The sequence below is a fragment of the Dolichospermum sp. FACHB-1250 genome (assembly GCF_014696335.1).
Classification (GTDB): Bacteria; Cyanobacteriota; Cyanobacteriia; order Cyanobacteriales; family Nostocaceae; genus Dolichospermum; species Dolichospermum planctonicum.
On record NZ_JACJPZ010000010.1, the window covers coordinates 1 to 94,480 of the forward strand.

77 protein-coding genes, 2 tRNA genes and 1 pseudogene are annotated in these 94,480 nt (G+C 37.0%); 45 read left to right on the forward strand and 35 right to left on the reverse strand.

Features of this window, described 5'->3' with window-relative positions:
• Positions 1-240: 240 nt before the first annotated feature.
• Positions 241-570, forward strand: coding sequence for a type II toxin-antitoxin system PemK/MazF family toxin (locus tag H6F39_RS05140; RefSeq protein ID WP_137908972.1), 330 nt, complete (start codon positions 241-243; stop codon positions 568-570).
• Between the two features lie 167 nt (positions 571-737).
• Here H6F39_RS05140 and pyk read toward each other — a convergent pair whose 3' ends face one another.
• A complete protein-coding gene (gene pyk, locus H6F39_RS05145; protein ID WP_137908973.1) occupies positions 738-2,507 on the reverse strand; it encodes a pyruvate kinase in 1,770 nt (589 codons plus the stop codon).
• A gap of 419 nt (positions 2,508-2,926) precedes the next feature.
• Between pyk and crtR the strand changes: the two genes are divergently transcribed.
• On the forward strand, positions 2,927-3,808 hold the full coding sequence (gene crtR, locus H6F39_RS05150) for a beta-carotene hydroxylase (RefSeq protein ID WP_028083201.1): 882 nt from the start codon (positions 2,927-2,929) through the stop codon (positions 3,806-3,808).
• 377 nt (positions 3,809-4,185) lie between these two features.
• On the opposite strand, the gene H6F39_RS05155 is transcribed toward crtR, so the two are convergent.
• The 6 genes from H6F39_RS05155 to H6F39_RS05180 all read right to left on the reverse strand — a co-directional run bounded on the left by H6F39_RS05155 (position 4,186) and on the right by H6F39_RS05180 (position 11,169).
• The gene (locus H6F39_RS05155) at positions 4,186-5,442 is read right to left on the reverse strand and encodes a glycosyltransferase (RefSeq protein WP_190396335.1); all 1,257 of its coding nucleotides are present in this window, start codon (positions 5,440-5,442) and stop codon (positions 4,186-4,188) included.
• Between the two features lie 98 nt (positions 5,443-5,540).
• The gene (locus tag H6F39_RS05160) at positions 5,541-6,800 is read right to left on the reverse strand and encodes a glycosyltransferase family 2 protein (protein WP_137908975.1); all 1,260 of its coding nucleotides are present in this window, start codon (positions 6,798-6,800) and stop codon (positions 5,541-5,543) included.
• Between the two features lie 142 nt (positions 6,801-6,942).
• The gene (locus H6F39_RS05165) at positions 6,943-7,401 is read right to left on the reverse strand and encodes a DUF2141 domain-containing protein (protein ID WP_190371339.1); all 459 of its coding nucleotides are present in this window, start codon (positions 7,399-7,401) and stop codon (positions 6,943-6,945) included.
• A 47-nt stretch (positions 7,402-7,448) separates the two neighbouring features.
• Entirely contained in the window at positions 7,449-8,453 is a 1,005-nt protein-coding gene (locus H6F39_RS05170; RefSeq protein WP_137908977.1) for an NAD(P)-dependent oxidoreductase, read from the reverse strand.
• 219 nt (positions 8,454-8,672) lie between these two features.
• Positions 8,673-9,851 carry an ABC transporter permease DevC gene (gene devC / locus H6F39_RS05175; RefSeq protein WP_137908978.1) on the reverse strand — a complete coding sequence of 393 codons (1,179 nt, stop codon included), beginning with the start codon at positions 9,849-9,851 and terminating at the stop codon, positions 8,673-8,675.
• A gap of 109 nt (positions 9,852-9,960) precedes the next feature.
• Positions 9,961-11,169, reverse strand: coding sequence for an ABC exporter membrane fusion protein (locus H6F39_RS05180; RefSeq protein ID WP_137908979.1), 1,209 nt, complete (start codon positions 11,167-11,169; stop codon positions 9,961-9,963).
• 1,620 nt (positions 11,170-12,789) lie between these two features.
• On the opposite strand from H6F39_RS05180, the gene H6F39_RS05185 reads away from it, so the two are divergent.
• The 7 genes from H6F39_RS05185 (at position 12,790) to H6F39_RS05215 (ending at position 29,007) form a co-directional block, all read left to right on the forward strand.
• Positions 12,790-18,183 (forward strand): type I polyketide synthase, encoded by a 5,394-nt coding sequence (locus H6F39_RS05185; protein ID WP_190396336.1) that lies wholly within the window; start codon positions 12,790-12,792, stop codon positions 18,181-18,183.
• Positions 18,184-18,279: 96 nt separating this feature from the next.
• Complete coding sequence (locus H6F39_RS05190) at positions 18,280-20,010, forward strand: SDR family NAD(P)-dependent oxidoreductase (protein WP_137908981.1); 1,731 nt, start codon at positions 18,280-18,282, stop codon at positions 20,008-20,010.
• 157 nt (positions 20,011-20,167) lie between these two features.
• A complete protein-coding gene (locus H6F39_RS05195) occupies positions 20,168-21,520 on the forward strand; it encodes a polyketide synthase (RefSeq protein WP_137908982.1) in 1,353 nt (450 codons plus the stop codon).
• 4 nt (positions 21,521-21,524) lie between these two features.
• On the forward strand, positions 21,525-24,839 hold the full coding sequence (locus tag H6F39_RS05200; protein WP_190396337.1) for a type I polyketide synthase: 3,315 nt from the start codon (positions 21,525-21,527) through the stop codon (positions 24,837-24,839).
• Between the two features lie 131 nt (positions 24,840-24,970).
• Positions 24,971-26,641 carry a PfaD family polyunsaturated fatty acid/polyketide biosynthesis protein gene (locus H6F39_RS05205; RefSeq protein WP_190396338.1) on the forward strand — a complete coding sequence of 557 codons (1,671 nt, stop codon included), beginning with the start codon at positions 24,971-24,973 and terminating at the stop codon, positions 26,639-26,641.
• Between the two features lie 2 nt (positions 26,642-26,643).
• The gene (locus H6F39_RS05210; protein ID WP_137908985.1) at positions 26,644-28,158 is read left to right on the forward strand and encodes a thioester reductase domain-containing protein; all 1,515 of its coding nucleotides are present in this window, start codon (positions 26,644-26,646) and stop codon (positions 28,156-28,158) included.
• Between the two features lie 57 nt (positions 28,159-28,215).
• Positions 28,216-29,007 (forward strand): SDR family oxidoreductase, encoded by a 792-nt coding sequence (locus H6F39_RS05215; protein ID WP_137908986.1) that lies wholly within the window; start codon positions 28,216-28,218, stop codon positions 29,005-29,007.
• 135 nt (positions 29,008-29,142) lie between these two features.
• Here the strand turns inward: H6F39_RS05215 and H6F39_RS05220 are convergent, their stop codons facing one another.
• The 3 genes from H6F39_RS05220 to tcmP form a co-directional block, all read right to left on the reverse strand.
• Positions 29,143-29,625 carry a hypothetical protein gene (locus tag H6F39_RS05220; protein ID WP_137908987.1) on the reverse strand — a complete coding sequence of 161 codons (483 nt, stop codon included), beginning with the start codon at positions 29,623-29,625 and terminating at the stop codon, positions 29,143-29,145.
• A 101-nt stretch (positions 29,626-29,726) separates the two neighbouring features.
• A complete protein-coding gene (locus H6F39_RS05225) occupies positions 29,727-30,671 on the reverse strand; it encodes a radical SAM protein (protein ID WP_190396339.1) in 945 nt (314 codons plus the stop codon).
• 37 nt (positions 30,672-30,708) lie between these two features.
• Complete coding sequence (gene tcmP / locus H6F39_RS05230; RefSeq protein WP_190396351.1) at positions 30,709-31,914, reverse strand: three-Cys-motif partner protein TcmP; 1,206 nt, start codon at positions 31,912-31,914, stop codon at positions 30,709-30,711.
• A gap of 321 nt (positions 31,915-32,235) precedes the next feature.
• Here tcmP and H6F39_RS05235 point away from each other — a divergent pair, with 321 nt between their 5' ends.
• Positions 32,236-33,429, forward strand: coding sequence for a Coenzyme F420 hydrogenase/dehydrogenase, beta subunit C-terminal domain (locus tag H6F39_RS05235; protein ID WP_190396340.1), 1,194 nt, complete (start codon positions 32,236-32,238; stop codon positions 33,427-33,429).
• A 58-nt stretch (positions 33,430-33,487) separates the two neighbouring features.
• Positions 33,488-33,865, forward strand: a complete 378-nt coding sequence (locus H6F39_RS05240) for a GxxExxY protein (RefSeq protein WP_190371334.1) — start codon at positions 33,488-33,490, stop codon at positions 33,863-33,865.
• 41 nt (positions 33,866-33,906) lie between these two features.
• Here H6F39_RS05240 and H6F39_RS05245 read toward each other — a convergent pair whose 3' ends face one another.
• Complete coding sequence (locus H6F39_RS05245; RefSeq protein ID WP_137909602.1) at positions 33,907-35,136, reverse strand: methionine gamma-lyase family protein; 1,230 nt, start codon at positions 35,134-35,136, stop codon at positions 33,907-33,909.
• A gap of 86 nt (positions 35,137-35,222) precedes the next feature.
• On the opposite strand from H6F39_RS05245, the gene H6F39_RS05250 reads away from it, so the two are divergent.
• The 3 genes from H6F39_RS05250 (at position 35,223) to H6F39_RS05260 (ending at position 38,559) form a co-directional block, all read left to right on the forward strand.
• Positions 35,223-36,038 (forward strand): acyl-CoA desaturase, encoded by an 816-nt coding sequence (locus H6F39_RS05250; protein ID WP_137909598.1) that lies wholly within the window; start codon positions 35,223-35,225, stop codon positions 36,036-36,038.
• A gap of 228 nt (positions 36,039-36,266) precedes the next feature.
• The gene (locus H6F39_RS05255; RefSeq protein WP_137909599.1) at positions 36,267-37,328 is read left to right on the forward strand and encodes a fatty acid desaturase; all 1,062 of its coding nucleotides are present in this window, start codon (positions 36,267-36,269) and stop codon (positions 37,326-37,328) included.
• Between the two features lie 154 nt (positions 37,329-37,482).
• On the forward strand, positions 37,483-38,559 hold the full coding sequence (locus tag H6F39_RS05260) for a fatty acid desaturase (RefSeq protein ID WP_137909600.1): 1,077 nt from the start codon (positions 37,483-37,485) through the stop codon (positions 38,557-38,559).
• Between the two features lie 393 nt (positions 38,560-38,952).
• On the opposite strand, the gene H6F39_RS05265 is transcribed toward H6F39_RS05260, so the two are convergent.
• The 6 genes from H6F39_RS05265 to psbZ form a co-directional block, all read right to left on the reverse strand.
• On the reverse strand, positions 38,953-40,905 hold the full coding sequence (locus tag H6F39_RS05265) for a bifunctional serine/threonine-protein kinase/formylglycine-generating enzyme family protein (RefSeq protein ID WP_190371333.1): 1,953 nt from the start codon (positions 40,903-40,905) through the stop codon (positions 38,953-38,955).
• An 85-nt stretch (positions 40,906-40,990) separates the two neighbouring features.
• Positions 40,991-42,256, reverse strand: a complete 1,266-nt coding sequence (locus H6F39_RS05270; RefSeq protein ID WP_190371332.1) for a glutamate-5-semialdehyde dehydrogenase — start codon at positions 42,254-42,256, stop codon at positions 40,991-40,993.
• Positions 42,257-42,260: 4 nt separating this feature from the next.
• Entirely contained in the window at positions 42,261-42,668 is a 408-nt protein-coding gene (locus tag H6F39_RS05275; RefSeq protein WP_137909406.1) for a hypothetical protein, read from the reverse strand.
• 205 nt (positions 42,669-42,873) lie between these two features.
• Positions 42,874-42,945, reverse strand: a tRNA-Gly gene (locus tag H6F39_RS05280).
• Positions 42,946-43,102: 157 nt separating this feature from the next.
• On the reverse strand, positions 43,103-43,594 hold the full coding sequence (ribH, locus tag H6F39_RS05285) for a 6,7-dimethyl-8-ribityllumazine synthase (protein ID WP_028083222.1): 492 nt from the start codon (positions 43,592-43,594) through the stop codon (positions 43,103-43,105).
• Between the two features lie 204 nt (positions 43,595-43,798).
• On the reverse strand, positions 43,799-43,987 hold the full coding sequence (gene psbZ / locus H6F39_RS05290; RefSeq protein WP_028083223.1) for a photosystem II reaction center protein PsbZ: 189 nt from the start codon (positions 43,985-43,987) through the stop codon (positions 43,799-43,801).
• Between the two features lie 283 nt (positions 43,988-44,270).
• Here psbZ and H6F39_RS05295 point away from each other — a divergent pair, with 283 nt between their 5' ends.
• Entirely contained in the window at positions 44,271-46,970 is a 2,700-nt protein-coding gene (locus H6F39_RS05295) for a CBS domain-containing protein (RefSeq protein ID WP_190396341.1), read from the forward strand.
• Positions 46,971-46,995: 25 nt separating this feature from the next.
• Positions 46,996-47,571: a Uma2 family endonuclease gene (locus tag H6F39_RS05300; protein WP_190371330.1), complete on the forward strand. Its 576-nt coding sequence runs from the start codon at positions 46,996-46,998 to the stop codon at positions 47,569-47,571.
• Between the two features lie 41 nt (positions 47,572-47,612).
• Here H6F39_RS05300 and H6F39_RS05305 read toward each other — a convergent pair whose 3' ends face one another.
• Positions 47,613-48,272, reverse strand: coding sequence for a Uma2 family endonuclease (locus H6F39_RS05305; RefSeq protein WP_137909403.1), 660 nt, complete (start codon positions 48,270-48,272; stop codon positions 47,613-47,615).
• 136 nt (positions 48,273-48,408) lie between these two features.
• Positions 48,409-49,524, reverse strand: a complete 1,116-nt coding sequence (locus tag H6F39_RS05310) for an ABC transporter permease (protein WP_137909402.1) — start codon at positions 49,522-49,524, stop codon at positions 48,409-48,411.
• Positions 49,525-49,630: 106 nt separating this feature from the next.
• Here H6F39_RS05310 and H6F39_RS05315 point away from each other — a divergent pair, with 106 nt between their 5' ends.
• Positions 49,631-50,788 (forward strand): aminotransferase class V-fold PLP-dependent enzyme, encoded by a 1,158-nt coding sequence (locus H6F39_RS05315; protein ID WP_190396342.1) that lies wholly within the window; start codon positions 49,631-49,633, stop codon positions 50,786-50,788.
• 54 nt (positions 50,789-50,842) lie between these two features.
• On the forward strand, positions 50,843-51,916 hold the full coding sequence (locus tag H6F39_RS05320; protein ID WP_190371328.1) for a glycosyl transferase: 1,074 nt from the start codon (positions 50,843-50,845) through the stop codon (positions 51,914-51,916).
• Between the two features lie 116 nt (positions 51,917-52,032).
• Here H6F39_RS05320 and psbN read toward each other — a convergent pair whose 3' ends face one another.
• Positions 52,033-52,170, reverse strand: coding sequence for a photosystem II reaction center protein PsbN (gene psbN / locus H6F39_RS05325; protein ID WP_137909399.1), 138 nt, complete (start codon positions 52,168-52,170; stop codon positions 52,033-52,035).
• Between the two features lie 168 nt (positions 52,171-52,338).
• Here psbN and psbH point away from each other — a divergent pair, with 168 nt between their 5' ends.
• The 7 genes from psbH (at position 52,339) to modB (ending at position 58,146) form a co-directional block, all read left to right on the forward strand.
• Positions 52,339-52,542 (forward strand): photosystem II reaction center phosphoprotein PsbH, encoded by a 204-nt coding sequence (gene psbH / locus H6F39_RS05330; RefSeq protein WP_028083230.1) that lies wholly within the window; start codon positions 52,339-52,341, stop codon positions 52,540-52,542.
• A 136-nt stretch (positions 52,543-52,678) separates the two neighbouring features.
• Positions 52,679-52,939, forward strand: a complete 261-nt coding sequence (locus tag H6F39_RS05335) for a TatA/E family twin arginine-targeting protein translocase (protein ID WP_137909398.1) — start codon at positions 52,679-52,681, stop codon at positions 52,937-52,939.
• Positions 52,936-53,580, forward strand: a complete 645-nt coding sequence (gene pth, locus H6F39_RS05340) for an aminoacyl-tRNA hydrolase (protein ID WP_190371327.1) — start codon at positions 52,936-52,938, stop codon at positions 53,578-53,580. Before H6F39_RS05335 ends, pth begins: the two co-directional genes overlap by 4 nt.
• 267 nt (positions 53,581-53,847) lie before the next feature.
• The gene (locus H6F39_RS05345) at positions 53,848-54,267 is read left to right on the forward strand and encodes a BlaI/MecI/CopY family transcriptional regulator (RefSeq protein WP_137909396.1); all 420 of its coding nucleotides are present in this window, start codon (positions 53,848-53,850) and stop codon (positions 54,265-54,267) included.
• Positions 54,268-54,269: 2 nt separating this feature from the next.
• A complete protein-coding gene (locus H6F39_RS05350) occupies positions 54,270-55,103 on the forward strand; it encodes a M56 family metallopeptidase (RefSeq protein ID WP_137909395.1) in 834 nt (277 codons plus the stop codon).
• A gap of 234 nt (positions 55,104-55,337) precedes the next feature.
• Positions 55,338-56,135 carry a molybdate ABC transporter substrate-binding protein gene (modA, locus tag H6F39_RS05355; RefSeq protein ID WP_137909394.1) on the forward strand — a complete coding sequence of 266 codons (798 nt, stop codon included), beginning with the start codon at positions 55,338-55,340 and terminating at the stop codon, positions 56,133-56,135.
• A gap of 205 nt (positions 56,136-56,340) precedes the next feature.
• Positions 56,341-58,146 carry a molybdate ABC transporter permease subunit gene (gene modB, locus H6F39_RS05360; protein ID WP_137909393.1) on the forward strand — a complete coding sequence of 602 codons (1,806 nt, stop codon included), beginning with the start codon at positions 56,341-56,343 and terminating at the stop codon, positions 58,144-58,146.
• Positions 58,147-58,246: 100 nt separating this feature from the next.
• On the opposite strand, the gene H6F39_RS05365 is transcribed toward modB, so the two are convergent.
• Complete coding sequence (locus H6F39_RS05365; RefSeq protein WP_137909392.1) at positions 58,247-58,870, reverse strand: 4Fe-4S single cluster domain-containing protein; 624 nt, start codon at positions 58,868-58,870, stop codon at positions 58,247-58,249.
• Between the two features lie 251 nt (positions 58,871-59,121).
• Between H6F39_RS05365 and H6F39_RS05370 the strand changes: the two genes are divergently transcribed.
• A tRNA-Asp gene (locus tag H6F39_RS05370) sits at positions 59,122-59,195 on the forward strand.
• A 330-nt stretch (positions 59,196-59,525) separates the two neighbouring features.
• Here the strand turns inward: H6F39_RS05370 and H6F39_RS05375 are convergent.
• The 4 genes from H6F39_RS05375 to H6F39_RS05390 all read right to left on the reverse strand — a co-directional run bounded on the left by H6F39_RS05375 (position 59,526) and on the right by H6F39_RS05390 (position 62,679).
• Positions 59,526-60,485: a hypothetical protein gene (locus tag H6F39_RS05375; protein ID WP_137909391.1), complete on the reverse strand. Its 960-nt coding sequence runs from the start codon at positions 60,483-60,485 to the stop codon at positions 59,526-59,528.
• A gap of 10 nt (positions 60,486-60,495) precedes the next feature.
• Positions 60,496-60,741: a hypothetical protein gene (locus H6F39_RS05380; protein WP_071604802.1), complete on the reverse strand. Its 246-nt coding sequence runs from the start codon at positions 60,739-60,741 to the stop codon at positions 60,496-60,498.
• 421 nt (positions 60,742-61,162) lie between these two features.
• Entirely contained in the window at positions 61,163-61,630 is a 468-nt protein-coding gene (locus H6F39_RS05385; protein ID WP_190396343.1) for an Hsp20/alpha crystallin family protein, read from the reverse strand.
• 290 nt (positions 61,631-61,920) lie between these two features.
• Positions 61,921-62,679, reverse strand: a complete 759-nt coding sequence (locus tag H6F39_RS05390; RefSeq protein ID WP_190396344.1) for a thioesterase II family protein — start codon at positions 62,677-62,679, stop codon at positions 61,921-61,923.
• A 401-nt stretch (positions 62,680-63,080) separates the two neighbouring features.
• On the opposite strand from H6F39_RS05390, the gene H6F39_RS05395 reads away from it, so the two are divergent.
• The 3 genes from H6F39_RS05395 to wecB all read left to right on the forward strand — a co-directional run bounded on the left by H6F39_RS05395 (position 63,081) and on the right by wecB (position 66,895).
• Complete coding sequence (locus H6F39_RS05395) at positions 63,081-64,070, forward strand: DUF2207 domain-containing protein (RefSeq protein ID WP_190396345.1); 990 nt, start codon at positions 63,081-63,083, stop codon at positions 64,068-64,070.
• Positions 64,071-64,183: 113 nt separating this feature from the next.
• Positions 64,184-65,362 (forward strand): DUF1822 family protein, encoded by a 1,179-nt coding sequence (locus tag H6F39_RS05400; protein ID WP_190396346.1) that lies wholly within the window; start codon positions 64,184-64,186, stop codon positions 65,360-65,362.
• A 408-nt stretch (positions 65,363-65,770) separates the two neighbouring features.
• Entirely contained in the window at positions 65,771-66,895 is a 1,125-nt protein-coding gene (gene wecB, locus H6F39_RS05405; protein ID WP_190396347.1) for a non-hydrolyzing UDP-N-acetylglucosamine 2-epimerase, read from the forward strand.
• Here wecB and H6F39_RS05410 read toward each other — a convergent pair.
• The 5 genes from H6F39_RS05410 to H6F39_RS05430 form a co-directional block, all read right to left on the reverse strand.
• Positions 66,884-67,495: a peptidoglycan-binding protein gene (locus H6F39_RS05410; protein ID WP_028083254.1), complete on the reverse strand. Its 612-nt coding sequence runs from the start codon at positions 67,493-67,495 to the stop codon at positions 66,884-66,886. The two genes, wecB and H6F39_RS05410, sit on opposite strands and share 12 nt — an antisense overlap.
• A 168-nt stretch (positions 67,496-67,663) precedes the next feature.
• The gene (locus H6F39_RS05415; protein ID WP_190371319.1) at positions 67,664-68,512 is read right to left on the reverse strand and encodes a M23 family metallopeptidase; all 849 of its coding nucleotides are present in this window, start codon (positions 68,510-68,512) and stop codon (positions 67,664-67,666) included.
• Positions 68,513-68,763: 251 nt separating this feature from the next.
• Entirely contained in the window at positions 68,764-69,429 is a 666-nt protein-coding gene (locus H6F39_RS05420; protein WP_190371318.1) for a DUF2834 domain-containing protein, read from the reverse strand.
• A gap of 121 nt (positions 69,430-69,550) precedes the next feature.
• A complete protein-coding gene (gene hrcA, locus H6F39_RS05425; RefSeq protein ID WP_137908612.1) occupies positions 69,551-70,627 on the reverse strand; it encodes a heat-inducible transcriptional repressor HrcA in 1,077 nt (358 codons plus the stop codon).
• Positions 70,628-70,994: 367 nt separating this feature from the next.
• Positions 70,995-71,354 (reverse strand): rhodanese-like domain-containing protein, encoded by a 360-nt coding sequence (locus tag H6F39_RS05430; protein WP_137908611.1) that lies wholly within the window; start codon positions 71,352-71,354, stop codon positions 70,995-70,997.
• Positions 71,355-71,430: 76 nt separating this feature from the next.
• Here H6F39_RS05430 and H6F39_RS05435 point away from each other — a divergent pair, with 76 nt between their 5' ends.
• Together H6F39_RS05435 and cysE are read left to right on the forward strand one after the other, a co-directional pair.
• Positions 71,431-73,080, forward strand: a complete 1,650-nt coding sequence (locus H6F39_RS05435; protein WP_190371317.1) for a DUF3352 domain-containing protein — start codon at positions 71,431-71,433, stop codon at positions 73,078-73,080.
• Positions 73,081-73,381: 301 nt separating this feature from the next.
• On the forward strand, positions 73,382-74,134 hold the full coding sequence (cysE, locus tag H6F39_RS05440) for a serine O-acetyltransferase (protein WP_137908609.1): 753 nt from the start codon (positions 73,382-73,384) through the stop codon (positions 74,132-74,134).
• 37 nt (positions 74,135-74,171) lie between these two features.
• Here the strand turns inward: cysE and H6F39_RS05445 are convergent, their stop codons facing one another.
• Positions 74,172-74,753, reverse strand: a complete 582-nt coding sequence (locus tag H6F39_RS05445) for an Npun_F5749 family FMN-dependent PPOX-type flavoprotein (RefSeq protein ID WP_137908608.1) — start codon at positions 74,751-74,753, stop codon at positions 74,172-74,174.
• Between the two features lie 787 nt (positions 74,754-75,540).
• On the opposite strand from H6F39_RS05445, the pseudogene nrdJ reads away from it, so the two are divergent.
• Positions 75,541-78,116, forward strand: a pseudogene (nrdJ, locus tag H6F39_RS21095) (ribonucleoside-triphosphate reductase, adenosylcobalamin-dependent); the annotation flags it as partial.
• Positions 78,117-78,263: 147 nt separating this feature from the next.
• Here nrdJ and H6F39_RS05460 read toward each other — a convergent pair.
• Positions 78,264-79,091: a DUF3598 family protein gene (locus tag H6F39_RS05460; protein WP_137908606.1), complete on the reverse strand. Its 828-nt coding sequence runs from the start codon at positions 79,089-79,091 to the stop codon at positions 78,264-78,266.
• A 246-nt stretch (positions 79,092-79,337) separates the two neighbouring features.
• Between H6F39_RS05460 and H6F39_RS05465 the strand changes: the two genes are divergently transcribed.
• The 3 genes from H6F39_RS05465 (at position 79,338) to H6F39_RS05475 (ending at position 84,582) form a co-directional block, all read left to right on the forward strand.
• Positions 79,338-79,556: a hypothetical protein gene (locus H6F39_RS05465; protein WP_137908605.1), complete on the forward strand. Its 219-nt coding sequence runs from the start codon at positions 79,338-79,340 to the stop codon at positions 79,554-79,556.
• A gap of 1,983 nt (positions 79,557-81,539) precedes the next feature.
• Complete coding sequence (hetF, locus tag H6F39_RS05470; RefSeq protein WP_137908604.1) at positions 81,540-84,092, forward strand: cell division protein HetF; 2,553 nt, start codon at positions 81,540-81,542, stop codon at positions 84,090-84,092.
• 151 nt (positions 84,093-84,243) lie between these two features.
• Positions 84,244-84,582 carry a P-II family nitrogen regulator gene (locus tag H6F39_RS05475; protein ID WP_028084597.1) on the forward strand — a complete coding sequence of 113 codons (339 nt, stop codon included), beginning with the start codon at positions 84,244-84,246 and terminating at the stop codon, positions 84,580-84,582.
• 231 nt (positions 84,583-84,813) lie between these two features.
• Here the strand turns inward: H6F39_RS05475 and H6F39_RS05480 are convergent, their stop codons facing one another.
• Positions 84,814-85,719: an alpha/beta fold hydrolase gene (locus H6F39_RS05480; RefSeq protein WP_190371316.1), complete on the reverse strand. Its 906-nt coding sequence runs from the start codon at positions 85,717-85,719 to the stop codon at positions 84,814-84,816.
• A gap of 11 nt (positions 85,720-85,730) precedes the next feature.
• Complete coding sequence (locus H6F39_RS05485) at positions 85,731-86,219, reverse strand: HugZ family protein (RefSeq protein WP_190371347.1); 489 nt, start codon at positions 86,217-86,219, stop codon at positions 85,731-85,733.
• A gap of 167 nt (positions 86,220-86,386) precedes the next feature.
• On the opposite strand from H6F39_RS05485, the gene H6F39_RS05490 reads away from it, so the two are divergent.
• From H6F39_RS05490 to H6F39_RS05510, 5 genes are all read left to right on the forward strand, one after another.
• Positions 86,387-87,871: a CIA30 family protein gene (locus H6F39_RS05490; RefSeq protein WP_190371315.1), complete on the forward strand. Its 1,485-nt coding sequence runs from the start codon at positions 86,387-86,389 to the stop codon at positions 87,869-87,871.
• Positions 87,872-87,997: 126 nt separating this feature from the next.
• Entirely contained in the window at positions 87,998-88,306 is a 309-nt protein-coding gene (locus tag H6F39_RS05495) for a hypothetical protein (protein WP_236097150.1), read from the forward strand.
• Entirely contained in the window at positions 88,296-88,688 is a 393-nt protein-coding gene (locus tag H6F39_RS05500) for a GFA family protein (RefSeq protein ID WP_137908600.1), read from the forward strand. Before H6F39_RS05495 ends, H6F39_RS05500 begins: the two co-directional genes overlap by 11 nt.
• A gap of 113 nt (positions 88,689-88,801) precedes the next feature.
• A complete protein-coding gene (locus tag H6F39_RS05505) occupies positions 88,802-89,236 on the forward strand; it encodes a CAAD domain-containing protein (RefSeq protein ID WP_306420229.1) in 435 nt (144 codons plus the stop codon).
• 207 nt (positions 89,237-89,443) lie between these two features.
• Positions 89,444-89,818, forward strand: a complete 375-nt coding sequence (locus H6F39_RS05510) for a hypothetical protein (protein ID WP_137908598.1) — start codon at positions 89,444-89,446, stop codon at positions 89,816-89,818.
• Here the strand turns inward: H6F39_RS05510 and H6F39_RS05515 are convergent.
• On the reverse strand, positions 89,815-90,423 hold the full coding sequence (locus H6F39_RS05515) for a Uma2 family endonuclease (RefSeq protein ID WP_190396348.1): 609 nt from the start codon (positions 90,421-90,423) through the stop codon (positions 89,815-89,817). The two genes, H6F39_RS05510 and H6F39_RS05515, sit on opposite strands and share 4 nt — an antisense overlap.
• A gap of 224 nt (positions 90,424-90,647) precedes the next feature.
• Here H6F39_RS05515 and hemC point away from each other — a divergent pair, with 224 nt between their 5' ends.
• From hemC to H6F39_RS05540, 5 genes are all read left to right on the forward strand, one after another.
• On the forward strand, positions 90,648-91,616 hold the full coding sequence (gene hemC / locus H6F39_RS05520; protein WP_190396349.1) for a hydroxymethylbilane synthase: 969 nt from the start codon (positions 90,648-90,650) through the stop codon (positions 91,614-91,616).
• A gap of 44 nt (positions 91,617-91,660) precedes the next feature.
• Positions 91,661-93,076 (forward strand): glycogen synthase GlgA, encoded by a 1,416-nt coding sequence (glgA, locus tag H6F39_RS05525; RefSeq protein ID WP_190371312.1) that lies wholly within the window; start codon positions 91,661-91,663, stop codon positions 93,074-93,076.
• A 94-nt stretch (positions 93,077-93,170) separates the two neighbouring features.
• Entirely contained in the window at positions 93,171-93,563 is a 393-nt protein-coding gene (locus H6F39_RS05530; protein WP_190371311.1) for a deaminase domain-containing protein, read from the forward strand.
• A 14-nt stretch (positions 93,564-93,577) separates the two neighbouring features.
• Entirely contained in the window at positions 93,578-94,042 is a 465-nt protein-coding gene (locus tag H6F39_RS05535) for an SMI1/KNR4 family protein (protein ID WP_236097149.1), read from the forward strand.
• Between the two features lie 187 nt (positions 94,043-94,229).
• Positions 94,230-94,400, forward strand: a complete 171-nt coding sequence (locus tag H6F39_RS05540; protein WP_190396350.1) for a type II toxin-antitoxin system HicB family antitoxin — start codon at positions 94,230-94,232, stop codon at positions 94,398-94,400.
• Positions 94,401-94,480: the final 80 nt, after the last annotated feature.

Here is a 94,480-nt window from a genome sequence, read left to right on the forward strand (position 1 = left end):
CTCTCATTTCTTGCTTTCTGAATAATAAATTTTTTAATCATCTTGAATTCGGACTCCTTAGGAAACTTTACTTTCTCACACCACCCCCCTTTTAATGATATGTATTCTCATTAAGCTTATTTCTCTTTAATTGATCGTTAGTTATTATGTACTACTATCTCTGCTTTTTTGATCTGTGACAGTTCAGGGTGCGGAATGTGGGTTAGATGACATCAACACAACAGAATGGGATGAAAATGAATGGCAATGGTAGTTAACAGATTTGATGTTTTCTTAGTTAATCTTGACCCTACCATTGGTAGTGAAATTAAAAAAACACGCCCTTGCTTAATAATTTCACCCAATGAAATAAACCATTATATTTCCACCGTAATAGTTGCACCAATGACAACAAAAGGGCAACCATACCCCACAAGAGTAACCTGTCAACTTCAACGAAAAGAAGGGCAAATCGTACTTGATCAAATTCGCACAATAGATAAAATCCGATTAGTCAAACTTCTCGGTCAAATTACTACAGAAGAACAAAAAGCCGTTTTGGATATCTTAGCGGAAATATTTGCAGAATAAATAACCTTCTTCTTCCTTCGTGTGCTTCGCTCCTTCGTAGTTTATTTTTATTCCTCATAAAACCAAGACGCAGAAAACGCCTTTCGCGCCTTTTGCGTCTCTGCATGAAATGTTTTCAAAACCCAAAAATTAAAAATCCAAAATGATTTTTTTGAATTTTTAATTGTTTAAGTTCCCACCGCCCCAGAGTAAATCAAACCTCGCTGTATATCTAAAGTTAAAATCGCACCGTCTTTAATTACCTGTGTTGCTTCCTTCACACCCAGAATTACTGGTACACCTAAACGTAAACCGATAACTGCGGCGTGACTAGTGAGACTATCTTCCTCAGTAATAATCCCCCCAGCTTTGCGAATTGCTTCTACAAAATCGACACCTGTGCGGGATGCTACTAAAATATCACCGGAATTAAAATTACTGGCATCCATAGCATTATGAACTACCCTAGCACGTCCACTGACTGAACCTTGACCTAGACCAATTCCCTGGCCGAGTATAGCAGTTACCACTTCCACCTTAATCAAGTCTGTTGACCCAGAAACCCCCTGAAGTGTACCAGCAGTCATTACTACTAAATCACCTTCCGTTAAGAGGTTTTTTTCTTGGGCTACATTGATAGCGGCTTGGAACGTCTGACCAGTGGAAGGTAATTCTAAGACTAAAAGCGGTCTTACGCCCCAGACCATCTGTAACTGTCGCGCTACGTTAACATGGGGTGTAATTGCTAAAATTGGTGTTTTCGGACGGAATTTAGAAACATTGCGGGCTGTAGCTCCAGTTTGTGTTAAAGTCATAATTGCTGCTGCGCCCAAATTTTCCGCAATTTGACCAACTGCTTGACTAATAGCATTGGGAATAGAGGGTTTATTATCTCGTGACTGACGGGAGTTGGGGTTTTGTGCGTACTCCTGTTCCATGCGTTCTGCTATCCTGGCCATGGTCGCTACAGCCTCCACAGGAAAACTACCGACGGCGGTTTCATTGGAAAGCATGACAGCGTCTGTACCGTCTAAAATCGCATTAGCGACATCGGATACTTCCGCACGAGTGGGACGGGGGTTACTGACCATGCTATCTAGCATTTGGGTAGCGGTAATGATGGGAATACCCAAGCGGTTAGCCGTAGCAATTAGCCGTTTTTGTAGTACGGGTACATCTTCCGCTGGTAATTCCACCCCTAAATCACCTCTAGCGACCATGACACCGTCACACAAAGACAGAACTGCCTCCATTTGTTCAATGGCTTCGTGTTTTTCGATTTTAGCAACTACAGGGACACTTTTACCGGTGCTGGAAATTAGTTCTTTAATTTCGATGATATCCTGGGGATTACGGACAAAGGAAAGTGCTACCCAATCAACACCCTGGTCTAGACCAAACATCAGATCCTCGCGGTCTTTGTCGGTCATGGCTTTAATGGATAAGTAAACTCCCGGAAAATTAACACCTTTGTTGTTGGAAAGTTTACCTGGAACTGTGACGCGACAGTGTAAATCACCTTTTTCGCGGTTGATGTCCTCTACCACCATTTCGACTTTACCATCATCGAGGAGGATTTTTGCACCCGTGGGAACTTCATCGGCTAAGTAATCGTAAGTGACACAACTTATTTCTTGAGTTCCTTCTATAGGGCGATTTGTCAAAGTGAAGCGATCGCCCTTGCCTAAGATTATAGAACCATTTTCAAACCGACCCAAACGGATTTTGGGACCCTGTAAATCTTGTAGAATTGCTACTGGTCTATTTAATTCAAAAGCAGTTTGCCGAATTAACCGAATACTACGCTGATGATCAGCATGAGTTCCGTGGGAGAAGTTGAGTCTAAGGGTTGTAGCACCCGCTTCAATAATTGCTTTCAGCATTTCTGGGCTACTGGTAGCAGGTCCAATAGTAGCAACAATTTTAGTTCGGCGCTGAGAATCTCTTAATTGCGTCATGGGCTGGGTTGAAGATTTTTGGAGTCTACCGGGGAATTTATCGTCATCTTTGCTTATACCATTTGAGATTTAAGATTTTGGATGATGAAAGACTGACAGTATCAGCAATTCATTTTTCCATTGATCACCATCATTTTGCAAATTGGTATGAATTAAACGAACTGTCTTTTTTATTAACTGCTAAATCAATGTTACAGGCAGTTAGGGAGGTAATTATGGTATAAATTTGATATCGTACATTGGCAACAGTCCTCTCAGAGAGTTTTTTATCTAAAAGCACTGGTTTAGCCAAGAATCATAGCCTCATTTATTGACCCTTCAACAGAACTGTAAATAAATCTTGCTTTACATAACTTTACTCTTAACTAAGATTAATAGTATGATCCGTAAAGATTGATGATTAATTAAAGGAGTTAATAATGCTCACGTCGGAGGCACAAAAGCCACTGACAATTCCCCCCAAAGAACTTTTATCACCTCCTGGTGATTTTAACCCCACGCTGCTGATGTTTTTAGTCGTAGTGATGATGTTAGTTTTATCTAATTTTGGGTATTGGTTGTGGGAATGGCCTCATTGGTTGTGTTTTAGTATCAATACACTAGCACTCCATTGTTCAGGAACAATCATTCATGATGCTTGTCACCAGTCAGCCCATCGGAATCGAATTGTTAATGCTATCTTAGGCCATTGTAGTGCCTTAATTCTCGCCTTTGCTTTTCCAGTATTTACACGAGTACATTTGCAGCATCATGGTAATGTTAACCACCCTAATGATGACCCAGATCATTATGTTTCGACAGGTGGACCCCTGTGGTTAATTGCGGTGAGATTTTTGTACCATGAGGTATTTTTCTTCCAAAGAAGATTATGGCGTAATTATGAACTACTAGAATGGTTTATTAGTCGCTTAATCATCATTACTATTGTTTATATTTCTGTCCAATATCATTTTTTGGGCTATATTCTTAACTTTTGGTTTATTCCGGCTTTTTTAGTAGGAATAACTTTGGGGTTATTTTTTGATTATTTACCCCACCGTCCGTTTGTGGAAAGAAATCGCTGGAAAAATGCCCGGGTTTATCCAGGTAAAGTTCTCAATATCCTGATTTTGGGGCAGAATTACCATTTAATTCATCATCTGTGGCCTTCGATTCCTTGGTATAATTATCAACCGGCTTATTATTTAATGAAGCCGTTATTGGATGAAAAAGGCAGTCCCCAAACTTCCGGGTTATTGCAGAAAAAGGACTTTTTTGAATTTGTCTATGATATTTTCATAGGTATTCACTTTCATCACTGATTTAGCGCAGTTTATAGCAGAATTATGTAAGCTGTTATGCTGCCTGGGGAAAACTAAGTTACGCTTTATTTAGTAACGAAGCGTAAAAATACTTTCCCCAGCGATGCCATAATCCCCGACATAAAGGTGAGGGTAGTGTAAAAAAATCACAAAAACCCCAGAAGTTGGTGCTTCTGAGGTATAAAGAGTTTTAGGCACGATTGAGGATAATAGTTATCTGGTGATCAATTTGGAGTAGGAAATCTTGAGAATGATCACAAGATAGCTTTATCAATATCTCAAACTAAGAACCTAAAAGCCCACAGGTCAACTACTTAAATAGTCTAGCAGAGCTATTTCTATTTCAGTAGCCAAATTGGCGTTTGTTTGAGTTTGATTTAGACATCTACCTCTCGGCGGATATTCACTAATTCATAAAGCTTATTTTCAAACTTTTGGGTACAAGCTGACCAATCAAATTCCAGAATTGAGGGACGAGCTTGTTGAGTTAATTGATTTTTGAGGTCAGGATTTTCAAGAATTGTAATTACTTTTTGGGCAAAATCTCTAGGGTCATTGGGTGCTGCTAGAAAACCATTAACCCCAGAAATAACCTGTTCAGCAGTTGAAGGAGCGACAACAGCCACTACAGGTGTTCCAGAAGCTAAAGCTTCGTTAGTTGTAGTGCAGAAATTTTCGGTGATAGAAGGGTTAACAAATATATCTGCTTTTGCAAACCAACCTAAGAGTTCCTTACCATGAGATTCACCCCAAATAGTAACACCATGGGGGAAATTTTGAGCGCGACGACGAATTTCTGCATCCAAAGGACCGCTACCAACAATTACTAAATGAACATCAGGAATTTTGGCAGCAATGAGAGGATAAATATCTAAAAGTTGATTAACATTCTTTTCTGGAGTAATACGCCCTACAAATAAGATAGTTGGACGTTGATCATCAGGAATTGGATCATGACAAATATTGCGGGGATGAAATTTTTGACAATCAATTCCTTGATAGGGGAGATATTCACTTCGTTGAGCTTTTAATTTTTGGTATTTAGCTAGCTGTTCACGGGAAGAAAATAAACTTAAATCATAAGTTTCACTAAATTGTTTAACTAAAATTGGTAGCAGAGGACGCACTAAATTAAAAACTGTATTACCGAAATAATATTGGATATAGGCAATGATATCTGTATGGAAAATTGAAATAATGGGCGTGTTTGTTTTTCTGGCATATTCTACTCCCACAGAACGGCCATAACCTTGTAAAAAACCAGAATATAAACCTCTCATTTGTGGGGCTTCTTCGACAACAATAATATCAGGTTGAAAGTGAGTGAGTAATTTTGTATCACTCCAATGACGATAGTTTAATGGTTGGGGTAAAGATTTATAAAATATCAGTGGTTCTGTCGGAAATGAATAAGCAGAAAAATTAATAAATGTTTCTAGTTCTTCAATTCCTGTCATGGGACGTTTACCAACTTGTGGCGGGTATTGATCATTAATTTCTGGGTGAACTAGAAAAACCTCATGTCCTTGTTTTAATAACCAGTGAACTCTTTGATGAACAGCCACAGAAACTCCTGTTAAGAATGGAGCGTATAATCCTGTAAATAAGGCAATACGAAGAGGTTTTTTGTTCATGATTATGAGGTGATATTTCTTGAAAATTTTGAATTGGGGAATTTTAGATATTGAAGCGTTAAAGCGAAAATAGAACATCTAAAATTTCCCCTATTTCCCTAAAGAGAAGCTTTTGGATCAATTGGTTGATCTAACCATTGGTAAGGACGATATTCAATTAACTGAATATTTTCACGTCCTTGAATGCGATAAGTAAGTCCCCGCCAAGTAATAGTTGATGTCCAGAAGGAAGATAAGATTATTAATCCATAAATCCACTGTGTTAAAGGGATAACTATTAACATTTTGAGGATAATTAAAGGCGATAACTTGGGTATTTTTTTACCTTGATTATGTAAGATATGATGTATTGCTACTTCCATCAATAGCATGAGTAAAACTAAACCAATGGTGTAGGAAATGTAAGAGCAAAATAATAAAAATGCAGCGTACCATTGAGACTGAAGCAGGAGATAGAAAATGATGATGATGACTAGATTTGGTACGATAATACTAGAATATGCTTCACTAATTATGGCTAACCAGCCAGGGTGATAAAGTTTAGAACTAATTATTAATCGTTTTAATGATTCTAGTAAGTTACTTAAACTACTTTCTTCCTGATTTAGCATTAATAAAGAAGGGATAAACTTAATTTGTAACTTTTGTTGTTTGATAAGTTTATGGAGGAGTATATCATCTGTTAACACTTGTCCCCATTTATCCAAAAGTTTGATGCGATGTAATACTTCTGTTTTGATAGCTAAAGTTCCACCCCAAGGAATTTGAAAGAGAAACATTTGCACCACCGTAGAAACATTACCGGAGTAGCGAACTAATGAACCCCAATAATTACCAGTGGGAACATACCAACGATTTCCTGTTGTTAGACCAACTTTGTCATCAAGAAGAGGAGTGACTAATTCTCGTAACCATTGGGGATGAACTACAGTATCAGCATCAATAAAAGCGATAACTCCATAAGCATTATCTAAGTCAGAAACAGCTTGTAATAGAGAACTGCATTTCAGACTACAATTATGACGAACCACTCTTAATATGCTAATTTGGACATTAGTTGCACGCAGTTGATTGATTGTTTCACTGGCAATTTTAAAAGCTGGATCTTTTTGACTATCAATGATCAATTTTAGATCATATTGCGGGTAATTTTGTTGTAAGAGCGATCGCAAACAATGAGGCAAAAATGGATCTGCACCTCGTAAACAAAGAATTACTGCCGTTTTTGGTAGTTTTTCATCTGGTAATAACCGTGGTTTGTATGAACGTAAATACCATAAAAATATTAACGTTAAACAACTCTGAATTAACAACCAACCCAACAAAGACTTAGATAGAAATATCATCAAATCTGGCATTATCTCTATAGTCTCAGATATAACTTAGAGGTCAGGAAAAAGAGTTAGCATCTATACTTAACTCCCGATTGTAAATTATAAATAAATACAGTTCAGTTAAGAATAGAGTTTTAGGCTTAACTAAACCGTATTAAATTCCGAATTAAGGATCAAGAGAATACTTCAAAAAGATATTAATTGTAGTATTCTTATCAACTTTAAAACGGGCATTTTTGAACTTAGGTGTGCCAGTGCTGATAGAAACAATGGGATTTCTAGAAATGCCAAAACCCTCTTCGGGAATCCCGAAAAAGTCTTTATTGAGTTTGTGATCACCATTTTGATCATCAACTACAGCCACAGCATAATTACCAGGTTTTAATCCAGAAAATACCTGTTTAATGGAATTTCCTGTAATTTTAGTACAGCCACTTTTAACTTCACTTTTAGCATTATCTGGAAATCCTTTTTCAGAGTTATAAACTCTCATACAAATTTCCCCAGTTTGATTACGAATACCATTAACAACTACAGTTAATGATGTTGTTGATTCAGCTTGAGCTACTTCGGTAAAGCTAATAGTTAGCAAAGTGGCAATGAACAGGTTTACAATTTTAAACATTAGTCAACACTTCCTAATTGTGAAAATTTACCCTTGGAGAATTTTATCTATTTCATCAGTTTTTGAATGTCAGTTTTTTGCAACCATTCACGAGTGCGACCCATTCCTTCTGCTAAATCAACTTTAGCCCGATAATTCAAAATATTTTGTGCTTTTGCAATAGAATAGGCATAAGGACGACTCATAAAATCAACTGATTCCGGGAGAATATCAGCTTTTTTACGGAATAGTTTTTGTCCCTGAAGACGCACACGCAGAAATAACTTCATTTCCTCTTTAGGTAAAGACATTGGCGCTGGTAAACCTTCCAAAGAAGCAAGATGAATAAAATAATCTTTCCAAGAAGTTTCTTTACCGTCAGTAATGTTGAAAATTTCCCCATAGGCTGATTTTTCTATGGCTAAAAAGATAGCATCAATTAAGTTATCTACATATAGATGATTCATCACACCTTTACCATCATTAGCATAAGCAAATAATTTTTGTCGCATCATCTGAATTGGCCGAACAATCCAAGGAATACTTCCAGGACCATAGACATCACCAGCCCGAATTACAATTACTCCAAATTCAGGGGCATTGTTCAGTTTTAAAACTTCGATTTCTGCTTCAATTTTTGTCTGACAATAAGGATTATTTTCACCCGAAAGTACACCTGATTCTGTAACCCTTTCAGGGTAATCAAACCCATATACTAAAGTGCTAGAAAGATGGACAAATGTTTTTACACCTGCTTGTTTAGCAGCCTTAGCGATATTAATAGTACCATTGACATTTATTTCTCGAAAATGCTTAATTTCTCCAGCTTCTTCGGCAATTTGAGCAGTATGTAAAACTATATCTATTCCTTGACAAGCTTTTGAGCAAATTCCAGGATCAGTGATATTACCGACTAGAATTTCAATACCTAAATTTTGCGCTGTTTGATCTTTAATTTGGGAACTTTGTATACCTCTAACTTTCATCCCTTGAGCTATAGCTAATTCGGCTGCACGTAAACCAATAAATTCGTCAATTCCGGTAATCAGCAGAGTTTTGTTTTGCAAGTTCATGTTGAAATATAGATAAGTGTTTTGTAGTAGTGTGACGGTAACGATACAGTTGAGAAAGCAATACAATCTTATTTCCTAATTGCAGGAAATTGCAATTAAGAACTGTTGCACTGACAAGAAAATTTTACTGTTGCTAATAACATTAAACTTCTATCTTTGGTTGGTTTTAATTTAGAGAATATTGAGCAAAATTTGCTGAATTTACAGGAAAACAAATTCCTAAAAACTATCAGCCGGATCAGCAGAACGGAGTTTATTAATAGCTAATGCTCCAGAGGTGATGCAAATTAAGACTGTAGATACTAAGACAAGTAAGGCATTATTACTTGTCATCATGATAGGTAATTTAGTTGCTTTCATAGCAAAATCATATAAACCAATCGAAACAATAAAGCCGGGAATATATCCTAACAATGCTAAGATTAATGCTTGTTGAAAAACAACATTTAATAAATATCCATTAGCATAACCAATAGCTTTTAGAGTTGCATAGGCAATAAATTGAGTAGCAATGTTGCTATACAAAATTTGGTAAACAATTACAACACCAACAACAGAAGCCATGATCAGCATTAAGTTAAGAATAAAACCAATAGGAGTTCTTACAGACCAATATTGTTTCTCAAAATCAATAAATTCTTGACGAGTGAATATTTTTACATCCTGCGGTAGCTTGTTTTTTAAACTATTTAAAACTCGTTCTATATCAGCACCAGATTTGAGTTTAATCACTCCCATATCTATTTTTTCAACTGGGCGACTATTAGGATTAATTCTTAAAAAAGTTGAGTCACTAACAATTAAATTACCATCAACACCAAAGGAAGGTCCTAAACTAAATAAACCCCCGACTCGCACCCGATAGCCCTTAATCGCATCAAAGGGAAAGATTTCAATTGGTTGTTGAATATTTCCCTGATTAAATAATTCTGCTATTGGTCCAAATTCTGAACGGGCATCTCTATCAAATAGCATGACATCAGGAATTTTGAGTTTATCTAAATTTTCCTCAACTTCTGGAATATCTAGCACGGATTTTCCAGGATCAAAACCAATGACATAAATTGAATATTTCTCACCACTAACGGGATTTTTTAATTTTGCAAATTGCAAATAAATTGAACTAACAGAATCAACACCATCAAACCCTAATGTTTGATATAATCGAGTGCGAGAAAAACTTTGAATTGCTGTCAAAGATTTATATTGAGAACTAACTAAAAACAAATCACCGTTCAATCGTTGATGTAATGCTGTTGCACTAGAATATAGTGCATCTTGAAAACCAAGCTGGATAAACATTAACAGCACAATAAAGCCAATTCCGGCTACAGCTATCACAAAGCGAAGTTTCTGCTGGACAAGCTGTAGCCACGCTAAAGGAATTTTGATATTCATATTAGTTGTTAGTTGTCAGTTATTATTTGTCATTTATTAGTTATTAGTTATTAGTTATTAGTTGTCATTTGTTGAGAATAACAAATAACAAATGAATATTAACTAATAACTAAATTTGGATGGCAACGTCAACTTGTAAGTTAGTTAATCGAGATATATTTTGACTATCTGCGGGATTATCAATAGATATTTTGACTTCAATTACTCTCCGGTCTGCGTCAGAATTGGGATTAATACTAAAGATACCTTGTTGATTAACTTGCCAGCCAATTTCTCGCACAGTTCCTTGTAATTGACCAGGAAATGTAGTGCTGGTAATCTTAGCTTTTTGGCCAACTCGAATATTTTGAATATCTGTTTGATAGACTTCTGCTAAGACTTGCATTTGTGATGTATTACCAATTTCTGCAAAGCCAGCAGTAGAAATTATTTCTCCATTTCTGGCATTAATTCGCAAAATTTTCCCATCTATAGTGGAAGAGATGTAGGTTAAATCATGATCGGCTTTCGCTTGTTTAATTGCTGTTTCTGCACTTTTAACTTCACTTTCTGCTAATTCTACATCTACAGACCTAACTTCTTTAATACTATTAAGTTTAGATTTTGCTTCTTTGAGTTGATCTTTAAGTGTATTTTCAGTCCTTTTAAGAGTAGCTTGAGCCTCTTTTAGCTGCTGTTGTGTAGTTTTTAAGGTTAAATTTTTACTATCAACAATAGAAGCAGAAATAGCACCATCTTTAAATAATTGCTGATAGCGATTACTCTCTTTTTGAGCATTTTCAACTTCAGCCCGAATCCGATTAATTGTTGCTACTTGCGCGGCAATATCTCCTTGTAATTGGGAATTTAACCGAGTAATTGTGGCTTGTTGAGCATTAATATCTCCAGTTTTTGCTCCAGCTTTTACCTGTGCCAGTTTAGCTCTAGCAATTAATAATTTATCAAATGCTTGTTGTATGGCTGCTTGGGAACGAGCATAGTTTTCTAGATAAGCTAATACTTGTCCTTTCTTCACATTATCTCCTTCCTTGATCAACAGTTTTTCTACTCTGACACCATTGATAGAATTAGGGGCAGATAAATAAGTAATTTTATCTTTTGGTTGTAACCTTCCTAATGCAGTTACAGCAACTTTAATAGAGGTAGGTTGAGATTTACTAGCTGTTGTCGCAGGAGATAGAATCTGAGAATTGATCTTCAATTGATAGAAAATGTATAAGGATACTAACCCCGTAGCTAAAGTTAGAGAAGTTGCCAAAATTATTTTCCACTTTAGCGCAGTCAATTTGAATAATTGGCTTTGTTTATTTATTGCCATATTGTTATTCCCATGGTGTTATTTCAAAAAATACTCGTAATGGCTATAGACTTATCCTCTGTTGCTTTCATAGAAGCGATATGTCTAATTATTTATGTATGAATTGTTGTCAGCATTCCCAGCTGTTATAAATACCCAAATTAACCTAGAATTAACGTGGATTTTACTGCAAATAATTGATGATTAATGCCACGCTATGCTATCAATTTTATCTTGAATTGGCATTTAATTAAGTAGCCTAAAATACGATATTCCTCATCAGAAATAAAAATCTTCAACTCCTAAGCATTAATGATGCTAATAACTTAGATAAATGAATAAACTTACCTGCGAGTATCCCAAATAAATTTGATATTGTCAACTAAATTTATTTGTTTTTATCAAAATATTTGATTAATCATAAGTTAATATAAAAATTTGTATTTATTTTAGCAAATTTTACTAAATATATGGAGAATTTTCGTATTTAATGCTATAACTTATTGGTCTGGCATTGTTATCAATTATTGACATGATCAAGGACAAAAATTAATCTTTGGTTTATAAATAACCAATTGTCTATAAAAGGTGAGTTATCTTATAAATTCATCAAAAATTAGGACTTAATTATGATAGTTTGCTCAAAAAAGACCCGGTTATGTTCAAATATTTCCCTTGTATATTTATTGATTAGTGACTTATGAAACAATTTAGATATAATTCTTGAATTATCAAGAAAAGATTGATATTAAACCCGTAATTACCAAGAATATGTTATTAGGAAGTGCAGTTTTAAATTATACTTAGAAAATTAACTTGTATGTAAAACGAGGTAAATTAATAAATATTTTTCTCCAAAAATTAGCAAAAATGAACTATTCATTTTTCCTAAACTATGTTAGTCTTTTTATTAATTCAACATTTATAGATGAAAAATAAATTGTTGATTTGATGTCAAGAAACAGAATAAATACTAAAATTCATTCAGTTTTTTAGAGCAGAATTACCTAAAGAAACAAAACCTATTCCTTAATAAATTGGGGTTTTGTATTTCTCCAAGTTACAAACTGCTATATTTTTAAAAAACTGTTTAAGTATTTTTTCACTATTCAGAGAATTTGCCACAGAGTGCTGATTATTTTTGTAACGATTTTGGCAGCTTTTATGAGTCTAATCATCTAAAATAGGTTATCCTGGATTTTAAAAACTGGTCAAAGCATTTATCAACATACAGAATGTGATTATCAAATGGGTAAAACATTCAATGATTAAAAGATAAAAGCCCTTCTGTGTTGAGACCTGTAACCTAAGGAGTCAGTATGCAATTCAGATATCATACTTCTGGGAAGAAATCATAATTTATTCACAGGATTAAATAAAGAAGTCGGGGATATTATATCTTCACTTTCTCAATATCAAAAATCCAGTATTGTCTAGTATTTATTCATGGACAAAAGGTTCTAAAACTGGTTCAAAAAATCCAACGTTGCCAAAAAACTGTGTATATATTCTGTAGTGTTAATCTCAAGTCAAGCATTTAAACTTACCTGCGACAAATGCATTAATACAGATAGAATAACTACCTGTTAATAGTCTATTGTGTTGCACAATTTACGGTACTCAAGATTAGTCTATGCCATCATGTCTTACCCCCCAAAAAAGATAGACACAATAAATACTTCCTTGACGGAATTAGAAGCCCAAATTAATAGTTGTGAACAGGCTTTGCTTAGGTTTATAAAGGAAAAAAAAATGAACATGACTAACGGCACATTATCAGAAAACTCCATGTCAAATAAAGAAATTAACAGAAAACTACAAGCAAATCCAATAGCTATTATTGGTATGGCTTCTTTAATGCCTCAAGCGAGAAATTTAAGAGATTACTGGCAAAATATTGTGAATAAAGTTGACTGTATTACTGATGTTCCTTCAAGTCATTGGAGTGTGGAAGATTACTATGATCCCAATCCAAGAACACCAGAAGATAAAACCTATTGTAAACGTGGTGGTTTCATTCCCGAAGTTGATTTTAACCCCATGGAATTTGGCATTCCCCCCAGCATTTTAGAAGTTACAGATGTTTCCCAACTATTAAGTTTAGTAGTTGCGAAAGAAGCAATGGAAGATGCTGGTTATGGTGATTCTCGTGAATTTAGCCGCGAGAATATTGGGGTAATTTTAGGTGTAGCAATGGGCAAACAATTAGCAATGCCCTTAGCTGCTAGATTAGAATATCCAATTTGGGAAAAAGTTCTCAAAAGCAGTGGTTTATCTGATGAAGATACTAAGAAAATTGTTGATAAAATCAAATCTGCTTATGTCAAATGGGATGAAAATGCTTTCCCTGGAATGTTAGCAAATGTTGTGGCTGGGAGAATTGCTAACCGTTTTAACTTTGGCGGTACAAATTGTGTAGTTGATGCCGCTTGTGCTAGTTCTTTCGGGGCATTAAAAATGGCCATTAGTGAATTAGTTGAACATCGTAGCGATATGATGTTAACTGGTGGGGTAGACACCGATAATACCATCATGGCCTACATTTCTTTTAGCAAAACTCCGGCTGTTAGTCCTAGCGATAATGTTAAACCATTTGATGCTAAATCTGATGGGATGATGTTAGGTGAAGGTATTGGGATGATTCTCTTAAAACGCTTAGAAGATGCCCAAAAAGATGGCGATAAAATCTATGCGGTAATTAAGGGAATTGGTACTTCTAGCGATGGTCGCTACAAGAGTATTTATGCTCCTAGAAAAGAAGGACAAGTTAAGGCTTTAGAAAGGGCTTATGATGATGCTGGTTTTTCCCCAGCAACTGTGGGTTTAATGGAGGCCCATGGTACGGGAACAATGGCTGGAGATCCTACAGAATTTGGTTCATTAAGAGATTATTTTGGGAAGCATGATACCCAAAAACAACACATTGCTTTAGGAAGTGTAAAATCGCAAATTGGACATACAAAAGCCGCCGCAGGTGCAGCTAGTTTAATTAAAACTGCCCTAGCATTGCATCACAAAATATTACCAGCGACAATCAATATTAATGAACCAAATCCGAAATTAGATATTGAAAATTCCTCCTTTTATCTAAATACTCAAACTAGACCATGGATAAAGGCAGAAGGTGAAACTCCCAGACGTGCAGGGGTGAGTTCTTTCGGTTTTGGCGGCACAAATTATCATGTTGTTTTAGAAGAGTATGAACCAGAACAACGAAATGCCTATCGTTTACATCATACCTCTAGTGAAATGCTATTATTTGGTGCTAGTCAAGCTGAATTAATTAGTAAGTTGGAGGCGACTTTCAATAATTTGCAAGCTAATGATGGAGAAAGGTATTATTCTCAATTATTGCAAGAGTGTCAATCTCTAACTATTCCCAAAACAGCGGTAAGAATTGGGTTTATAGCCGAGAATTTACAAGAAGCTTGTAAGTTACTGCAAGTTAGTATTGAGTTACTAAAAAATAAGCCTGACGCAACATCTTGGGAGCATCCTCAAGGTATTTATTACCGTTCCTCTGGTATGGAATTGGCTGGAAAAGTTGTCGCTTTATTCTCTGGACAAGGTTCTCAATATTTGGAAATGGGAAGAGAAACGGTAATGAATTTCCCCAGCTTGCGGCAGTTATATGGCAAGATGGATAATTTGTTAAAACAAAGTAATTTGCAACCGATTTCTGAAGTTGTTTTTCCTCATTCTACCTTTGATGAAACCGAGAAAAAAGCACAAATTGCAGCTTTACAAAGAACCGAATATGCCCAACCTGCCATTGGTGTATTCAGTGCCGGGTTGTATGGAATTTTGCAGCAAGCTGGGTTTAAAGCAGATTTCACCGCAGGCCATAGTTTTGGTGAATTAACGGCTTTGTGGGCTGCTGGAGTATTGAGTGAGGCTGATTATTTGTTCTTGGTGAAGTCTAGAGGACAAGCCATGGCCGCACCAAAAGACCCAGATCATGACCCTGGTAGTATGTTAGCAGTGAAGGAAGATATCAGCAAAATTGAACCGCTACTGAAGCAATTTCCTAGAGTGAGTATTGCTAATTTTAATTCTCCCACCCAAATTGTTTTAGCAGGTCCAAAGTTAGAAATTGATAAAATTCATCATGCTTGCCAAAAATTGGGATATGGTGCGGTTTTATTACCTGTGTCTGCGGCTTTTCACACTCCATTAATAGCATTCGCACAAAAATCCTTTGCTATTGCTACTAAATCAGTAACTTTTAAAAATCCGCAAATTCCCGTTTTTAGTAATGTCACTGGTAAACATTATCCCCAAGATGCCACAGCAATTCAAAAGAATTTAGAAAGCCATTTGGCTAGTTCAGTGCTGTTTAAACAACAAATTGAAAATATTTATGGTGCTGGTGGTTATTGCTTTGTAGAATTTGGACCAAAACGGGTTTTAAGTAATTTGGTGAAAGAGATATTAGGAGATCGTCCTCATATTACTATATCTCTGAATCCTAGTCCACAAAAAAATAGCGATCGCTCCTTGCGAGAAGCCGTGGTTCAGTTGCGCGTTATGGGCATGAATCTTAGCAATCTTGATCCTTATCAACTCCCTCCTGTGTTACCTCCTATTGCGGCTAAAAAGACCCTTAACGTCAAATTAACTGGCATTAACTACATTTCCGATAAAACTAAAAATGCCTTTATTCAAAGCTTGCAGAACGGAGATAAAAATTCAGTAATTCAGGAGTTTAAAAGTCCAGAAACTCAAGAATTTAAAATTCTAGAAATTGAAAATTCAGAAATTGTCAAAATTCCTTCAACTGGACATAACGGCAACGGTAATGGACATAAAAAACAACCCGTCATAGCAACTCAGTTACAATCACAGATGAATACTGCAACTCTCATTAAAGAACCGCAAAAAGAACCAGAGAAAATATCCATTTCAGAATTGTTCGCACAGCAATCTAGAGATCAAATGCAAACACCAGATAAACTTGTCAATTGCCAACAAATTCTCACCAGTTTGGAACAACTTCTCAGCCAGTTTCAATATAACCAAAGCGAGAATTTAGAAGTTCACAGCACATATCTTAACCATCAAATAGAATACACCAAAACATTCTTTCAATTAATGCAGCAGCAAAATAAATTATTTGCTAATGTTAAATCTTCTACTGAAGCTGCTCAAATTAAGCAGGTAATCATGGAGAGTTTAGAACGCAGCATGATGCAGTTTCATTCTCAACAAGGTGAAACTCTCCGCATTCATGAACAATACTTGCGGGAACAAATAGAATATACCAAACACTTTTTCCAACTTATTCAAGAAGAATATTCTCAACTGATTTCTGAAACTCAAGAAACAGCAGCTTTTATTCCCCTATCTACCGCTGAAGAAGCACCAGTCGCTGCTAATGTTACTATTATTCCCTCTCAAACAGTACCAGTAATTGAGCCAAAAGTTGAGCCAAAAGTTGAATTAGAAATACCTATTTCAACTGTCAATAAAGTTATAGAACCTGTAATTAACGAGATAATTGAATCCGCACCTGAACCAATTGCATTAATTCCTGAAACTGTAACCGTAGTTAATAACATTAATCTAGATGATTTAGCCAACAATTTATTAACTATAACTAGCGAAAAAACAGGTTATCCTATTGAAATGTTAGAACTCGATATGGATATGGAAGCCGACTTAGGAATTGACTCTATTAAAAAAGTGGAAATTTTAGGAGGATTGCAAGAATTATATCCTAATCTGCCTAAACCAAACCTCGAAGAACTAGCAGAAAAACGCACGATTGGTCAAGTTGTCGAATATCTGCAAAAACAGAATCCATTAACAACAGAAATCCCAGCAGAATCAATTATTATTCCTCAAATTCCCACAGAGATAATAGAGGAATTAGCACCAGAACCAATTATTAGTCCCCAATTTTCAATTCCCAGTTCCCAACCTGCCGAAAACAGTAACGAATATGCTGATTTAGCCCAAACTCTGTTAAACATTACCAGCGAAAAAACGGGTTATCCGGTGGAAATGTTGGAACTGGATATGGACATGGAAGCAGACTTAGGTATAGATTCCATTAAACGAGTAGAAATACTAGGGGCAATGCAGGAAGCATATCCGAATTTACCCAAACCTAATATAGAAGAACTGGGAGATTTACGGACAATTGGGCAAATCGTTAACTACCTCCAAACACTGGTGGGAGGTGAAAAAAAAAAGCCGTACATTGATGTTAACTCGGTAACTCTTAATTCCCCGTTAATTAAGGGGGAAAGCGCGGGGGTGGAGTCGACTATCACAGTGGATTTAACCCCACCACCTATGGTAGATCCTCATCTTCCCCGTCGTCTAGCCCAACTCGAAACCTTACCCAGACCGGATTTTTGGGAAGCACAACTACCAGCAGGACACATTGGTTTAATTACGGACGATGGTTCTTTAACTACCACAGAATTAGTTGATGCACTGGTAGCACAAGGTTGGAGAATTGTAGTTTTGAGTTTCCCCCAATCCTTAATTCCTACACAATTGCCATTACCAGCAGGTGTTACCCGCATTACATTAGCCAACATGAGTGAACAACATTTGCAATTATTATTGCAAAGTGTGATTACTAAACATGGAGCAATTGGGGCATTTATTCACCTACATCCTCAATTTCAACCTGAAAAACCTGGTCATATTTCCTATCCAGAAGCAGAAAAAGCAATTATTAAACAAGTGTTTTTAATGGCAAAACATTTGAAAGTAACTTTGAATAATGCAGCATTATTGCCAGGAAGAACAAGCTTCTGCACAGTCGCTCATCTTGATGGTGAATTTGGGTTAGGACATGAAACTAATTTCAGTGCAATTGCTGCCGGTTTATTTGGTTTAACTAAGAGTTTGCGGTGGGAATGGCCACAGGTATTTTTTAGAGCAATTGACCTAAATCCCACTTTAGATCATCAGGAATCTGCTCAATATATTGTCGCTGAATTACACGATTCTAATCGCTATATTGGCGAAGTTGGTTATGGTAATCAAGGACGAGTAACGCTGGTTGCTAAGGCTGAATAATTTGTAGGGTGGGCATTGCCCACCATGAGATGATTTTTTTCACCTAGAGTCGCAGAAAGTAAGAGTTTGATATTTTGATTTTTTACGTGAGGATTTATGACTGCAACTGTTCAAATTAGTCCATCTTCTGTTTTTGTTGTTAGTGGTGGAGCAAGGGGAATCACTGCTCAATGTACTGTTAAATTAGCTCAACAACAACGTTGTAAATTTATTCTTTTAGGTCGTTCAGAAATTACTACAGAACCAGAATATGCGCGGGATTGTTTGGAAGATTCTGCCTTGAAAAAGCGGATTATGGAAAATTTGATTTCTCAGGGTGAAAAACCAACTCCCATGATGGTACAAAAGATATTTAACCAAATTAATTCTAGTCGAGAAATTAAGAAGACATTAGCAGCTATTGCATCTACAGGAGGAACGGCTGAATATATTAGTGTTGATGTGACTGACACTGTGAATTTGAAAGCAAAATTACAAGAAATTTCTCAGAAAGTAGGTCAAATTACCGGAATTATTCACGGTGCCGGTAACTTAGCAGATAAATTAATTGAAAAGAAGACAGAAGATGATTTCGAGAAAGTTTATACAGCTAAAGTTCAGGGTTTAGAAAATCTCCTCAGTTGTATTAATTCCCAAGAATTAAAACATTTAGTATTGTTTTCTTCGGTGAGTGGTTTTTATGGAAATATCGGTCAAACTGATTATGCTATAGCCAATGAAATTCTGAATAAATCAGCGCATTTAATCAAACAATATCACCCTAATTGTCATGTAGTCGCAATTAATTGGGGAGGTTGGGATAGTGGGATGGTGACACCACAATTAAAAAAAGCATTTGCAGAAAGAGGAATTGATATTATTCCTGTAGAAATTGGTACACAAATGTTAGTTAATGAACTACATCCAGCCTATCAAGATCATACACAAGTTGTCATTGGTAGTCCAATGTTTCTACCTCCTTCATCTTTAGATTCCCAATTGCGAATCCATCGCATTCGGCGGAAAATGACATTAGCAGAAAATCCGTTTTTGTATGATCATGTGATTGCAGGAACACCAGTTTTACCAGCTACTTGTGCTATGGCTTGGATGATCAATGCTTGTGAAGAAGTTTATCCAGGTTATCGCTATTTAAGTTGTCAACAATTCAAAGTATTAAAAGGAATTACCTTTAACGCCAATTTAGCAGATGAATTTTTGTTAGAGTTGAAAGAACTGGATAAGAAAAATGGTGAATTTATCGAATTTGAAACCACCATTACTAGTAAAAATCCCCTGGGTAAACCCCTATTTCACTTCCGTGCCGTTATTAAAGTAGTAGGAAAAACACCAGAACAGCCAATTTATCCAAGAGTGGATCTCACAGAAGACAATATTATTACTACCACCGGAACAGACTTTTATCAAACAAGTGATACCGCATTATTTCACGGTCCATGTTTCCAAAAAATCAACAGAGTCATCAACATCACCAGCGAAAAAATCACCACAGAATGTTATTGGGAATCAATTTCCCGTCAAAAACAAGGACAATTTCCCATTAGATGGTATAACCCTTATGCAACAGACTTGAGTACACAACCTTTATGGTTATGGTTAAATCATTTTTATCAAGAAATATGTCTACCTGGACAACTAACAGATTCCCAACAATTTGCACCAATTCCTTGCGACGCACCCTATTATGTCTCCTGTGAAATTAAAGCTAAAACAAATAGTGGTGCAACCTGTGATTTCATTATTCACGGTCGAGAAGGACAAATATACTCACAGATATTAGGAGCAAAGGCAGTAATTTGTCCACAGGAATTACTCAAACGTAAATAATTCATAACTAGTCCGTAGGTTGGGTAGAACAAAGTGAAACTCAACATTCCGAAACTACAATTTTTTAATCACAGCGCAAGTTTTTAATCCTTGCCAATTGGGGGAATAGCGTAAATCCTTTTCAGTCACGTCTTATGCCCCAACGAGGATTTCCACAGTGGAAAAAATAGCTATCATCGGGTTATCTTGCCTATTTCCCGATGCTAATAATCCCGAAGAATTTTGGCAGAATCTTACACAAGAAAAAGATTCCACATCATCTATAACTGTAGCGGATTTGGGAATAGATCCCGCCATATTTTACGACAATAACAAAGGAACACCAGAAAAATTCTACTTCCTTAAAGGCGGTTTTATCCGCAATTTTGAATTTGATCCTAGTGAGTACAATTTACCAGCATCATTTGTTGAAAGTCTCGACAATAGTTTTAAATGGTCACTATATGCCGCTAAACAGGCAATTCTTGATAGTGGTTATTTAGAAAATCAAACTGCACTCTCAAAATGTGGCGTAATTTTAGGAACTTTGGGATTTCCAACCAAAGCTTCTAATAGTTTATTTGCTCCTATTTATCAGCAAAATATTGAACCTGCAATTAGTGAACTTTTGCAGAATCAGGATTTTCATTTACCAGGAACAAATAATAGCATCAAAAAATCGCCATATAATGCTATGGTTTCCGGTTTACCTGCTGCTATAGTTTCTAAAGCATTTTCTTTATCTGCAACTCATTTTTGTATAGATGCTGCTTGTTCATCATCATTTTATGCCATTAAATTAGCATCCCATTATCTGCAATCTGGCAAAGCTGATTTAATGTTAGCTGGTGCGATTAGTTGTGCAGATCCATTATTTATTAGAATGTTATTTTCTGGTATTCAAGGATATCCAGATAATGGCATTAGTCGTCCCCTAGATAAGTCATCACGCGGGTTAATTACCTCCGAAGGCATAGGAATGGTAATGCTTAAAAGACACAGTGATGCTATTAGAGATGGTGACAATATCTTAGCCACAATTTGTGGTAATGGTTTATCTAATGATGGTAAAGGTAAACATCTTCTTAGTCCTAATTCTCAAGGTCAAACTCTAGCATATCAAAGAGCTTATTCTGAAGCTAAACTTAACCCCCAAACTATTGATTATTTAGAGTGCCATGCTACAGGTACTTTATTAGGAGATACCACCGAATTTAACTCAATTGAAAGCTTTTTTAGTCCATATAAAGCAACTCCATTAGTAGGTTCAACGAAAACAAATGTTGGTCATTTACTTGTTGCTGCAGGTATGGTAGGCATAACTAAGACAATTTTAAGTATGTCCCATGGTGTGATTCCTCCTACTATTAATGTGACCCAACCTATAGGTTCTGAAAATAATGTTATCTCTCCACAAAACATTGTCAGAACTCCTACTAAATGGCCAAGTCAAGGAACTAAAAGAGCAGCTTTAAGCGCCTTTGGTTTTGGTGGTACAAACTCTCATATTATTCTAGAAGCAGGGAAGTAAGCAGATGAATATTCAGCAACAGAAGACCGCAAAAATGGCAATTGTTGGTATGGATGCCTTTTTTGGTGAATGTCAAGAATTAGATGCCTTCGAGAGCAGTATTTATGACGGAAAACAGCATTTTATTCCTCTACCAGAATCAAGATGGCATGGTATTAATCAACAAGAAAATTTACTACAGGAGTATGGTTTAGAAGTTGGAAAAGTACCACAAGGAGCTTATATTGATAATTTTGAAGTTGATACTTTCGCTTACAAAATTCCTCCCAATGAAGTTGAAAAGATCAACCCTCAACAACTGTTATTATTAAGAGTTGCTGACCGCGCTCTCAAAGATGCGAAAATTTCACCTAATAGTAATGTAGCGGTAATTATTGCAGCAGATACAGAACTATCTGTTCACCAATTACAGCAAAGGTGGAATTCATCCTGGCAAATTAAAGATGGTTTAAATGGCGCAGAAATCACTTTATCACCAGAAAAAATTCATCAATTAGAAAGTATTGTTCAAGATAGTATTCACAATCAAGTTGAACTTAGTGAATATCTCAGTTATGTTACCAATATTATGGCTAGTCGCATTTCCTCTCTATGGAATTTCTCAAGTCCATCTTTTACAATTAGTGCGGTAGAAACTGCTGCTTTTAAAGCTTTAGAATTAGCGCAAATGCTGCTAGATACTAATGAAGTAGATGCTGTAATTGTGGGTGCTGTTGACTTAGCTGGTGGGGTAGAAAACGTCTTATTGCGAAGTCAATTTGGCAAAATTAATACAGGGGTCAATACTTTAAGTTTTGACGAAAAAGCCGACGGTTGGAATGTGGGAGAAGGTGCGGGTGCGGTAGTTCTTAAACGTCATGATGTCGCATTGCAAAATCAGGAACGCATCTATGCAGTTATTGATGCTGTTAGTATTGGTCAATCTGCATCTATGGCTGTAAATGATACCATCATTACTCAAGTCTGCAAACAAGCGTTTCAACAAGCAGGTATCCAACCTCAAGAAGTCAACTATTTAGAAGTCTGCGCTAGTGGTATTCCCGCCGAAGACGAAGCCGAAATTAATGGTATTCTCCAAGCTTATCCTTCCGTTGGAGATGGTTTACACTGCGCTATAGGTAGCGTTAAATCTAATATTGGTCATACCTTCGTTGCCTCTGGAATTGCCAGTTTAATTAAAACTGCACTGAGTTTGTATTATAAATATATACCTGCAACCCCCAACTGGTCTGGAGTGAAAACACCGCAAGTATGGGAAGGTAGTCCTTTCTATGTTGCTACCGAGTCCCGTCCCTGGTTTTTACAAAAAGAAGTCAAATGCAGAATTTCCGCCATTAATAGTATTGGTTGTGATGGTTCTTTTGCTCATGTAATTATCTCAGAAGAAACCAATCAACCAGAACCCCAAAATCGTTATTTAGAGTCAAAATCTTTTCATCTTTTCCCCCTAGTTGCTAATGATCAATCTAGTTTATTAGCAGCATTAGATCATCTACAGGCAACAATTGAAAATACAGATGATCTCAAGAATACAGCTACTCATAACTTTCTTAAATTTCAGCAAAATTCTGATACAAAGTACACATTATCAATTACTGGACGTAACCAAAAAGAATTAATTAAAGAAATTAATTCTGCCAAAAAAGGTGTAACAAACGCCTTTGAAAATGGCAAAGATTGGCAAACTCCCATAGGTAGTTATTTCACACCAAAACCATTAGGTAAAACTGGTGAAATTGCCTTTATTTACCCCGCAGCAGTTAACTCTTATTTAGGTATTGGTCGGACATTATTCCGACTATTTCCTAAAGCTTTTGATGATGTAATTGTCAAAAGTCTTTACAAACGCGCCGCTGATGTAGAAAAATTAGTATTTCCCAGAAGTTTAGGTAAATTATCTACCAGAGAATTAGAAACATTAGAAAAAAAATTGTTAGCTGATTCTCTGGCTATGTTTGAAGCAGAAATGCTATTTACCAGACTGATAACCACAATTATCAGCGACGACTTTCAAGTTAAACCCAAACATATCTTTGGTTATAGTTTGGGAGAAACCAGTATGATGGTTGCTCAAGGAGTTTGGAGTAACTTCTATCAAGGAAGTAATACCTTTAATTCTTCTAACTTATTTGGTGATAGATTATCAGGTTACAAAAATGCTGTTTGTGAGTATTGGGGACTACCAAAAAATTCTACCAATTCCCATAATAATTTGTGGGGTAACTATGTGCTGATAGCCAGTCCTGCACAGGTAAGAGAATGTTTAAAAAGCGAAAATTATGTTTATTTAACCCAAATTAATACATCAGAAGAAGTATTAATTGGCGGTGAACCAGCAGCTTGTGAACGAGTGATTAAAAAACTGGGTTGTAATGCCTTTCCTGCACCATTTGATCATGTAATTCATTGTCAAGCAATGCAGTCAGAATACCCAGAATTAGTTAAACTCAATAACTTACCAGCACAACAAATTCCCGGAGTTACATTTTATTCTGCTGCTAAATATCAACCCATTTCCCTAAAAAGTGAATCAATTGCTCATCATATTGCTACAGGTTTATGTCAGGAATTAGACTTTCCTCGTCTCGTTAATCGTGTTTATGCAGACGGAGCAAAAATCTTTATTGAAGCTGGTGCTGGTGGTATTTGTTCGCGTTGGATAAGTAAAAATCTTGGTAATCAAGAACATATTACCGTATCCCTAAACCGACGTGGTACAGATGATCATAGTTCCCTAATTAAAGCATTAGCAAAACTATTGAGTCATCAAGTCAAATTAAATCTAGCTCCCTTATATAACTTATCCTCAAAGAATCAAAAACAAAATAAATTAACCCTGAGGAAAGTTACATTAGGTGGTAATTCCATGGCTGCTATGATTTTAAACCCAGAAAATCAAAAACTTTTTGCTAATAACCAGCAGCAAAAAACTTTTCCTCATGAAGGGTATAAAATCATCAATTCCTTACAAACAGTAGAGAAAATAGCGCCCACAGAGATTTATCCCAAACCTAAACCCAAACCAGAAAAAAAATCCATGAAAACTATCATGGAGAACGGTTTGGAATTGTCAAAGAAACTAAAATTCTTTGAGTCAACAAAAATCTTAAAGCCAAACATAAACCAAGAACCTACTGAAAAAATTAGCATGAATGATTTAAAGATTTCTCAGTACAAAAAACTCAGTAACAACACCGCCAAATTAACTAAAACGCACACAAGTTTCTTAGCAGCTAGACAAGATTTTAGTCAGCAAATGAGCGAAATTATCCAATTACAATTAGCTTGCGCTCAAAACCTACTCAAGGAAGCTCCATAGGGTGTGTTAGCGATTAGTAACGCACCATTATTAAGAGTTTGGTGTGTTACGAATTTTATTCTAAAATACCCTACCAAACTCCTTAATTATTCATTTCAAATCCTTTGCTTATAAATTGAGGAATAACTACCGTGAAAACAATTGAGACGGTACGAAATCAACATGATAATGGACTTGGTTTTTTCGGCTGGAATCATCATCAAAACCAAATTTGGAAAGGTTCATTAGATTGTGTTAGCTTTGAAAAAAATGCCATCAAAGATAAACTATTAACATTAGATCAACCTTGTCATATTATCAAAATAGCAGGGAGAATTGGTGTTACTAATGATGGTTATTTAGCACCTAATGATCATGGTTCATCTGGACAACCAGAACTTTTAATCTCACTCCCACCTCTACGTTTACAACAACTTGGTGATTCCAGTTTTCTCACTGCTTATGGTGTAAAATACGCCTATATGACCGGCGCTATGGCTGGTGGTATTGCTTCTGAAAAGATGGTAATTGCATTAGGAAAAGAGAAGATTTTAAGCTCTTTTGGTGCCGGTGGCTTACTTCCAGAACGTTTAGAATCTGCCATTAATTCTATTCAACAAGCCTTACCAAATGGACCCTATGCTTTCAATTTAATTCACAGTCCCAATGAACCAATTATTGAGCGTCGCGTTGTAGATTTATATCTAAAATATGGTGTCAGAACAGTAGAAGCATCTGCATTTTTAGACTTAACTCCTAATATTGTTTACTATCGAATTGCTGGGTTAAGATTGAATGCAGCCAATCAAATTGATATCAGAAATAAGGTCATTGCTAAAATTTCCCGTCGAGAAGTTGCAACTAAATTTTTGCAACCAGCACCCGCGAGAATTATCAAAGAATTACTTCAGCAAGGATTAATTACCGAACTACAGGCAAATTTGGCCAGCCAAGTACCAATGGCTGATGATATTACCGTTGAAGCTGATTCTGGAGGTCACACTGATAATCGTCCTTTAGTATGTTTATTACCTTCAATTATTGCTCTCAGAGATGAAATTCAATCGCAATATAATTACTCAGTTCCTATTAGAATTGGAGTCGCTGGAGGCATTGGTACACCAGAATCAGCCTTAGCTGGTTTCATCATGGGTGCTGCTTACATAGTCACTGGTTCAATTAATCAATCTTGTGTTGAATCTGGTGCTTGTGAACATACTAAAAAGTTATTAGCACAAGCAGAAATGGCAGATATGATCATGGCTCCCGCAGCCGATATGTTTGAAATGGGAGTGAAATTACAAGTTCTCAAACGGGGGACAATGTTCCCCATGCGAGCGCAAAAACTTTATGAGTTATATCGCACTTATGACTCTATTGAACATATTCCCAAAGCCGAAAAAGAAAAGTTAGAAAAACAAATTTTTCGTAAAAGTATTGCCGAAGTTTGGGAAGGTACAGCCGCTTATTTATCCCAAAAAAATCCTGAAAAATTGGGTAAAGCTGTTAATAATCCTAAACTGAAAATGGCCTTAATTTTTAGATGGTATTTAGGGTTATCTTCCCGCTGGTCTAGTACAGGTGAAAAAGGTCGGGAAGTTGATTATCAAATTTGGTGCGGACCAGCTATGGGTGGCTTTAATGACTGGGTACGTGGTTCATATTTATCAGAACCTAATCAACGTCATGTTGTTGATGTTGCTAACCAAATTATGAAGGGAACTGGATTTTTATATCGTACCCATAGTTTGAAAATTCAGGGTTTGCAAATGCCTCCTTATTACAGTCAATATCAACCAATTCCTTCTATATTGGAGAAGTAAAAATGAATTTAAAACAGTCTTATACTGCTGAAAGTATTCAAACATTTCTAGCTTCCAATCTTGCAGAAGTTATTGGAGTTACAACCGCAGAAATTGATGTTCACGAAAATTTAGAAAATTATGGTTTAGATTCTGCTCAAGCCATGATTATTATTAGTAAATTGGAGCAATTATTAGGATTTAAACCCTCTCCCGTTCTGCTTTGGCATTATCCCAATATTGCTGCCCTTTCTCAGCGGTTGTCAGAGGAAGCAAGTGATGATTCTCCTGGAAAAGATGCAGCTTCAGGTACAAATTCTTCTGTTAATTTTGCTCCCCCTTTCCTAGATTTAGCTGCGGAAGCTGTCCTAGACCCCAGCATTCAACCTGTAGGTAATACCGTTTTTGTTTCTCACCCCAAAAATATCTTTTTAACCGGAGGAACAGGTTATTTAGGTGCTTTCATTATCAAGGAATTACTAGAAGTTAGTGAAGCAATTCTTTATTGTTTAGTGCGTGCTAGTAGTCTCGCAGAAGGGAAAAGCAAATTAGAAAATAATTTGCAACAATATGGAATTTGGCAAGATCAATATAGTCACCGCATTATCCCCATTATTGGTGATTTATCACAACCACATTTGGGTATTAATGCAGAACAATTTCAAGATTTAGCTGCTAATATTGATACTATTTATCATAGTGCAGCTTTACTGAATTATGTTTATCCCTACTCAGCCCTAAAAACAGCGAATGTCTTGGGTACACAGGAAGTTTTACGTTTAGCTTGTCAAACCAAAGTTAAACCATTTCATTATGTTTCTAGTGTTGCTGTTTTTGAGTCTAGTGCTTATGCTGGTAAGATAGTTAAAGAAGATGATGATTTTCATGACTGGGAAGGTATTTTTCTCGGTTATTCCCAAACTAAATGGGTGGCAGAAAAGTTAGTAAAAATTGCTGGTAGTCGAGGATTACCTATCACTATTCATAGACCTCCTTTAATTTCTGGGGATAGCAAAACCGGAATTTGTAATACCCATGATTTCATCAATTTAATGATTAAAGGTTGTCTACAAATGGGTTCTTTTCCCGATGTAGATTATATGTTAGATATGTCTCCTGTTGATTATGTCAGCAAATCTGTTGTTTATCTTTCTCGACAAGAAACATCTGTAGGTAAAGCTTTCCATTTACAACATCCTCAACCCGCTTCTTTAATATCTTTAGTTGATTGGGTGCGTTCTTTTGGGTTTTCATTAAAGATGATTCCATACCAAGAATGGCAAGCAGAATTAATTAATAATGTCACCTCTCCAGACAATCCTTTATATACTTTGCGGCCATTTTTGTTAGAACGTTGGTCAGATGAACAAATCACTATTCCTGATTTGTATTTACAAGCTAGAAGACCAATTATTAGTTGTGAAAAAACTCTAGAAGCATTAAAAGGCAGTTCTATTGTTTGTCCTGCTATTGATTCTCAATTGTTGATGACTTACACATCTTACCTAGTGCAAACTGGTTTTTTAAGTCTTGTCTAATTCTTTTGGCACAGGTAAACTGTGCCTATTTTATTAATGTAATTGACTTCTTAAAAAATGAACATAAAATGTCGGGAAACTGTTTTAATTACTGGTTCAGCTAGTGGTATTGGCTATCAGTTAGCCCGGATTTTTGCTCATGAGAATTACAATCTTGTATTGGTAGACAGGTTAGGAGAAAAACTGCAAATAATAGCTGTTGAACTTGCACAAGAGTTTGGGATTTTTGTTAAACCCATTACCAAAGATTTATCTATATCCACATCTCCAGAAGAAATTTTTACAGAATTACAACAAGTCGGTATTAAAGTTGATATCTTAGTCAATAATGCAGGTTTTGGTAATCATGGATTATTTTATGAAACCAACCTCAATACTGAACTGGAAATGTTGCAGGTAAATTTGGTTTGTCTTACCCATTTAACCAAATTATTTCTTAGAGAAATGGTTAAACAACGTCATGGTAAAATTCTTAATGTCGCTTCTGCTGCTGCATTTCAACCAGGTCCGTTAATGGCGGTTTATTTTGCAACAAAAGCTTATGTTTTATCTTTTTCAGAAGCTATTGCTAATGAGTTAGAAGGTACAGGTATAACTGTAACTGTTCTTTGTCCAGGTTCAACTGCATCTGCATTTCATGAAAGAACCGGAATGGCAGATTCTAAACTACTAAAACGCAAAAAAATGATGGATGCAGAAACTGTAGCCCAAATTGGTTATCATGGTTTAATTCAGGGAAAAACAATTATTATTCCTGGTTTTGTTAATAAATTAATGGCAAAATGTATTCGCTTTATACCCAGGAAAATGGTAACAAGAATTGTCAGAAGTATGCAAGAAGATAAATAATTAAAGACAATGCAAAAGCACTGAAAATCTGATTATTGGGTAGAGGTAATTCATGAATTACCTCTACTTTATTGCTGTTTTGACTAAGTCTTATTTTAAATCCAGATCACTTTAAATAAAGTGATTTACTACTCTTTAATCACTTCCACCCCAAGTCCACACAGGATTACCTATTTTCATTCCCTGCTTGATAACTATTAAAGGATAATTATTAGGATCAAAACTGCCTGCTAAATCAAGCATAAAATAAACTTTACCCTTAACAAAATGCAGCCGATAATGACTATTTCCAGCAGAAGCAAAGCATTGAGCATATTTCGGTTTTAATGTTCCTACCCATGTCGTACTAAAGCTATTACTTGTGCTGATAGAAATATTATTTGCGTACCCACTCAAATTCACAGAACCGTCGGTAGCAAAACTTCCCTCTCGATAAGGTTGGGGAATTTCCGTGACAATAACTTTATCTGGACAACTTTGTTTTTGCACGTTTTGACTATAAACTTTAAGTTCAATTTTATTTCCTCCCTTTTGTGCTTGGACACTAAAGGATGAGAATAGGGAAAGTAAAATAATACTTATTCCCATGGTTAAATTCTTAAGTGGAATATTACGCATAAAGTTATCAAATGTGTTTGTGAGTTGATTTGTGGTATCACTAATACACAAATTGGACAAGATCATCAAAATCTTAACATTCAACAGTTCTGTGTAATTCCCTATTTGCTATTCCATTTCTCTATAGTTGGTCTATATAACCAATTATCAATTTTTTCTTCACTAACAAAGCCTTTTAAAGAAGGATCTGGCCAAATGTGGACTTTATCAAGACATCCAACTTCTTTAGCGGCTGCTTCAATATCATTCCATTGTTTAATAAAAGTGTCTGCCCAAGATTGTCTACTCATAATTGATTTTGCAAAATCTAGACCAGCAGCTAACATTCTTCTGCCATTTGTTCCTCTAGCATTAATTGGTTCCCAAAAAATTACTTCTGGGTTAATTTTCATAAATTGATCTAAGTTAAACTTAAAATTGTCTAAAGTCATCATAGGTGGAGTTGGAGCCATAGCTACATACAAACGACATTTAGCTTCATATCCTTTTTGCAATGCTTTATATCTATCAGATGATAAAGGTGCTTGTGGTTCAATTTTTTTTAGTAGTTCATCATTTATACAAGGGATACTCATTCCTATAGAGATGTTTGGATGAGTTAAAATATCTAAATCATTTTGCCATAACAAGCCACGAGTTAAAATTCTTACGTTTTTATTATGTTTAATTAAAACTTCTATTGTTCTACGAGTAATTTCTGCTGTTTTTTTGTTTTGATATGGATCTGTTCCAGAGCAAAGCAAAATTACTCCTTTACCAGAAGGTGTTTCTTCCCACTTTCTTTTTCTTTTTAATATTTGATCTAATTTTTCAGGAACTTCTTCCCTTATGAATAGATACTTACCCCAGTCTAACTGAGGATTTTCTACACCTTTTTGATGCAATTTTTTTTGTTGAGTTCTAATACTTGGCGTTGAAGGAACGTAGCAAAATGTACATCCATGTAAACAACCAGAAGCAATATTAACAACATAGTCGCATAGACTTTTCTTGTTTAAAGCACTTTTTTGCAGTGGATTAATTATTTTTTCAGTTCCAGTAATCATGATTTCATTATATGTTTAGTTGTGTCTTAGAAATTATTTAGGATATATAGCCACGCATATTAAATAAAATTAGTTGTGGTGATAGTTTAATTATATCCCCATTTTCTAATTTTTGACTATTTGTTTTTTTACCCTTCCTAATCACTTGTATTTCTTTAGCTTCTCTTAAGAAATTGAGATATTCAAAATACTGTTGTCTAGTTGCTGGATTTCGTTCCATTGTTTTATTACATAATTCTTCAAATAAAATTCCATCTGGGTTATTATGTATAATTTTATCCAAGTCGGTACTTAATTTATTAATACAAGCTGTTTGACTATCTTGATTAATATCTAATTTTAAGTCCAATTGATTATCTTCATAAAATAATGCTGCTTTAAATCCAAATCCATAAATATCATAGTGATATTGATAGTTTAAATTATTAAACTTCCAGCTTCCATCTTTCATTACCTCTAAGGCTCTTAAATGACTACAAATATGGAATAAGTAATATAATACTCTATCATTATTATTAGGCATCATAGCAAATGTCATGATTCTACTTGCATTACCTTTATCTCTCAATAATTTCATAAAATTATTTCTAAATTGTGCTTGTTCGCCAAAAGTATCTAAATTTATAAAGTGATCAATATCAAAATAACCATCTGTTTCCAATACTTTGGTAAAAGTATCTCTTGCTTTCCACTTGGGATCATAAAAAAATCTTTTGATAAAATCAACCATAAATGTATAAATAATTTCTGATTTTTTGAGGCTATTTATCTTTCTAAAACTTGCCATCGAGACATCAGACCAACCATAGGGATCAAGAATAAATAAAGAATGTCCCTTTCTGTTCTCAGATTGAAAAACACAATAATCTACTTTATTCTCAAATTTATCATTTATAAACTCACATTCTAATATCAAATCACCAAATTCAGTTTTGACAGTATGCTGGTTTCCATCTGATAAATCTTCTAATTCTGCTTGAGACATAGCAATATTTTTTAAACATTCTAAATGTTCTTTTTTCTTATCTATAAAAATAAATTTAACATTTAAAGGATAAGTTCTTCCTGATTTTAAATACCCTTCTTCAACAGAATTAATCAAACGAATGGGTGAACCAAACCAAATATTATCTGACTCCCTATCATTGTAAATACCCCCACCACAAAAACCATCAATGATAGTAAAATTTCTAACTCCTCCATACTGCCCAGTTCCATAAAGTGTATAAATTAAATCAGATATATACTGTTACATACTGTTCTGTAAGTAGATGTTTAGTTTTTGTGTGCTGTTCTACAAAAGGAATTTCTTTGCCATCAGCAGACCACTTGGTATCAGAATTACTCATAATTGATCATCCTTTTTTATAGTTTGGTAATAATTATACAAATTTAACTAGCTGGTGTGTATCAAACTAGAACGATTCACATTTTACTGTTTTATACTCTCCGTGCCTGGAGCGTCCCTGCGTGAAGAAAACTCTTATTCAACTCAAAACGCCAACTTCACATCCCCAAACGGTAAGGTAATAAAAGCCATATTTAGTAAAAATAAACAAAATAGATGACATCCATAGAATCCCACAAAAAAGCCAAAGCCCTCAAACCCGGAAGCGTGCGCCCTGCCAAAGAACTCTGTAGTGAATGCGGACTATGCGACACTTACTACATCCACTACGTCAAAGAAGCGTGCGCTTTCATTACCCAAAGAATAGACGAACTAGAAACCACCACCCATAACCGTCCCCGCAACTTAGAAGACGAAAACGAACTCTACTTTGGAGTTCATCAAGAAATGATGTCCGCCAGAAAACAACAACCCATCGAAGGCGCGCAATGGACAGGAATAGTTAGCAGCATAGCCATAGAAATGCTCAATCGTGGTTTAGTTGAAGGCGTAGTTTGTGTCCAAAACAGCAAAGAAGACCGCTTTCAACCCATGCCCATAATAGCCCGCACTCCAGAAGAAATACTAGCCGCCAAAGTCAATAAACCCACATTATCCCCCAACCTGTCCGTATTAGAACAGATAGAAAAATCGGGAATGAAACGGTTATTAGTCATTGGAGTAGGTTGTCAAATCCAAGCATTACGCGCCGTCGAGAAAAAACTCGGCCTAGAAAAACTCTACGTACTCGGAACACCCTGCGTAGATAACGTTACCCGCGCTGGGCTGCAAAAATTCCTAGAAACCACCAGCCGTTCGCCGCAAACAGTCGTCAGCTACGAATTTATGCAAGACTTCCGAGTCCACTTCAAACACCAAGACGGCTCTGAAGAGACAGTACCCTTCTTTGGCTTAAAAACAAACGTGCTTAAAGATATCTTCGCCCCATCATGTATGAGTTGCTTTGATTACGTCAACTCCCTGGCCGATATAGTCGTTGGGTATATGGGCGCACCTTACAAATGGCAATGGATAGTAGTCAGAAACAATACAGGCAAAGAAATGTTAGAACTAGTTAAAGACCAATTGGATACCCAACCGGTCATATCCCAAGGAAACCGCAAACCAGCAGTACAGCAAAGCATACCAGCTTATGATCAAGCAGTTACCTTACCCATGTGGGCTGCGAAACTAATGGGAGTCGTCATAGATAAAATCGGACCCAAAGGACTGGAATATGCGAGATTTTCTATAGATTCCCACTTTGCGAGAAATTATTTGTATGTAAAGCGGAATCATGGAGAGAAATTAGCAGCGCACGTACCGGAGTTTGCGAAGCGGATAGTGGGACAGTATAAGTTACCGAAATAAGGTTTCGCGCAAAGACGCAAAGGAGCTAAGGCGCAAAGGGAATAAGAAGGAGGTGTATATGACTGAGAATGAAATTGCGACTCAGATTGTTGATGCTGCATACAAGATTCATACTAGGTTAGGACCAGGGTTGTTTGAATCTGCGTATGAGACTGTTTTGGCGTATGAGTTGGAGAGTAGAGGTTTACAGGTAGTAAGACAACAACCAATACCAGTAGTTTATGAAGGTATTCATTTAGAGGAAGGGTTTCAGGCAGATATGATAGTTGAAAATAAGGTAATTATTGAACTCAAATCCCTAGAAACCATCCACCCTGTACATAAAAAACAGCTAGTTACATATCTTACCCTCGCCAATAAACGCCTTGGCCTACTCATTAACTTTGGTGAAGTCCTAATTAAAAACGGCATCACACGAATAGCCAACAAACTTTAAACTCTTCCTTTGCTCCTTAGCGACTTTGCGCGAAACTCTTCTTAAACCTCCCCAACTGCCTCAATAGCCGCTTGTAAAGCAATAGATACATGAGTCCAATGTGTACCGCCTTGGCAATAAACCACATAAGGTTCTCGCAATGGTCCATCTGCTGATAGTTCCAAGGTACTCCCTTCGATAAATGTCCCTCCAGCCATGACTACTTGGCTTTCGTAGCCTGGCATATCGTCGGGTATGGGGTTGAGATAAGACCCGATGGGTGAATGCTGCTGTATGGCTTTACAGAAGGCGATTAGTTTTTTGGCTGAACCAAGTTTAATGGCCTGAATTACGTCTCCTCTGGGTGCTAATGGTGGGGGGTTGACTGGATAACCCAGTTTGTCAAATACATAACCCGTCAGGTATGTTCCTTTCATGGCTTCCCCTACCATCTGCGGCGCTAAAAATAATCCTTGGAATAAGAGACGGTTTTGATCAAAGGTCGCCCCCCCTTGGCTACCAATTCCAGGGGCTGTCAGTCTACAAGCTGCTGCTTCTACTAGTTCGCTCCGTCCAGCTATGTAACCACCAGCACTCACGACTGTACCTCCAGGATTCTTGATCAATGACCCGGCTATGAGGTCGGCACCAATATGGGTTGGTTCTTGGGTTTCTATAAATTCGCCGTAGCAGTTGTCTACAAAGCAAATGGTATGGGGATTTTGCTGTTTGACTATGTAAACAATTTTTTCTATGTCAGCAATAGAAAGACTTGGCCGCCATGAATATCCACAGGAACGTTGAATCAATACTAACTTTGTGTTGTCGGTAATGCTAGTGGTTAAGTTTTGCCAATCTATTTTTCCTTGATCAGTTAGTTCTAATTGGCGGTATTTTATGCCAAAATCAAGAAGAGAGCCTTGGCCTTGTCCTCTCAAGCCAATCACCTCTTCCAATGTATCGTAGGGAGAACCGACTACTGCTAACATTTCATCCCCAGGACGAAGTACACCATAAAGCGCACAAGCGATCGCATGAGTTCCCGAAACAAACTGCACTCGCACCACCGCAGCTTCAGCACTCATTACTTGAGCAAAAACTTGATCTAAGGTTTCTCGTCCTAAATCGTCGTGTCCGTAGCCACTCACGCCCGCAAAATGGTGCGCTCCCACTCGATGATCACGAAAGGCATCTAATACTCTTTTCAGATTATGCTTGACCTGAGCGTCAATAGCGGAAAAAATTTCTAATAGCGCCTGTTCTGCTTCCCGCAGCTGTTCAAAGCTGTTCATCATTTCCTCATTGAAAAAAATAAAATAGATATGCGGATTTTAGGATCGCGCAGACTAGGCTGAACAATTTCTATTCAGGTTACTGCATGACAATTGCTACTTCTAAACATCACATTAACTGGGTTAATACCCTATTTTTCGTTGCATTACACGTCGGCGCTCTATTTGCCCTAGTTCCTAGCAATTTTAGCTGGAATGCAGTTGGTGTTGCTTTATTGCTTTACTGGGTGACTGGGGGTTTAGGTATTACTTTGGGATATCACCGTCTTGTCACTCACCGCAGTTTTCAAACGCCTAAGTGGCTAGAGTATCTCCTGGTAATTTTTGGGACACTATCCTGTGAAGGTGGTCCCATTGAATGGGTGGGAACACACCGCATTCACCACTTACATTCTGATACTGAATCTGATCCCCATGATTCAAATCAAGGTTTCTGGTGGAGTCATATGGGTTGGATGATTCATTTCGCCCCCGCTCACGATCAAGTTCCTCGCTTCACTAAAGACATTATTGATGACCCAGTTTATCAGTTTTTACAGAAATATTTCATTTTCTTACAAATTGCTTTGGGCTTGGTCCTATACTTCTTAGGTGGCTGGCCAATGGTGGTCTGGGGAATTTTTGTCCGCATTATCTGGGTTTATCACTGTACCTGGTTAGTAAATAGTGCTACTCATAAGTTTGGCTACCGCACTTATGACTCCGGGGACAAATCAACTAACTGTTGGTGGGTTGCTATCCTCGTCTTTGGCGAAGGTTGGCACAATAATCACCACGCTTTTCAATACTCTGCCCGTCATGGTTTAGAATGGTGGGAAATTGATCTGACTTGGATGACCATTCAGTTATTACAATTACTCGGTCTAGCTACAAATGTGAAGCTGGCAACCAAAAAAGCATAATACAGATTTTATGCCCAAAGTCAATAGTTTTATAGTCATTTTGGCTTGAGACTATTGGCTTTTTGCGTGCAACTGCGGCAATTTTTAATGGGAAATTTTTAATTTCTCAATCACTATCCTAAATGATTGTTAAGTTGCTATAATCTCAGAAATTAATGTTACAAAACTTTGCAGCAAGTTACTTTTCTTAGTAATCTTGTGTGGCATTCTGTTGTTTTTCAGGTATTCATGACTACATCAATCATTAAAAGTCAGGAAATAGCGGTCTCCACAGACCTTGGTAAAGACCAAATCAAACTCAAACATATTATCAAAAGTCTCCCCAAGGAATGTTTTCAGAAAAATAGCCGCAAAGCATGGACAACTGTAATTCTCAGCTTATCTATGGCTGCACTAGGCTATTACTTTTTAGCCGTTTCCCCCTGGTTTCTTTTACCCCTAGCTTGGATTTTTACAGGAACTGCTTTAACAGGTTTTTTTGTTATTGGTCATGATTGTGGTCATCGTTCCTTTGCGAAACGTCGCTGGGTAAATGATTTAGTCGGACATTTCTTCATGATGTTCTTAATTTACCCCTTTCACAGTTGGCGGATTAAACATAATCATCACCATAAACATACTAACAAGCTAGATGAAGATAACGCTTGGCATCCCATTAGAACGGAAATTTTTACAAATTGGTCTAAAAATAGACAGTCCGCTTTCGAGTTGTTCCTGCGTCAACGTCTTTGGTGGGTGGGTTCTATTGGACATTGGGCTGTTGTCCATTTTGATTGGCGCAATTTCCAGAAAAAAGACCAGGCTAGTGTTAAACTTTCTGTGGCTGTGGTAGCTTTATTTGCGGCTGTTGTTTTCCCAACTTTAATTATTACAACTGGTGTTTGGGGATTTATTAAATTTTGGTTTATTCCCTGGATGGTTTACCATTTTTGGATGAGTACCTTTACTATTGTTCACCACACCCTTCCCGATGTTCCTTTTAGCACTGCTGACAAATGGAATGAAGCCTTAGCACAGCTATTTGGCACAATTCATTGTGATTATCCTCGCTGGGTAGAAATTCTTTGCCACGATATTAATGTTCATGTTCCCCATCATATTTCTACTGCGATCCCTTCCTATAATTTACGGTTGGCTTACAGCAGTATCAAGGAAAATTGGATCCCTTATCTCCATGAAGAATATAAGTTCTCCTGGGATTTGATGAAGGAAATCACTAATCAATGTCAACTATATAAAACTGATATTGGTTATGTCACTTTTGATGAATATCGTGCAGAAAGATCATAAAATATTAATGTTGGGTATGAAATCTGACGTATGAATTAATTACTTCTGGTTTCATCACCAATTTTTTCAGCCAATATTCCCAAGTCTAACTTCCAGAGGTAACTAAATATAACCTCTGGATTAATTTCTAATTTACAATCAATCAACTAACCTAGTGCAATTAGATACAATCCAGTTCAATCAAAAACCTAGTCCCGAATCTTTTGAAGGTCAAGAAAAATTACCGTTTACTCTTCAAGATTTAAAAGCTGCTATTCCCGCTGAATGTTTTCAGCCTAATGTGACTAAATCACTCTATTATTTCTTTCGTGATGTTCTAATTATTGGGCTGCTATATGCAGTGGCTAATTACCTAGATTCTTGGTATTTTTGGCCGGTTTTCTGGTTAATGCAAGGAACTATGTTTTGGGCTTTATTTGTAGTTGGACATGACTGCGGACACCAATCTTTTTCTAAGCATAAATGGTTGAATGATTTGGTTGGTCATCTCTCCCATACTCCCATTCTCGTTCCTTATCATGGTTGGAGAATTAGCCACAGAACTCACCACAAAAATACAGGCAGCTTGGAAAATGATGAAAGCTGGTATCCTGTCTCTGAATCAGAGTACAATGAGATGCCCGTAGCGCAAAAAATAGGGCGTTTTTATGTGTTCTTATTGGCTTATCCAGTGTATCTGTTTAAGCGTTCACCCGGTAAAGAAGGTTCTCACTTTTCTCCTAGCAGTCCACTGTTTAAACCCTCGGAAAAATGGGACGTGATTACTAGTACCACGCTTTGGATTAGTATGGTAGCTTTACTAGGTTTTTTGACCTATCAATATGGTTGGATGTGGTTGTTAAAATATTATGCTGGACCTTACATTGTCTTTATCATTTGGCTAGATTTGGTGACTTTTTTACACCATACTGAACCGGGAATTCCTTGGTATCGTGGGGAAGAATGGACTTTTCTGAAAGGGGCAATTTCTAGTGTTGACAGAGATTATGGTGTTTTTAACCACATTCATCATGATATCGGTACTCATGTTGCCCATCACATTTTCTTAAATATGCCTCACTACAATTTGTTGAAAGCTACTAAAGCAATTAAACCAATTATGGGTGAGTATTTTCACGAATCAAAAGAACCAATTTGGAAGTCTTTATGGAATTCTGCTATTGGTTGTCATTTTGTTCCCGATACAGGAAGTAAGGTTTACTACACTTCTAAAAATCAGAATGTCAAGTAAAATCAGTTAAGTCCAGACTCCAGCCGCGAATAAAGGTCTGAATTAAAGGTTTCAGAAATCAGTCCGGTTACTTCAATCTTAGTGACCGGACTGTAATTATACTGAGCTATAACCGCTCATAACCTCCTGTTGAAGTAGAAAGTAAAGTCTAGTTTTGTCTAGGATTTATATAGCAGAAAAGGGCTACGAATTGACATACTCACCGACCTGAAGGTGCGATGATTCTTGACACTTCACTGGAACACGCCACAAGTGGTCTTATCGTCCCTCCATGTCCGTTTAAAGTCTCCCAATGCCCTATGGCGACTATAACCAAATTTTAACATAAAGCCGTCCTAAAAGCGATGCACTGAGCTTGCCGAAGTGGACGGGGCTTGTATCCCAGATTTTTGGTCATGGGGGTGGGGAAACCACAAGACGAAACCCCAGGAGGTCGTCCCCATAGACCCGCTCAATACCGCCACGATTCGCCGACCTACAGTCCCGAGTAGAGTTGAACCACGAACCGCCACGCATAACCTTTATATCACCGCTTTGATTAATCCAAGCAATACCATCTTCAGGCGCATTTGTATAATTATCATGCCAATCGTCTTGACACCATTCCCAGACATTTCCGTGCATATCGTACAAACCAAAGGTGTTAGGGGGAAAATTTCCTACATCTGTAGTTTGTTCTCGATATTGTCCTTTTGGTGCAGATGCGTAGACATGATTACCATTATAGTTTACCAATTCTGGGGTAATACTTTCACCAAAATAAAATGGTGTGGTTGTTCCCGCACGACACGCATACTCCCATTCGGCTTCACTGGGTAATCTGTAGTTTTTTCTTGTCCTTTGGCTTAACCTTTGACAGAATGTAACTGCATTATTCCAACTGACCCTTTCAACTGGGCGTTTATTGCCTTTAAAGTAAGCAGGGTTAGTTCCCATGATAGCTTGATATTGTTCCTGTGTCACTTGATATTTCCCTATGCAAAAACTGGGAACTGTAACTTGATGTTGGGGACTTTCATTATCACTTCTTTTCGCTTCATTTGCCGGTGAACCCATCAAAAATTTTCCCCCTGGTATTTTTACCATTTCTAAGAAAACACCGTTTCCCAGGTCTTCTGTGAAGTATTTTGCTGTTGCGTTGCGTCGGTTGGTGATGTTTCCCTTTGGGTCTGTGGTGACAACTTCAAATTTAAAGGTTTTCCGGTTGCTCAAAGATGTGCTATTTTCTGGATTTGGGTTTGGAGATGTTGTAAGTTCTGGGGTTGAACTATTTATGGAAGTTGTAGTTTTTGGTGTTGTTGGTTTATGATCTTGATTTTTAAATAGATTCTTAAATATATTTTTTCCTGCTACTGCTATGGTAAATGTTCCAATTATCAAACCCGTTTTTATAAAAACCCGCCGAGGAAATTTATTTTTTTGTGGTTGAGGTTTTATTTGAGGTTGTTGTAAAGCTTTTTCTATAGCTGCTAACCGCTGAGATATCTGCTTAATATTTTGCGGACGATCTTTATATAAACGCTGCATCATATCATCTAATAAATCTGCTAACATAGGTGATATTTGCTGTGCATGACTACGCCAATTTAGGGTCTCATTATCAAAATCATATATTGCGGGATCAAGTGGTTTTTTACCTGTAAGCAAATAAACAAATGTCCGTCCTAAGGCAAAAAAATCAGATTGGGGTACAGCGTTATTATTAATTTGTTCTGGGGGTGTGTAACCGGCTGAAACTATTGCTGTAACTTGTCCACTTTGATTAACTACTGTTTCTGTAACTTGTCTAACTGTGCCAAAATCAATTAATACTGGTTGAGCATTTTCAGCCCTCAGCATAATGTTAGATGGCTTGATATCTCGATGAAAAAAGTTTTGATTATGGACTTGTTCTAAAATAATAACCAAATCTTTCAGTAAGTATATTGCTAAGGTTTGCTTAATGCCATCCTTACGGTTTTGCATATAGTTTTCTAAGTCTATTCCCTCAATGTTTTCCATGACAAAACAATGAATTGGGTTTCTGCTTTCGTGGGGAAAATAGACAAAGTAAGCATCTGGTTCTACTTTGGGAATACCGGGATGATTTAGTTGACTTAAAACGGCGGCTTCTTGTTTAAATAATTCTATTGCTTTTGGTTGATTATTAGTCAGGACTTTGAGAACTTTGGTTTGATTCTTACCGATTTCATTAATCTGATAGGTAACACCAAAGCCACCACGTCCTAACTCGATGATAGCCCGATAACGTCCTTGGAGTATCAATTCTGAACCACAGGCTTGACAAAAAAGGATATTGTCTGGATTTTCGGGCTTTAGGCAGTTAGGATTGATGCACAGGCTCATAATCTTGGTAGGTAGCATACTTGTACTTATATGATATCCTACCTTGATTTACGGAAAAATGGGTAAATATTGTCAGATATTTTCCCTAAAAGCGTCCATTCCCTTGAATAATATGCTTCACTGTTGTTAACGTTTCTAAACTAATAAATCCCCTTCTATGTCCTTTTTGATTGGACATTCCTAAAAATACAGCTTCTCCTCGTGAGGAATGACGGGAAAAACGAGGGGAAGCATTAATATAGGTGGAGGCACTATTTACTCCTAATGCAAATTGGCGGCTTTCTTGATAGGATTCGGTGACAATGCTATCAGCATGACTACTACTATATTGGTTAATCCAAGCGATCGCACTTTCTAAACTATCTACCAATTTAAAGGTCACTGTTTTTGTTAAATAAGGTGTCCCCCATTCTTCATCTTTGACTAGTTGCAACTGCGGAAAAGCCGCAACTAATTCTGCATCTCCTTTAAGTTCAAAACCTTTTTCTTTTAAGCTACTCCATAGCACTGATAAGGAAGATGGTAAAGCTTGACGATGAATTAAAACTTTTTCAATGGCATTTACTGGATCTGGTTCGCTTTCATGGCTATCTATAATCATCCAACGTACCATTTCTAAGCTACTATTGACAGACCAATACAGGTAACAATTACCCATGGCTGACTTGAGAACTGGACAAGTTGCCTGTCTAACTACTTGTTGAATTAAACTAGTACGCCCATAAGGAATCACTAAACTCAAATACTGGTCTTGAGTAACTAAATCTCGCACAGATGCGCCATGTTCAGCAGTAATTAATTCTACACACCCTGCTGGTAAACCAACTTTGGTAATGGCTGTTTGTAGTGCATTAGCGATCGCTTTATTAGAATGACTAGCTTCTGTACTCCCTTTGAGAATAATACTATTACCAGTTTTCAGACAAAAACCAGCCGCAATTGCCCCTAAATCTGGGAAAGCTTCATAAATAAAAGCAATCACCCCTAAAGGCATTAACTGAGTATAACTTTGGGAGTCTTCCTGCTGATAATCAGTGGTTCGGACTCGTCGCAAAGGATCAGATAATTCCCCCAACCGTTGCAGAATCTTAACTGCATTCTCCAACCTGGAGGGGGTTAGTCTCAACCAGTCCAAAATTAATTCTGGAACTGCCATTTCTCGACTTGCTTCTAAATCCAAGGTATTAGCTTCGAGAATTTCATCAAAATCCCGTTCGATGGCTTGTGCCATTGCTAACACAGCCCGACTCCTATCCGTCCCCTTGGTAATTCCCAATTTCAGAGAAGCTTGAAAAGCGCGTTCAGCGCCTGTCATGGGTTCGGGGTAATCATCAATCACTTCATCTGTCATGGGGTTAACGTCTGTAAGTAAGCCAGATCATTAGCACTGGTAGAATTGCCAATAACACTGCTACCATTGCCCAAGCGAGGATGCTGGAACTATTAGCTAACCGCAGCGCCAATGGTAGCCATATAATGACTAACACAAAAATAATGCCTAGCGCTATTGGTAAATAGTTTTGTTCTAAGGGAGGTTGAACAACGTGCCAACTTTTTCCTTTCCAGCGCCAAGCACGCTTATAAGGATAAGTTGTAGACAGTTGTTCTAATACATATCCATTTTCTTCTACTACAAAAATCTGCTGACAGCGATCGCATCCAAAGGCTTCTGTCAGCGTGATAGGAATTAACTGTCCCTTGCGACGACAAGGACAAGCGTATTCCGTGTTTAGGTCGATTTTATCTGGTTTTTGAGGTTGCACAAGCGAGGTAAATAACTTGAGCGGTTTTCTTACATTATTCCCTACTTTTTCCAAAAATCAGTATGAGGAAACCCAAAATTACTCCTAGAAGCTGAAGTAGCCCAGAAAGTTATTAACAATCCCAACCCAAAAATCCATCACATACCAATTTGATAAAAACGGAAAATCATTTGGTTTTATTTTCATATAATAACCTAAACTAGAAAGCGGGTAACGCGATTCGAACGCGCGACATCAACCTTGGCAAGGTTGCGCTCTACCACTGAGCTATACCCGCAACTCATCAATAATCTTATTATTCCAGATTTATTCTTGTTTGTCAACCCCTAAATTAAAAAATTTTTTTCCGGTGCAATTGGTCAGTGGTCATTAGTTTTTAGTGAAAAAAAAATTACTTATTACCCATTACCTATTACCCAATACCCATTACCTAACTAACTTGCTAAATTCGGGCGTAATTGACGCATGAGACTGGCCATTTCTATGGCATTCATGGCATATTCCCAACCGTGATTACTTTTAATTCCCGCCCGTTCTAGAGCTTGCTGCATGGTATCCGTTGTCAAAATCCCAAAAATCACTGGTACTCCCGTTTGGAAACTAGCCGCAGCAATGCCTTTAGAAACTTCAGCAGATACATAATCAAAATGTGGCGTTTGTCCTTTGATGACTGCACCAAGACAAATTATGGCATCATAACGGCCAGACATTGCTAATTGACGGGCTACATTGGGAACTTCAAAACTACCAGGAACCCATACATAGTCTACTTGCTCCCCTTCTGGGTCAGGATTGATACCGTGACGTTTTAAGCAGTCTTTACATCCTTCCACTAGTTTCAGGGTGACAAGATCATTAAAGCGGGCGATAATCAATGCAAAGCGCAAAGACTCGGTTTGCTGAAAATTTCCTTCAAAAACTGCCATAATGCCTCTGAATCAATATTACAATAGGTACTTAACCAATATACTTTTCTGCTTTCAAAATATAAGAGCAGGAAAGCACAATCAGGAAAAAGTCGGCTAGAAAAAGAACATTTAAGAGCATTTTTTCTATTTTTACCTTTTGTATTGGCTTTTCTGCTCCTCTGATTTGTATGGTATATGTTAGTTGATAGTTAAAGCAGTTAATTAAACTACAAAGAAGTTTAATATAGCAACTAACACAACTAAAGCCGCCCAAATTCCAGATCCAACCCAGAGCAGTTTTTTAGATTCTACCCAGTTTTGAGGAGTGGCGTAAACAACGGGTACACCAATCACAAGCACGAAAGAGAACAAGACTAGTGATATTAAAGCAATTTGAAATACTGTGGTCATTTTGTTTTTCCCAACATAACGAAATCTTAGTTTACCCCAGGTGTGCTGCTGTTTATAGTCTGAGTGGTTTTCAGCGAACCTTCTGAACTCACAAGGCATCACCTGATCAATTAATATTTTACGTCGGGTTTGTAACAGTTGGTCATGTCTAATTTTCCAATCTGTTTTTTCTTGGGAAAATTGGCCACTGCTCATTAGACATTGGGAAAATGATTAAGATGGAAATTATATTCCTTGTTCCCTGTTAAGAGTCCCCTGTCACTTTTAACTCACTTTTAAATATATGGATTTAATTCTTTGTCATACAACTGCTGACTTTGACGCTTTGGGGGCAGCGGTAGGGTTGACTTGTCTGCAACCGGGGAGTAAAATCGTCCTCACTGGGGGCGCTCATCCTCCTGTCAGGGATTTTTTGGCACTACACCGTGATGAGTATCCGTTAATTGAAAGACGTTCAGTAATTCCTGAGAAAATTCGTTCTTTAACGATTGTAGATACTCAAAAGCGCGATCGCCTGGGTAAAGCAGCTATCTGGTTTGATTTAGCTAATGTGGAAAAGATCATCATTTATGATCATCATCTCGAACAGGAGGGAGATATTCCCTCTACTGAATCATACATTGAAGAAGTAGGGGCTACAACCACTTTAATGGTAGAAAGATTACAAAAAAGCAATATCTCTTTAAATTCCGCGCAAGCGACGGTAATGGCTTTGGGTATTCATGTGGATACAGGTTCATTAACTTATAAACAATCTACAGCCAGAGATGCTTTAGCATTAGGTTGGTTAATGCAGCAAGGAGCAAATTTATCAGTTATTTCTACTTATCGAGATCCTGGTTTATCACCACAATTACAACAGTTATTAAGTCAAGCTTTGGAAAACTTAGAATATCTTTGTTTGCGGGGATATACTATTGCTTGGGTGACAATAAAAACAGATAGTTTTGTCCCGGGTTTATCCGGTTTAGCTTCAGAAATAATTGATTTAACAGAAACCGATGCTGTACTGTTAGCAAATGAATATCCTTTAAGTGAAGAAGATTGGCGATTAACAGTAATTGGGAGAACACAAATTCCCCAAACAAATCTTAATCAATTATTTACATCTTATGGTGGTGGTGGACATTCCCAAGCAGCATCTTTAAACCTCCGAACTACAGATTCCCAAGCAATTTTACAACAATTATTAGATGGATTAAAAGGGCAAATTCCCCACCCTCCTATAGCCAGAGATCTAATGTCTTCTCCAGTAAGAACAATTCGCCCGGAAACTACTATAGCCGAAGCACAAAGGATTTTATTACGTTATGGACATTCAGGTTTATCTGTAGTTAATAACCAAGATTTATTAATTGGAATTATTTCCCGACGTGATTTAGATATTGCTTTACATCATGGATTTAGTCATGCACCAGTTAAAGGTTATATGACAAGTAATTTAAAAACAATTACTCCTGATACTTCTTTACCGGAAATTGAGTCTTTAATGGTAACTTATGATATTGGCAGATTACCAGTATTGGAGCAAGGGCAATTAGTTGGTATTGTCACCCGCACCGATGTTTTAAGAGAACTGCATCAATTAACAATTCAAAATCCCCAATCCCAAATCCAAAGCTATGATCAGAATTTGCGACTCAATTATGAATTAGAAAAACGTCTTACTCCTCAACTGTGGGAATTACTTAATATCGCTTCTCAAGAAGCAGAAAAACGAGGCTGGCATCTTTATTTAGTTGGTGGTGCAGTGCGAGATTTACTATTATCAGAAACAGAAAATTGCACTTTAATGATTAATGATATTGATTTAGTAGTTGATGGTTTTCATAAAACAGCAAATGTCGGTGCCGGAGTAGAATTAGCTAAAGCCTTACAGCACATTTATAAAAATGCAAGATTAGAAATTCATGGTGCTTTTCAAACTGCGGCTTTATTATGGCATAAAGATATATTATTAGATTCATTATGGGTAGATATTGCCACAGCCAGAACCGAGTTTTATCCTTATCCAGCAGCAAATCCAGAAGTTGAAGCTAGTTCCATTCGTCAAGATTTATATCGGCGAGATTTTACAATTAATGCTATGGCTTTGCGGTTAACTTCTCCTCGTGCTGGTGAATTATTAGATTTTTTTGGTGGTTTTATAGACTTAAAAAATCAGCAAATTAGAATCTTACACGCTAATAGTTTTATTGAAGATCCGACGCGGATTTATCGCGGGGTGCGGTTTGCGGTACGGTTTGGATTTTCTGTAGAACCCCAAACAGAAACTTATATTCGTTATGCTATAAATAGTGGAGTTTATAATCGTACTAGTCAAGAAAATAGTAAAACTCCGGCTTTGCAAACTCGACTAAAAACTGAATTAAAGTATATTTTGGCAGCACATTATTGGCAATCAGCTTTAGAATTACTTAATAATTTAGGGGCTTTACAATGTATTCATCCTACGCTAAAATTAGATCGAGAACTTAACCGACAATTAAATTTATTAAACCACTGTTTAAGGAAATTTGACAAAAAACAAACTTTAATACATTGGCAAATGCGTCTGGAGGTATTAATAGCTTATTTAAAACCAGAATATCGGGAAAAAGTTGCTAAAAATCTCCAATTAGCTGATGACAGTATTAGCAGATTAGAGAAATTATCTCAAATTCAATCTGAGGTAATGAGATTATTACCCACTTTTCAAAAACCTAGTCAAACTGTATATTTACTCAAAAAATATGATTTACAAACTTTGATTTTAATCGCTTTACAAAGTCCCCAGAAAATTAGAAGAAGAATTTGGCAATATTTAACAACTTGGGGAAATATTCAACCGCTGTTAAATGGGAATGATTTAAAACAATTAGGTTATAAACCTAGTCCCCAATATAAGCAAATGCTTGATGATTTATTGACGGCGACTGTAGATGGTATAATTAAGGATAAAGCTCAAGCACAGGAATTTCTAGCCCAGCATTATCCTGGGTAATTAAAATTGAAAATATGAGGTTGATATGCAAGTTCAAACATCCAGCAAATATTACACTCCAGAAGAATATATAGAACTAGAGGAAAAATCAGAATTTAAAAATGAATATATACACGGGGAAATTATAGCTATGACTAGTGGAACTACAAATCATAATGAAATTGCAGGTAATTTTTATCTACATTTTAAATTAAAAATGCGGAATCAAAATTACAAGATTTATATGGGTGATGTTAAATTATGGCTACAACGTTATCAAATCTATACTTATCCAGATATTATGGTAATTCAAGGAGAACCAACATATCAAGGAACTGGAACTACTCAAGTAACAAATCCTTTAATGATTGTAGAAGTGTTATCTAAATCAACTATAAATTATGATAAAACTGACAAATTTAGATTTTATCGTTCTCTTCCTGAATTGAAAGAATATATTATGATTAACCAATATGAATATTTTATTGAACAATTTGCTAAAAATGCAGAAGGACAATGGGTATTAACTGAATATGAATCAGTCAATGATATATTGTCTTTAAAATCAATAGATTTTAAAATTCCTTTTAGCGATATTTATGAAGGTGTAAATTTCCAGTAGTTGGGTTGAGGAACGAAACCCAACATTATTAAACCTGATTATTAAATTTCATCAGGATCTATATTTAATTCCCGCAACTTTGCTGCTAAACGTTCTGCGGTTTCTTCAGGGGTAAAAACTAGCTTTCCTTCTGGTGTGAAATACCGCAATAATCCCTCATGAATTCCCAAATATAAATCTAATTGTTCACTCCATAAATGTCCTTTTTCATTTGCTTCTAGAGGTTGATATTTTCCATCTAATAAATGAAAACCTGCAAATTCTAGTGTATAAGGATCAAACCAAAAATAATCCGGGGTGCGGAAAGTATTTTGGTAAAGTTCTTTTTTATATTCTTTATCTGTATTAACTGTAGTTGGTGAAAGAATCTCTAAAATTACATTGGGATATTTGCCGTCTTCATTCCAAACTACCCAACTTTTCCGGGTTTTGCGTTCTGTTCCTAGCACAACAAAGAAATCTGGACCTCGGAAATATTCTGATTTTTTCTGATTAGGACTATAGTAAATGGTGAGATTTCCCGCAGCATAGAAATCATATCTATCTTTCCACAACCATTCTAGACATTTGAAAAGGAGAATTATTTGTCTTAAATGTAGTTCTGTTTCCACGGGAGGTTCATCACTATACAAATCACTGGGGGGAAAAATCACATCTTGAGAGATGTTTTCTTTAAGTTCTAATTCTTGAGTAATCATCATGATGTGATACCAAGTAGTTACCCGTCTATTATATCATTGCCTAGGTTGGATTGACTTATGTTACCCAACATTATTAAACCTGATTATAAAAGATTGTGTCGGGTTGCGCTATCGCTTAACCCAACCTACCTTTCTACTACCTTTCTAAACTACGAGGATCAAGTGCGTCTCGCAAACCATCACCTAAAACATTGAAAGATAAAACAGTGATAATAATTAGGATTGCTGGTGGTATAATCAGCCAAGGTTGTAATACTAAAATAGAAGCATTACTAGCTAAAGAAAGCATATTTCCCCAAGAAGGATCTGGTTGTTGAATCCCCAAACCAATCAAACTTAATACAGCTTCTGCACCAATAAAACTAGGAATTGTCAAAGTAGCAGAAATAATAATATAAGTAGCAGTTTGCGGCAAAACATGACGAATGATAATATAAATTGGATTACCACCCATTACCTTAGCAGCTTGCACAAATTCGAGTTCTTTGATTGATAATACCTGTCCGCGAATTATTCTGGCTAAACCCGCCCAACTAATTACAGAAGTGATCAAGATAATTAATAAAAATCGCTGAGTGCTGGTTAATTTTGGACTCAAAATACTTGATAGTGCTACTAATAAATAAATACTGGGAAAGGTCATCAAAACTTCTGCTAAACGCATGATTATACTATCAATTAAACCACCAAAATAGCCAGAAATACCACCAATAAACAACGCCAATGGATAGGTGACAATGATGCCAAAAATGCCAATAAACATACTAATACGACCACCATGCAACAAGCGACTAAACTGGTCTCGTCCTTGTTCGTCTGTTCCCAAAATATTAAATTTTGCGTCACCAATAACGCCAAACAAATGCCAATTTAAGGAAATTCCAGGAATAATTATGATGTCTTGCCATTTTGGCGGTAGGGAAATACTCAATTTGAATAATTGGTACTCTGGTCCAGCAACAAATAAGCGTAATGGAGAAGGCTTTGTTTTGTCTACAATTATTTTTCTCTCTCCAGTTTCTAAATTAGTATCACCTTGTATTGTAGGATATATATGAGGTCCAATGAATTGCCCCGACTCAGATAGCCAATGAATGGGAGTAGGTGGGAGTAATGAACCATTGGCTTGTGAATCATAAGGGTTATAAGGAGCGATAAAATCAGCCGCAATCACTGCTAAATAGAAACATAATAGGACAATTGCCCCAGATCGTGCTAAAGGATTTTTGTTGAGTCGTTGCCACCAATTCATAGTTTTTGATGTAAAATTTGATGTTGATTGATGCTGATTATTTATTGATCAAAGTATATATCAATAAATTAGACAAAAAACTACAACTCTCTACAACTCTATATTTATGAACAATTTGCATCTCCACCGCGCCCAATTTCCCGCTTTAAGTAATAAAATTTATTTTAATTACGGAGGACAAGGACCAATGCCCCAAGTGGCTATGGATACTATTGCTCAATCTCAGGCACATATTCAAAATATCGGTCCTTTTGGCAGTGAAGCGTATAGTTGGATATCACCGCAAATACAAGCCAGTCGAGAAGCGATCGCTTCTTTATTAAATGTGCCAAGTGATACAATAACTCTCACAGGTAATGTTACCGTGGGTTGTAACATTGCCATGTGGGGTATTGATTGGCACCCTGGTGATCATCTATTGCTTTCCGACTGTGAACACCCTGGGGTCATAGCTACGGCTGGGGAAATTGCCCGCAGATTTGCGGTGGAAGTTACCACCTGTCCCTTAATGGCTACTTTAAACGAGGGAAATCCTAGCAGTATTATTGCTGATAATCTCCGTCCCCATACCCGCTTAGTAGTATTGAGTCATGTTTTGTGGAATACTGGTCAAGTTTTACCTATTGACAAAATTGTCGAAGTATGCAGAAGCAATAAATCCCTGTTATTGATAGACGCAGCCCAATCCGTGGGTGTTCTTCCCTTGGATTTAACCGCATTGGGTGTGGATTTTTACGCATTTACTGGTCATAAATGGTTATGCGGTCCTGCTGGTGTGGGTGGTTTATATGTCCGTCCCGAAGCAAGATCAAGCTTACATCCTACTTTTATTGGTTTAAATGGAGTTACTACTAATAGTCAAGCACAACCAACGGGTTGGCAACCGGATGGGCGCAGATATGAGGTTTCTACTTTATCAACTTCATTATATGTGGGTTTAAAAGCAGCCATTACAATTCATGAACGGTGGGGAACAGCAGAGGAAAGATATGAGAGAATTTGCCAAAATAGTCAATATCTTTGGCAAAAATTAAACTCTTTATCTGATGTCAAATGTTTAAAAAATTCCCCTCCAGAAAGTGGATTAGTTTCCTTTCAATTAAGTAATCAACCTAGTTTAAAATTAGTGCAATATCTAGAATCACAAAAGATTTTAACTAGAACAATTGCTAATCCTAATTGTATTCGTGTGAGTGTTCATTACCTAACATTAGAATCAGAAATTGATCAATTAATAACAGTGATCTCCAGTAGGTTGGGTTGAGGCTTTGGGAAACCCAACTTACACAGATTTTTTTTACCTTTTACCTTTCAAATCATGGAACGACCAATTATATATATAGCCATTACTAATCACGGTTTTGGTCATGCTACCCGCACAGCTTCTATAGCTAACACCATTCAAAAATTATGCCCGGAAGCGTTATTGATTTTAGTAACTACTGCACCTCGTTGGTTACTAGAATCCTATATAGAAGGTGATTTTATTTTACGTCAACGAGCGTTTGATTTAGGTGTGATTCAAGTTGATAGTTTGATCATGGATAAACCAGCGACTTTAGAAAAATTGCGAGAAATCAAGAAAAATCACAAATCCTTAATTGCTTCAGAAGTTAATTTTATTCGTCAAAATCGTGTTAATTTGATTTTAGCAGATATTCCTTTTCTGGCTGCTGGATTTGCTGAAGCTGCGAATATTCCTTGCTGGATGATCAGTAACTTTGGTTGGGATTTAATTTATCGAGACTGGGGAGGAGAATTTACAGAAATTGCTGATTGGATTAGTAATTGGTACGCAAAATCTAACCGGTTATTTCGTCTTCCTTTCCATGAACCTATGTCAGCTTTTCCCAATATTACCGACGTAGGTTTAACAGGTGGTTCTCCCCGTTTTTCTATTGATGAATTACGCAGCAACTGGGGAATAAATACACCTCCAGAAAAAACCATTTTACTAACATTTGGTGGTTATGGTTTGCAACAAATTCCCTATACCAATATTAGCAAATTTCCCGATTGGCAATTTATTACGTTTGATTTTTTAGCCCCAGATTTACCGAACTTAATTAAAGTTACAAATCGTCAATATCGTCCCGTAGATTTTATGCCAATTTGTGGGAGAATTATCTCTAAACCCGGTTATGGGACATTTTCAGAAGCGACGCTTTTAGATGTACCAGTAGTAACTATACCCCGTGATGATTTTGCCGAAGCAGCTTTTATGTTAGCAGGAATTACTAATTATAATTATCATCAAATTATCACTGCATCGGAATTTTTTCAAAGTAATTGGGATTTTCTGTATCAGTTACCCCAACCACCAAAGCAAACACAAGTAATAAATAAAGATGGCAATGAAACAATAGCTAAAGCTGTGATAGATTATTTCTAAGTATTTAGATTTCCGAGTTCTTCCATAGCATATAGCGGCCTGGTTTTTACTCAAGTGTCAAATAATTGAGGATTTTAGGTGGGTATTACCCACCATTATGTTAAATTAGTAACTCATTAATCTTCGTGGTCATCAAAGGGATCATCTAATTCCTGGCTTGGGGGTCCAAAGGATGTATAAATTGCCATACCAGTGATAGCCACTAGTGCCGCACAAAAGGAAATCCCAAGCGCCGTAGCGGGTTCTAAGTCCATAAATTTAGTTACATATTATGAAAGCAATATTTATAGAATATTACAAAATTTAACTTAAATAACCTATCCGACTCCTCAATTTTGAGGTTTTGCCAATTTCATCTATAATGTCTTTATCAAATGCCAATAAAATTAAAAAAAGCTTTTGCAACTGATCTTAGGTGAATTATGGCACAACGGACTAGGTTAGGGGATGTTCTCAGACCCTTAAATGCTGAGTATGGTAAAGTATCCCCAGGTTGGGGAACGACACCTTTAATGGCTGTGTTTATGGGTTTATTTTTCGTATTTCTGCTCATTATCCTCCAAGTCTACAACAAGTCTCTGCTAATTCAAGATGTACTTGTTGATTGGCGTAGTTTAGGGGGCTAATAGTCATCCAGTTATTAAGCTAAAATGACAATCTACCCGGCTTGTCCGGGTTTTTGTTATTCATAAAAAATCTCGAAAAATAGCGATAAAATTAACCTATATAGCAAGAAGCCTTCTAGGTTTACAGGAGAGGAAGATGAATATATTTGGTATCGGTTTACCAGAAATGGCGGTAATTATGGTGGTAGCACTATTGATATTTGGTCCTAAGAAGTTACCAGAAATTGGCCGCAGTTTGGGGAAAACCATTCGCAGTTTCCAAGAAGCTTCTAATGACTTTCAAACCGAGTTCAAACGAGAAACCGAACAATTGAAAGAAACTGTACAAACAACCGCTGAACTAGAGCCTAAACACATTGAAGCCGGAAAACACCAGCAGGAAAATATACAAGGATGAAGGAGGGAGAAGTAAAACAACCGACTTTAGTAATTCCCCAGCTAATTGTCGGACTAGGAAACCCAGAGCCTAAATATGACCAAACTCGCCATAATATTGGTTTTGCAGCTATAGATAGTCTAGCACGTGCTTGGCAAATTTCTGTAGCCGAAAATCGCAAATTTCAAGGCGAGTTTGGTGAAGGTACTGCACCAGGTAGCGTTAAAATCCGCTTACTTAAACCATTAACCTATATGAATCGTTCAGGACAGTCCATACAAGCGGTAACGAACTGGTATAAATTACCCCCTGAATCTGTATTAATCATTTATGATGATTTAGATTTACCCCTGGGAAAAACTCGTTTACGCTTGTCTGGTTCTGCGGGTGGACATAATGGTATGAAAAGTATTATTTCCCATTTGAATACTCAAAATTTCCCCCGGTTGCGAATTGGTATAGGTAAACCGAAAGGTGCTATAGACGGGGATAAGTCTGATACTGTTGCTCACGTTTTAGGGCGATTTTCTGCTGCTGAAAATAAAGTTATGTCTCAAGTTTTAAACTTTGTCGTTGATTGTGTAGAATTTAGTTTTAAACAGGGTGTAGAAAAGACGATGAATCTTTGCAATACTCAGAATTTTGAAGGTGTTGAATCTTGAGGAAAATGTAATATTAAAATGTAGTATCCCCGACTTCTAGTATTAATTTATCACTTATTAATATCAGCAGTTTCCGATATGATGAAGTACAGATATTAATTAATGATAAAAATCTTGTGGTGCGGGAATCTTACCCGCCAACAGTGTATCTCGTCCTTGTGGTAATACGCTGTAAAAGAAATTCAATCAACTACGGGTTAAAAATACGGGTTGAAAAAATTAAAGATCAAGAATGTAAAAATAGAAAAAACATCGAAAATTATCAACATGACCCCCTTACCCGATTATCGTCCCAAACAATTATCAGTAGGTCCACTAGAAGCAGAAATTCTCAGTATAGTGTGGGAATTAGGTTCAGCAACAGTTAAAGATGTACATGATCGCATTCTAGCAGATCCAGATCGTGAATTAGCTTATACCTCCGTTACTACCGTTCTCCGTCGTCTCACAGAAAAAGGCTGGTTAGCTTGTGATAAAGAAGGGAAAGCCTTTTATTGGCGGCCATTGTTAACTAAACAACAAGCAGAGGTGATTAAAGCTCATGATCAATTACAGCGATTTTTAGCAGTGGGAAATCCTGATATAATTGCGGCATTTGCTGATAGTCTAGATCAAGCTGCGACTGATCAAATAGAAGCGATCGCAAAACGCATTCAATCCGCGCGGGAAGCCAGAGGAGGAAAATAAATATGCATATACTCATGATTATCACCGCTGTTGCCGTTGCTTACTGGTTAAGATACTCTGGTAATATACCCCAAGGCAATTGGCATTTACGATGGCAAAAAACCCTATTTTTATTCCTTTTTCCCCCTTTACTGATCTTCATGACAGTTACCGCTGTAGTCTGCATGGGTACACAAGGGAAAATGGGTGGAATGTATACCAATCCTTTCAGTTATATCCTAGCATTGATTTTTCTAGGATTTTTTAACATCTTAGGGCTTAAACTTGTTTTAAGTGGCTGGAAAGCGATTAAATCCGCTCGTGAATGTCCCCAAGTGAATCTGAATGGTAAACAGGTCCGAATCCTACACACAGGGGCTTTATTTGCCGGACAAATTGGTTTTTGGCAACCGGAGTTAGTTGTCAGTAAAGGATTACTAGAAACTCTTTCCCCACTCCATCTGGAAAGCGTTTTAGCCCACGAACAAGGGCATTATCAATATAGAGATACGTTCTGGTTCTTTTGGCTGGGTTGGATGCGTTCCTGTACCGCATGGTTGCCCAATACAGAACCTTTATGGCAAGAGTTGTTAGTTTTACGTGAGTTACGGGCTGATAGTTACGCTGCATCTCAAGTAGATCCGTTGGTATTAGCAGAATCATTGTTATTAGTCGTGAGCAATAACCCAATCACATCCGATGTTTGCTGTGCTGCTTTAGGTGCTGGCGATCGCTTAGAACAAAGAATAGAAGCGTTATTAACACCATCTGAACCAACAGCGGAAACGCAATTGCAATCTTGGCATATTTTTCTCCTAGCTTTTCTTCCCTTAATTACAGTCGTATTTCATACCTAATCTACCTTGAGTTCTATAGACACAAGGACATCAAACCTTCAATACCAACTTAACAGGTAGAGATTAATTCCTAAAAAGTTGGTATTTTTCAGTGAAAAATACAAATTTTCTCTTGGTAATTGTGCTATATATCTTCATATCTTAACATTTAGTTAAAAATAAATTAGTAAATTTACCAATTAAATTGGTATTTACTATGATAATTTTAGTAAAAGTATATCGGGTATCAATTTCATGAGCAAAAAAACAAAGATAATAGTCTCAATTACTACCGCTTTAGCTACTTTATTACTGATAATTGGCTTCCCAAGTGTAATTCATTACCCCGCAGTTGCACAATCTAATACAAACCTACTCATATCTGCGGCCGCTAGTTTAAAAGAGGCATTGGCAGAAATCAAATCTCTTTACCAACAAAGTCAGGCCAACATCAATATTAGTTATAATTTCGGATCTTCTGGGGCATTACAGCAACAAATAGAACAAGGTGCGCCAGCGGATATTTTCATATCTGCCGCGAAAAAACAAGTAGATGCTTTAGAACAAAAAGGACTTGTAGTTGCTGGTACAAGGAATATCATCGCTAAAAATCGGCTAGTTTTGGTAGTACCTAAAAATGTTGTTGGTATCACCAGTTTCTACAATCTTAAAGATAGCAACGTCAAAAAAATCGCCATTGGTGAACCGAGAAGCGTACCCGCGGGACAATACGGACAACAAGTATTAGAAAAGTTAAAAATCTGGTCAGAAATTAAATCAAAACTGGTATTTGCTAACAACGTGCGTCAAGTTTTAGCATCTGTAGAAAGTGGTAATGCTGATGCAGGTTTAGTATATATAACTGATGCCAAAATCTCTAATCAGGTAAAAGTTGTAGTTACAGCAGATGAAAAATACCACTCTGCCATTATTTACCCATTAGTAGTTATTAAACGCAGTAAAAATGTTGATGCTGCTAAAGAATTTTCCCAATTTTTATCTAGTGATAAATCTAAGGCGGTATTTAAGAAATATGGGTTTATTCTACCTTGATCATAGATGAAATTTTAGATCCCAAACTTTTGTCCAGAAATCATCATTTATTCATAGGATTAAACAAACAAGTCAGGGATCTTACTCACGATTTATTAAACTACCTAAACCCTTAATTTTTAATATTCTTTAATGATTGAGAAATGCAGGAATACAGAAGGGTTTTTAATAGAAATTAAAATTTATACCGTTGATCTAAAAAACTATGCCACAGGACTTATCACCGCTTTGGATATCATTGAAAACGGCTTTACTCGCAACGTTTATCACCTTCTTTTTGGGTATATCTGCTGCTTATTGGATGTTGGGATATCGCGGTAAAGGTAAATCTTTAATTGAGGGTATATTTGTTGCACCGTTGATTCTACCACCTACAGTAGTTGGGTTTTTACTGCTGATATTCTTTGGTAAAAATGGTCCTGTTGGTAAACTTTTAGAAGCTTATGATACCACAATTGTTTTTACTTGGTATGGTGCTGCCATCGCTGCTACAGTAGTTTCATTCCCATTAATGTATAAAACTGCACTTGGCTCTTTTATGCAAATTGATGTTAATCTTCTGCGAGTAGCGAGAACCTTGGGTGCTAAGGAATTGACGATTTTTTGGCGCATTAGTTTACCCCTAGCATTTCCGGGCATTGTAGCTGCCACAACCTTAGCTTTTGCGAGGGCTTTGGGTGAATTTGGGGCAACTTTAATGTTAGCAGGTAATATTCCTGGACAAACACAAACGATGCCCATGGCCATATATTTTGCAGTAGAATCTGGGGCAATAAATGAAGCTTGGTTTTGGTCAATTGCCATGATGATTATTTCCCTTTCAAGTATTATTCTAGGTAATTTTTGGCAAGAATTTCAGGATAAACACAAACTCACAAAATCAGGAATAAAACCAATAGAATTAGAAAATAAATCCTCTTCTTTATTAATTGATACCTCCGTAGCTAGTTTGTTTTTAAATATCGAAAAAAGACTAGATAATTTTCATCTAAAAATTGCCTTTAATACCAATAATGAACCACTAGGATTATTGGGAGGTTCTGGTGCCGGAAAAAGCATGATTTTGCGTTGTCTAGCAGGCATAGAAACACCGACCAGAGGACAAATTATTCTAAATAATAGAGTATTATTTGACTCAGAAAATAAAATTAATATTCCCATTTATCAACGACAAATTGGATTTTTATTCCAAAATTATGCCTTATTTCCACATCTTACTGTAGCGGAAAATATTGCCTTTGGTATACCAAAATATATAGATACTAAAACAGAGGTAGAAAAGCAATTAATAGCCATGAAATTACAAGGATTTGGAAACCGCTATCCCCACCAACTTTCCGGGGGACAACAACAACGAGTAGCATTAGCTAGGGCTTTAGCAAGCAAGCCAGAAGCCTTACTTTTAGATGAGCCATTTTCTGCCCTTGATACCCATTTACGCAGTCAATTAGAACAACAAGTGACAGAAATCCTGGCTGATTATTCGGGAGTAACTTTGTTTGTTACTCATAATATGGAAGAGGCTTATCGTTTATGTCCTAATTTGTTAGTATTAGAAGGGGGAAAAGCAGCCCACTATGGTTCTAAATATGAGATTTTTCAACATCCTGCCAGTGTGAATGTTGCTCAAATTACTGGTTGTAAAAACTTTTCTCGTGCTAAAATATTAGCACACCGAAAACCCCAACAAATAGAAGCAATTGATTGGGGTTGTAATCTCCAACTTGGAGAAAATATTCCTTCAGAATTGTCTTATGTTGGTATTCGCGCTCATCATTTGGTTTTTACAAAAGATCCTCAACAAGTAAATACTTTCCCGTGTTATTTAGTTCGCACTAGTGAAACACCCCACAGAATGACGGTATTTCTCAAACTGCATTCTCCAGCTAATCATCCCCAGGATTATCATCTACAAGGGGAAATTTATAAAGAAAAATGGGTAAATATTCAAGATCAATCATTTCCCTGGTATGTGCAGTTAAATCCTTCGCAGTTAATTTTAATGGAGTAATTGAAGTAGTTGGACATCTCCGGTAAAGATTGTAGGTCACTAGATTTTGTGGTGCGGGCATCTTGCCCGCTAGAATCATACAAATTAAATGCAGTAGAGCTTAACTTAATTCTAGTAAACCTTGATAACCTGTAACAATGCGATTACCATCTTTGAGAATGTGGACTTCAATTTGATCACTAGCCCAGGTGATTTTATCTGCAAATTCTGGGTTAAAGATATTCACATTTTGATTACTAGAAGAAACCGGAGAATCAGGAGAATTAACTGCTAGAGATTTGACAAAAGGACCATCAATCAAAATATCTAATTCTGCTAACAATTCTTTTGCCCCAGGAGGGGCAGAATTAGATTGTAATTGCTGGAGTGTGAAACCAGTAAAAGACATAATATTTAAACCCGCTGCTTTTAACTTTTTGGCTAAAATCGTCAATGCCGGTGCTTGCCAAAATGGTTCACCACCAGAAAAAGTTACACCAGTATTCTGAGGATTTTTGAGAATACTTGCAGCTAAGGTATCAATAGCCACTAAATCATTAATCTCAAATGCCCAGGAGTCAGGATTAAAACAACCAGAACACTCACGGTTACAGCCTTGTACCCAGACAACAGCCCGACAACCGGGTCCATTAACTTCCGATTGGTCAACATAACCCATAATATTAAGATAGCCGGGGGGAATATCCGCGAGTCCTAGAGATGGGTTCATGGGCTTGGTTTCCATCTTTTGTCAACTCCTTTTCAACTTGTCCTATTACTTGCTAATATAGCGAGACTGCTCACTTTTGGCTTACCTACAAGGTTATTCTTCTTGGCGGCTGCCTATTGTTTGTTTGATAAAATACACTTATACGCAAGCCTTAAATAATGCTTATTACTATGCCCTACTTGCTAAAAAACTGATTCAAAAAAAATTTTCTCAAACCACTTGACAATTAGAAAAAAAGCAGGCATAATAGTTGAAGTGCAGGTCAAGGGACTGTAGTTCAATTGGTTAGAGCACCGCCCTGTCACGGCGGAAGTTGCGGGTTCGAGCCCCGTCAGTCCCGTTAAATCGAAACATACCAGTGATATTGATAGAAGATGTAACTTACACCATTTTTCTAGCAGATGTGACACAAACATAATCTGTGGTGAAATTGATGAAAAATTACTTTAATTTTACTGTAATTTTAGATGAACGAGAATCCGCTTCGTTCTCTGGGGTATACTTGAGTCAGGTTTCGGTAATCATCCTAAGGATTCAGCTAGTTGAGTAAATCTTGAGCAAGATGCCCGACTTCTTTCTTTATTTAATCCTGTGAATAAATTATGATTTATGATTTATTGCCAGGAGTCGGGCATCTGAGTGCTACCATGGTATGCTGAATCCTCACTAATTACCGGCTAATTGCATTCAGATCCCAAGTATATAAACCAATTTGGTTGGGAACTCTCACAAATCGGCCTGTACGATGCCCCCTAGATAGTTCATTGAGAACCTTATTTTTCACCTCTCTGACTTCCTCCGTATCCAGATTTCCATAGATACCATTGAGTATCTCACTGACATTGAAAATCCGCCCTGCATTTTTTTCTAGAAATAGGGTAAGAGCATCAATTAAAAATTGACCATCAAATTGAGCCAACATCGGTACTGATTTCGTCTGGGGTTTGGCAAAATTTTTGTTGGTTTTGGTAGATTTAATGCTCTTAGATATCCCCTTAGCATGAATCGGACCTAGTGAATTTAAATCTAGGGTATAACAACCAGGTTCATTAGGAATACCTGACCAATAGCCACTTTCCCTTCCTTGAGTTAGAGATGATTGAACTCTACCTTTAACCACCTTGAAAATAGTAGACTCTAAATCACCATAAAGCGATCGCACAATAAAATCTATGTGACACACAGTTCCAACATATTCTCGCATCAGCTTTTTCAGTGCTTCCATACGAGTCATATTTCCATAGTGAGGAAGCATGGGAACTTCTTCCCCTTTTCCGACATAGTGACGACGCTCAAGAGAAAAATTATCCGAGTCCCTCACTTGTCCAAGGGAATGATCTGTTTTTAAAGAGTCTAAGGAAATTTCCGACTCTAGAGACTCCAAGCATTCGACATCAGAAGTGTGATGAGAAGAAAGCAGTAACAGTGAATCATCCTTAATAGCTTCAATTGGTTGATTGCCATTACCATAAGACCAAGTAGACAACAAAGATTCTACATGATCTAATTGCGATCGCGCTTCTATAAACAGACGTTGGTACTTTTGTACAAGATTCTGATAGTAATCTCGTAATTCCAACAATGGCGTAATAAATACATCAGGTGGTTGTAATTGTCCTGGAGAATTCATAGCAATTCACTCAATCTAAATTTGTATCGCTGCTGTAGGTCATGGGACGCGGTTTACTCGGTTCAGATACCTGAACTGATTTTTTCGGAGGTTGGGGAGGACGACAACTTTCGCAATATAAAGGACGTGTTCCGAAAGTTTCCCTCTTTGTAGCCTGATTACATTCTTTACAAACAAAGTTAAAAACTCGTGTATGAATCACTCTTTTGTGCGCTCTAACCGTATACTCTCTAACATCAACTACTTTTGTTGCCATAATTAGTAATTACCAATCCAAATCCTCTTTATAAAGCTATTCAAGCAAATAAAACTGTATCAGTGTGTGTTTTTCTAGAAGTTTGCCAAAAAATCACTAAATCCTATCCAATCCACGAACACAAACTACAATTTCTGATATATTAACAGTGAGTGAGATATATTTACTCATCTTGCACCTAACAATATAAAAAACAATATACAAAATAATCAAAAAATAATCTAGTACCAACTGGTTGCATTCATAACTAGTAGATGCAAGAGTGCTTTGTAGCATCTATCCTAAGAATTAATTATAGAATTAAAAACATACTTTCAGACATACTTTAAGAAAGTATATCCGATAATCCTCACAAAAAAATGAAGGATGAAAGGATCATTAAACCCTTTCACCCTTCCTAATTTAACCTACCTCCTGGCAATTAGCCAAGACGAACCTTCACAGCCTTTTGTCGTTCTGACTCGGCTTTAGGAATGGTAAGACGGAGAATACCATCTTTGTATTCCGCTCCCACTCTTTCATTGTCTACGACAGCGGGCAAAGCGATTACCCGTTTGAACTTGCCATAACGAAATTCTGAGCGAGTCATACCGCCCTCTTCCGTTGTAGTTTCTGACTTACGCTCACCGCTAATAGAAACCGATTCAGGAGCGACCTCAACATTAAGATCCTTCGGGTCGACACCTGGTATTTCTATTTTCAACCTCAAATCGCCATCAGTTTCTGCAATCTCAGCTGCAGGAATGAAAGTCAACCCTGCCCTTTCACCACCGTCCGTTGGCAATAATTGTTCAAACAAGCGATTCATTTGCCGCTGGAGAGCGCCCATTTCAGGGAATGGGTCCCAGCGTTCTATTTCTCGTAACGGATCCCAACGTACAAGTGTCATAGCTATCTCCTTAAAACTCACTATTTGACTTCTTGACTTGGTGAGACTGAATTTTAAGCTCTTGACTTGGTAAACAATAATATTACTGGCAAAACTTCTAACCTTTAACTTCCAAAAAGCCTAAGCTTTAGCCTCCCAACTCAATAGTAACACTGGAAAATAAATTGATTACAGTTCGGTTTTATAGATATTGTTATCGTAATTACCGTACTATTTAAATAGTAACTCTAAATTCGGAATCTCAAAGATAAATATAGAAATTTTTGCGATTTTTTTTGGACAAAAATATCTTAGATATGTGACTGTAAACATTGAATCACACTATTAAGTAAAGTAGTTTTAGCTGTATTGATAAAAAAGTGATCACCATCCATCATTTGTAATGAAAAATTAGCAGTAGTTTGTTCTTGCCATGCCGCAAGGGAATTATAACTAACTTCTCTGTCTTGTAAACCTCCAAAAGTATAAATAGGACAATTTAAAGCTGGTTGAGGATGGTAAATATAGGATTCCATTATGGCAAAATCAGCGCGAATAATAGGCATAAAAAGCTGCATGAGTTCGGCATTTTCTAGGACTTCCTTGGGAGTCCCATTTAACCGATATATTTCCGCTAAAAAATCCGGATCTGATAATTTAGAAATGCGTGGTTTTTTCAATGGTAATTGAGGAGCGTGACGGGCGGCAACGAAAAGATGTAAAGGTTGAAAATTATATTCAGAACGTAGTAACCTGATTAACTCAAAACTAATTAATGCACCCATACTGTAACCGAAAAAAGCATAAGGTTTATCTAAATAGGGGATGATATTGGTGGCTATTTCTCGCACTAAAGGTTGAATTTCTGTGTATGCAGATGATTTAATTTGTCTTCCTCTACCAGGAATTTCTATAGGACATAATTCAATAGTTTTCGGTAAATAATCAGTCCAGGTACGAAAAACCGTCCTGTTACCACCAGCATAGGGTAGACAAAATAGGCGTAATTTGGCTTGGAGATTGGGTTTAGGGCAAGTTATCCAGGAGGTAAATATTGTTTTTGTGTTCATTGTGGGGTTTATGTGCGGCAATGGTGGTAGTTGATTATTATTTAATCTCAAAGTTATCTGTTTTGATGATGAAAATTAAATAACGAACCACAGAGGACACAGAGGACACGGAGGTTAGGAGGGAATGAGAGTTTAAAAGCTTTTCTGCGTAAGTCTGATTCAAAATCATCTCAGGCTCTTAGGGAAAATAATGTTAATAAAATTAACATTATTTATGAGAATAATTAACTTTATTAAGGTAAATACTTAAGTAACTTAGTGGTGACAATCACATAAATTTTGGAGACACTTGTTTTGTGAGAACAAAAAGCGGTGAATATTACTGAATATTACTATGGTTCACCAAGACTCTTTGTCTCAAACTCCAGAGAAGGTACAAGGTAAACAGAGAAAACGAAACTATGAATAAACAATTGATCAAAAGAATCTCTTTTTCATTACTTTCTGTGTTGGTGACATTTTTAATTACATTTAGTCATGCTGTTGCACAGGAAGTAACGTTTTATTGGGACTATATCAATGTTAATATTGATGTGCAAAATAACGGAGATATGTTAGTCACTGAAACGCAAAAATATGTGTTTAAATCAGATTATCCTAATCAACGATATCGCTATATTCCTTTGGATAAAGTTGATGAAATTAAGGATGTAACGGTTCAAGAAAATAATCAAATTATTCCTAGTGAAACCGGAATTGAAAATAATCAATTTTGGATTCGTTGGCAACATCAATTAAAACCACCAGAAACACATACTTTTGTTTTGAAATATCGTGTAGTTGGCGGACTGCATATTAATAATGAGAATACTCAAGTTTATTGGAAAGCCATTTTCGCTGACCGTAAAGCCACAATTCAATCGGCAAAAGTTCGGGTACAATTACCAAAAACTTTATCGGGTAAAGTCCAAGATTTTCAAAATTTTGGTATACCAGCTACAAGCCGTCAAGTAAATCCGAAAACATTTGAATTTGTAGCAAATCAGCCTATTCCACCGCAACAAGAACTAGAAGTTCAGGTGACATTCCCTAGCGCAATTCTGAATATTCCTCAACCCAATTGGCAACAAGGTGGCTTTGTTTTGAATTGGAATAACTTTATATTTCTGTGCTTTTTCGCATACATTGCCTTTGTTATAGTTTCGCCAATCAATGATCGAAAATGTCCCCAATGTCAAAAATTTACGCTGAAACGGAATTATAAAATATTAGTTCCGGCAACTACTAGCTTTCAAGGAAAGCAAATAGTAACCCACCACTGCCAAAACTGCTCATATCATAACGAATTTGAAGAAGTAATTCCAGTACGCAGCAGTGGCGGTGGCGGCGGTGGCGGCGGTGGTGGCGGTGGTGGCGGCGGTGGCGGCGGTGGCGGTGGTGGTGGCGGTTGATAGCCAGAATTTACACTTCATTACAAGTCCCGTTAGTAGCAATTCTCATGTTTTGCACCATAGCGAAGGTATTGATAAATCTGAAAAGTTCTTAATTGAAGAAGGAAAACAAAATGAAATTATCAAAATTAACAACTTTAGTTTTTGTACTAGGAGCAATATTATATAGCTCTAAAGTTGATGCTCAAAATGTGCCGAATATTTTAGAGTCAGCAAGAGAATCAAGATTACTGTTAGTACAAGTTAACCTTGAAAATGCAGAATCATACCATGACCAAGGTGTTGCTCGCTATGAATCAGGAGATTTGCAAGGGGCAATTGAAGATTACAACCAAGCACTGCGTATTAATCCTAACCATGTAGGAGCTTACATCAACAGAGGGAATGCCCGCCGTGAATTGGGAGATTTTAAAGAAGCGATTGAAAATTACAATCAAGCTCTACGTATTAATCCTAACCTTGCAGAAGCATACTATAACCGAGGTGTTGTCCGGTATGAATCAAGAGATATAAAAGGGGCAATCGAAGATTATAACCAAGCCATACGTCTGAATCCCAATCTTGCACTAGCCTACCTGAACCGAGGCGGTGTCCGCGCTCAATTAGGAGATATAAACGAGGCAATTGAAGATTTCAACCAAGCCTTACGTCTTGATTCTAACCTTGCACTAGCTCACTATAATAGAGGTCTTACCCGTGGGATGTTGGGAGATGTAAAAGGAGCGATTGAAGATTACAATCAAGCCATACGTCTGAATCCTAATGATGCAGATATCTACAATAATCGAGGTTTTGCCCGCCTACTATCAGGAGATTTAAAAGAGGCGATTGAAAATTTTACCCAAGCCTTGCGTATTGATCCTAGTCTTGCAATAACTCACAATAATAGAGGTCTTGCCCGTTTTAAAATAGGAGATTTAAAAGGAGCAATTGAAGATTTTACCCAAGCCTTGAGTATTGATCCTAGCCTTGCACTAGCTCAGAATAGCCAAGATTCTAACCCTGGTCAATTGGAAGATGTAAAAGGAACTATTGCCAAGTTACAAAAAGTAGCTAAACTATTTAAAGAAGAAGGAAAAATAGCTGAATATCAATATACTCTTGATTTAATTAAGAAGATAAACATTGAGCCATCAGGATTATATGAAAATGGCCAGCCATTTTTAGAAGTTAAAGCCAGAGAACAAGGAGATAATTACATTAAATTAAAATTTTGTGCTGAAATGGGTGAAAAATTCCAAATCCGGGTTACTCTAAATAATGCAACCATTACAGAAAAGTTTGTCATTTAACCAATAAGGTTTAGTTAAGAAAATTGTTGGTTGGGTTTCATTTTTCAACCCAACCAATTCGCGTAGATGTTGGGTTTCATGTTGTTCAACCCAACCTACATAGACTATTATAAAAAGTTTGTCGATGCTACTAAAACAGTAGCTATTGCTATGGAAAAAAATGGTAATACTAAAGTATTTAACAAGCTTTAAGTCATAATTTTGCTTTTTCAGGTGTGACAGGGACAATCAAATTTTTATCATGGGGCGATCGCATCAGTAAGGTTGTGTTATTTCACATACAACCAGATACTCAAGCACTTACAGGCTATAATTTTGCCCGCAAATACTATAAACAATTTGGTATAATTAGGTAAAAAATTAATTACCGTCTAGGAAAATTAAAAGTAAATTGTAATTATTTGACTAATGACTAATCAACACCGCATTGGCATTATTTTAGGAACTCGTCCCGAAGCTATTAAACTAGCACCAGTAATTCAAGTTTTTCAAAATTCTCCAGATTTTGAATTGCAGGTAATTCTCACAGGACAACATCGAGAAATGGTTGAACAAGTAATGAAGTTGTTCAAACTCAAAGCTGATTGGAATTTGGAGATTATGCAGCGTCAGCAATCTCTTAGTGAGATTACCTGTCGAAGTCTACAAGGTTTAGAAGCATTATTTCAGGAACAAACTTTAGATTTTGTGATTGTTCAAGGAGATACGACAACTGCTTTTGCTGCAACTTTGGCCGCTTTTTATCAAAAAATTCCTGTTGGTCATGTGGAAGCTGGGTTAAGAACTGATGATTTATTTAATCCTTTTCCAGAAGAAGCTAATAGAAGATTAATTTCTCAGCTTACACAATTGCATTTTGCCCCGACAACTTTAGCGGTGGAAAATTTACAAAGTTCTGGAGTGTTGGGGGAAATTCACCTCACAGGAAATACAGTGATTGATGCTTTATTAAATGTGGCTGCAACCAAACCAGTTTGTCATATACCGGGTTTAGATTGGCATCAATATCGGACAATTTTAGCAACGGTTCATAGACGGGAAAACTGGGGAGAACCGCTGCAAGATATCGCTGAAAGTTTTTTACAGATTTTAGAGCAATTTCCCGATACAGCTTTATTATTACCATTACATAAAAATCCGATAGTTAGAGAACCATTACAAAAATTGTTGGGGAATCATCCCCGGATTTTCTTGACAGAACCTTTAGATTATGCAGAATTAGTGGGGGCTATTGAGCGATCGCATTTAATCTTAACAGATTCTGGTGGTTTACAAGAAGAAGCCCCCAGCTTGGGTAAACCAGTGTTAGTTCTCAGAGATACCACAGAGAGGCCAGAAGCTGTCACCGCAGGTACAGCCAAACTTGTAGGTACACAAACGGAAAATATTGTTGCAGCCGCTAGTGAACTACTCAGCAACCCAGCCGCTTATACCAAAATGGCCACCGCCATTAATCCCTTTGGCGATGGCCATGCAGCAGAACGCATTTTACAACTTGTCAAAAATTACTTGTCACCGCAGCTAAATACCTAAAGCCCTCCGAGTTTGATAACCAACAACACCATCTACACGCAGTCCGTTACGTCTTTGAAAGTGACGCACTGCATTAATGGTTCTTGAACCGTAAACACCATCAACCCTAATCCCTAAAGCCCTTTGGATTTCTCGCACTCGTTCGCCCCTTGTGCCATATCCTACAGTTACCCTACCGCCAACACCGTATCCAGAACGGTGTCTACGGGAAGAATAGCCAGGAGTGTTACCAATCCATCTTTCAGCAGCATAGTATCCCCGGTAACGTCCCGAGGAAATTCTTGCAAATCCATTTCTGACATTCCCAGTATCACCAATGTATGACCCATTTTGGACACAAGCTATGGATGAATTATCGGTGCTAGGTCCTGTACGAATATTCATACAACTACCATTAGTCCTGACATATTCTGCCGAAGCAAACTGCATTTGAGCAACTGTAGCTAGTAATATACTCACACCAGCCAAAGTTAACCATGCAGAAGATTTAAAAAACTGTCGCCAATTCAATACCTGCGCCAATTTAGGTAAATTTAATGGCAAATTTCCATTTGTTTCTTCATCTTCTATATACATATAGGAATAAGCCAAATATTCCATGATCATCTGCTCCTTTATGTGAAGTTTTGCAATACTTTTGTTTAGATCTAATCTTCATTGATTTTATAATTCTTTGCTGAAACACATTGGCTGCTATATTCCGCCATTTGAACTGTCACATCAGGTATTTGTAATGAAATCATCAATTACATAAAGTCATTAGTAGTTTTAGTTTCCCACACCATTAGCAGTGAGAAAATTATCGGCACGAATTGGATTACCATTACGCCAAATTTCTATTTTTTCTGGGCTAATTAAGTAGGAAAAAGTGCCATTATCTGCTCTATATCTGTTATTATTAACTTTCCAAGCTCGGATTTTTAAAAGTTGATTTGGTGCTTGTTTTAATTTCCCCAAATAAAATAACTGATTATTTTCCTCACAAACTTTAATAGTCGCTGTTGCTGTCTCTCCAGTTATAACTGGAGTCCCATTACATTCAGTATTATTACTAATAGGTAAAACAGGCTTTGGAGTCAGGGAAATCGGTTCATTTATCGGTGTTTTTACCATAGTAGTTGACGGTAATAAACTAATAGGATTACTAGCTAAACGACCATCGGGGTAAAATTCAAAATGCAGATGAGGGGCGGTGCTATTGCCTGTTGAACCCATTTCGGCAATAATTTGCCCTTGTTTGACCTGTTGACCTTTATTGACCAGTAGACGGCTATTATGTCCATAAACGGTCACAATACCATGAAGATGTTTAATTTCGATAAAATTGCCTAATCCCCAATTGTCCCAACTAGCTTTTACCACTGTACCAGCAGCAGCAGCCAAAATCGGTGTACCTTTTGCTCCCGCAATATCAATTCCTTCATGTTCGTATTTACGAAAACCTTGAGAAATAATTCCTTGGGTCGGCCAAATCAAGCTAGTATCAGGTGCGGGTGCGGAGTTAATTAGAGAAACTGTCTGAGTCAAGGCCGGGGAAACCCTATTTAACACCAAACAGCAGGATATTAAACCTATTAAAGTATAATTGCAAAAGCGGTAAATATTAACTTTTTTCATCAGTTTCTAGCCTAGTAATTGCTATAGCAGCGAAAAGGAAGTCAGAGCCGACTGCTGTAAATGAAAAAATGCTATAGTTATTTCCTAGTTCAATCTCAAATGTGTCACATCAGGACAATTATTACAATTATTTGGTTAAATTTACAACTTATGCAACATCCCATTGGTAATCCGCTGTAAAATGTTGACAACCGGATATTTACCTTTTTAATTCCCACATCTTGATTAAGTAAAAATTGAACAATTAGGAATTAGTTAAATATTGTATTTTCAACTCCTTTCTTATTTTCTATTTCTATAGGTGGCCGGACACACAAATATATCAAAGATCCAAATAAAGGCATTGCAAATAACCAAAATAATTGATTATTTTGCCAACCCCGTCGCATCATATCATCTCCTAATAACGTTGGAAATAATAAACTCAACATGATAAAGTCTAAACTCATGACATGAATAAACCTGTTATTTTGCCACTGTTCGACAAAATTACTCCAATTTCCTTGTAAACTAAAGGTAAATAAAACCGTTGCAGCTAAAGTTAATAAAATTCCCAAAATCCGGGAATCCAGTATTTTCAAAAATGATTTTTTTTCACCTATAAACTTTTGATTAGGTTCTCTTAAAGCCAAGTATGGTAAAAGTGCAAATGCACCTAAAGCAAAAGTACCAATAGCAAAAGGCCAAGCGGGGATTTTTTGACCTCTACCATCAAAAAAGACTACTGCACTATATATAAAAGGCCAAATCCCCATGATATTAAATAAACATATAATCAGGGGATTAATTTCTTGCCAATTTCCTGTAGAGAGATTTTTTATTAACTCAAAAGTATCAGGTTGTTCGGGAGGAGCAAAGAAAAAGGCATAGGAAATAAATCCTAGCCATAATAGACCAAAAGTAATTTTTCTCATCATGATTGAAATATAAAACCTTGAAAAAGCAAAAGCATTTAAAAATAGCTAAAGTCACCAAAAAACCAGTTCCCTATTCCCTTGTGATCATGGCAATTTTTCAGGCCAATTTCATGGAAATTAACTAACTAAAAGCTTCTGAGAGATAATCTGCTGCTGCTGCGACCACAGCGATCGCACTTTCATAGTCTAACCTAGTTGGACCCAAAACCCCCACACTTCCCACCGGCACAGAACCCCGACGATAAATAGCAGAAATCAAAGTACAAGTGCGAATAGGTTTGAGAGGATTTTCTGCACCAATTCTTACCGTTACCTTAGATTTACTAGTATCATCTATTTCCGGCTCTTCACAAATTAAATGCCAAAGTTGGTCTTGTTCCTCTTCCAACAATTGCATAATTGTTTGTACCTGTTGTACCTGAGAAAATTCTGGTTGTCGTAAAACCTCTCCGATACCCTTTACCATAATTTGTGTAGCTGTCGGTGCAAGAGCGCGATTAGTTAATTCTACCAGAGAACTTTTCAATAATTCGCCATAAACTCGAAATTCTTGATCTAATTCATTCCAATCAAGATAGCCTATTTCTAATAAACTTTGTCCTCGTAAGTGACTATTTAAAAAATTAGAAACAATCTGCAATTGATGATCAATCACCTCCTCATTCGGTTTAATTACTGATGATTCTGAAAATAAATCCATCACTTTAGAATGGGTTTCATAACTATCGGTAACCACAATTAACATAATCCTACCAGCTTCAATTTGCACCAATTGTAAATGGCGTAACTTTGCTATTGTAGTTTGCGGCATCGTAATTAAGCTAATACAGCCGCTTAATGTTGCTAAAATTTGTCCCGCACCTTGTAACAAAGCTTCTAAACTCCAATCTTCCCAGTGTAGACGTTTTTGTAATACCGCTTCTACTTCTTTCACTAACGTCTCTGATGGTACAATTAATTGATCCACATAAATCCGATAACCAGAATCAGAAGGAATTCTCCCCGCAGAGGTATGTGGTTGGTAAAGTAACCCTGATTTTTCTAAGCCCCCCATGACATTGCGAATAGTAGCCGAGCTAACACCTAAATCGAAACCATCAATTAGGGCTTTAGATCCTACTGGCTCTGCTGTAGCAATATAATGACGTACAGTGGCCGAAAGTATATTTTGTTGGCGATTAGTCAAATGGACTTGCATAGTTGATATTTTTACTGTAGGCAAATTTTAATCAAAAGTTGAAAAAATGCGTGGTTTGCACCACCAAAACCCCAAAAAAGAATTAATTATTAATTAATATAAGATAGCAAATTATATACACATATTGTGTTCATTAAACACAAAATTTACCTTAGGCATTTATTGGCTGTATTTGTTATCAACATATAGCTGAAAACAGAACATCAGGTAAATTCCCAACTTTTTCAGTAGTATCTCATAGTACTCTAACACAAGCTGTGGTTTTAGTTACAAAATATTAATATTTCTTTGTGAATATACAAACTGATAAACTGGAGGAATAGAAGGAAAGAATCTTCCCTCTTCCCTCTTCCCTCTTCCCTCTTCCCTAATATTGCGGAACTGAAGGATCAACTAAAATTGAGTAAGCATCAATACCACCCATAATGTTTTTAACATTTGTAAATCCTTGACCAACTAACCATTGACACATCTGAGCGGATCGCATACCATGATGGCAAAGAACCAGAGTTTCAATATGCGGATTAAAGCGAGTAGAGATTTGTTGACTCCATTGCTCATATTCACTCAAAGGAAGATTGACAAATCCCTCTATTCGTGATATGGCAAGTTCTTGGGGTTCACGCACATCTATTAACTGAATCGTGCCTTTATCCGCACTAAGGCATTGTGCTATGTATTCAACACTAATTTGAGTAAAGGGTTGAGCAAATGATTTATCCGTCATGCAGTTTCTCTAAAAAATCCTATACTATTTATGTTGGCAGAAAAAACTGGAAAATATAACTAGTGTGAATAATAATGTGAATAATAAACCCTCACCTTTAAATTTACTTGTAGTTGCTTTCGTAACACTATTACTGGTTAGTATTGCGGTATTTTACTGGGTCTTTGGTAAAAATTCCCCCACCCTTGTAGTTCCCAATTCTCAACCCAGGGCGGCTATATTCGTCCCGAAATTCTCACCAGCAATGGTTTCATTATTGGTAAATCCCGACGCTTTACAAAAAATAGCACAAAAAAGGGAATTGTCTCAAATTAAAAATAGTCTATTAGCCAAAAGTAATATAGATTACCAAAATGATATTAAACCCTGGCTGAATAATGAAATTACCCTAGCTGTCACAACCCTAGATATAGACCGTGACCCAGACAACGGACTACAAACAGGGTACTTAATGGCACTTGCAACCAAAAACCCAGTAAAAAGCCGCGAATTTTTAGAATTATTATTTTCTAAACGAGCTTTTGCAGGAAATGATTTAGAGGTCGAACGATATAAAGGTGTCAAAGTTATTTATGATCGTCAAGAATATTCACCATCCCAAATATCAAATAGTTTAGCTGGTGCAATTGTTAATAATTTTGTTTTATTTGCAAATCATTCCCAAGTCATCAAAGCAGCAATTAATAATTTACAAGCACCAGATTTAAACTTAGTTAGTTCTCTTGAATATCAAAAAGCTAGTCAACAAATACCCAAAAATTCTCTAGCTGTCACCTTCTTTAATTTACCCGAAATTGGCAAATGGCAGAAATTAGAATTAGCAGAAGCAACTTATCATAGCCAAATTCTATCTTTAGCCTTAAATTCTCAAGGATTGTTAGCAGAAAGTACCTTTTTAACAAACTCCCAAATTGTACCTCCATCTTTGCCATTATCTGAACCCGTCGCAGCATTACAGTACATTCCCGAATCAACAACTTTGGCAATTTCTGGAGCGAACTTGAGTAATTTAGGTAATAGTGATTTAGCAAAACTGTGGAAACAAGGAACAGCAACTATTTACGGTTCTAGTGAAGATGGTATTTCTCGACTAATACAACCTTTGATAAAAATCCAGCAAAACTTGAATTTAAACTTTAGTCAAAATATTTTCAGTTGGGTAACAGGAGAATATGCTTTAGCTTTATTACCCAATTCAGAAAACACAACTCCTAATTGGGTATTTGTGGTCGAAAAAAACCCACAATTAGCAGCAGGTATAGCACATTTAGATAATATTGCTAGTACCAGTAGTTTTAATGTTATTTCCCTGATTTTAAATGGACAGAAAGTATCAGCCTGGACACAAGTTATAACCACAGATGAGAATAATAAACCTATTAATGTTGACACGAAAGTCAAAGGAGTACATACAACTTTAAATAATTACGAGATTTTCACTTCCGACTTAAACATACTAAAAGAAATTTTGAGTCAAAAGCAAAAATCTTTACTGGAAAATCCCAAATTTAAAAGTAGTCTTGGTGTAATTCCCCAGCCAAATCAAGGATATATTTACTTAGACTGGGAAACTAGTAGAAATATTCTTGAACGTCAAATACCTGTGCTTAAATTCGTGGAACTACTAGATAAACCACTATTTGATAATTTGCAATCGCTTACATTCAGCAGTTATCATACTCAGCCAGGAATACTCACAGGTGGGGTACTACTGAAACTGCATTAGAGAATTAAATCCTAAAAATTTGAATTTGCACTAACTAATATGAGAGGCGGCACAGAATCATAAAATTTATAAACTCATCCATCTTCATCTGCGTTCATCTGCGGTTAATTATTCATTCCTTTTTGCTGAATATGAAATATCCTCAATTTTTGCAACACTCATGAAACAACTTGAGATTTGGGATTTTAAATTGATTTTCCCGTTTAAATTCATTTATTCCGAATAACCACCCCATTTTCCATCACCAAATCACGATACTATGGGAGAGTAGCTTGTTGTGCTATCTAAGGGTACTATTTTCATGTTCTCTAGACTCCATGCCGATTTTCGTATTATCTTTGAACGTGACCCTGCAGCCCGGAATTGGTTGGAGGTTTTATTCTGCTATCCTGGTTTGCAAGCCTTAATTTTCCACCGCTTTGCACACGGGTTGCGTGGTATTGGTATTCCTTTTTTCCCTCGCTTAATTTCTCATATCGCTCGGTTTCTAACTGGTATTGAAATTCACCCAGGTGCTGTAATTGGTGAAGGTGTATTTATTGACCACGGAATGGGAGTGGTGATTGGAGAAACAGCTATTATCGGTAATTACGCACTGATTTACCAAGGTGTTACTCTAGGAGGAACAGGTAAACAAAGCGGTAAACGTCACCCCACATTAGGTGAAAATGTCGTGGTTGGTGCTGGGGCAAAAGTTTTAGGAAACATTGAAATTGGTGATCATGTCCGTATTGGTGCTGGTTCAGTGGTGTTGAGAAATGTACCATCTAGTTGCACAGTGGTCGGTGTTCCTGGACGCATTATTTACCGTTCTGGAGTGCGGGTTGCACCTCTAGAACATAGTAACTTACCTGACTCAGAAGCCCAAGTAATTCGCACTTTAGTAGACCGCATTGAAGCACTAGAAGCACAAATTCAATCTCTCCAAAATCCTGCAAAAACCCCCATTTTAATTGGTAAATTCCCCCAAGAAGATGAGTTACCAAAAGAACACAATTTCTGTAATATTCGAGATAAACAGATTCAGGAATTTTTTGATGGTGCAGGAATCTAGAAATGCTGAAATCAGAATCTTAAAATTATAGATAAAATTACGGGTTTATTGCTTCAGTTAACCATTCCTGGTTTTCATTGCGGTGATAAACCCATCTATTTTGCGGTTCACCTCTCAATTCTAAATGATCTACTTGTATCGGCGCAAGTAATAATAAACAAAAATTTTCTACTGGTTCTATAGGGTTTGGTGCTGGTGGTGTAAAGGCTGTTGCTGTTGTTATTCTCATTTTACCAGGATGTGGCCAACAAAATTGTAGTCTGGCTGCATTACTCAATTCTTGCCACATTTTGATTCTCACTGGTTGTAAATTGGTGTGAGAATCATCACTTATTAATATTAATTCTCCAGTAATACGAAATTGTTCTCTAGTTTTGGGAAAATACCAGCAAACTTCCGCTATAGGTTGTTTTGATATTTGTTCGGCTTTTGCACTACGAATATCGGTAATGAATTTTAATTCGTTAGTATCTTCTAGAAAACCACGAAAAACGACAGTACGATTTGCAGGAAAACCATTTTCTTTTATTGTTGCTAGTTGTAAATAACGAGAATAAGCAAGGCTACGGTTATGATGTAAAGCACGAGTAATCAGACTTTTCCAGGGTGCTAGTGGCATTTTGTAATTTATTTTCCAATTTATGCGTTAATTAAAATTATTATATACATATTATAAAGTTGTAAATATTTAAATTTTTTACTTTACGGCAAATTTTCAGTAAATAAAATACTTAATATAAATAGGTATTTAAACATACTTTTAAAAGTAAGATATTTAAAATTAAAGGATGAATAAAATAAAAAGAGTAAACATTAAAATATATTTATTACATAAATATTATTTATAGCAATTGTTAAAAAAACTATAATTAAATATTTAATCACATCTTACAAGTTTTTGTAACAATAGCAAAGTTTATTTATAAAGAAGTTTCTATTTAAAATCAAATTTAATTTCGTATAAAAAATAACTAAAAGATTAAAATCATGAACTAAAAGATTACGATCATGAAAAATATAAACTTATTCAAAAATTAAAAGATTAAGATCATAAACTAAAAGATTACGATCATGAACAATATAAACGTATTCAAAAATTAAAAGATGAAGTTAAAATCTATCAATCAAAAGCTGATGTATATTCGTCTAAGTGTAGTATTATATGCAGCTATAGAGAATATGAAAATTACTAAATTACACAGATTACCTATTTTGAGAAAAATGGTAGGTAAAACTTTACAAATTGACAATTCTAGACCCCACTCAGGTTTTTTTACTGAAAAGAAAATAAAGTTACAATTGACACAAAAATAGATAGATCACAAAGTGGCGATTTTAGCAATCTTTGATCATATAACTACTTGGCGTTATAGTCTTAATTTGTGAGTCAGAAACAAAATCTTATTATGGTCAGAGAACTTGAATGCAAATATCAGCCTGTATTTCCAGAATCCGCCCCAGCAGCTAATCCGGTGTTTTTTAGAACCTACAGCAGACGCACAGATGCGGGTTTGAGAGAAACATGGGGTCAGGTGTGCGATCGCACTTTACGCGGTTTGATGGAATTAGGAAGGCTCACCCATGAAGAGGCTGTTATCTTGGATAAGATGCAGCGAAGCATGAAATCTCTCCCTAGCGGGCGCTGGTTGTGGGTTGGTGGCACAAATTGGTTATCTAAGGCGAAAAACTATTCTGGTGCTTATAACTGCACCTCTACGAACCTTGTGGACTGGGAAGCCTTTGGGTTGATGATGGATTTAGCTATGATGGGCTGTGGTACGGGAGCAGTGATCGAGCCACAGTATATTAATCAACTTCCTTCTATACGTAATCATCTTCATGTCACTATTCGCGGCGAAGTTGGTAGTACACCCAAGGAACAGCGTCGTGAACTTACACAAATCCTTTTGGATGGTGACAGTGTTATTATTTACGTTGGGGATAGTCGAGAAGGTTGGGTAAAATCCTACCAAAGTGTTTTAGAACTATCCTCCGATCAGCGTTTTAGTGGTAATGTACAAGTAGTTGTAGATATTTCCGATGTCCGTAAATCTGGCGAATCTCTCAGAGGATTTGGTGGTGTTGCCAACCCCGTGAAACTATCAGGACTCTATCAGCGTATTGCCTCAATTCTTAACAAAGCTGTAGGTAGAAAATTAAACTCTGTTGAATGTTGCTTACTCATTGACGAAGCAGCAGTCACCGTAGTTGCTGGTAATGTCCGCCGTAGCGCGGGTATGCGTCAATTTATATCAGAAGATGAAAAAGGCGCAATGTCAAAAGATGACCTATGGCAACAGGACACAGAAGGTAACTGGCGTATTGATCCAGAACGTGACGCTTTACGAATGGCTAACCATACAAGAGTATTTCATCGTAAGCCCACTTTAGAGGAATCTATCGCATCTGTACGCAAACAGTATTATAGCGGTGAAGGAGCAATTCAGTGGGCAGGTGAAGCGGTTGCTAGGGCTAATGCAGATTTATTAAATACACCAGAAATTAAAAGAGATTTTTTACGTGCCTATGACCAAGGTAAGGGTAAAGGATGGATACAAGAGAATTATCCTGAAATCAGTCCTGATGAATTAGAACATAGGATGGGTAGGTTTGGATTGAATCCGTGTGGTATTTTATAACACTTGCCTCACGTAAAAAACCCCGCAAATACGGGGAAAGCTGAGAAGCTAATCCCGTGGTAATCAATGGAAATAAAAGGCTATTGACACCGTACAGCGTAGGGAGTGAAACTAGATGACAACGAAATTGTTTTCTAGAATATAAGCTCTCCAAGAGTGTGGGGGTACGTATAACTAGCAGTTTTTATGGTGTTATAGTCATACGTATAAAAGGTACGCGGAGCTACAGGGAATATAGAACCTGTAGAACTAGAGGATAAAAAGCCTTTAGGGTAACAAAACTGGAGATTATCGGTAGCAACTTCCACTGTAATTTGTCCGAGGTACACTTAAACCAACTAGATCCCGACAACTATAGAGAACAAGAAGAAGTATTTACCGCTGGTGCGCTCTCTGTTGTTGCATTATTAAACCACCAATTCCTTGAACCCCGCTATCAATACAGCCGGGAACTTGACCCCATTGTCGGTGTATCCTTTACCGGATTATTTGACTTCTTTGTTCATGCCTTTGGTACAGACTGGTTGCGTTGGTGGGAAACCGGAAGACCAGAAACTCCCCAAGGATTGATGTTTAAACGTAGTGAGCAAAAATATCTTAACTTCTGGAAAGATGTAGTTCATAAGGTAGTATGGGAATATTGCGATCGCCATCAGATAAAACGCCCTAACCGTTGTACTACAGTTCAACCAGCCGGCACTAAATCCCTTTTAACCGGTGCTTCACCGGGTTGGCATCCCCCCAAAGCCCAAAGATTCATCCGTCGTATCACCTTCCGCAAAAACGACCCTGTAGCCCTGGCCTGTATAGATTATGGTTACAATGTTATCCCCTCTCAATCTGACAAGGATGAAAATGGTAACTTGCTTAATGATCCTTTTGATCCACGGTGTACAGAGTGGTTGGTAGAAATACCAGTGGCTGTATCTTGGGCGGACTTACCCGGTGCTGACAAAATAGAGGTTTCTCGGTTTTCTGTATTAGCGCAATTAGATTTTGTCATGCAAGTTCAAAACCATTATGTCACACATAACACTTCAGCTACTCTGGAACTTCGTTCTGAAGAAATAGAAGCATTGGGAACACGCATATATGAAGCTATCCAAAATGACGAAGGATATGTTTCCGCTGCATTGTTAGCAAGATTTGATGATATCCAAACATTTCCCCGTTTACCCTTCGAGCCTATAGATAAGCTCACTTTTGAGAGTTTATGTAGAGAGGTCAAGGTTCGACGCAAGACGGATGACTTCTGTGGTGCTTTAAGTCGCTACGATTTGGGTGAGTTATTAGAGTCGGGTCCTAGTGGTTGCGACTCTGATAAATGTATGTTCCCAAGCCAATTAATCACTCCTTAAGATTCCTGCGTAGGGGCGAATATCTGTTCGCCCGTACTCGGCTTAACTGTTCTGGGACGGGCTGCCAGTCCACCCATAGATTTCTGCTAACACAAAAATATTTTATTAAAAAATATTTTACTAAAGCCAAGCCTATTTATGTTCAATAACATGAGTTGAGCTAATCCATTCACCTTTGTCACTATAATTACGAATTAACCGTTGACGTTCATTTTCTCTAACTAACCAACCTGCTTCGACAAAAAAAGATTTTCTCAATTGTAGTTGCAAAGGAACATTACTAGAACTTCCATCAGGCAATAATAAAATCCGTCGAGCAATTCCTTCCGTTTCTGAGATGATTTTATTTCCTTCTATCCTAGCTTTTACAGTCATAATTTGCGATTGAAAAGATAATTTTTGTTCTAAATATCCATCACCTATTTTTTGAATTTCTAAATAAGTGGCATAGGTTTCTGATGGTCTCAAATCCGCGTAAACTGTATGAGCTTTACCTTGCCAATTACCAATCAACTGTTCTACCGTCAGTTGCGGACGTTCATAAGCATCTGTAAAACTGCGAAATTCTCTAATCAGAGTTAAACTAATAAAGTTGCCTCTTTGATCATATAATTGTACTAAACGTAACCGACGATCATGATCAACAAAACCGTATTCGGCTCCAAATTCAGAAAAAGGAGCTAATTGCAATGTTCCTTTAGAAAAAGCTCCCGTAGCAAAAAAGATATTCTGTCTTCCTAAAGAACGATATTCCTGTTGATAATCCTGAATAGGAGGACTATCATAATTACCAGAATTAAAACGGCGTAATCTAAAAAGTACAGATTGATTATGATCATCGGCTTCTAAATTTAGAATACTAGGAGTAGAATCTAATATTTCACCATGGGGGGATATTTTAGTAAATGAACCACGCCATTCACCCAAATTTTTTAGAAAGTTTTCCCAGTTGCTTGCCATAATTTAATTTTTAATTTTAATTTAGATAGCTTATTTTAATTAAATACGGGTTAAAAATCAAGATTAATCATGGTAGTTCTTGTGTGATCATACAGGTTGAGATTCGTCCTCAGTCCATTCTCAATCACTAAAAAGCAGAGGACCTATCACCTTCGACTTCACGGCCTTACTAGTTGCTTTCTCGCCCAGATATGTTAAGATTAATGAAGAATTAATAATTTTTGACAGCAATACTTGGAGAGTATAATGTTTATTAGTGAATTATCCCCCCTGTTTCAAGAATTTGCCCAGAATCCAGTTTCATTTATGGGTGGGTTCGTTTCTGGTGTCCTCCGACTCAACCTGAATGAAGAACCCGTCAAAAGTTGGCTAGATAAAAAATGTTGTGCAAAAAGTACCAGTAACCTGAGTACAGAAACCCAAAACGGTAAAGCGAACGCACCTCAACAAATCACAATTGACTAAATCACAAGAAAATCGCAAAAAAGGCACGGAAGCCACTTGGCTTTAGACAGTGGAGGAAGTGCCAACGGCGAATTTATTCATTTATTTATTCGCCGAGCATAAGATATAATTGGACTGCAAGTAAGAACAACCATCTACACGAAGAAGTATTTTAATAAGGAGAAACCCCTGATTTATCTCGTCTGGGCATTTGACCGTAGCCTGGGTAAACAAGTAAAGGTAAAATATGGAGTGTAATACCGCCAAAATTTGATGGACTCGGAAAGCAAAAAAACATAAAAGTAAGCGCAACTGCAATACCTGTCGGACTGGTAGTTGTTTTAAGCGTGTACCGGGATAATTGACTATTCCTTTTAAGCAAGTCTTAAAGAATCTGTGTGTCTTTAGACCGCAGAATGTCAATTAATTTGTTAGCGGGCTAAATTTAGGGTAATTTAGGCTGGTAATGGGTAATGGGTAACTAATCAAAATCTCACCTATTACCTATTTCTTTATCGGTAAAATAACTGAATTTGGTCAGGGGTATTGATATATCAATCTAGAATATGTTATAAAAAAATCACAGGTTGCTCAATGGCTGTTTGTTCAGATAATTATAAAGAAATAATTAAGAGTGCCATTAACTATCGCGGTAATCATTCTGAATTCGGCCATAAGGATCACAATACAATGAAAGTAATTGCTAGAAAATTTTCAGGTTGGCATATCCATGAGTCTAGTAGTATATTTCGCCACTGTGTAAGTTAAAGGAAGTAGTTCGTGGGTGAAAATGACCAGAAACTTATTTGTTTGGGGATATTGCCAGAGAATAGTTTTAATGATAGGGTAGGTTAAGATTATGTTTTTGAGAAAAAACCCCCAGTGGATTTTAGCCGGGGGAGTTTAGTTATCAGGGTGCATCTACCAATTAGATGTTCTCAGGTGTATAACGATCTTCCGGATAAATTTATTGTTAACAAATTCGATTTGTGTTGATTTCAGGAGTCAACTACCTAGCGGTTTTGAGAAAGAGTAGGAACAGAAAAAACCCCCAGTGGTGTTAGCCGGCTAGGGGAAGTTAGTTATCAGGGTGCATCTACTTGTTAACTGTTCTAGGGTGGTGTATGATATTCCGGAAAAAATGATTATATGGTAATGATTGTGTGGTGCTAATCATAAACAAGAAAAAACCCCCAGTGGTGTTAGCCGACTAGGGGAAGTTAGTTATCAGGGTGCATCTACTTGTTAACTGTTCTAGGGTGGTGTATGATGTTCCGGAAAAAATGATTATATGGTAATGTATATGGTAATGATTGTGTGGTGCTAATCATAAACAAGAAAAAACCCCCAGTGGTGTTAGCCGACTAGGGGAAGTTAGTTATCAGGGTGCATCTACTTGTTAACTGTTCTAGGGTGGTGTATGATGTTCCGGAAAAAATGATTATATGGTAATGTATATGGTAATGATTGTGTGGTGCTAATCATAAACAAGAAAAAACCCCCAGTGGTGTTAGCCGACTAGGGGAAGTTAGTTATCAGGGTGCATCTACTTGTTAACTGTTCATTGTTTTTAACTTATGATCCGGAAAAAATTACCCAAATATTGCTGTAGGTCTCATACCGAAAAAATTCCTGTGGCTGGTCGCTGGGTAGGGGAGTTAGTTATCAGAATTTCATCTACTAAATAACTGATTTACAAATGTTTACAAACGCTCTTGCTAACCAAGAGCGTTTTTTATTTGCCAGAATTAAAAAAAGAAAACCCCTAGTGAGTTTTAGCCAACTAGGGGAATTGAAGATCAAGGTGCATCTACCAACAAAGAGTTCTCGACCGGGATCAACCAATCCGGATCAACTTTTTGAAGAGAAATAGGCAGAAAACCGTGTTAAAAACTAGATTAGGATCAATGTCTCAACAACGCGCATCTGAAACATTAGAATGGCAAAATACATCTACACCACCCTGCGTGATCAAGATTGTCTAAGTTTTATGGAGCAGAAGTTGTGACCCAGGAATTTCACCTTTCCGCAACACCAGTAGGGCAAAATGACTATCTGGTGCGGACTGAACAAGTAGCATCTGGGGTACCGTTGGCAGAAGAACTGGTACATTGGCCTGTGACTGAGTGGTTAGTGGCCGCCGGATATTTAATGGATGACCCTTTGCAGTTAGTCTTGCAGGGGGAGATGACGACTAAAAAGGCTGTTAACTTGGTGGACTTGGGGCAGGAGTTGTATAACGCGCTATTTCAGGGAACTCTCAGAGATAGTTGGATCACCGCTCAAGGTATTGCCCAAAATCACCAACAGGTGCTGCGGCTAAGATTGGGATTCAAAGATGCCAGATTAGCACGGTTGCCATGGGAAGTGATGCACGCAGGCGATCGCCCTTTAGCCACAGGACCTGATATTACATTTGCGCGTTACCAAAGTGGTATGGCCTCAGTCAATGCCTACTGGTTGCGTGCCTATGGCGAGCGGAAGCTATCGCCCAGCCATTTACAGAATCATAATCTCCCGACACCGGCGGCAGAACGGGGGCTGAAAGTGTTGATGGTGATTTCTTCTCCAAGGGACTTGGTGCAGTTGCATTTACTCAAGCAAGAAGCTATCAATCTGAAAGCAGAACTGCACCGCCAAGCATTAAAATTGGCAGATGGTAATCATCATCTACCGGAAATTGAATTGACTGTTCTTGACGAGCCAGGTAGGGAAGAACTCACCCAAGCTTTAGAACAGGGACATTACGATATTCTCCACTATTCCGGTCATAGCAACTTGGGCGCGAATGGTGGGCAAATTTATCTAGTCAGTAAAAAAACTGGTTTAACAGAAACTCTCAGCGGGGATGATTTAGCTGGGTTACTGATTAATAATCATATTCAAATGGTAGTGTTTAATTCCTGCTTTGGGGCATATCGGGCTAAGGCCGGGACTGGAGAAGACTCAGGAGAGCGGAATTTAACAGAAAGCTTGGTCAAACGGGGAATTAGAAGTGTACTGGCGATGTCAGAACGCATACCTGATGAGGTGGCACTGACGCTGACACAACTATTTTACCGAAACTTAAGTCAGGGATATGCTTTAGATTTGTGTGTGAGTCGGGTTCGTCAAGGCTTAATTTCTGCTTATGGTTCTCAACAAATGTACTGGGCTTTGCCGATTTTGTACCTCCAGCGAGAATTTGATGGTTGTTTGACACCACAAGTTAATTTATCGGGCTATATGGCTACTTCACGCGGGCTGTCAGAGTTACTAAACGAATATCAGCCGCCTCAGCGGACTAATCATGATCATTATTCCGGTGTAGCAAATAATCCAGAAAGCTTGATGGCTATTGATGATATCCTGAATCCCGATTTGGGAGAGGAGACAACGGGCGTAGATTGGCTTTTGGGAGATACTTGGGGTGATCTTGTAGATGAAATTGAATATGATGACCCCAACTATGATCAGGATTCGGCAATAGTTTCTGATTTGTTTCGTCAGCTTGATAACCGGGCAACTACAAGCGAGGGACAAAGTATGAAAGCGGAACTGATCCAAGGATCTAACGAATTATCGGAAATGCAGGTTTCTGAGGTCGAGGAACATTTAGACTGGGGAAATGTACCGACCTCGATAACACCAACTTCCTTAAATATTCAAAAGCGACAGGTAAATCCCCCTTTATCACAGTCTCCTTTAGCGACCCCAGGTAATCGCTATCACAGATCAAAATCATCATTGCTGTTGGGTCTTTTCGGTGCAAGTGCGATTACCATGATCGTTGGTGTTGCTTGGTGGTGGCATCAACGACAGTCTCAGAAGCTACCCAATATCCCGCCCCTTCCCGGACAAAATATCACCAGTAATCAGTATCCAAGTATTAATTTAGCTAACTCCGCTACAGGGATTGTCACTGCTACAGCTACGGCACAATTGAGTCAAGGCAATTTAAAGGATGGATTGAGTGCTATTCATGAATTATTAAATCGTGGTGCCTTCACGGCTGCGGAAACAGCTTTAAATTTAATTCCTGTTCAGGATACCCAAAATCCATCTGTGAATTTTGTCTGGGGGCGATTAGCTTGGCAGTCTGTACAAACGGGAAATAATAAGTACAGTATTGATGATGCACGCCGTTACTGGGCTAGGGCTGTACAGAATCAGCCGGATTCTATTTTGTATAATAATGCTTTGGGATTTGCCTATTATGCGGAGAATAATCTCAATTATGCTAATGATGCTTGGTTCAAGTCTCTGAGTTTAGCATTAAAACCCCAGCAGAATGGAGGTGGAAATTTTGGACAAACAAAATATCCGGAAATATCTGGAGAACCGGAGGCTTTGACGGCTTATGCTGGGTTAGCTTTGGGGTTATATAAAAGCGCTCAGAGTCAACCCGCTGATAAACGTCAACAATATTTACAGGAAGCGATTAAACTTCGACAAATGGTGATTCAAAATGCACCCGCAGATTTTACTATGGAGAAATTATCACGAAATTGGCTGTGGACCCAACAGGCGATCGCAGATTGGCAAAGCCTGGGACAAACAAAGCTACCGCTTTTGTAATAAAATTGTCGATCATCCCATGAGGATGACAAAAAGTGTGAAATCCAATACATCAATCTCAAGTTAAATAACTAGCGCTATACTTACAGCGTGAGACAAGGAATCTGGTTAGATATATAAACGACGCTATTAGAAGTCAGGAATCAAAAAAATGAAAAAAGTAGAAGCCATTATCCGTCCATTTAAGCTTGATGAAGTGAAAATTGCCTTGGTTAATGCGGGTATTGTGGGGATGACAGTTTCTGAAGTCCGGGGTTTTGGAAGACAAAAGGGTCAAACTGAACGCTATCGGGGTTCGGAATATACTGTAGAGTTTCTCCAAAAACTCAAGGTGGAAATTGTCGTTGAAGATTCCCAAGTTGACACGGTTGTGGATAAAATTATCTCCGCAGCCCGTACTGGTGAAATCGGTGATGGTAAAATTTTTATCTCTCCTATTGAACAAGTTGTACGAATTCGGACAGGAGAAAAAAATACAGAAGCAGTATAAATACTAGATATTGAATACTACGTATCTACAAGAGGTGCGTTGCTGAGTCTGTGAAGATAAAAACAGTCAGCAACGCGCCCTTCAGGAAGTCAAAAATCAAAAGTCAAAAGTCAAAAAGTACAGAAGTTGTATTCTATTTTTACTTTAGAGATCACCCAGAGTAGACGCAAAAGAGTAAAATTGAAGATATTTAATCTTCTAATTCTCACAATGAAATCTTTGTTTTTAAATTTAGATTTTTAATTCTCCAGTTGTGTTGTATTTTTGCAAAATTCCAATTACAACTGCTGGTATTTCTAAATGGGGAATAATTCCTGTATCGAGTATTTCCTCAAAACCTTTAATTACCGCAGGATTTAAACTAGCTAAACGTCTTCCTAATTCAATATTTGTAAATTGTGCTTTTTCACCCCATAAAATGATACTGGGAACTTGAAGTTGCTGAATATATAAGCTCAAATCAAAATAAAGATTCCCCCTTAAAAAGGACAAAGCCGCAAATTTAGCGTTATATTGTTGTGCAGAAGTTAAATAAGCTGATACCATTTCTTGTGTCACTCTTTCTGGTTTAGCAAAAAGAAAACTTTGCAAAAAATTCCTAACTGCAATTTCATTTTCTGCACCCAAAGCATAAATTAGATTATCTACTAAAGGTGTATTAAGCAAAGAAACTGGTAATCTTCGTCCCGCACCTTGTCCAAAATCATCGAACCCCGAAGGACAAACTAAAAACAAAGCTTTGAATAAATGGGGATAAGTAATAGCGAGACGAATAGCAAAAGCCGCAGTTAAAGAAGATGCTATTACAGTTACACTTTGGTGACAAGTTTGATTAATAAACTCAATAATTGTGGTTAAATAATCTTCAATTTGATAATCTCGTACAGGGTGAGCAGATTTTCCCCAGCCAATTAAATCTGGGGCTAAAATTCGATATTTTGCAGCATAAGCTGGGTAAATTTTAGACCATTCATAAGCGGACGCACCACCACCAAAATTATGTAAAAATAACAATGGTGGTAAATCTTGATCTTTTGCATTTTCCCAAGGGGCGCTAATTTGGGTATAGTAAACCATTGTCCCCAAAGATGTATGAATGAACTTACTACCAAAACCCGGAGGTTGAAACTGAATCATAACTATGAAACTCAATCTTTACTAAGGACAAGTTGATTTATATTGTCACTACTAATATTATAAGCAGCACCAAACCCAATTACAAAACGTCCGTTTTTGGGTGTGAGTTGAAAAATCCGAAAATCTGGTAAACTGCGTAATGTGGAAATCAATTCTCCAAAACGAATCTGAAATTTATCAACAATTTGTTGCCATTTTTCAGTTTCTCTCTCTACCAGATTTGCGGTACAATTAAAATTCAAACGCCGACGAGCGAAAATTTGTTTAGTTTTAACTTCGTCTTCAATAAATAAAACACTCACAAAAGGATGATTATGAATATTTTGGGTGTGAGTAGCTAGTCCACTAACATAAATATAGATGTTTTTATCATCGTCTATGACAAAAGGAGCGTAACTAGCGTCAGGAATTCCCTCTTGACTAACTGTACTCATCATAATGCTGATAAATTCTGTGGGAAATTTCTCGTATTCGGCTTGGGCTTTTTTAAGTTGATCGATCATGATTGATAATTATTTATTTTAACGAACCACTCCAGGCACAGAGGACACGGAGGAAAAAATTTATTTGGGGACTTTTATATTATATCAAGAATTTGATATTTTATCTACTATATACACAAAAAGTTGATACAATAAAACTAAAATATGGTGGTTACATAGTATTTATGAATAACAACAACCGTTCACAATGGGATTTATGCAGGTTCATTAAAACTCTCACCTACTTTGAAGTATTTCCGGTTCTGAACTGGATACAAAAACTTTTTCAAGGTGGTCATAAAGATAATCAAAATCTATCAAAAGCAGGAATAAATATGGGTGTAATTCTGGTAGCTGGTGCGACTGGTGGTGTAGGTAAACGAGTTGTGAAAAAATTGGTAGCGCAGGGTTATCATATCCGTTGTTTGGTTCGAGATATTGACAAAGCACGGCCAATTCTCGGTAATGATATTGATTTGGTGGTTGGAGATATTACAAAACCAGAAACTTTGACAAATTTAGTTTTGGCTAATATTCAAGCTGTAATTTGTTGTACAGCAGTTCGTGTACAACCAGTGGAAGGAGATACACCAGATAGAGCAAAATATAATCAAGGTGTGAAATTTTATCTACCGGAAATTGTTGGAGATACACCAGAAAATGTTGAATATCAAGGTGTGAAAAATTTAGTTGCAGCAGCAAAAAAATATCTGGTTACTGTTGGTGAGAAACCAATATTTGATTTTACTAAACCATCAGATGAAATCAAAAATGTCTGGGGTGCTTTGGATGATGTTGTTATGGGTGGTGTTAGTTCTAGCAGTTTCCAAATTAGGGAAAATACAGCAGTATTTACAGGTAATGTTTCTACTGCTAATTCTGGGGGTTTTGCTTCAGTAAGAACTAAGAATTTTTCACCTTTACTTGATTTGTCAGGTTATCAAGGTGTGAAATTACGGGTGAAAGGTGATGGTCAACGTTATAAAATATTTTTACGCACAGAGTCAACTTGGGACGGAATTGGTTATAGCTATTCTTTTGATACCGTTGCTAATAATTGGCTAGATATTCAGATCCCTTTTACAGATTTGTTCGGTGTATTTCGCGCCAAAGTTGTTAAAGATTGTCCACCAATTGATGTTAGTAAAATTTGTTCTTTACAACTAATGTTGAGTAAGTTTGAATATGATGGTGCTTTAAATCCTAAGTTTAATCCTGGCGTTTTCGCGCTGGAAGTTTCATCAATTCAAGCTTATGGTGGGGAAATTTTACCTCAATTTATATTAATTAGTTCTGCTGGGGTGACTCGTCCCGGAAGACCAGGAATTAATTTAGATGAAGAACCACCCGCAGTCAGATTAAATGACCAATTAGGAGGTATTTTGACCTGGAAATTACGAGGTGAAGAATGTTTGAAAGCTAGTGGAATACCTTATACAATTATCAGACCTTGTGCTTTAACAGAAACAGCGGGAGGAAAGGAATTAATATTTGCACAGGGTGATAATATCAGAGGAAAAGTTAGTCGTGATGATGTTGCGGAAATTTGTGTACAAGCAATTAAAGAACCAAAAGCGAAAAATCTAACTTTTGAAGTTAAGGAAAGCGAAATGGTTGCTAATAATCCAAATTGGCAAAGTCTATTTTCTTCCTTACAAGTTGATCAATAAGACTTTAAATAATTAACAAGTTTGTTGGGTTGGTTTGGTTTGGTTTGATCAACCCAACCTACGGGTTTCATTTAATTAGTTGATAATATTATGTTCAGAAAGTTGTTAATAACTACGGTATGTGTGATGATTGTGTGCAGTGGTGTGTTTTTAAAACCTGCTTTACCACAGCAAGTTGATTTCCGTGTTAATAATTTAGAAAATGATGTTCGGAGTTTACAACTACGCTTACAACAACTTGAGTTAATGGTTAGTAAAAATAATCAATTACCTACTACCAATAATTCTCAAGTTGTACCTCCTAATTTGAAAAAGTATTTATCGCAACAGGAAAAAATGTTAAATAATTTAGCAACTTTAGTGGTTGAATTAAACCAGAAAGTGAATAAATTAACTATTCGAGTTAATCAACGGTCGAACCTTAATGTTAAATAGAGATGAATTTGTTACTTATGAAGGTGGTTGTCACTGTGGTGCTGTGCGATTTCGTGTGTTAGTTAATAATCATCAAGTTGATGATTGTAATTGTTCAATATGTTCTAAAAAAGGATTTTTGCATTTAATTATCCCGCGAGAACAATTTACTTTACTCGCAGGGGAAGATGTATTAAAAACTTACACATTTAATACAGGAGTAGCACAACATAAATTTTGCGGAACTTGTGGTATTCATTCTTTTTATGTTCCCCGTAGTCACCCTGATTGTATTGATGTTAATGTGCGGTGTTTAGATGGTAATGTCATTGACAATTTTCAAATCGTGCCTTTTGATGGTATAAACTGGGAGGAGAATATTCATAACCTTAAGAGAGGTTAAATATCTTATTTTTTATGTTATTTCTTCAGAATTGATGATCTAGCACCTAAACTATGGTATTTTAATGATGTCCATTCACCTTTCACAAATGTTGTAATTTCTAAATAACAAATATGATGGAAAATCAATCACAGCAACCCCAACCAGTAAATTCTCCTTCCCCACAAGATGTTTTGTCTTTTTTAGGTGGAGAAAATCGCAATGTACCAAAAATACCTGATGCTGATAAATCTGTGTCTCAATGGCAGGAAATTCTTAAACAAATTATTGAATTTTTAGAAAAACTGCCAGATTATTTAAGCGGAATTTTTAATAACAATAAAAGAGGGTTAATTAACTTACTCTTAATCTTATCGGCTTTGGTGACAGTTAAGGTAGTAATTGCATTATTAGACGCGGTGAATGATATACCATTACTACAACCAATTTTTGAGTTAATTGGACTATTTTACTCTCTCTGGTTTGCTTTCCGTTATCTCCTTAAATTCGACACCAGACAAGAATTATTTCAGAAATTTAATGCTTTTAAACAACGATCTTTTGGATGAATATTTTATTTTTTTTGATTTCTTGAGTTCCTAAGATGTAGGATAGGCTATAACTAACCTACATTTTATCTCTTGCCTCTTGTCTCTTTAGATAGAGAGTTTTAATAAAAATATTTTTGGTAATTATTCCCGCAGATAGTCTATTTATCCGCTAGAAAATTCTAATCTAGTTCTGGCAATACTCGAAAAGTAAACAGGACTAATTGTATGAATGAAAAGATTACCGCAGATACCTATGATAGAGGCATAATTCCCGCCGAAACAGCCGCACGAATGAAAAGAGAAGGAAAAAATTATAAACACATACCGACGGAGGAGGATCTTGCAAGTGCGTCCACTGATCATCAAACTGATATTAACAGTATTCGCACAACAGATGGTTATACTGTGGATCAAGAAGGTTTGTTGAATAATTATCCAGTTGAACCGGAAATGTATTATCAAGTTCCTGGTGACGCGCGGGAAATAGCCGAACAAGAAAAAGCCGAACGAATACGGGAATTACGAGAAGTTAATGAAGATAAAACAGGTCTATTAACAGAGGATTTTGATAAAAGAGGTAGAGGTCCAGGAATGATTTAATTTACCATTTCTTTGATTTTTTCCCGAAAGGCTATGGCCGCATCTAAAGCATCTTCTGCTATTACATATTCCGCCAAAATTGATAAATCTAAGTTGGGTAATAATTCACTTTTTGCCACCAATTCATAATTTTCATCCCCCAAATGATCAACGGCAAATTGATTTTTTTGAAAAAACCAAACTTCTGCCACAGCTAATCTTTTGTAAACTTCTAATTTATCAATTCCCCCAATGGTGACTACAACTTCAATGGCAAGATCAGGAACTTCTTTTTCTATGCCTATACAGTAGGATTCATCTGGTTCTACTCCTCCTCTTTTCGCTTCTTTACGGAAGGTGGTAGAACCAAGGGGAAAATAGCGAATGCGTTTTTCTTGAAAGTAAATTTCCAGCGAAGATCCAATAATTGTTTTGCGAATTTCATGGCGAAGACTTGGTGACATTAATTCTATGACTCCATCTAAATATGTAACTCTATATTGGAGGCTATCACCCAAATCATTGAGTAAAGCTTCATAATTGTTCCAATTAACACCAGTGATAGTTTGCCGTTCTTCTGGATCTTCGGCTTGTAATAGTTCAGATAATTCTGGAAGTAAAGGCATAGAATTTCCTAAAACCGAATTATTGCTAACTTGATTATATTCTAATTTCTAAATTCCCGACTTCTTTGAGAAGTCGGGGATCTATATTCAAAAATTGTAAATAAATGTAAAGCTACTAGCAAATAAAATCTTTCTGAGAATTAGTTTGATCTAATCCGGTAAGTCACTCCCTGCGGTAGTCTAGATAAATGTTAATTTATCGCCTGGTTTGACAAAATAGTTTTATGACCTCAGTTTCTAGTCCTCCGCGCACTATTCGCATTGGTTCACGTAAAAGCCAATTAGCTCTAGTTCAAACATACTGGGTACAAGCCCAACTCCAGAAAAGCTTTCCCGACATTACTTTTGAAGTTCATACCATGTCTACCCAAGGAGACAAAATCCTCGACGTAGCATTGGCTAAAATTGGCGATAAAGGACTATTTACCAAAGAACTGGAATTGGGCATGATCAATAAAGAGATTGATTTTGCTGTCCATTCTCTCAAAGACCTCCCAACCAATTTACCACCAGGTTTGACACTGGCCGCAATTACAGAGCGGGAAAACCCCGCAGACGCGGTGGTACTGCACGAAAAGCATAAAGGTGAAAAACTTGAGACTTTACCCGCAGGTGCGGTAATTGGCACTTCTTCCCTGCGACGGTTGGCACAATTGCGCCATAAATTCCCCCATTTTACATTTAAGGATGTTCGGGGTAATTTGATTACACGCATGGCAAAACTGGATGCTGGTGAATATGATGCTCTAATTTTAGCAGTAGCCGGTTTAGAAAGACTGGAAATGAGCGATCGCATTCATCAAATTCTCTCACCAGAAATCTCCCTCCATGCCGTCGGACAAGGTGCTTTGGGGATAGAATGCCGCGCGGATGATACCGAAGTAATTACCTTACTTAAAGCTATTGAACACCCGCAAACACGCGATCGCTGTTTAGCGGAAAGATCATTTTTACGAGTTTTAGAAGGTGGCTGTCAAGTCCCTATTGGTGTAAATACTGAAATAATTAATGATAAATTAACATTAAAAGGACTTGTCGCCAGCGTTGATGGTCAGAAAATTGTTCAGAATATAGTCACTGGTGCGGCGACTGATGCTGAAAAATTAGGGGCCGAATTAGCCGATATTTTGCGACAACAGGGGGCTACAGAAATCTTGGAACAAATCTTTACCGAGATTCAACGAGGCTCATAAGATAATTGACAATTGACAACTGACAACTGATAACTGACAAAAATATGCGAATTTTATTTGTAGCAGCAGAAGCTGCTCCCATTGCCAAAGTTGGTGGCATGGGGGATGTTGTAGGTGCATTACCCAAGTTCTTGAGACAAATGGGTCATGATGTACGGATATTCTTGCCTTATTATGGCTTTGTTCCTGATAAAATGGTCGTTCCTGAAGAACCTATCTGGAAAGGCTCTGCCATGTTTCAGGATTTTTCAGTTTACGAAAGTGTACTCCCTGGAACTGATATTCCTTTGTATTTATTCGGACATCCAGTTTTTCTACCTCGGCGGATTTATGGTGGGGAAGATGAAGATTGGAGATTTACCTTCTTTGCCAATGGTGCGGCGGAATTTTGCTGGAATTATTGGAAACCGGAAATTGTCCACTGTCATGATTGGCACACAGGAATGTTACCCGTGTGGTTAAATCAATCTCCAGATATAACCAGTGTTTTCACCATTCATAACCTGGCTTATCAAGGACCATGGCGGTGGTATTTAGAGAAAATTACTTGGTGTCCCTGGTATATGCAAGGACATAACACCATGGCCGCAGCCGTCCAGTTTGCTGATAAAGTAAATACAGTTTCTCCTACCTATGCTGAACAGATAAAAACCCCTGCCTATGGTGAAGAAATAGAAGGGTTATTATCTTTTATTAGTGGTAAATTATCAGGGATAATCAACGGCATAGATACCGATATTTATGATCCCGCTAATGATAAATACATTCCTCAAAACTTTACCATAGATACCCTTGATCAACGTAAAGCTAATAAAATATCCCTGCAAGAAGAAATGGGTTTAGAAGTTAATTCTAATGCCTTTTTAATTGGTATGGTGACAAGGTTGGTAGAACAAAAAGGCATGGATTTAGTATTACAAATCCTTGACCGATTTATGGCTTATACGGATGCTCAGTTTGTCTTATTGGGAACAGGCGATCGCTATTATGAAACCCAAATGTGGCAACTTGCATCCCGCTATTCTGGACGTATGTCCACTTACCTACTGTATAATGATGCCCTTTCTCGTCGCATTTACGCTGGTACAGATGCCTTCTTAATGCCTAGTCGCTTTGAACCCTGCGGTATCAGTCAAATGATGGCTTTGCGTTACGGTTGTGTTCCTATTGTTCGTCGTACAGGGGGATTAGTTGATACCGTCAGCCACTATGATCCAGTCAACGAAGCAGGTACAGGTTATTGCTTTGACAGGTATGAACCACTAGACCTATTTACTTGTATGATACGCGCTTGGGAAGGTTTCCGTTTCAAACCCCAATGGAGGGAATTACAAAAACGGGGAATGAGTCAAAACTTCAGTTGGTATCAATCTGCTAAAGAGTATGATAAACTCTATCGTTCTATCTATGGTTTACCAGACATAGAACCAGAAGCGGAAATAACAGCAGAAACTGTTTAAGGTGTTGTAGAAAGTTGGAATTTTAAATAATTTTAATGGGGTATTTATCTGGAATGCCCCTTTTTAATACACGATAGTATAGAATTGAAAAAAGATGGATTGGTTAGAGCGCGTCGCAGAAATTCGCAAAATTTGTAACGTGCCAGCACCAGCCCGAAATGTTGCTATTGCTAGAGTATGGGTAGATGAGACGTTTTCTGAGCTATTTGCTTTTAGTGGTAAGCTGTTGCGAGAAGGAGCAGTTGGTTTACCTAATCAACCGATGTTTCAAGACTTTGATGTTGGTGGACACCGAAGAGACTTAGACTCGGAGTACAAAATATTAGAAGCGATAGCCGAAAAATATACAAATAATAGAGAAGTAAAGGGTAAAATTGAATTATTTACAGAAAGAGAGTCATGTGATTCGTGTGAGTATGTCATGAAGCAATTTAGGCAAACTTTCCCGAACATTCAGCTAAATGTATATCACGGAAACATTGCATAAAGGAGTCGGTAGAAATGTCAATTTGCAATTTACCCGAACAATTTAAGCTTATTTTTAACGAGAATCATCCTTTGTCATGTTCAGATTTGGAAATAATTCAACTTGAACGACAACAAGGTATTAATCTACCCAGCACTTACAAAGACTTTCTCAAGATAATGGGACATGGGGCAGGTAAGTTTTTACGTGGTTCAGATTGCTTTTATCAGCATTTGTCACAAATTCAAGAATGGGCTAAACAACTTTTAGTAGAAAATGATTTTCCTCAGACTTTACCAGAGGATGCTTTTGTATTTTTCATGCACCAGGGATATCAGTTCAGCTTTTTCAGACTTTCAGAAGGTGATAACCCGCCAACTTATTCATATTGTGAAGGACAAGAAGAGGCTTATTTTATCAAAAGTCATGATCAGTTTAGTGACTTTCTATCTGTGGAAATCAATCTTTATTTAAAGTCTTTGATGCTTTTAGCAAGTTAGATATTAGCTAGATAAACAAAATTATGGTTCAAAGTTTTTTTGTCAGAATCAGGATGTCCAGGATTTAAGGATTTCCCGGATGGAAATTTTTATAGTTTTGCAAGCAAGATAGAGGTGAATCTATACTATTATTTATGAATAAATATGATATAATAGCCAATTATTAATCAACAAACGAAACTTACTTATGTCCTATAAAGTTAGTATTGTTATTGAAAAAGATGAACATGAGTATTATGCTTATTGTCCTGAACTTCCTGGGTGTCAATCTGAAGGTGATTCTTTAGAATCAGTACAGGCAAATATCAAGGAAGCTGTTGAATTATACAGCACTTCCCGGTGTTATGAGGTACAGTAACAACAATTAGTGAACCAATTTTTTAAATGTTGAGGATTCATCAAATCGAGAGCAACAGAAATAACTTTATCAACTATTTC

Excerpts from the sequence above, each read along its gene's own strand:
- glgA (WP_190371312.1), top strand. The coding sequence starts at position 91,661 with ATGCGAATTTTATTTGTAGCAGCAGAAGCTGCTCCCATTGCCAAAGTT.
- H6F39_RS05225 (WP_190396339.1), bottom strand. The coding sequence starts at position 30,671 with ATGATTACTGGAACTGAAAAAATAATTAATCCACTGCAAAAAAGTGCT.
- H6F39_RS05530 (WP_190371311.1), top strand. The coding sequence starts at position 93,171 with ATGGATTGGTTAGAGCGCGTCGCAGAAATTCGCAAAATTTGTAACGTG.
- pyk (WP_137908973.1), bottom strand. The coding sequence starts at position 2,507 with ATGACGCAATTAAGAGATTCTCAGCGCCGAACTAAAATTGTTGCTACT.
- H6F39_RS05165 (WP_190371339.1), bottom strand. The coding sequence starts at position 7,401 with ATGTTTAAAATTGTAAACCTGTTCATTGCCACTTTGCTAACTATTAGC.
- psbZ (WP_028083223.1), bottom strand. The coding sequence starts at position 43,987 with ATGACCACAGTATTTCAAATTGCTTTAATATCACTAGTCTTGTTCTCT.
- H6F39_RS05160 (WP_137908975.1), bottom strand. The coding sequence starts at position 6,800 with ATGCCAGATTTGATGATATTTCTATCTAAGTCTTTGTTGGGTTGGTTG.
- devC (WP_137908978.1), bottom strand. The coding sequence starts at position 9,851 with ATGAATATCAAAATTCCTTTAGCGTGGCTACAGCTTGTCCAGCAGAAA.
- H6F39_RS05415 (WP_190371319.1), bottom strand. The coding sequence starts at position 68,512 with ATGAAAAAAGTTAATATTTACCGCTTTTGCAATTATACTTTAATAGGT.
- H6F39_RS05180 (WP_137908979.1), bottom strand. The coding sequence starts at position 11,169 with ATGGCAATAAATAAACAAAGCCAATTATTCAAATTGACTGCGCTAAAG.
- H6F39_RS05295 (WP_190396341.1), top strand. The coding sequence starts at position 44,271 with ATGGATTTAATTCTTTGTCATACAACTGCTGACTTTGACGCTTTGGGG.
- H6F39_RS05255 (WP_137909599.1), top strand. The coding sequence starts at position 36,267 with ATGACTACATCAATCATTAAAAGTCAGGAAATAGCGGTCTCCACAGAC.
- H6F39_RS05270 (WP_190371332.1), bottom strand. The coding sequence starts at position 42,256 with ATGACAGATGAAGTGATTGATGATTACCCCGAACCCATGACAGGCGCT.
- modB (WP_137909393.1), top strand. The coding sequence starts at position 56,341 with ATGCCACAGGACTTATCACCGCTTTGGATATCATTGAAAACGGCTTTA.
- H6F39_RS05300 (WP_190371330.1), top strand. The coding sequence starts at position 46,996 with ATGCAAGTTCAAACATCCAGCAAATATTACACTCCAGAAGAATATATA.
- H6F39_RS05465 (WP_137908605.1), top strand. The coding sequence starts at position 79,338 with ATGTTTATTAGTGAATTATCCCCCCTGTTTCAAGAATTTGCCCAGAAT.
- H6F39_RS05335 (WP_137909398.1), top strand. The coding sequence starts at position 52,679 with ATGAATATATTTGGTATCGGTTTACCAGAAATGGCGGTAATTATGGTG.
- H6F39_RS05460 (WP_137908606.1), bottom strand. The coding sequence starts at position 79,091 with ATGGCAAGCAACTGGGAAAACTTTCTAAAAAATTTGGGTGAATGGCGT.
- H6F39_RS05305 (WP_137909403.1), bottom strand. The coding sequence starts at position 48,272 with ATGATGATTACTCAAGAATTAGAACTTAAAGAAAACATCTCTCAAGAT.
- H6F39_RS05320 (WP_190371328.1), top strand. The coding sequence starts at position 50,843 with ATGGAACGACCAATTATATATATAGCCATTACTAATCACGGTTTTGGT.
- H6F39_RS05190 (WP_137908981.1), top strand. The coding sequence starts at position 18,280 with ATGACTGCAACTGTTCAAATTAGTCCATCTTCTGTTTTTGTTGTTAGT.
- H6F39_RS05365 (WP_137909392.1), bottom strand. The coding sequence starts at position 58,870 with ATGGAAACCAAGCCCATGAACCCATCTCTAGGACTCGCGGATATTCCC.
- H6F39_RS05515 (WP_190396348.1), bottom strand. The coding sequence starts at position 90,423 with ATGCCTTTACTTCCAGAATTATCTGAACTATTACAAGCCGAAGATCCA.
- H6F39_RS05200 (WP_190396337.1), top strand. The coding sequence starts at position 21,525 with ATGAATATTCAGCAACAGAAGACCGCAAAAATGGCAATTGTTGGTATG.
- H6F39_RS05375 (WP_137909391.1), bottom strand. The coding sequence starts at position 60,485 with ATGAATTCTCCAGGACAATTACAACCACCTGATGTATTTATTACGCCA.
- H6F39_RS05505 (WP_306420229.1), top strand. The coding sequence starts at position 88,802 with ATGATGGAAAATCAATCACAGCAACCCCAACCAGTAAATTCTCCTTCC.
- H6F39_RS05240 (WP_190371334.1), top strand. The coding sequence starts at position 33,488 with ATGACTGAGAATGAAATTGCGACTCAGATTGTTGATGCTGCATACAAG.
- H6F39_RS05395 (WP_190396345.1), top strand. The coding sequence starts at position 63,081 with ATGAATAAACAATTGATCAAAAGAATCTCTTTTTCATTACTTTCTGTG.
- H6F39_RS05350 (WP_137909395.1), top strand. The coding sequence starts at position 54,270 with ATGCATATACTCATGATTATCACCGCTGTTGCCGTTGCTTACTGGTTA.
- H6F39_RS05310 (WP_137909402.1), bottom strand. The coding sequence starts at position 49,524 with ATGAATTGGTGGCAACGACTCAACAAAAATCCTTTAGCACGATCTGGG.
- H6F39_RS05140 (WP_137908972.1), top strand. The coding sequence starts at position 241 with ATGGCAATGGTAGTTAACAGATTTGATGTTTTCTTAGTTAATCTTGAC.
- hemC (WP_190396349.1), top strand. The coding sequence starts at position 90,648 with ATGACCTCAGTTTCTAGTCCTCCGCGCACTATTCGCATTGGTTCACGT.
- H6F39_RS05315 (WP_190396342.1), top strand. The coding sequence starts at position 49,631 with ATGAACAATTTGCATCTCCACCGCGCCCAATTTCCCGCTTTAAGTAAT.
- H6F39_RS05490 (WP_190371315.1), top strand. The coding sequence starts at position 86,387 with ATGAATAACAACAACCGTTCACAATGGGATTTATGCAGGTTCATTAAA.
- H6F39_RS05385 (WP_190396343.1), bottom strand. The coding sequence starts at position 61,630 with ATGACACTTGTACGTTGGGATCCGTTACGAGAAATAGAACGCTGGGAC.
- H6F39_RS05500 (WP_137908600.1), top strand. The coding sequence starts at position 88,296 with ATGTTAAATAGAGATGAATTTGTTACTTATGAAGGTGGTTGTCACTGT.
- crtR (WP_028083201.1), top strand. The coding sequence starts at position 2,927 with ATGCTCACGTCGGAGGCACAAAAGCCACTGACAATTCCCCCCAAAGAA.
- H6F39_RS05420 (WP_190371318.1), bottom strand. The coding sequence starts at position 69,429 with ATGATGAGAAAAATTACTTTTGGTCTATTATGGCTAGGATTTATTTCC.
- pth (WP_190371327.1), top strand. The coding sequence starts at position 52,936 with ATGAAGGAGGGAGAAGTAAAACAACCGACTTTAGTAATTCCCCAGCTA.
- H6F39_RS05155 (WP_190396335.1), bottom strand. The coding sequence starts at position 5,442 with ATGAACAAAAAACCTCTTCGTATTGCCTTATTTACAGGATTATACGCT.
- H6F39_RS05170 (WP_137908977.1), bottom strand. The coding sequence starts at position 8,453 with ATGAACTTGCAAAACAAAACTCTGCTGATTACCGGAATTGACGAATTT.
- H6F39_RS05475 (WP_028084597.1), top strand. The coding sequence starts at position 84,244 with ATGAAAAAAGTAGAAGCCATTATCCGTCCATTTAAGCTTGATGAAGTG.
- psbH (WP_028083230.1), top strand. The coding sequence starts at position 52,339 with ATGGCACAACGGACTAGGTTAGGGGATGTTCTCAGACCCTTAAATGCT.
- H6F39_RS05220 (WP_137908987.1), bottom strand. The coding sequence starts at position 29,625 with ATGCGTAATATTCCACTTAAGAATTTAACCATGGGAATAAGTATTATT.
- modA (WP_137909394.1), top strand. The coding sequence starts at position 55,338 with ATGAGCAAAAAAACAAAGATAATAGTCTCAATTACTACCGCTTTAGCT.
- cysE (WP_137908609.1), top strand. The coding sequence starts at position 73,382 with ATGTTCTCTAGACTCCATGCCGATTTTCGTATTATCTTTGAACGTGAC.
- H6F39_RS05445 (WP_137908608.1), bottom strand. The coding sequence starts at position 74,753 with ATGCCACTAGCACCCTGGAAAAGTCTGATTACTCGTGCTTTACATCAT.
- wecB (WP_190396347.1), top strand. The coding sequence starts at position 65,771 with ATGACTAATCAACACCGCATTGGCATTATTTTAGGAACTCGTCCCGAA.
- H6F39_RS05345 (WP_137909396.1), top strand. The coding sequence starts at position 53,848 with ATGACCCCCTTACCCGATTATCGTCCCAAACAATTATCAGTAGGTCCA.
- H6F39_RS05235 (WP_190396340.1), top strand. The coding sequence starts at position 32,236 with ATGACATCCATAGAATCCCACAAAAAAGCCAAAGCCCTCAAACCCGGA.
- H6F39_RS05480 (WP_190371316.1), bottom strand. The coding sequence starts at position 85,719 with ATGATTCAGTTTCAACCTCCGGGTTTTGGTAGTAAGTTCATTCATACA.
- psbN (WP_137909399.1), bottom strand. The coding sequence starts at position 52,170 with ATGGACTTAGAACCCGCTACGGCGCTTGGGATTTCCTTTTGTGCGGCA.
- H6F39_RS05250 (WP_137909598.1), top strand. The coding sequence starts at position 35,223 with ATGACAATTGCTACTTCTAAACATCACATTAACTGGGTTAATACCCTA.
- H6F39_RS05215 (WP_137908986.1), top strand. The coding sequence starts at position 28,216 with ATGAACATAAAATGTCGGGAAACTGTTTTAATTACTGGTTCAGCTAGT.
- H6F39_RS05535 (WP_236097149.1), top strand. The coding sequence starts at position 93,578 with ATGTCAATTTGCAATTTACCCGAACAATTTAAGCTTATTTTTAACGAG.
- H6F39_RS05510 (WP_137908598.1), top strand. The coding sequence starts at position 89,444 with ATGAATGAAAAGATTACCGCAGATACCTATGATAGAGGCATAATTCCC.
- H6F39_RS05410 (WP_028083254.1), bottom strand. The coding sequence starts at position 67,495 with ATGGAATATTTGGCTTATTCCTATATGTATATAGAAGATGAAGAAACA.
- H6F39_RS05390 (WP_190396344.1), bottom strand. The coding sequence starts at position 62,679 with ATGAACACAAAAACAATATTTACCTCCTGGATAACTTGCCCTAAACCC.
- H6F39_RS05400 (WP_190396346.1), top strand. The coding sequence starts at position 64,184 with ATGAAATTATCAAAATTAACAACTTTAGTTTTTGTACTAGGAGCAATA.
- H6F39_RS05380 (WP_071604802.1), bottom strand. The coding sequence starts at position 60,741 with ATGGCAACAAAAGTAGTTGATGTTAGAGAGTATACGGTTAGAGCGCAC.
- hrcA (WP_137908612.1), bottom strand. The coding sequence starts at position 70,627 with ATGCAAGTCCATTTGACTAATCGCCAACAAAATATACTTTCGGCCACT.
- H6F39_RS05210 (WP_137908985.1), top strand. The coding sequence starts at position 26,644 with ATGAATTTAAAACAGTCTTATACTGCTGAAAGTATTCAAACATTTCTA.
- H6F39_RS05430 (WP_137908611.1), bottom strand. The coding sequence starts at position 71,354 with ATGACGGATAAATCATTTGCTCAACCCTTTACTCAAATTAGTGTTGAA.
- H6F39_RS05245 (WP_137909602.1), bottom strand. The coding sequence starts at position 35,136 with ATGAACAGCTTTGAACAGCTGCGGGAAGCAGAACAGGCGCTATTAGAA.
- H6F39_RS05265 (WP_190371333.1), bottom strand. The coding sequence starts at position 40,905 with ATGAGCCTGTGCATCAATCCTAACTGCCTAAAGCCCGAAAATCCAGAC.
- H6F39_RS05185 (WP_190396336.1), top strand. The coding sequence starts at position 12,790 with ATGTCTTACCCCCCAAAAAAGATAGACACAATAAATACTTCCTTGACG.
- H6F39_RS05495 (WP_236097150.1), top strand. The coding sequence starts at position 87,998 with ATGATTGTGTGCAGTGGTGTGTTTTTAAAACCTGCTTTACCACAGCAA.
- ribH (WP_028083222.1), bottom strand. The coding sequence starts at position 43,594 with ATGGCAGTTTTTGAAGGAAATTTTCAGCAAACCGAGTCTTTGCGCTTT.
- H6F39_RS05540 (WP_190396350.1), top strand. The coding sequence starts at position 94,230 with ATGTCCTATAAAGTTAGTATTGTTATTGAAAAAGATGAACATGAGTAT.